This window comes from Thalassobius vesicularis, assembly GCF_004799325.1.
GTDB lineage: Bacteria > Pseudomonadota > Alphaproteobacteria > Rhodobacterales > Rhodobacteraceae > Thalassobius > Thalassobius vesicularis.
Map to the genome: position 1 here is coordinate 395,681 of NZ_SSMD01000003.1, position 107,450 is coordinate 503,130.

General features: G+C 63.0%; 111 protein-coding genes, 1 tRNA gene and 2 pseudogenes. 44 read left to right on the plus strand and 70 right to left on the minus strand.

The features are described from left to right. Nucleotides 1-38 precede the first annotated feature (38 nt). Genes E7681_RS18810 through E7681_RS08370 form a run of 3 tightly spaced genes read left to right on the plus strand, consistent with a single transcriptional unit; the run spans nucleotide 39 to nucleotide 1,159 of the window. Entirely contained in the window at nucleotides 39-206 is a 168-nt protein-coding gene (locus tag E7681_RS18810; RefSeq protein ID WP_168733179.1) for a hypothetical protein, read from the plus strand. Next, the gene (locus tag E7681_RS08365; RefSeq protein ID WP_246032437.1) at nucleotides 203-820 is read left to right on the plus strand and encodes a YitT family protein; all 618 of its coding nucleotides are present in this window, start codon (nucleotides 203-205) and stop codon (nucleotides 818-820) included. The genes E7681_RS18810 and E7681_RS08365 overlap by 4 nt, the downstream gene beginning before the upstream one ends. Nucleotides 821-826: 6 nt before the next feature. Beyond that, nucleotides 827-1,159, plus strand: coding sequence for an SMR family transporter (locus tag E7681_RS08370; RefSeq protein ID WP_136338816.1), 333 nt, complete (start codon nucleotides 827-829; stop codon nucleotides 1,157-1,159). Between the two features lie 71 nt (nucleotides 1,160-1,230). Here E7681_RS08370 and E7681_RS08375 read toward each other — a convergent pair whose 3' ends face one another. Together E7681_RS08375 and E7681_RS08380 are read right to left on the minus strand one after the other, a co-directional pair. After that, nucleotides 1,231-1,515: a DUF2218 domain-containing protein gene (locus E7681_RS08375; protein ID WP_136338817.1), complete on the minus strand. Its 285-nt coding sequence runs from the start codon at nucleotides 1,513-1,515 to the stop codon at nucleotides 1,231-1,233. A gap of 79 nt (nucleotides 1,516-1,594) precedes the next feature. Then, nucleotides 1,595-2,473 carry an NAD(P)-dependent oxidoreductase gene (locus E7681_RS08380; RefSeq protein ID WP_136338818.1) on the minus strand — a complete coding sequence of 293 codons (879 nt, stop codon included), beginning with the start codon at nucleotides 2,471-2,473 and terminating at the stop codon, nucleotides 1,595-1,597. Between the two features lie 84 nt (nucleotides 2,474-2,557). Between E7681_RS08380 and E7681_RS08385 the strand changes: the two genes are divergently transcribed. Continuing rightward, nucleotides 2,558-5,026 carry a penicillin acylase family protein gene (locus E7681_RS08385; protein ID WP_136338819.1) on the plus strand — a complete coding sequence of 823 codons (2,469 nt, stop codon included), beginning with the start codon at nucleotides 2,558-2,560 and terminating at the stop codon, nucleotides 5,024-5,026. A gap of 216 nt (nucleotides 5,027-5,242) precedes the next feature. On the opposite strand, the gene hflX is transcribed toward E7681_RS08385, so the two are convergent. The 4 genes from hflX to trkA form a co-directional block, all read right to left on the minus strand. Continuing rightward, on the minus strand, nucleotides 5,243-6,514 hold the full coding sequence (gene hflX, locus E7681_RS08390; protein WP_136338820.1) for a GTPase HflX: 1,272 nt from the start codon (nucleotides 6,512-6,514) through the stop codon (nucleotides 5,243-5,245). After that, complete coding sequence (gene hfq / locus E7681_RS08395; RefSeq protein ID WP_136338821.1) at nucleotides 6,514-6,753, minus strand: RNA chaperone Hfq; 240 nt, start codon at nucleotides 6,751-6,753, stop codon at nucleotides 6,514-6,516. Before hfq ends, hflX begins: the two co-directional genes overlap by 1 nt. 128 nt (nucleotides 6,754-6,881) lie before the next feature. Beyond that, complete coding sequence (locus E7681_RS08400; RefSeq protein WP_246032438.1) at nucleotides 6,882-8,351, minus strand: TrkH family potassium uptake protein; 1,470 nt, start codon at nucleotides 8,349-8,351, stop codon at nucleotides 6,882-6,884. A gap of 45 nt (nucleotides 8,352-8,396) precedes the next feature. Then, complete coding sequence (trkA, locus tag E7681_RS08405; RefSeq protein WP_136338823.1) at nucleotides 8,397-9,773, minus strand: Trk system potassium transporter TrkA; 1,377 nt, start codon at nucleotides 9,771-9,773, stop codon at nucleotides 8,397-8,399. A 111-nt stretch (nucleotides 9,774-9,884) separates the two neighbouring features. On the opposite strand from trkA, the gene E7681_RS08410 reads away from it, so the two are divergent. Further along, nucleotides 9,885-10,331 (plus strand): hypothetical protein, encoded by a 447-nt coding sequence (locus E7681_RS08410; RefSeq protein ID WP_136338824.1) that lies wholly within the window; start codon nucleotides 9,885-9,887, stop codon nucleotides 10,329-10,331. A gap of 3 nt (nucleotides 10,332-10,334) precedes the next feature. On the opposite strand, the gene ntrX is transcribed toward E7681_RS08410, so the two are convergent. The 5 genes from ntrX to dusB all read right to left on the minus strand — a co-directional run bounded on the left by ntrX (nucleotide 10,335) and on the right by dusB (nucleotide 17,542). Beyond that, nucleotides 10,335-11,744, minus strand: coding sequence for a nitrogen assimilation response regulator NtrX (ntrX, locus tag E7681_RS08415; protein ID WP_136338825.1), 1,410 nt, complete (start codon nucleotides 11,742-11,744; stop codon nucleotides 10,335-10,337). A 13-nt stretch (nucleotides 11,745-11,757) separates the two neighbouring features. Then, nucleotides 11,758-14,016, minus strand: coding sequence for a sensor histidine kinase NtrY-like (locus tag E7681_RS08420; protein ID WP_136338826.1), 2,259 nt, complete (start codon nucleotides 14,014-14,016; stop codon nucleotides 11,758-11,760). A gap of 87 nt (nucleotides 14,017-14,103) precedes the next feature. Next, nucleotides 14,104-15,471 (minus strand): response regulator, encoded by a 1,368-nt coding sequence (locus tag E7681_RS08425; RefSeq protein WP_136338827.1) that lies wholly within the window; start codon nucleotides 15,469-15,471, stop codon nucleotides 14,104-14,106. Continuing rightward, nucleotides 15,471-16,562 (minus strand): two-component system sensor histidine kinase NtrB, encoded by a 1,092-nt coding sequence (locus E7681_RS08430; RefSeq protein ID WP_136338828.1) that lies wholly within the window; start codon nucleotides 16,560-16,562, stop codon nucleotides 15,471-15,473. Before E7681_RS08430 ends, E7681_RS08425 begins: the two co-directional genes overlap by 1 nt. After that, on the minus strand, nucleotides 16,559-17,542 hold the full coding sequence (gene dusB, locus E7681_RS08435; protein WP_136338829.1) for a tRNA dihydrouridine synthase DusB: 984 nt from the start codon (nucleotides 17,540-17,542) through the stop codon (nucleotides 16,559-16,561). The genes E7681_RS08430 and dusB overlap by 4 nt, the downstream gene beginning before the upstream one ends. Before the next feature lie 194 nt (nucleotides 17,543-17,736). Here dusB and E7681_RS08440 point away from each other — a divergent pair, with 194 nt between their 5' ends. From E7681_RS08440 to E7681_RS08455, 4 genes are all read left to right on the plus strand, one after another. Next, complete coding sequence (locus tag E7681_RS08440; RefSeq protein ID WP_136338830.1) at nucleotides 17,737-18,873, plus strand: bifunctional 2-C-methyl-D-erythritol 4-phosphate cytidylyltransferase/2-C-methyl-D-erythritol 2,4-cyclodiphosphate synthase; 1,137 nt, start codon at nucleotides 17,737-17,739, stop codon at nucleotides 18,871-18,873. Then, nucleotides 18,870-19,352, plus strand: coding sequence for a phosphatidylglycerophosphatase A family protein (locus E7681_RS08445; RefSeq protein ID WP_136338831.1), 483 nt, complete (start codon nucleotides 18,870-18,872; stop codon nucleotides 19,350-19,352). The genes E7681_RS08440 and E7681_RS08445 overlap by 4 nt, the downstream gene beginning before the upstream one ends. Then, entirely contained in the window at nucleotides 19,349-19,816 is a 468-nt protein-coding gene (locus E7681_RS08450) for a CinA family protein (protein WP_136338832.1), read from the plus strand. Before E7681_RS08445 ends, E7681_RS08450 begins: the two co-directional genes overlap by 4 nt. Before the next feature lie 162 nt (nucleotides 19,817-19,978). After that, nucleotides 19,979-21,157, plus strand: coding sequence for an ammonium transporter (locus E7681_RS08455; RefSeq protein WP_136338833.1), 1,179 nt, complete (start codon nucleotides 19,979-19,981; stop codon nucleotides 21,155-21,157). A gap of 89 nt (nucleotides 21,158-21,246) precedes the next feature. Here E7681_RS08455 and E7681_RS08460 read toward each other — a convergent pair whose 3' ends face one another. After that, the gene (locus E7681_RS08460) at nucleotides 21,247-21,693 is read right to left on the minus strand and encodes a type II toxin-antitoxin system RatA family toxin (RefSeq protein WP_136338834.1); all 447 of its coding nucleotides are present in this window, start codon (nucleotides 21,691-21,693) and stop codon (nucleotides 21,247-21,249) included. Nucleotides 21,694-21,762: 69 nt separating this feature from the next. Between E7681_RS08460 and hpt the strand changes: the two genes are divergently transcribed. Together hpt and E7681_RS18815 are read left to right on the plus strand one after the other, a co-directional pair. Next, nucleotides 21,763-22,302: a hypoxanthine phosphoribosyltransferase gene (hpt, locus tag E7681_RS08465; protein ID WP_136338835.1), complete on the plus strand. Its 540-nt coding sequence runs from the start codon at nucleotides 21,763-21,765 to the stop codon at nucleotides 22,300-22,302. Next, nucleotides 22,302-22,463: a hypothetical protein gene (locus E7681_RS18815; RefSeq protein WP_168733180.1), complete on the plus strand. Its 162-nt coding sequence runs from the start codon at nucleotides 22,302-22,304 to the stop codon at nucleotides 22,461-22,463. Before hpt ends, E7681_RS18815 begins: the two co-directional genes overlap by 1 nt. Here the strand turns inward: E7681_RS18815 and E7681_RS08470 are convergent. After that, complete coding sequence (locus tag E7681_RS08470; RefSeq protein WP_136338836.1) at nucleotides 22,460-23,314, minus strand: LysR family transcriptional regulator; 855 nt, start codon at nucleotides 23,312-23,314, stop codon at nucleotides 22,460-22,462. The two genes, E7681_RS18815 and E7681_RS08470, sit on opposite strands and share 4 nt — an antisense overlap. Nucleotides 23,315-23,410: 96 nt before the next feature. Here E7681_RS08470 and E7681_RS08475 point away from each other — a divergent pair, with 96 nt between their 5' ends. After that, on the plus strand, nucleotides 23,411-23,890 hold the full coding sequence (locus E7681_RS08475; protein ID WP_136338837.1) for a c-type cytochrome: 480 nt from the start codon (nucleotides 23,411-23,413) through the stop codon (nucleotides 23,888-23,890). A gap of 18 nt (nucleotides 23,891-23,908) precedes the next feature. Next, entirely contained in the window at nucleotides 23,909-24,787 is an 879-nt protein-coding gene (locus E7681_RS08480) for a c-type cytochrome (RefSeq protein ID WP_136338838.1), read from the plus strand. Here the strand turns inward: E7681_RS08480 and E7681_RS08485 are convergent. Further along, complete coding sequence (locus tag E7681_RS08485; RefSeq protein WP_136338839.1) at nucleotides 24,784-25,119, minus strand: cupin domain-containing protein; 336 nt, start codon at nucleotides 25,117-25,119, stop codon at nucleotides 24,784-24,786. The two genes, E7681_RS08480 and E7681_RS08485, sit on opposite strands and share 4 nt — an antisense overlap. A 2-nt stretch (nucleotides 25,120-25,121) precedes the next feature. Next, a complete protein-coding gene (lipA, locus tag E7681_RS08490; RefSeq protein WP_136338938.1) occupies nucleotides 25,122-26,072 on the minus strand; it encodes a lipoyl synthase in 951 nt (316 codons plus the stop codon). A 249-nt stretch (nucleotides 26,073-26,321) separates the two neighbouring features. On the opposite strand from lipA, the gene E7681_RS08495 reads away from it, so the two are divergent. Beyond that, on the plus strand, nucleotides 26,322-26,873 hold the full coding sequence (locus tag E7681_RS08495; RefSeq protein WP_136338840.1) for a peroxiredoxin: 552 nt from the start codon (nucleotides 26,322-26,324) through the stop codon (nucleotides 26,871-26,873). A gap of 50 nt (nucleotides 26,874-26,923) precedes the next feature. On the opposite strand, the gene E7681_RS08500 is transcribed toward E7681_RS08495, so the two are convergent. Continuing rightward, nucleotides 26,924-27,856 (minus strand): LysR substrate-binding domain-containing protein, encoded by a 933-nt coding sequence (locus tag E7681_RS08500; protein ID WP_136338841.1) that lies wholly within the window; start codon nucleotides 27,854-27,856, stop codon nucleotides 26,924-26,926. Nucleotides 27,857-27,960: 104 nt separating this feature from the next. Here E7681_RS08500 and E7681_RS08505 point away from each other — a divergent pair, with 104 nt between their 5' ends. Beyond that, nucleotides 27,961-28,668, plus strand: coding sequence for a VIT1/CCC1 transporter family protein (locus E7681_RS08505; RefSeq protein ID WP_246032440.1), 708 nt, complete (start codon nucleotides 27,961-27,963; stop codon nucleotides 28,666-28,668). Here the strand turns inward: E7681_RS08505 and E7681_RS08510 are convergent. Further along, nucleotides 28,665-29,771, minus strand: coding sequence for a DUF6456 domain-containing protein (locus E7681_RS08510; RefSeq protein ID WP_246032441.1), 1,107 nt, complete (start codon nucleotides 29,769-29,771; stop codon nucleotides 28,665-28,667). The genes E7681_RS08505 and E7681_RS08510 overlap by 4 nt on opposite strands. A gap of 246 nt (nucleotides 29,772-30,017) precedes the next feature. Between E7681_RS08510 and E7681_RS08515 the strand changes: the two genes are divergently transcribed. Continuing rightward, nucleotides 30,018-30,323 carry a DUF6477 family protein gene (locus E7681_RS08515; protein WP_136338842.1) on the plus strand — a complete coding sequence of 102 codons (306 nt, stop codon included), beginning with the start codon at nucleotides 30,018-30,020 and terminating at the stop codon, nucleotides 30,321-30,323. A gap of 7 nt (nucleotides 30,324-30,330) precedes the next feature. On the opposite strand, the gene E7681_RS08520 is transcribed toward E7681_RS08515, so the two are convergent. Beyond that, nucleotides 30,331-31,872: a trimethylamine methyltransferase family protein gene (locus tag E7681_RS08520; RefSeq protein ID WP_136338843.1), complete on the minus strand. Its 1,542-nt coding sequence runs from the start codon at nucleotides 31,870-31,872 to the stop codon at nucleotides 30,331-30,333. Nucleotides 31,873-32,177: 305 nt separating this feature from the next. Here E7681_RS08520 and E7681_RS08525 point away from each other — a divergent pair, with 305 nt between their 5' ends. From E7681_RS08525 to E7681_RS08565, 9 genes are all read left to right on the plus strand, one after another. Then, a complete protein-coding gene (locus E7681_RS08525) occupies nucleotides 32,178-33,446 on the plus strand; it encodes an OmpP1/FadL family transporter (RefSeq protein WP_136338844.1) in 1,269 nt (422 codons plus the stop codon). A 72-nt stretch (nucleotides 33,447-33,518) separates the two neighbouring features. Next, the gene (guaA, locus tag E7681_RS08530) at nucleotides 33,519-35,084 is read left to right on the plus strand and encodes a glutamine-hydrolyzing GMP synthase (RefSeq protein WP_136338845.1); all 1,566 of its coding nucleotides are present in this window, start codon (nucleotides 33,519-33,521) and stop codon (nucleotides 35,082-35,084) included. 74 nt (nucleotides 35,085-35,158) lie between these two features. Continuing rightward, the gene (locus E7681_RS08535; RefSeq protein ID WP_246032442.1) at nucleotides 35,159-36,025 is read left to right on the plus strand and encodes a DMT family transporter; all 867 of its coding nucleotides are present in this window, start codon (nucleotides 35,159-35,161) and stop codon (nucleotides 36,023-36,025) included. A 60-nt stretch (nucleotides 36,026-36,085) separates the two neighbouring features. Then, a complete protein-coding gene (locus E7681_RS08540; protein WP_136338846.1) occupies nucleotides 36,086-36,946 on the plus strand; it encodes an ATPase in 861 nt (286 codons plus the stop codon). A gap of 40 nt (nucleotides 36,947-36,986) precedes the next feature. Further along, nucleotides 36,987-37,940, plus strand: a complete 954-nt coding sequence (locus tag E7681_RS08545) for a homoserine O-succinyltransferase (protein ID WP_136338847.1) — start codon at nucleotides 36,987-36,989, stop codon at nucleotides 37,938-37,940. A 33-nt stretch (nucleotides 37,941-37,973) separates the two neighbouring features. Further along, entirely contained in the window at nucleotides 37,974-38,930 is a 957-nt protein-coding gene (locus E7681_RS08550) for an alpha/beta fold hydrolase (RefSeq protein ID WP_136338848.1), read from the plus strand. An 18-nt stretch (nucleotides 38,931-38,948) separates the two neighbouring features. After that, entirely contained in the window at nucleotides 38,949-39,818 is an 870-nt protein-coding gene (gene ppk2 / locus E7681_RS08555) for a polyphosphate kinase 2 (RefSeq protein ID WP_136338849.1), read from the plus strand. Continuing rightward, nucleotides 39,811-40,431 (plus strand): TetR/AcrR family transcriptional regulator, encoded by a 621-nt coding sequence (locus E7681_RS08560; protein WP_136338850.1) that lies wholly within the window; start codon nucleotides 39,811-39,813, stop codon nucleotides 40,429-40,431. Before ppk2 ends, E7681_RS08560 begins: the two co-directional genes overlap by 8 nt. Nucleotides 40,432-40,670: 239 nt before the next feature. Continuing rightward, nucleotides 40,671-41,294: a TorF family putative porin gene (locus E7681_RS08565; RefSeq protein ID WP_136338851.1), complete on the plus strand. Its 624-nt coding sequence runs from the start codon at nucleotides 40,671-40,673 to the stop codon at nucleotides 41,292-41,294. Nucleotides 41,295-41,438: 144 nt separating this feature from the next. On the opposite strand, the gene rpsI is transcribed toward E7681_RS08565, so the two are convergent. The 3 genes from rpsI to E7681_RS08580 form a co-directional block, all read right to left on the minus strand. Beyond that, nucleotides 41,439-41,921 (minus strand): 30S ribosomal protein S9, encoded by a 483-nt coding sequence (gene rpsI / locus E7681_RS08570; RefSeq protein WP_136338852.1) that lies wholly within the window; start codon nucleotides 41,919-41,921, stop codon nucleotides 41,439-41,441. A gap of 3 nt (nucleotides 41,922-41,924) precedes the next feature. Further along, nucleotides 41,925-42,386 (minus strand): 50S ribosomal protein L13, encoded by a 462-nt coding sequence (gene rplM / locus E7681_RS08575; RefSeq protein ID WP_136338853.1) that lies wholly within the window; start codon nucleotides 42,384-42,386, stop codon nucleotides 41,925-41,927. A 173-nt stretch (nucleotides 42,387-42,559) separates the two neighbouring features. After that, nucleotides 42,560-43,936 carry an aminotransferase-like domain-containing protein gene (locus tag E7681_RS08580; RefSeq protein ID WP_136338854.1) on the minus strand — a complete coding sequence of 459 codons (1,377 nt, stop codon included), beginning with the start codon at nucleotides 43,934-43,936 and terminating at the stop codon, nucleotides 42,560-42,562. Between the two features lie 96 nt (nucleotides 43,937-44,032). Between E7681_RS08580 and E7681_RS08585 the strand changes: the two genes are divergently transcribed. Beyond that, nucleotides 44,033-44,266 carry a DUF1127 domain-containing protein gene (locus E7681_RS08585; protein ID WP_136338855.1) on the plus strand — a complete coding sequence of 78 codons (234 nt, stop codon included), beginning with the start codon at nucleotides 44,033-44,035 and terminating at the stop codon, nucleotides 44,264-44,266. Nucleotides 44,267-44,321: 55 nt separating this feature from the next. Here E7681_RS08585 and E7681_RS08590 read toward each other — a convergent pair whose 3' ends face one another. Beyond that, a complete protein-coding gene (locus tag E7681_RS08590) occupies nucleotides 44,322-44,741 on the minus strand; it encodes a PaaI family thioesterase (protein WP_136338856.1) in 420 nt (139 codons plus the stop codon). A gap of 57 nt (nucleotides 44,742-44,798) precedes the next feature. Here E7681_RS08590 and E7681_RS08595 point away from each other — a divergent pair, with 57 nt between their 5' ends. The 3 genes from E7681_RS08595 to gluQRS all read left to right on the plus strand — a co-directional run bounded on the left by E7681_RS08595 (nucleotide 44,799) and on the right by gluQRS (nucleotide 48,101). After that, entirely contained in the window at nucleotides 44,799-45,584 is a 786-nt protein-coding gene (locus E7681_RS08595) for an enoyl-CoA hydratase (RefSeq protein ID WP_136338857.1), read from the plus strand. A 307-nt stretch (nucleotides 45,585-45,891) separates the two neighbouring features. Next, nucleotides 45,892-47,235, plus strand: coding sequence for a methylenetetrahydrofolate--tRNA-(uracil(54)-C(5))-methyltransferase (FADH(2)-oxidizing) TrmFO (gene trmFO / locus E7681_RS08600; RefSeq protein ID WP_136338858.1), 1,344 nt, complete (start codon nucleotides 45,892-45,894; stop codon nucleotides 47,233-47,235). Then, the gene (gene gluQRS, locus E7681_RS08605) at nucleotides 47,235-48,101 is read left to right on the plus strand and encodes a tRNA glutamyl-Q(34) synthetase GluQRS (protein WP_136338859.1); all 867 of its coding nucleotides are present in this window, start codon (nucleotides 47,235-47,237) and stop codon (nucleotides 48,099-48,101) included. Before trmFO ends, gluQRS begins: the two co-directional genes overlap by 1 nt. Nucleotides 48,102-48,177: 76 nt before the next feature. Here gluQRS and hisI read toward each other — a convergent pair whose 3' ends face one another. Further along, nucleotides 48,178-48,555 carry a phosphoribosyl-AMP cyclohydrolase gene (gene hisI / locus E7681_RS08610; RefSeq protein WP_136338860.1) on the minus strand — a complete coding sequence of 126 codons (378 nt, stop codon included), beginning with the start codon at nucleotides 48,553-48,555 and terminating at the stop codon, nucleotides 48,178-48,180. 48 nt (nucleotides 48,556-48,603) lie between these two features. Here hisI and E7681_RS08615 point away from each other — a divergent pair, with 48 nt between their 5' ends. After that, on the plus strand, nucleotides 48,604-49,050 hold the full coding sequence (locus E7681_RS08615) for an iron-sulfur cluster assembly scaffold protein (protein WP_136338861.1): 447 nt from the start codon (nucleotides 48,604-48,606) through the stop codon (nucleotides 49,048-49,050). Between the two features lie 172 nt (nucleotides 49,051-49,222). Here E7681_RS08615 and E7681_RS19280 read toward each other — a convergent pair whose 3' ends face one another. The 5 genes from E7681_RS19280 to sciP all read right to left on the minus strand — a co-directional run bounded on the left by E7681_RS19280 (nucleotide 49,223) and on the right by sciP (nucleotide 54,874). Then, nucleotides 49,223-49,345, minus strand: coding sequence for a hypothetical protein (locus E7681_RS19280; RefSeq protein ID WP_281277656.1), 123 nt, complete (start codon nucleotides 49,343-49,345; stop codon nucleotides 49,223-49,225). A gap of 149 nt (nucleotides 49,346-49,494) precedes the next feature. Further along, complete coding sequence (gene recG / locus E7681_RS08620) at nucleotides 49,495-51,585, minus strand: ATP-dependent DNA helicase RecG (protein ID WP_136338862.1); 2,091 nt, start codon at nucleotides 51,583-51,585, stop codon at nucleotides 49,495-49,497. Continuing rightward, nucleotides 51,582-53,705 carry an NAD-dependent DNA ligase LigA gene (ligA, locus tag E7681_RS08625; protein ID WP_136338863.1) on the minus strand — a complete coding sequence of 708 codons (2,124 nt, stop codon included), beginning with the start codon at nucleotides 53,703-53,705 and terminating at the stop codon, nucleotides 51,582-51,584. The genes recG and ligA overlap by 4 nt, the downstream gene beginning before the upstream one ends. Nucleotides 53,706-53,784: 79 nt before the next feature. Then, nucleotides 53,785-54,501: a response regulator transcription factor CtrA gene (gene ctrA, locus E7681_RS08630; protein WP_136338864.1), complete on the minus strand. Its 717-nt coding sequence runs from the start codon at nucleotides 54,499-54,501 to the stop codon at nucleotides 53,785-53,787. A 94-nt stretch (nucleotides 54,502-54,595) separates the two neighbouring features. Beyond that, nucleotides 54,596-54,874 (minus strand): CtrA inhibitor SciP, encoded by a 279-nt coding sequence (sciP, locus tag E7681_RS08635; RefSeq protein WP_136338865.1) that lies wholly within the window; start codon nucleotides 54,872-54,874, stop codon nucleotides 54,596-54,598. A gap of 120 nt (nucleotides 54,875-54,994) precedes the next feature. Here sciP and mnmA point away from each other — a divergent pair, with 120 nt between their 5' ends. Further along, a complete protein-coding gene (mnmA, locus tag E7681_RS08640; RefSeq protein WP_136338866.1) occupies nucleotides 54,995-56,134 on the plus strand; it encodes a tRNA 2-thiouridine(34) synthase MnmA in 1,140 nt (379 codons plus the stop codon). A 56-nt stretch (nucleotides 56,135-56,190) separates the two neighbouring features. Here the strand turns inward: mnmA and olsA are convergent, their stop codons facing one another. From olsA to E7681_RS08655, 3 genes are all read right to left on the minus strand, one after another. After that, a complete protein-coding gene (olsA, locus tag E7681_RS08645) occupies nucleotides 56,191-56,991 on the minus strand; it encodes a lyso-ornithine lipid O-acyltransferase (RefSeq protein ID WP_136338942.1) in 801 nt (266 codons plus the stop codon). A 14-nt stretch (nucleotides 56,992-57,005) separates the two neighbouring features. Then, nucleotides 57,006-57,773: an L-ornithine N(alpha)-acyltransferase gene (gene olsB, locus E7681_RS08650; protein ID WP_136338867.1), complete on the minus strand. Its 768-nt coding sequence runs from the start codon at nucleotides 57,771-57,773 to the stop codon at nucleotides 57,006-57,008. 127 nt (nucleotides 57,774-57,900) lie between these two features. Next, nucleotides 57,901-58,083, minus strand: a complete 183-nt coding sequence (locus E7681_RS08655) for a DUF3553 domain-containing protein (RefSeq protein WP_136338868.1) — start codon at nucleotides 58,081-58,083, stop codon at nucleotides 57,901-57,903. Between the two features lie 24 nt (nucleotides 58,084-58,107). Here E7681_RS08655 and E7681_RS08660 point away from each other — a divergent pair, with 24 nt between their 5' ends. Further along, a complete protein-coding gene (locus E7681_RS08660; RefSeq protein ID WP_246032443.1) occupies nucleotides 58,108-58,707 on the plus strand; it encodes a histidine phosphotransferase family protein in 600 nt (199 codons plus the stop codon). Here E7681_RS08660 and E7681_RS08665 read toward each other — a convergent pair. From E7681_RS08665 to E7681_RS08700, 8 genes and pseudogenes are all read right to left on the minus strand, one after another. Beyond that, the gene (locus tag E7681_RS08665) at nucleotides 58,704-59,957 is read right to left on the minus strand and encodes a glutamate-5-semialdehyde dehydrogenase (RefSeq protein ID WP_136338869.1); all 1,254 of its coding nucleotides are present in this window, start codon (nucleotides 59,955-59,957) and stop codon (nucleotides 58,704-58,706) included. The genes E7681_RS08660 and E7681_RS08665 overlap by 4 nt on opposite strands. Nucleotides 59,958-59,995: 38 nt before the next feature. Beyond that, on the minus strand, nucleotides 59,996-61,102 hold the full coding sequence (gene proB, locus E7681_RS08670; RefSeq protein WP_136338870.1) for a glutamate 5-kinase: 1,107 nt from the start codon (nucleotides 61,100-61,102) through the stop codon (nucleotides 59,996-59,998). Continuing rightward, on the minus strand, nucleotides 61,090-62,127 hold the full coding sequence (obgE, locus tag E7681_RS08675) for a GTPase ObgE (RefSeq protein WP_136338871.1): 1,038 nt from the start codon (nucleotides 62,125-62,127) through the stop codon (nucleotides 61,090-61,092). The genes proB and obgE overlap by 13 nt, the downstream gene beginning before the upstream one ends. Before the next feature lie 48 nt (nucleotides 62,128-62,175). Then, nucleotides 62,176-62,715, minus strand: coding sequence for a GNAT family N-acetyltransferase (locus tag E7681_RS08680; protein WP_136338872.1), 540 nt, complete (start codon nucleotides 62,713-62,715; stop codon nucleotides 62,176-62,178). Between the two features lie 314 nt (nucleotides 62,716-63,029). Then, on the minus strand, nucleotides 63,030-63,299 hold the full coding sequence (rpmA, locus tag E7681_RS08685) for a 50S ribosomal protein L27 (RefSeq protein WP_136338873.1): 270 nt from the start codon (nucleotides 63,297-63,299) through the stop codon (nucleotides 63,030-63,032). A gap of 19 nt (nucleotides 63,300-63,318) precedes the next feature. Next, nucleotides 63,319-63,690: pseudogene (gene rplU / locus E7681_RS08690) on the minus strand (50S ribosomal protein L21); the annotation flags it as partial. A gap of 199 nt (nucleotides 63,691-63,889) precedes the next feature. Next, the gene (locus E7681_RS08695; RefSeq protein WP_136338875.1) at nucleotides 63,890-64,702 is read right to left on the minus strand and encodes a DUF2059 domain-containing protein; all 813 of its coding nucleotides are present in this window, start codon (nucleotides 64,700-64,702) and stop codon (nucleotides 63,890-63,892) included. Nucleotides 64,703-64,711: 9 nt separating this feature from the next. Further along, on the minus strand, nucleotides 64,712-65,557 hold the full coding sequence (locus tag E7681_RS08700) for a DUF2059 domain-containing protein (protein WP_136338876.1): 846 nt from the start codon (nucleotides 65,555-65,557) through the stop codon (nucleotides 64,712-64,714). 126 nt (nucleotides 65,558-65,683) lie between these two features. Here E7681_RS08700 and E7681_RS08705 point away from each other — a divergent pair. Beyond that, nucleotides 65,684-65,773: transfer RNA gene (locus E7681_RS08705), tRNA-Ser, on the plus strand. A gap of 54 nt (nucleotides 65,774-65,827) precedes the next feature. Here the strand turns inward: E7681_RS08705 and E7681_RS08710 are convergent. The 3 genes from E7681_RS08710 to E7681_RS08720 are packed head-to-tail and all read right to left on the minus strand — an operon-like array spanning nucleotide 65,828 to nucleotide 68,871. Next, nucleotides 65,828-66,346, minus strand: a complete 519-nt coding sequence (locus E7681_RS08710) for a response regulator (RefSeq protein WP_136338877.1) — start codon at nucleotides 66,344-66,346, stop codon at nucleotides 65,828-65,830. Nucleotides 66,347-66,357: 11 nt separating this feature from the next. Further along, on the minus strand, nucleotides 66,358-68,334 hold the full coding sequence (locus E7681_RS08715; protein ID WP_136338878.1) for an ATP-binding protein: 1,977 nt from the start codon (nucleotides 68,332-68,334) through the stop codon (nucleotides 66,358-66,360). A gap of 33 nt (nucleotides 68,335-68,367) precedes the next feature. Further along, on the minus strand, nucleotides 68,368-68,871 hold the full coding sequence (locus tag E7681_RS08720; protein ID WP_136338879.1) for a putative pterin-binding protein: 504 nt from the start codon (nucleotides 68,869-68,871) through the stop codon (nucleotides 68,368-68,370). Nucleotides 68,872-69,042: 171 nt separating this feature from the next. Here E7681_RS08720 and E7681_RS08725 point away from each other — a divergent pair, with 171 nt between their 5' ends. Then, nucleotides 69,043-69,651: a response regulator gene (locus E7681_RS08725; RefSeq protein WP_136338880.1), complete on the plus strand. Its 609-nt coding sequence runs from the start codon at nucleotides 69,043-69,045 to the stop codon at nucleotides 69,649-69,651. Here the strand turns inward: E7681_RS08725 and E7681_RS08730 are convergent. The 4 genes from E7681_RS08730 to E7681_RS08745 are packed head-to-tail and all read right to left on the minus strand — an operon-like array spanning nucleotide 69,648 to nucleotide 73,003. Then, nucleotides 69,648-70,631 carry a glucokinase gene (locus E7681_RS08730; protein ID WP_136338881.1) on the minus strand — a complete coding sequence of 328 codons (984 nt, stop codon included), beginning with the start codon at nucleotides 70,629-70,631 and terminating at the stop codon, nucleotides 69,648-69,650. The genes E7681_RS08725 and E7681_RS08730 overlap by 4 nt on opposite strands. Before the next feature lie 39 nt (nucleotides 70,632-70,670). Then, nucleotides 70,671-71,747: a methyltetrahydrofolate cobalamin methyltransferase gene (locus E7681_RS08735; protein ID WP_136338882.1), complete on the minus strand. Its 1,077-nt coding sequence runs from the start codon at nucleotides 71,745-71,747 to the stop codon at nucleotides 70,671-70,673. A gap of 3 nt (nucleotides 71,748-71,750) precedes the next feature. Next, the gene (locus E7681_RS08740; protein WP_136338883.1) at nucleotides 71,751-72,680 is read right to left on the minus strand and encodes a methylenetetrahydrofolate reductase; all 930 of its coding nucleotides are present in this window, start codon (nucleotides 72,678-72,680) and stop codon (nucleotides 71,751-71,753) included. 26 nt (nucleotides 72,681-72,706) lie between these two features. After that, nucleotides 72,707-73,003 carry a virulence factor gene (locus tag E7681_RS08745; RefSeq protein WP_136338884.1) on the minus strand — a complete coding sequence of 99 codons (297 nt, stop codon included), beginning with the start codon at nucleotides 73,001-73,003 and terminating at the stop codon, nucleotides 72,707-72,709. A gap of 240 nt (nucleotides 73,004-73,243) precedes the next feature. Between E7681_RS08745 and E7681_RS08750 the strand changes: the two genes are divergently transcribed. Further along, on the plus strand, nucleotides 73,244-74,356 hold the full coding sequence (locus E7681_RS08750; protein ID WP_136338885.1) for a Ppx/GppA phosphatase family protein: 1,113 nt from the start codon (nucleotides 73,244-73,246) through the stop codon (nucleotides 74,354-74,356). Then, a complete protein-coding gene (locus E7681_RS08755; protein WP_136338886.1) occupies nucleotides 74,356-75,066 on the plus strand; it encodes an RlmE family RNA methyltransferase in 711 nt (236 codons plus the stop codon). Before E7681_RS08750 ends, E7681_RS08755 begins: the two co-directional genes overlap by 1 nt. Before the next feature lie 2 nt (nucleotides 75,067-75,068). On the opposite strand, the gene E7681_RS08760 is transcribed toward E7681_RS08755, so the two are convergent. From E7681_RS08760 to E7681_RS08800, 9 genes are all read right to left on the minus strand, one after another. Beyond that, nucleotides 75,069-75,269: a hypothetical protein gene (locus E7681_RS08760; RefSeq protein WP_136338887.1), complete on the minus strand. Its 201-nt coding sequence runs from the start codon at nucleotides 75,267-75,269 to the stop codon at nucleotides 75,069-75,071. A gap of 89 nt (nucleotides 75,270-75,358) precedes the next feature. Beyond that, on the minus strand, nucleotides 75,359-76,768 hold the full coding sequence (locus tag E7681_RS08765; RefSeq protein ID WP_136338888.1) for a 3'-5' exonuclease: 1,410 nt from the start codon (nucleotides 76,766-76,768) through the stop codon (nucleotides 75,359-75,361). Between the two features lie 2 nt (nucleotides 76,769-76,770). After that, nucleotides 76,771-77,292, minus strand: coding sequence for a hypothetical protein (locus tag E7681_RS08770; protein WP_136338889.1), 522 nt, complete (start codon nucleotides 77,290-77,292; stop codon nucleotides 76,771-76,773). A gap of 28 nt (nucleotides 77,293-77,320) precedes the next feature. Continuing rightward, on the minus strand, nucleotides 77,321-79,144 hold the full coding sequence (locus E7681_RS08775) for a DUF294 nucleotidyltransferase-like domain-containing protein (protein ID WP_136338890.1): 1,824 nt from the start codon (nucleotides 79,142-79,144) through the stop codon (nucleotides 77,321-77,323). A gap of 184 nt (nucleotides 79,145-79,328) precedes the next feature. Beyond that, nucleotides 79,329-81,056, minus strand: a complete 1,728-nt coding sequence (locus tag E7681_RS08780) for a sodium:solute symporter family protein (RefSeq protein WP_136338891.1) — start codon at nucleotides 81,054-81,056, stop codon at nucleotides 79,329-79,331. Nucleotides 81,057-81,062: 6 nt separating this feature from the next. Further along, nucleotides 81,063-81,335, minus strand: coding sequence for a DUF4212 domain-containing protein (locus tag E7681_RS08785; protein WP_136338892.1), 273 nt, complete (start codon nucleotides 81,333-81,335; stop codon nucleotides 81,063-81,065). 63 nt (nucleotides 81,336-81,398) lie between these two features. Beyond that, nucleotides 81,399-82,070 carry an adenylate kinase gene (locus E7681_RS08790; protein ID WP_136338893.1) on the minus strand — a complete coding sequence of 224 codons (672 nt, stop codon included), beginning with the start codon at nucleotides 82,068-82,070 and terminating at the stop codon, nucleotides 81,399-81,401. A gap of 6 nt (nucleotides 82,071-82,076) precedes the next feature. Next, nucleotides 82,077-84,041 carry an acetate--CoA ligase gene (gene acs / locus E7681_RS08795; RefSeq protein ID WP_168733181.1) on the minus strand — a complete coding sequence of 655 codons (1,965 nt, stop codon included), beginning with the start codon at nucleotides 84,039-84,041 and terminating at the stop codon, nucleotides 82,077-82,079. Nucleotides 84,042-84,413: 372 nt separating this feature from the next. Next, complete coding sequence (locus E7681_RS08800; protein ID WP_136338894.1) at nucleotides 84,414-85,301, minus strand: hypothetical protein; 888 nt, start codon at nucleotides 85,299-85,301, stop codon at nucleotides 84,414-84,416. A 116-nt stretch (nucleotides 85,302-85,417) separates the two neighbouring features. Between E7681_RS08800 and E7681_RS08805 the strand changes: the two genes are divergently transcribed. Beyond that, complete coding sequence (locus tag E7681_RS08805; RefSeq protein ID WP_136338895.1) at nucleotides 85,418-86,227, plus strand: enoyl-CoA hydratase/isomerase family protein; 810 nt, start codon at nucleotides 85,418-85,420, stop codon at nucleotides 86,225-86,227. 3 nt (nucleotides 86,228-86,230) lie between these two features. On the opposite strand, the gene E7681_RS08810 is transcribed toward E7681_RS08805, so the two are convergent. The 7 genes from E7681_RS08810 to E7681_RS08840 all read right to left on the minus strand — a co-directional run bounded on the left by E7681_RS08810 (nucleotide 86,231) and on the right by E7681_RS08840 (nucleotide 93,417). Further along, entirely contained in the window at nucleotides 86,231-87,022 is a 792-nt protein-coding gene (locus E7681_RS08810; protein ID WP_136338896.1) for a crotonase/enoyl-CoA hydratase family protein, read from the minus strand. Between the two features lie 3 nt (nucleotides 87,023-87,025). Further along, nucleotides 87,026-87,805 (minus strand): SDR family NAD(P)-dependent oxidoreductase, encoded by a 780-nt coding sequence (locus tag E7681_RS08815; RefSeq protein WP_136338897.1) that lies wholly within the window; start codon nucleotides 87,803-87,805, stop codon nucleotides 87,026-87,028. A 66-nt stretch (nucleotides 87,806-87,871) separates the two neighbouring features. After that, nucleotides 87,872-88,645 (minus strand): enoyl-CoA hydratase-related protein, encoded by a 774-nt coding sequence (locus tag E7681_RS08820; RefSeq protein ID WP_136338898.1) that lies wholly within the window; start codon nucleotides 88,643-88,645, stop codon nucleotides 87,872-87,874. Further along, nucleotides 88,638-90,542: an acetyl/propionyl/methylcrotonyl-CoA carboxylase subunit alpha gene (locus E7681_RS08825; RefSeq protein WP_136338899.1), complete on the minus strand. Its 1,905-nt coding sequence runs from the start codon at nucleotides 90,540-90,542 to the stop codon at nucleotides 88,638-88,640. Before E7681_RS08825 ends, E7681_RS08820 begins: the two co-directional genes overlap by 8 nt. A gap of 12 nt (nucleotides 90,543-90,554) precedes the next feature. After that, nucleotides 90,555-92,171 carry an acyl-CoA carboxylase subunit beta gene (locus E7681_RS08830; protein ID WP_136338900.1) on the minus strand — a complete coding sequence of 539 codons (1,617 nt, stop codon included), beginning with the start codon at nucleotides 92,169-92,171 and terminating at the stop codon, nucleotides 90,555-90,557. Nucleotides 92,172-92,274: 103 nt separating this feature from the next. Beyond that, on the minus strand, nucleotides 92,275-92,715 hold the full coding sequence (aroQ, locus tag E7681_RS08835; protein ID WP_136338901.1) for a type II 3-dehydroquinate dehydratase: 441 nt from the start codon (nucleotides 92,713-92,715) through the stop codon (nucleotides 92,275-92,277). Nucleotides 92,716-92,790: 75 nt separating this feature from the next. Next, a complete protein-coding gene (locus E7681_RS08840) occupies nucleotides 92,791-93,417 on the minus strand; it encodes an acyl-homoserine-lactone synthase (protein ID WP_246032444.1) in 627 nt (208 codons plus the stop codon). 466 nt (nucleotides 93,418-93,883) lie between these two features. Between E7681_RS08840 and E7681_RS08845 the strand changes: the two genes are divergently transcribed. The 3 genes from E7681_RS08845 (at nucleotide 93,884) to E7681_RS08855 (ending at nucleotide 96,895) form a co-directional block, all read left to right on the plus strand. After that, nucleotides 93,884-95,251 (plus strand): sensor histidine kinase, encoded by a 1,368-nt coding sequence (locus E7681_RS08845; RefSeq protein ID WP_136338902.1) that lies wholly within the window; start codon nucleotides 93,884-93,886, stop codon nucleotides 95,249-95,251. Between the two features lie 114 nt (nucleotides 95,252-95,365). Beyond that, complete coding sequence (locus tag E7681_RS08850) at nucleotides 95,366-96,442, plus strand: PAS domain-containing sensor histidine kinase (RefSeq protein WP_136338903.1); 1,077 nt, start codon at nucleotides 95,366-95,368, stop codon at nucleotides 96,440-96,442. Nucleotides 96,443-96,505: 63 nt separating this feature from the next. Beyond that, complete coding sequence (locus tag E7681_RS08855; RefSeq protein WP_136338904.1) at nucleotides 96,506-96,895, plus strand: response regulator; 390 nt, start codon at nucleotides 96,506-96,508, stop codon at nucleotides 96,893-96,895. Here E7681_RS08855 and E7681_RS08860 read toward each other — a convergent pair. The 6 genes from E7681_RS08860 to E7681_RS08885 are packed head-to-tail and all read right to left on the minus strand — an operon-like array spanning nucleotide 96,892 to nucleotide 102,302. After that, complete coding sequence (locus tag E7681_RS08860; RefSeq protein WP_136338905.1) at nucleotides 96,892-97,668, minus strand: LamB/YcsF family protein; 777 nt, start codon at nucleotides 97,666-97,668, stop codon at nucleotides 96,892-96,894. The two genes, E7681_RS08855 and E7681_RS08860, sit on opposite strands and share 4 nt — an antisense overlap. 3 nt (nucleotides 97,669-97,671) lie before the next feature. Beyond that, on the minus strand, nucleotides 97,672-98,682 hold the full coding sequence (locus E7681_RS08865) for a 5-oxoprolinase subunit C family protein (RefSeq protein WP_136338906.1): 1,011 nt from the start codon (nucleotides 98,680-98,682) through the stop codon (nucleotides 97,672-97,674). Then, complete coding sequence (locus tag E7681_RS08870) at nucleotides 98,679-99,425, minus strand: 5-oxoprolinase subunit B family protein (protein WP_136338907.1); 747 nt, start codon at nucleotides 99,423-99,425, stop codon at nucleotides 98,679-98,681. Before E7681_RS08870 ends, E7681_RS08865 begins: the two co-directional genes overlap by 4 nt. A 4-nt stretch (nucleotides 99,426-99,429) precedes the next feature. Further along, a complete protein-coding gene (locus tag E7681_RS08875; protein WP_136338908.1) occupies nucleotides 99,430-100,725 on the minus strand; it encodes a TRAP transporter large permease in 1,296 nt (431 codons plus the stop codon). A 4-nt stretch (nucleotides 100,726-100,729) separates the two neighbouring features. Next, nucleotides 100,730-101,278 (minus strand): TRAP transporter small permease, encoded by a 549-nt coding sequence (locus tag E7681_RS08880; RefSeq protein WP_136338909.1) that lies wholly within the window; start codon nucleotides 101,276-101,278, stop codon nucleotides 100,730-100,732. A 52-nt stretch (nucleotides 101,279-101,330) separates the two neighbouring features. After that, the gene (locus E7681_RS08885) at nucleotides 101,331-102,302 is read right to left on the minus strand and encodes a TRAP transporter substrate-binding protein (protein ID WP_136338910.1); all 972 of its coding nucleotides are present in this window, start codon (nucleotides 102,300-102,302) and stop codon (nucleotides 101,331-101,333) included. A gap of 262 nt (nucleotides 102,303-102,564) precedes the next feature. On the opposite strand from E7681_RS08885, the gene E7681_RS08890 reads away from it, so the two are divergent. The 4 genes from E7681_RS08890 (at nucleotide 102,565) to E7681_RS08905 (ending at nucleotide 105,432) form a co-directional block, all read left to right on the plus strand. Beyond that, nucleotides 102,565-103,083 carry a winged helix DNA-binding protein gene (locus E7681_RS08890; protein ID WP_136338911.1) on the plus strand — a complete coding sequence of 173 codons (519 nt, stop codon included), beginning with the start codon at nucleotides 102,565-102,567 and terminating at the stop codon, nucleotides 103,081-103,083. 40 nt (nucleotides 103,084-103,123) lie between these two features. Then, on the plus strand, nucleotides 103,124-103,600 hold the full coding sequence (locus E7681_RS08895; protein ID WP_136338912.1) for an aminoacyl-tRNA deacylase: 477 nt from the start codon (nucleotides 103,124-103,126) through the stop codon (nucleotides 103,598-103,600). A 135-nt stretch (nucleotides 103,601-103,735) separates the two neighbouring features. Beyond that, complete coding sequence (locus E7681_RS08900; protein ID WP_168733182.1) at nucleotides 103,736-105,031, plus strand: MmgE/PrpD family protein; 1,296 nt, start codon at nucleotides 103,736-103,738, stop codon at nucleotides 105,029-105,031. Then, entirely contained in the window at nucleotides 105,028-105,432 is a 405-nt protein-coding gene (locus E7681_RS08905; protein ID WP_136338914.1) for an acyl-CoA thioesterase, read from the plus strand. Before E7681_RS08900 ends, E7681_RS08905 begins: the two co-directional genes overlap by 4 nt. Before the next feature lie 51 nt (nucleotides 105,433-105,483). On the opposite strand, the gene E7681_RS08910 is transcribed toward E7681_RS08905, so the two are convergent. Together E7681_RS08910 and E7681_RS08915 are read right to left on the minus strand one after the other, a co-directional pair. Continuing rightward, entirely contained in the window at nucleotides 105,484-107,265 is a 1,782-nt protein-coding gene (locus E7681_RS08910) for an acyl-CoA dehydrogenase (RefSeq protein WP_136338915.1), read from the minus strand. A 64-nt stretch (nucleotides 107,266-107,329) separates the two neighbouring features. After that, nucleotides 107,330-107,450: pseudogene (locus tag E7681_RS08915) on the minus strand (electron transfer flavoprotein subunit alpha/FixB family protein); the annotation flags it as partial.

Below are 107,450 nucleotides of genomic sequence, written 5' to 3' on the forward strand. Positions count from 1 at the left end.
TGTTTGCTGCAGCGCAGTACTCGTGAACACGTCACGCCATGAGTATTTGGATCAGAAAGAAACCCAAAGACGGGATCGCAAACCAAGGCGGCGGTTTTCAAAACCACCTGCTGCTTCTTTCTGATAAAAATACTCAAATCCGACGACTTGTCGCGCGCACCACATCTGGCCCCTCCCGCCGCGTTGCGGCATTCTGTGCGGCATGAGCACCACCGACTCGCCCAGCCCCCGCAAACACGGCCCAACGGCAGACGCCCAGGGCCTTATCTTCGGCACCACGATGGCCGCCGCGGCCATGGTGATCCTGACCCATCTGGGGCTGGTCACCGGCCAGACGGCGGGCCTGGCCGTACTGTTGTCGTACATCACCGGCTACAGCTTCGGCGCCGTGTTTTTCGTGGTGAACCTGCCCTTTTACTGGCTGGCCTTCCGACGCATGGGCCTGGTGTTCACGCTGAAAACCTTTGCTGCCGTGGGTTTGCTGTCGGTCACTTCGACGCTAATCCCAGATTATTTCCAGATCGGATACGTCAACCCCGCCGTCGGTGCCATCCTGTTCGGCATGATGTCGGGTGCCGGTCTGCTGGCCCTGTTCCGCCACGGTGCCTCTTTGGGCGGCGTCGGCATCCTCGCGCTCTACCTGCAGGACAAAACCGGCTTTCGCGCCGGCTACACCCAGTTGCTGTTCGACGCGGGCGTCTTTACGCTGGCGCTGTTCATCCTGGACATGCCCGCACTTCTCTACTCGCTCTTGGGCGCGCTGGTGGTGAACCTGACCATCGCCATCAACCATCGAAAGGACTGGTACGTCGCGACCTGAGCCGCAATGCAAACCTATCTCATCCTCTTCCTGGCCATCGTCGCCGAGACCATCGGCACGACCGCCCTTCAGGCCAGCCAGCAATTCAGCCGCCTGGGCCCGTCCGCCCTCGTCATCGCGGCTTACGGAGTCAGCTTCTGGCTGCTCTCCCTCACCCTGAAAACCATGCCCGTCGGCATCGTCTACGCGATCTGGAGCGGAACCGGCATCGTCCTCATCGCCCTGATCGGCCTCGCCGTGTTCGGCCAACGCCTGGACCTGCCTGCCATCCTTGGCATGGGCCTGATCCTCAGCGGCATTCTGGTCATCCACCTGTTCTCAGCCACCGCGCCGCATTGAAAAAAGCCCCCGAAGGGGCCTTCTTCTTTTTCCAAATATCCCGGGGGTGAAGGGGGCAGCGCCCCCTTCGGTCAGCCGTCCCAGTGCATCGCCTCGAATCCTTCGCGGAAGGCAAAGCGCGCCAGGTGCTTGTCGATCACCATATGCGCGCGCTCCAGCAGCGCCGGGTCCTCGTACTCGAACCGCACGATCAGCCCCTCTGCATCCGCCGTCATGTAGGCGGTGCCGAAATCGAAGGCACAGGTGCCCTCGGTCTCGGTAAAGCTGACCTCGCGCTTGTGGCCGAAGTGCTTGCACAGCTGTTGCAGAAACTTGGACCCGTTCGGCGTGGCGAATTTGCCTGTGGTGACGTTCATGCGCGCATTCCTTATCTGATTATTTCAGTCAAGTATCACGCAGAACGCCAAAATCAAGGGTATTCCCCCCAATCCCCCCTCAGGATTTGTCCATCACCCGCAGCCGCTTGATCAGGCTCGAGGTATCCCAGCGCGCGCCGCCCAGTTTCTGCACGTCCTTGTAGAACTGGTCGACAAGTGCGGTCACCGGCAGGCTGGCCTCGATCTCGTCCGCCGTACGCAGGCAGATGCCCAGATCCTTGCGCATCCAGTCCACCGCGAAGCCGTGGTTGAATTCGTCGTCCAGCATGGTCTTGTAGCGGTTCACCATCTGCCAGCTGCCAGCTGCGCCGCCGCCGATCACCTCGACCACCGCGCGCCCGTCCAGACCGGCCTTCTCGGCGAAGTGCAGCCCTTCGGACAGGCCCTGCACCAGGCCCGCGATGCAGATCTGGTTCACCATCTTGCACATCTGGCCCATGCCGCTTTCGCCCAGGCGTTTGCACATCTTGGCATAGGCGTCGATGATCGGTTCGGCCGCCGCATAGGCCGCCTCTTCGCCGCCGCACATCACCACCAGCTGGCCGTTCTCAGCCCCCGCCTGACCGCCCGAGACCGGCGCGTCCACGAACGCGACACCCGCCTCGGCCGCCACGCCGTGCAGCTCGCGCGTGACCGCCGCCGACACCGTGGTGTGATCGACAAAGATCGCGCCCTTGGCCATGCCCGCGAACGCCCCGTCCTCGCCCAGACAGACCGAGCGCAAATCGTCGTCGTTCCCGACACACGCCATCACGAAATCGCATCCCGCCGCGGCCTCGCGCGGGGTCAGCCCCATGCCGCCACCATGCTGGGCCACCCATTGTTCGGCCTTGGCCGCGGTGCGGTTATAGACCACCACCTCGTGCCCGGCCTTCGCCAGATGGCCCGCCATCGGATAGCCCATCACCCCCAGGCCCAGAAACGCCACTTTTGCCATGTCACACTCCCCTTGCGTTTGTATTCCCCCTGTTTTGTGGCTAGCTAACGGCGCAAAGGCAAGGGCGAACAGGGACTCAGCGCAATGGTGACTTTCATCCGATGGCTGTTCAGGCTGACAGCGGCAGCAATCATGCTGACCGTTCTGGCTGTGCTGTCGATCTATTACCTGACCTCGCGCTCGTTGCCGGATTACGACAAGACCCTGTCGGTCGCGGGCCTGACCGCCCCGGTCGAGATCGTGCGCGACAACGCCAACGTGCCGCATATCTTTGGCAGCACCGACGCGGATGTGTATTTCGGCCTGGGTTATGCCCATGCGCAGGACCGGCTGTGGCAGATGGTGACGATGCGGCGCACCGCGCAGGGCCGCCTGTCCGAGGTCTTCGGCCCCCGCACGGTCGAAATCGACAAGCTGATGCGCCGCTATGACCTCTATGCGCTGGCCCAGAAATCGGTCGGGGCACAGGACGCCCGCACCCTTGCCGCGCTGACCGCCTATGCCGCCGGCGTCAACGCCCGCATCACCGAGGTGAACACAGACGCCTTGGGCCGTGGCGCGCCCGAGATGTTCCTGTTCGACGTCGCCGTCGCCCCCTGGACCCCCGCCGACAGCATCGCGATGGGCAAGCTGATGGCCGTGCAGATGATGGGCCAGCTGGACAAAGAGGTGCTGCGCGCCCGTACTTCGCTGCTGTTGCCCGACGCCAACCGCCTGGCTGACATCCTGCCCGATGTGCCCGGCACCGGCATCGCCGCCCTGCCCGCCTATGCCAGCCTGATCGACGCCCCCCTGCCGCACTACGCGCAGAACACCGACACGCTGCGCGATCCGCTGTCGCCCTTCCACCGCTCTGAACTGGCGGGCGCGTCGAACGCCTGGGCCGCTGCCCCCAACCGCTCGGCCGCCGGTGGCACACTGCTGGCCAACGATCCGCATCTTGGCTTTTCCGCCCCCGCGATCTGGTATCTGGCCCGCCTGCAACTGTCGCAAGGCGGCGTGATCGGCGCCACCATCCCCGGCATTCCCGCGATCCTGTCAGGCCGGTCCGAGCGTCTGGGCTGGGCCGTCACCTCCTCGTACATGGACGATCTGGACGTCTATATCGAAAAACTGAACCCCGAAAACCCCGAGGAATACCTGACCCCCACGGGCTACAAACCCTTCACCACCCGCAAATCGATCATCGAGATCGCGGACGAGGCCCCCGTCACCATCACCCTGCGCTGGACGGAAAACGGCCCCGTCCTGCCCGCCAGCCACGCCAACCTTGCCACCATCACCCCGCCGGGCCATGTCGCCACCGTCGCCTGGACCGCGCTCAGCCCGCGCGACACCACGATCAGCGCCGCCATCGGCCTGATGGCCGCCGACAGCGTGCAATCCGGCATCGCGGCGCTGGAACCCTATGTCGCCCCCTCTCAGAACGTCACGCTGGCCGACCTCGAAAATATCGGCATGAAAACCGTCGGCGCCATGCCTCGCCGCGCGGCCGAGCATCAAAGCCAGGGCCGCATGCCCACCCCCGGCTGGATCCAGGCCAACCGCTGGCAGGGCCGCTCAGCCTATGCGGCGAACCCCGAATTCGTGCAGCCACAGGGCGGCATCATCGGCAACACCAACAACAAGACCGTCGAACGCCCCTTCCCGCTGCATGTCAGCTTTGACTGGGGCGACTCGCAGCGCGTGCAACGCTGGCAGCGGCTGATGCAGAACCGTCAGGTCCACACCCGCGACAGCTTCATCGAGGCACAGCTGGACACCGTCAGCCCCGCCGCCCGCACCATCCTGCCCCTGATCGCCGCCGACCTGTGGTTCACCGGCGAGGCCGCCCCCGAAGGCACCCGCGAACGCCAGCGCCAGCGCGCCCTGACCCTGCTGGCCGTGTGGAACGGCGAAATGAACGAACACATGCCCGAGCCGCTGATCTACGCCGCCTGGGTCCGCGCCCTGCAAACCCGCCTGATCCAGGACGAGCTGGGCCCGCTCGCCGCCGAATATACCCATGTGGAGCCGCTGTTCCTTGAACGTGTCTACAAGGACGTCGCCGGCGCCTCGGTCTGGTGCGACGTGCTGCAATCCGCCCCCAGCGAAACCTGCGCCGACATGGCCCGCATGGCGCTGGACGACGCCCTGATCTGGATCGAGGAGCACTACGGCACCGCCCTGGAATCCCTGCGCTGGGGCGACGCCCACCAGGCCACGCATGACCACCCGGTGCTGGGCAAGGTGCCGCTGCTGAAGCATTTCGTGAACATCCGCCAATCCACCTCGGGCGGCGATTTCACCCTGAACCGAGGCAAAACCGGCGCCGACCCGGCCGCCCCCTTCCTGAACGTCCACGGCGCAGGCTACCGCGGCGTCTACGACTTCGCCGACCCCGACAGCTCGGTGTTCATCACCTCGACCGGCCAGTCCGGCCACTTCCTGTCCCGGCACTACGACGATCTGGGAGAGCTCTGGAGACGCGGAGAATACATCCCGATGTCGCTGGACGCCGACCTCGCCCGCGCCGCCGCCGTCGGCACCACCCACCTGATCCCCACCCCCTGACCGCGCGCCGGCGGAGAGCTGGCGCCGTGAGTATTTGGTTCAGAAAGAAGCCAGGGTGCCGTCCTTATGAAACCCGCGCGCGGGCGGAAAAGGACGCCAATCTGCTGGCTTCTTTCTGACGAAAATACTCAAATCCGGCGCTACAACAGGCGCGCGGCTGGGTTTGGGGCAATTCCTGTGGTTCAGCGGGCCAATCACACAAACCACCTGAATTATTCACAACTCGCGGTAGCGTTTTTCCTGCCGGTCGGTCCAGCGTACGGTCAGATCAAAACCGTCTTCGACCTGTTTTTCCGCCTCGACGACCTCTTGCTGGAACAGCCAGGCGCGTTTCTTGCCTTCCGAGAAGGTCAAGTGCAAGTGGCTGAGGTGATGCTCGGGGGCTAGGGCGCGGGTGATCCGCTCCATCAGCTCGGGCAGGCCTTCGCCGGTGATGGCCGAGATCGCAAAGACGTTGTCTTCGCGGGCGGCGCGGGCGATGTGGGCTGCTTTAACGTCGTCGCTGAAGTTGTCGATTTTGTTCCACAATTCCAGAACCGGCACGTCTTCGGGAACGCCGAGGGATTCCATGATCTCCTCGACGTTTTTCTTCTGCCCCTCCGTCTCGGGGTGCGAGATGTCGCGGACGTGCAGGATCAGGTTGGCGGCCAGCACTTCCTCCAGCGTGGCGCGGAACGAGGCGACCAGTTCGGTCGGCAGATCGCTGATGAAGCCCACCGTGTCGGACAGGATAACCTCGGGGCCGTCGGGCAGTTCGACGCGGCGCATGGTCGGGTCCAGCGTCGCGAAGAGCATGTTCTTGACGAACACATCGGCACCCGTCAACCGATTGAAAAGCGTGGACTTTCCGGCGTTGGTATAGCCCACCAGCGCGACGATCGGGTACGGGATCTTGGCGCGGGCAGCGCGGTGCAGCTCGCGGGTTTTCACGACCTTGTCGAGCTGGCGTTTCAGCCGCACCAGTTGTTCATCGATGGCGCGGCGGTCCGCTTCGATCTGGGTTTCGCCGGGGCCGCCGACAAAGCCAAGCCCGCCACGCTGGCGTTCCAGGTGGGTCCAGGCACGCACCAGTCGGGTGCGTTGGTAGCTGAGCGCCGCCATTTCCACCTGCAACACGCCTTCGCGGGTGCGGGCGCGGTCCGAGAAGATTTCAAGGATCAGGCCGGTCCGGTCCAAGAGTTTGACATTCCACTCTTTTTCCAGGTTGCGCTGCTGCACCGGGCTAACCGGACCGTCGATCAGCACCAGCTTGACCTCGGCCTCTTTGAACTTGGTTTTCAGCTCTTCGATCTTGCCCGAACCGAACAGCATCCCCGGATGGGGGCGCGCGACGCGGACGTTTTCGCCGCCCAGGACCTCGAGGTCGGGCAAGGCATGGGCCAGGGAAATAGCTTCGTCCAGCGCGAATTGGGCTTCGCGCCGGTCTCGTTCAGCCTTGAAATCGGGATGCAGAACCCAGGCCCGGGTTGCCTCCCGCTCATGCGTCATCAATTGGTGTCGTCGCCATCATACAGGTTGATCGGCTGCGCCGGCATGATCGTAGAGATCGCGTGTTTATAGACCAGCTGTGACTGGCCATCGCGGCGCAGAAGGACGCAGAAGTTATCGAACCAAGTGATAACCCCTTGAAGTTTAACGCCATTAATCAGGAAGATCGTGACCGGAATCTTGGTCTTCCGCGTATGGTTCAGAAATGCGTCCTGCAAGTTTTGCTTATCAGAAGCCATGAAATAGACCTTTTTTCTTGCCCGGGGTCGCGGACCGCCCCCTTATTCCTCGGGTCGAGTATGTCGCGCCTATGGCGGAGTTTCCAGCCCAAAAATCAAATCCTTAGCCGGAAAGGGCGCAAATTGTCTCAGGAGCGCCAAAGGTCGCTGGCCAGAAGGGCGATGATGGCCAGCAACTCCAGCCGTCCCAGCACCATGCCAGCGCAGAAAATCATCTTGGCGCCATCGGTCAGGCTCAGCAGGCTGATCGGGTCTTCGGGGGTCAGGTTGATCAGCGGGCCCGTGGTGGACAGGGCCGAGATCGCCAGGATGATCGAGTTCTCGAAATTCACGCCGAACAGGGTGAACAGCACGGTGAAGCCGGAAATCGTGATGGCGAACAGCATGAAGAAGATCCAGGCGATATAGGCGCCCTGCTTGCGGATCTTGCGGGAATAGCCGGGCGAGCGCCCGACCGAGGACGGGTGAACCATACGCTCCATCTCGCGCAGGCCGTTGAGGTACAGCGCCCAGATCCGCAGCAGTTTGACCCCGCCCGCCGTGGTGGCGACGCCGCCACCGATCACGGCCAGGCCCAGGAACAGCGGCCCCGCGGCCGTCAGGCCCGACCATTGCTGCGCGATCTGCCAGTTGGCGCTTTCGAAGCCGGTGGTCGTCAGGATGGACAGGACGGTGAAAACCCCGCCCCACAGCGCCTTCAACACCTCAAGGAACCCGCCTTCGATCACCGGGGTGGGGCCGATCCAGTGCCGCAGCAGCAGCGCGACGGGCAGGCCGAACGTGATCAGCAGGCCCAGACGAAACTCGGGGTCTTGCAGGATGCTACGGCGGGCGGACGTCACCGTGTCGCTGGAAAAGGTCAGCCGGGACAGCGCGAACAGCATGAACATCGCCATCACCATCTCGCCCGGAAAGCCCGAGGCCGCGTTGTCTGCCCCACCGATTGGTGAAATGCCCGAGGTCGACAGCACCGCCATCGCGTGGCTCAGCCCGACCAGAGGGGAGTCACCGCTGACGACCAGCATGATCCACAGCGCCAGCGTCAGGCCCGCATAGACCGGCGTCAATTGCGCCGCCACCCGCAGGATGCGTTTCTGCGGATCGGCGCGATCCAGACCCCGGTCCAGCCCGTCGCTATGGCCCGGCTCAAGGGTCGAGGTGACCTCGAACCCACCCAGGTTCAGCGGCGCCATGATCGCGGCGGCGGCGACCCAGATCAGCAGCCCGCCCATCCAGCCGACCTGCGCGCGCCACAAATGCTCGGTCTCGCTCAGGCGTTCGGGGCGGAACAGCGTGGCCCCGGTGGTGGACAGGGCCGAGCTCATCTCGACATAGGCGTTGACGAAATTCGTTGTCCGCACCGCCTCGTAGAACGGGACGGCCAGCATCAGCGGCATCAGGCTGAAACAGGCGAACAGCGCCAGCAGGTTGCCCATGTCGCCGCGCGTGCGTTTCCGGCCGGCCTGCGCCAGCGCCACAAGGCTGAAGATCAGCAAAAACAGCGTGCCCGAGTAGAAAAAGCTGCGCGCGTCGTGCAGGTTGTCATGGGCCAGCGCATGGGCAGCAGGCACATACATCGACAGGGCGAAAATCCCCATCAGGATCAATAACAAAGGAAGGTTGAGCAGCGCCTTCCACATGGCTCAGAAGAAGTCGATCGAGACTTGCAGCAACCGCTCCACCTCGGGCACGTCCGACGCCATCGAGAAGATGACGATCACGTCCCCTTCGTCGACGCGGGTGTCGCTTTGCGGTTTGACGACCTTGCCGCCCTTCTGGATCGCGCCCACCAGCACCCCCTCGGGGAAATCGATGTCGCGGATTTTCTGACCCGAGATCGGCGAGGTCGACAGAACCTCGGCTTCGATCATCTCGGCCTCGGCATCGCCGATCGAGTAGACGCCACGCACACGCCCGTGCCGGATGTGCCGCAGGATCGAGGACACCGTGGTCGCGCGCGGGTTGATATAGGCGTCGATCCCCAGCGGCCCCATCATCGGCGTCAGCGTCGGGTCGTTGATCAGCGCAATCGCCATCGGACAGCCTTCGGCCTTGGCGCGCACGGCGGCCAGCATGTTGGTCTTGTCGTCGTCGGTGACACACAGCACCGCGTCGGCGCGGCCGATATTGGCCTCGGTCAGCAGGCCGACATCCAGGCCGTCGCCGTTCAGAACGATGGTCCGTTCCAGCGCATCGGCGGCGCGCTCAGCCTGCTTACGGTTCTTCTCGATCACCTTGGCGCGTACCCGGTCAACGCGGGTTTCCAGCGCCCGCGCAACGGCCAGACCGACGTTGCCGCCGCCCACGATGACGACACGTTCCTGTTTTTGGTTGGTCTTGCCGAACACTTCCATCGTGCGCGGCACGTCCTCGTTCGCGGCAAAGACATAGCATTCGTCGCCCACGAACAGCTGATCGCCCGGATTGGGCGCGAAAAGCGAACCTTCGCGGCGCACGCCCACCACCACGACACGCAGGGTGGAAAACAGCTCGGACAGCTGCCGCAGCGGCGTGTTCACCACCGGGCAGTCTTCCTCGATGGTGATGCCCAGCAGCTGCGCCCGCCCGCCCAGGAACCGCTCGGTATCAAAGGCCGAGGGCGAGGCCAGACGCTGCAAAGCCGCCTCGGCCACTTCGCGTTCGGGGCTGATCACGACGTCGATCGGCAGGTGATCGCGGCGGTACAGGTCAGAATAAATCGCGTTCAGATAGCTTTGGCTGCGCAGGCGCGCGATCTTGCGCGGAATGCCGAAAACCGAGTGCGCAACCTGGCAGGTGACCATGTTCACCTCGTCCGAATAGGTCGCAGCAATGATCATGTCGGCGTCGCGCGCACCCGCACGGTCCAGCACGTCCGGGTACGAGGCAAACCCCGTAACCCCCTGAACATCCAGCGTATCCGTCGCACGCCGCACCAGATCCGGGTTGTTGTCCACGACGGTCACGTCGTTGCGCTCTCCGGACAGGTGGCGCGCGATCTGCCAGCCGACCTGACCTGCCCCGCAGATGATGACTTTCATGGCAACGATCCCCTGTTGTCAGGGGCATTGGATGACACGACCCCGCAGCACGGTCAATTGATTTGTCGCAGCCGCAGCACTACGTTGTGCATATTGGCTACGGAGGCCCGAATGCGTCAGTATCTGTTTGTTTCCGCTTCACTTGCACTGCTGGCCGGCTGCGTCCCGGTCGAGGTCTACCACAAGGCAGGCGCCTCTCTGTCCCGGCTGCAGGCCGATGAAACCGCCTGTCAGGTGGACGCCCTGAAACAGGTGCCCGTCGCCCGGATGACCCGCATCACCCCGATCCGCACCCTGCCCCGCGAGGTTTGCAATGGCGCCGGGAAATGCCGGGTCGTCTACATGGAATTCGGCGGCGAGGTCGAAACCTACGACGCCAATCTGGACCTGCGCAAAAAGGTCGAGGCGCAGTGCATGGCCAACAAAGGCTATTCCCAGATCGAGCTGCCGATGTGTGAAACCGCCCCGGCCACCCTGCCCGGCAAGGTGCCTGCGCTCGCCTCCAACAGTTGCGCCGTGCGGACCAAGACGGGCTATCGCGTGGCGACGCCCGGCTAAGGCTCAGTCCTCGTCGTCCTCGCCTTCGATCTGGGCAATCCGCGCGCCGGATTTGTTCGTCGTGACCACGTTCAGCGACTTCAGCTTGCGGTGCAGCGCGCTACGCTCCATGCCGACGAAGTTCGCGGTGCGGCTGATATTGCCGCCAAAGCGGTTGATCTGGGTCAGCAGGTATTCACGCTCGAACACCTCGCGCGCCTCGCGCAGCGGCAGCGTGGCCAGCGCACCGGTCAGCACGATGCGTTCGTCGTCGCCGCCGCCCTCGCCATCGCGCGGCAATTCGCGCGCCTGGATGGGGTCGCTGCCTTCGCCCAGGATCAGCACGCGTTCGATCAGGTTTTTCAACTGTCGCACGTTGCCCGGCCAAACCATCGTCTGCATCAGCGCCACCGCATCGTCCGAGATTTCCCGCAGCGGCAGGCCCTGCGTGCGGTTGAACATCTCGACGAAATGCCGTGCCAGTTCCGGAATGTCCTCGCGCCGCTCCTCCAGCGAGGGCACGGCAATCGGAACCACGTTCAGCCGGTGGTACAGCTCTTGCCGGAACCGGCCCGCGGTGATCTCGCCCTCAAGGTTGCGGTTGGTCGAGGAAACGACCCGCAGATCGACCCGCACCTTATCCGTGCCGCCCACGCGGGTGAATTGCTGGTCCACCAGCACGCGCAGGATTTTCGACTGCGTGCCGGGGGGCATATCCGCCACCTCGTCGAAAAAGATCACGCCGCCATGCGCCTGTTCCAGCAGGCCCGGCTCGATCCCGCGCTCGGCGCTTTCGCGGCCGAACAGCACCTCTTCCATCCGGTCGGGTTCAATCGTGGCGCAGGGCACGGTGACGAACGGCGCCGAGGCCCGGTTCGATTTGGCATGGATATAGCGCGCAGCCACCTCCTTGCCCGAGCCCGCAGGCCCCGTCAGCATCACCCGCCCGTTGGATTTCGTCACCTTGTCCAGCTGCGACACCAGCACCCGGAACGCCGCCGAATTGCCCACCATCACGGCCGAGCTGACATCCCGACGCCGCAGCTCCTGGTTCTCGCGGCGCAGGCGCGAGGTCTCCATCGCGCGCCGGATCACCACCAGCAGCTGGTCGATGTTGAACGGTTTTTCGATGAAATCGTACGCACCCTGCTTGATCGCCGCGACCGCGATCTCGATATTGCCATGCCCCGAGATGATGACGACCGGAATATCGGGATTGTCGCGTTTCACCGTCTTCAGGATGTCGATGCCGTCCATCCGGCTGTCCTTCAGCCAGATATCCAGGATCATCAGCGCGGGCGGCTCCGAGTTCACCTCTTTCATCGCGTCATCGGAATTTCCGGCCAGACGGGTCGAATAGCCCTCGTCCTCCAGGATGTCCGAGATCAGTTCGCGGATGTCTCGTTCGTCGTCAACGATCAGAATGTCACTCATGTCGTCCTCAAATTCATTTTTCTTGTTCTTGTGAAATCTTGGGTTGGGCGTCCACCAGCGGCAGGCGCATCACCGCCATCGCCCCGACACGCCCCGTGTCGTCAAACGAGGGCGCGTCCTCCAGCGACAGCGTCCCGCCATGTTCCTCGACGATCTTGCGCACGATGGGCAAGCCCAGACCGGTGCCCTCGGCGCGTGTCGTGACGTAAGGCTCGAACAGGCGCGCGCGGTCCTCGGGCAGGCCGATGCCGTTGTCGGCGATCGTCACCTCGGCCCAGCGGCCATCCTTGCGCGCGGCGATGCGGATTTCCGGCTGGAAGCCAGAGGGATCGGATTTTTCCACATATGTTTGAATGGCTTCGCCGGCGTTCTTGATCAGGTTTGTCAACGCCTGGCTGATCATCGTGGCGTCCAGATCGGCGTCCAGCGGGTCGTCCCGCAGGTCCGAAACGATCTTCACCCCCGGCTGTCCCGACTGTTGCAGCACCACCGCGTCCAGCACCAGCTTGCTTAGGCTGGCCATGCGGCGATCCGGTTCCGGCATCCGCGCGAACTTCGAGAACTCATCAACAATGCGCCGCAAGTCGTTGGTTTGACGCACAATTACGTCCGTCAGCTGCTCCAGATCATCCGACAGCGCCTCGTCCAGATGGCGGCTGAACTTGCGCCGGATGCGTTCGGCCGACAGCTGGATCGGGGTCAGCGGGTTCTTGATCTCATGCGCGATGCGCCGCGCGACGTCGCCCCAGGCCGCCATCCGTTGCGCCGCCACAAGGTTGGTCACGTCGTCGAACGCCACCACGTAGCCGTCCAGCCGTCCGTCCTCGGTCCGGCGGGTTGCCATGCGGACCAGCAGGTTTTCCAGCCGCCCGTTACGCGTGACCTTGATTTCCTCTTGCACCGCCGGCCCTTCGGCCTGCCGCAGTTTCTGGAACAGCCCCTCGAATTCCGGCACCGCGACGGCCAGCGCCAGCGATTGCTGTTCGTCGTGCCAGTCCAGCAGCCTCTCGGCCGAGCGGTTGACGAAGGCCACCCGCCCCTCGGCGTCCAGACCCACCACGCCCGACGTAACCGAGCTGAGCACCGAGTCGAACAGGCGCCGCCGCCGCTCGATCTGGCGGGTGCTTTCCAGCAGGGTTTCGCGCTGGCCTTTCAGCTGCCGGGTCATCTGGTTGAAATAGCGCGCCAGCATGGCGATCTCGTCGTCGCCCTCTTCCTCGACCACCTGCACGTCCAGATCGCCCGAGCCGACCCGCTGCGCCGCCCCCGTCAGCCGCCCCACCGGGCGCGACAGGCGTTCGGCGAACCACAGCCCCAGCCAGATCGCCGCCAGGATCAGGATAACCGCGAAACCCAGGTAGATCAGGCCGAACTCGAACAGCACCCGCCCGCGCTCGCTTTCCAATTGCTGGTAAAAGCGCGCGGTTTCCTTGGTATCGTCCAGCAGGCTCAGCAATTCGCCATCCACGTTGCGGCTGACATAAAGGTAGCGATCGACAAAGGATTTAAGCTGGATCAGCGCGCGGAATTCGTTGTTGGCCCAGTCCTCGATGATCACGATGTCGCTGAACGACGCCTGTTGCAGCTGCTCTTTCGTCGGTTGCTCGAAATCGAACAGGTAAGAGCGGTCGCCACGCGCCCGGATCGCGCCGGTGCCGTCGATCACATAGGCCTCGCGCAGGCCGCGCTGGATTTGCGCCTGGCCTTGCGTCAGCACCTGCCGCACATCGGCGTCGGACATAAAGAACGTGGCGCTGCGCGTCGCATCCATGAAGCCCGCCAGCCCCAGCGCGTCCTGACGCAGATCGCGCCGGTGTTCTTCCTCATAGGCTTCGGCGGCGTTCAGCGAACTGCCCACCACCTGCCGCACACGGTCGGAAAACCAGCCCTCAAGGCCGACGTTCACCGTCAGAGCCGCAAAGATCGCGACCGAGATCGTCGGGATCAGCGCCAGCCCCGCAAACGCCCCCGTCAGACGCAGGTGCAGTCGCGAGCCCGCCGATTGCGCGCGCCGCGCCGAGACCAGCGCCACGATGCGTTGCAGCACCAGGGCGGCGACCAACAGAACATAGACGAAATCGGCCAGCAGGATCAGCCGCAGGCTGAGCGAGGACGACCCCTGATCCAGCGGCCCCAGGATCAGGAAGGTGGACAGCGCCAGCACCGGCCCCAGCAGCACCAAGGCAAAGGTCGCCGCATTCTGGACGCGCCGTTGCCGTCTCAGTCGCTGGAATCGCTGCCAGGTCGAACTGTTTCGTGCCCGGGAAGCCACCCGTCACCCCATCCTGATGTTTGGCCGCTTGGGCCGACCGCTCATTATCGTGACCCGATGCAAACGGGTCACTGTTCTGTTGCGGTTTTACATCAACTTCCGGCGGCGTGTCACGCGAATATCCAGATCGGTGATCTTCTTGCGCAAAGTATTGCGGTTGATGCCCAGCAGGTCCGCGCATTTCGCCTGATTGCCGCCGGTGGCCTCCAGCGCGATCTCGATCAGCGGGGCTTCGACCTCTTTCAGGATGCGCCCGTACAGGCCCGGAGGCGGCAGCATGTTGCCGTGCAGATCGAAATACCGACGCAGGTGCCGCATGACCGAGGCCGACAGTTTTTCCGTGTCACCACCGCCCAGCACCGGCTCCATCTCGGGTTGGTTGCCCAGCACGGCCTCAACCTCGGTGCGGGTGATCTCATCCGCGCGCGAGGTCAGCACCAGCCGCTTGATCGCGTTCTCCAGCTGGCGCACGTTGCCCGGCCAGCTATAGGCGCGCATCAGTTCCAGCGCGTCTTTGGACAGCGCCCGTTTAGGCGCGCCGTCACGTTCTGAGCGGGCCAGGAAATGCTCGGCCAGCAGCGGAATATCCTCGACCCGTTCGCGCAAGCTGGGCACCTGTAGCGTCGCGCCGGACAGGCGATAGTACAGATCCTGCCGCATCCGGCCGCTTTCCAGCGCGTCCGACAGATCGCGCTGGCTGGTCGCCATGAAGCGCGGAACGCTGTCGCCGGGGCTGTCCATCATGCGCACGATGCGGGCCTGCACCTCGGGGTCGATATCGCCGATCTCGTCGATCAGCAGCGTCCCGCCTTTGACACGCGCCAGCACACGGGCGGGGCCTTCGATGTCCTGCAGGTCGGATTCCGTTACCGTCACGAACGGCAGGTTGCGCCGGTCTGAAAAATCGTGGATCGCCCGCGCGATCAGCGACTTGCCGGTCCCGGATTCACCGGCGATCAGCACCGGCAGGTCGGTGTTCATCACCTTGGCCACCAACCGGTACAGCGCCTGCATCGCGGGCGTGCGACCCACCAGCGGCAGATCGTCGGGGCGCTCGTTCTCCTCGGCGGCGCGCGCGGGCGAGGCACGGCGGCGCTGCTCAAGCGCCCGCGCGGTCCGCTTCATCAGGTCGGGCAGATCGAACGGCTTGGGCAGGTAGTCATAGGCCTCGGCCTCGGCCGCCTGGATCGCGGTCATGATCGTGTTCTGAGCCGAGATCACGATCACCGGCAAACCGGGCCGATCCTGCGCGATCTTGGGCAGCATTTCCAGCCCGTTGCCGTCGGGCATCATCACGTCGCTGATGACCACGTCGCCCTTCCCTTCGGCGATCCAGCGCATCAGCGTGGTCAGCGAACTGGTGGCGTGCACCTTGCACCCGGCCCGTGTCAGGGCCTGTGTCAGGACCGTTCGGATCGTGCGATCGTCATCGGCGACAAGTACGGTTCCGTCCATCAGCTGCTCTCCTTCTTCTTGCGGCGCCTCTTGTCTTCGGGCGCCAGCGGCAATGAAATTTTAAAGACCGTGCGGCCGGGAACCGAGTTCACCGAAATCCAGCCGTCATGGTCGGAAATGATTTTGCTGACCAGCGCCAGGCCCAGCCCGGTGCCGTTTTCGCGGCCAGATACGAATGGGTCGAAAATATCGCCCTTGATGTCCTCGGGCAGGCCGGGGCCATCATCAATGACTTCGATCTGCAAGGGCAGCGCCTGCCCCGAGCCATCGCTGCGGCGCAAGCGGAAACTGTGCTCATAAAAGGTGTGTAGACGGATCACGCCGCCCTTCTTGTCCGCCGCCTCCGAGGCGTTCTTGACCAGGTTCAGGATCACCTGCAACAGCTGGTCCGGATCGCCCCAGGCCAGCGGCAGCGAGGGGTCGTAATCCTCGATGATCTTCATATGCGCGCCGAACCCCAGCAGGGCCGAGCGCCGTGCCCGGTCCAGCACGTCGTGGATATTCACCGCGCGCCGGTCGGGGGCGATCAGGTTGCCGAATTGCTCGACCTGCTCCAGCAGCTTCACGATGCGGCGGCATTCGGCGACGATCAGGTCGGTCAGTTCCTGATCCTCGGGCGACAGGTTCATCGACAGAAGCTGCGCCGCGCCGGTGATGCCCGCCAGCGGGTTCTTGATCTCGTGCGCCAGCATCTCGGCCATGCCGATGGCGGATTTCGCCGCCGATTTGACGCTGTGGTTCTGGGTCATCCGCCCCGCCAGCTCGCGCGGCGAGATCAGGAACAGCATGAACCCCGGCTGCCCCTGCAGCGGAGAAATCTGCAAATTGCAATGCAGCGGTGCCCGTTCGCCGGTGCCGACATCCACGTCGTTCACGAACAGCGGCGTGCTGCTGCCCCGCGCGCGGCTGAACGCCTCTTCCAGCGGGGCGTCGATCATGATGCGGTCCCAGACGGGCTGCCCCTTGATCGACTTGGCCGAGGCATTCAGGAACCCTTCGGCCGCGGGGTTGATGTCGACGATCATGTCGTCCGGCCCCACCAACACGGCGGGCACGGGCAGAGAGGACCAGACAGAGCTGTCTTCGATCATGCGGCTACCTTCTCGGAATCGAGCAACGCCCGCGGCAACAGCCGCAGCACCTCTTGCGGGTCACGGCAGGTCAAAACGGCGCGGCGCAGGGACGCTGCGGTGCCGGCCAGATCCATGTACCATCCCAGATGTTTGCGCGCGACGCGCAGGCCCAGATCGGGGCCGTAAAAGCCCAGCATCGCCTCGTAATGGGCGCTGACCATGTCGACCAGATCGTCGCCTACGGGGATTTCGGGGGCATCGACCCCAAACAACTCATGCGCGATTTGCGCCAGCACCCAGGGCTGCCCCTGCGCACCCCGCCCCACCATCACGCCATCGGCGCCCGAGCGTTGCATCGCCAGCCGGGCCGAGCCTGCATCCACGATGTCACCATTCGCAATCACCGGGATCGAGACCGCCTGTTTCACCGCCGAAATCGCCGCCCAGTCCGCACTGCCCTTGTAGAACTGGCACCGCGTGCGGCCGTGGATCGTGATCATGCGGATCCCGGCGTTTTCCGCCCGCTTCGCCAGCTCGGGCGCGTTCAGCAGCGCGTCGTCCCAGCCCAGCCGCGTTTTCAGCGTCACCGGCAGGCTGACCGCCTCAACCACCGCCTCGATCAGCGTCAGCGCGTGGTCCAGGTCCTTCAGCAGGGCCGAGCCGGAATAGCCGTTCACCACCTTCTTGGCGGGACAGCCCATGTTGATGTCGATCAGCCGGGCCCCGTTCGCCTCGACCATGCGGGCGGCCTCGGCCATCCAGTGCGCCTCGCGCCCGGCCAGTTGCACGGCGGTGTTGGCCGAATCGAATCCCAGCTCGGCGCGTTCGCGCACCCCCGGCTTGGCCTGCACCATCTCTTGGCTGGCGACCATTTCGCTGACCACAAGCCCTGCGCCAAAGCGCGCCACCAGATCGCGGAACGGCAAATCCGTGATTCCGGCCAGCGGCGCCAGAAAAACCGGCGGGGTCAAAATGTTGTCGCCAAGCGTCAGAGACACATGCTTAATCCTTGTGCATTTGCCTTTGACCTAGCGGATTGCAGGGGCATCCTCAATGAAACACGCCCAGATTTCAGACCCCTCCAGCTGATTTGCCTGTTTTTTGAGCACCCACCCCCAGGATGCCTGCCGCATTGCCCTTGGCGGCGTCTCGTCCTATGCACAAGGCAAGGGCACAACTTGCTGAGGAACAGATGCGCGCAGCCGCCATCATCGTCGCCGCAGGACGCGGCAGTCGCGCCGGGGGCGGACTGCCCAAGCAATGGCGCGCGCTGGCCGGGCGACGCGTTGCCGACTGGACCGTGCAGGCGTTCCACGATCATCCGGCCATCGCCACGGTCGTGCTGGTGCATCACCCCGACGACATGGATCACGTCGCCCCCCTGCTGGGGCCGGGCGTCATCGCCGTGCATGGCGGGGACAGCCGCAACGCCTCGGTCCGCAACGGGCTGGAGGCGCTGAGCGACCACGCCCCCGATCTGGTGCTGATCCACGACGTGGCGCGCCCCTGCATCCCGGCGCAGGTGATCGACGCGGTGCTGACGGCGTTGGCCGACAGTGCAGGCGCGGCCCCTGCCCTTGCCGTCACCGATGCGCTTTGGCGTGGGGACGATGCGCAGGTCAGCGGCGTGCAGGACCGCACCGGCCTTTATCGCGCGCAGACGCCGCAGGGGTTTCACTACGCCCCCCTGCTGGCCGCGCACCGCGCCTTTGACGGTGACGCCGCCGACGATGTCGAGGTCGCCCGCGCCGCCGGTCTGCCCGTCGCCATCGTGGCGGGACACGAGGATAATTTGAAAATCACCCATCCCGGCGATTTCGCGCGGGCCGAGAAAATTTTGCGGGGACACATGGATATACGCTTGGGCAATGGCTACGACGTGCACCGATTTGGACCGGGCGACCATGTCGTCCTGTGCGGCATCAAGGTGCCGCATGGGCGCGGGCTTCAAGGCCACTCGGACGCCGATGTCGGGATGCACGCCGTCACCGACGCGATCTACGGCGCGCTGGCCGAGGGCGACATCGGCCGCCACTTCCCGCCCTCGGACATGCAGTGGAAGGGCGCTGCGTCTGAAATCTTCCTCAAACACGCCGCCGATCTGGCCCGCGAAAAGGGCTATCAGATCAGCAACATCGACTGCACCATCGTCTGCGAATACCCCAAGGTAGGCCCCCACGCCACCGCCATGCAGGCGGAAATGGCCCGCATCATGGGGCTGACGCCTGACCGCGTGTCGATCAAGGCGACCACCTCGGAACGGCTGGGCTTCACCGGCCGCGAGGAAGGCATCGCCGCCATCGCAACCGCCGCATTGGTGAAACCATGATCCGCCTCATCAACACCTTCTTCTACTCGGGCCTTCTGCGCCCTGCCTCGGGCACCTGGGGATCGCTGGCCGCGCTGGCCGTCGGCTGGGGGATCGAGCATTACCTGGGCTTCCTGCCCCTCGTCGCCGCCACCATCCTTGTCACCGCGCTTGGCTTCTGGTCGATCGGGGTCGAGCTGAAGGACCGCCCCGGCGACGACCCGTCAGAGATCGTCATCGACGAGGTGGCGGGCATGTGGCTGACCCTGCTGTTCCCCGCCTTCGGGTTCTGGATGCGCGACATGTCGATGGTCTGGCCCGGCCCCGTCGCAGCCTTCCTGTTCTTCCGCCTGTTCGACGTGACCAAGCCTTGGCTGGTGGGCCGCGCCGACCGCCGCCACGATGCGCCGGGCGTGATGCTGGATGACCTCTGGGCCGGTGTCTTCGCGGGCATCTGCACCGTGATTGCTGCCGCCCTCTACCACATCGTGCTGATATGAGTGCGACCGACCTGCTGACCCTCTACCGTACCCGCGGCCTGCGCATTGCCACCGCCGAAAGCTGCACGGGCGGCATGGTCTCGGCCGCGATCACCGACATCGCCGGATCGTCCACGGTGTTCGAGCGTGGCTTCGTCACCTACACCAACGAGGCCAAGATTCAGATGCTGGGCGTACTGCCCGCCACGCTGGATGCTTACGGAGCCGTCTCTGAACAGGTCGCGCAAGAGATGGCAGAGGGCGCGCTGCGCCACTCCGCCGCCGATGTCGCCGTGTCGATCACCGGTATCGCAGGCCCCGGCGGGTCCGAGTTCAAACCCGAGGGCCGCGTCTGTTTCGGCCTGGCCACGCGCACCGGCACCCACACCGAAACCGTCGAGTTCGGCGCCTTGGGGCGTGCCAATGTCCGCCGGGAATCTGTTCAAAAAGCCATCGCCCTGCTTATTTCAGCCGCAAACCAATAACGCTCATAAATTAGCCCCTTTGCCAATTTATCGCCCATTTTTTCAGCTTTTTAAAAACCGGGCAATTTTTGACCCCTCCTGACCCCAGATGCTTCTTTCTTTTGCGCGGTGAATACGCTTGGTCCGCGCCAACAAGAGAACCGAAAGGGAAAGGAAGGACAAATGAACGGAGCGGATACCGCCTGGATCATCGTTGCAACGGCCCTGGTGCTGTTCATGACGTTGCCGGGTCTGGCACTGTTTTACGGCGGGCTTGTGCGGGCGCGTAACGTGCTCAGCGTCTTCATGCATGTCTACGCCATCGCCTGCGTGATGAGTGTGCTGTGGTTCATCGTCGGCTACTCGGTGGCCTTCGGCGATGGCGGCGCCTATTGGGGCGGCCTGGGCAAGGCGTTCCTGGCTGGCATCGACGCCGACACCGTGTCGGGCACCCTGCCCGAGATCCTGTTCTTCGCCTTCCAGATGACCTTTGCGATCATCACCCCGGCGCTGATCGTCGGCGCCTATGTGGAACGCATCGGCTTTGGCTTCGTGCTGCTGTTCTCGGCGCTGTGGATGGTGCTGGTCTATGCACCCGTCACCCACTGGATCTGGGGCGGCGGTTTCCTGGCCGATGGCGGCATCTTCGGTGAAACCGGCGTCAAGGACTTCGCGGGCGGCATCGTCGTGCACGAAACCGCAGGCATCGCGGCGCTGATCCTGGCCGTCATGCTGGGCGCGCGCCGTCACCGGACCACCCCGCCGCACAACCCCGGTTACGTCATGATCGGTGCGTCGATGCTGTGGGTTGGCTGGTTCGGCTTCAACGGCGGCTCGCAACTGGCCGCTGACGGCGGTGCCGCGATGGCGCTGACCGTAACCCATATCTCGGCCGCCACCGCGTCGCTGACCTGGGCGCTGTGGGAACGCATCAAGTACGGCAAGGCCTCGCTGGTTGGCATCGTCACCGGCACCATCGCCGGTCTGGCCTCGATCACCCCGGCCTCGGGCTTTGTCGGCCCGGTTGAGGCGCTGATCATCGGCGCGATCGCCGGCATCCTGTGCCAAGAGGCGGTGAACTTTGTCCGCAACAAGGCCAAGATCGACGACACCCTGGACGTGTTCGCCGTGCACGGCGTCGGCGGTATCTTCGGCACGATCATGATCGCCGCCTTCGGCGCAGGCACCTGGACGGCTCAGTTGGGTTCGCTGGCCATTGTCGGTGTGTTCACCTTTGTCGTGACCGTCGTCATCGCCAAGGTCGTGGCCATGATCACCCCGCTGCGCGTTGACCCCGAGACCGAGACCAACGGTCTGGACCTGTCGGTCCACGGCGAGCGCGCCTACGATCACGCCTCCTGATCTGCCTGAAAAACGATCAAAGGCCGCCTTTCGGGGCGGCCTTTTTCGTTGTCGTTTTGCCGGTCAGCGGCGGCGTACAAAAATCCGGATTAATCGTACAATTCCGCGGCCCGACGCTCGAACGCGCGGACGATCCGGTGCATGGCCTCGTTGAAAACGACGCCGATAATGCCTTGTAGCACGGCGTTCTTGAACTCGAAATCAACGAAGAATCTGACGTCGCATCCCACGGCCGTATCCGTGAATTCCCATTGCGATTTCAGATACTTGAAGGGGCCATCCAGGTATTCGATATGCAGCTTTGTGTCTGCCGGATTCAGGTTGACCACGGTGCCAAAGCGTTCACGGAACACCTTGAACGAGATCACCATGTCAGCCTTCATCAGCTGCGTGCCGTCCCCGTTCTCCTCCAACGACCGCACCCGCGTCGCCGCACACCAGGGCAAGAACTTGGGGTACTGGGTCACGTCCGCCACAAGATCGTACATTTGCCGGGCGCTATAAGGCAGGGTTCGGGTTTCGGAATGGGTCGGCATGACGGCCCTTTTTTACGTGACAGTGTGGGGCTATTTCGTAGACTGAGCGCGAGAATTCAAGGGGGTGTCATGCCACAGCGTCCTTATGTCATTGACGAAATGATCTCGGCCAAGCAGATCGCAGCCCGGATCGAGGAGCTGGCCAGCGAAATCCGCGCCGAATACTCCGATACCGACAAGCTGGTCGTTGTCGGTCTGTTGCGCGGCAGTTTCGTCTTTATCGCCGATCTGGTGCGCGAACTGGACCTGCCGGTCGAGGTCGATTTCCTCGAGGCGTCATCCTACGGCAATGCCACCGAAAGCTCACGAGAAGTGCGCATTCTCAAGGACTTGCGCGGCGAGATCGAAGGCCGCGACGTGCTGGTGGTCGAGGATATCGTCGACACCGGTTATACGCTGAAACATGTGCGCCACCTGTTGTCAGGCCGCGCCCCGCGCAAGCTGAAGATCATCGCCCTGCTGGACAAACCCGCCCGGCGCGAGGTGGACATCAAGGCCGACTGGATCGGCTTTTCCATCCCGGACGAATTTGTCGTGGGCTACGGCATTGATTTCGCGCAAAGAAACCGCAACCTGCCCTATATCGGCAAGGTCCGGTTCACCGAATAATGCTGCGCTTTGTGCGAATGGCGAAATGGGCGCGCCGGCCGGCCTCGGCCAAACGGGTGCGTCTGGTTCTGATCGTTCTAGCGCTATGTCTGGCGCTGGCCACGATCGAACGCTGGATCGGCTGGCCCGCCTTTCTGACCGTGCAAAAGCTGCCGCGCTAGGCGTCCAAACGCGCCAGTTCGGCCCTCAGATAGCTGACAAGACGCGCCCGTACGGTGCGGATGCGGGGCAGATCGACCAGTTCGGCGTGGCCAGCCACCCAAAGCGGCACCGACATCTCGGGCGCGATACCGGGCAGTCGCACCAGCCCCTCGGCGCGGTCCCCCAGCAGCGTGGGCAGCACCGCGCGGCCCATCCCCTCTTGCACCATGCGGGTCATCGCCACGAAGCTGTCGGCAGCCCCCACGATCTGCTCGGGAGAGACGGCCTCGGCCAGCCACACCGCTGGCAAAGAGCGTTGCAGCACACCGCCAAGCCCCAGCCACAGGTTCGGCGCGCCGGGTCGGGCATAGACGGCAAAGCTGAGCCGCCCGACCGCCTCGCCCACCATGTCATCCGGCAGGTTTTTGGCCGGACGCACCGTGATGTCCGCCTGCATCCGCGAAAAATCCAGATGGGCGTTGCTGCATAACAGGTCGATCCGCAACTGGCGCGCACGCCGGTTGATCCGCGCGGCAAAGCCCGGCAGCACCGTGGTGCAGATCGTATCGGTCGACGACACCCGCACCACGCCGCTCAGCTGCACCTGACCGCCGCGCATCAGGCGCTGGACGGATTGCACGGCGGCACCAACCTCTCGCGCGGCCTCCAGCACGCGGACCCGGTCGGGCAACACGGTATAGCCCTGCGCGCTGCGGGCGAAAACCGGCCCGCCGTTCTGCTGCTCGAACGAGGCGATGCGGCGCTGGACGGTGGCGTGGTTGACCCCCAGCTCTCGGGCGGCGGCGGACAGCGACCCGTGATCCATCACCGCCAGCACAAACCGAAGATCATCCCAGGATTGCCTGTGCATAAATCGTCTATCCCTTTGCAGAAATGCTAGGTATCAATGAGTTTACTCACATGTATACTCGTTCCACCAGTCTGAGTTTTCCCCGGAGTGACCATTATGAAGAAGATCACGACCATTCTGACCGCCACGATCCTTGCCTCGGCCATCGGGGCCGGCGCGCAGGCCGAAAGCCATGTGGACAAGGCCGTTGCCGGTGCCATCGCGGCGCGGCAGGCAACGATGAAGCTCTATGCCTTCAACCTTGGCTTGCTGGGTGGCATGGCGAAGGGCGAGGTTGCCTATGACGCCGCCGCCGCATCCGGTGCGGCGAACAACATCGCGCTGCTGACGCAGCTGAACCAGATGGCGATGTGGCCCGAAGGCTCGGACGAGATGAGCGTTGACGGCACCCGTGCGCTGTCCGACATCTGGTCGAACATGGCGGATGTGATGGCCAAGGGCACCGCCCTGAGCGACGCCGCAGCGACCATGCAGGCCGAAGCGGGCAAAGGCCTGCCCGAGTTGCAAGCCGCGATGGGCGCGGTTGGCGGGGCCTGCGGGGCCTGCCACAAGGCCTATCGCGCGCCCGAGAAGTAATCGGAACGGCATTCATCCATGCGCGGCAAGATCCTGAATATCGCGATCATGCTGGTCCTTCTGACAGGGGCGGCAGCCTATCTGCTGACCGCCCCCAAGCGCGTGGATGTGGCCACCTTTGCGGGCCTGACCGGGGATGCTGCGCATGGCGCGCAGGTGTTCAACGCGGCGGGCTGTGCTTCGTGCCATACGGCACCGGATGCGCAGCGATCTGATCGGCCGATCCTGTCGGGCGGTCGTACGTTTCCCAGCGATTTTGGTACGTTCCGGGCGCCCAACATCTCTCCGGACCTTGCCGAAGGGATCGGGGCGTGGAGCGTGATTGATCTGGCCAATGCGATGATGCACGGCACCTCGCCCGAGGGTCAGCACTATTACCCGGCTTTTCCCTACACGACCTACACCCGCGCCGCTCCGCAGGATATTGCCGACCTGTTCGCCTATCTGAAAACGCTGCCGCCCAGTGCCACGCCCAGTCAGCCGCACGATGTCGGATTTCCGTTCAACATCCGTCGCGCCTTGGGAGGATGGAAGCTGTTGTTCTTCCGCGACACCTGGATCACCCCGGCCACGCCCGAGGCCGAGCGCGGGCGCTATCTGGTCGAGGCGTTGGGCCATTGCGGCGAATGCCACACCCCGCGCAACGCGCTTGGCGGGCTGGACTATGCGAACTGGCTGACCGGCGCACCGAACCCATCGGGCAAGGGCAAGATCCCCAACATCACCCCCGCCGTGCTGGACTGGTCCGAGGCTGATCTGGTCGAGTATTTCACCAGCGGCTTCACCCCCGACTATGACAGCGCGGGCGGTGAGATGGCCGAGGTGGTGCAGAACCTGTCGAAACTGCCCGTAGAGGACAGGCAGGCGATTGCCGCCTACCTGAAATCCCTGCCCTAGCGTTTCAGCTTGTAGCGGTCGCCTTCTTCGAACACGTCGATGGCTTTCAGCCCAGCCGGAATCTTGGCGCTGTGCACGACATGCGGCGGGATATTGTAGGTGTCACCGCGCCGGTAGATGCGGGTTTCGTCGCCGATCGTCAGTTCCAGCTCGCCCTCCAGCACGGTGCCCCATTGGCCCAGATGTGAATGCGGCGGCAGGACCACATCCTTGTGGAAGTGGAAGAACACGACCATCCCGTCCTCGGACGCGATGGCGCGGATCGTCACATCGTCCTCGGAAAAGGGGGTTTCCAGCCCCGGCAGGCGCTTGATGAAATCGGCGTAGTCCATAATCAGCTCAGCCCCAGTTTCTTCATCCGGTTCTCGCGCAGACGCGCAAAATCGTCGCCCGCATGGTAGGACGAGCGCGTCAGCGGCGTGGCCGAGACCATCAGGAAGCCCTTGCCATAGGCGGCTTTCTCGTAGGCCTTGAACTCATCCGGGTGCACGAAACGGTCCACCGCGTGGTGTTTCGGCGTCGGTTGCAGGTACTGGCCGATGGTCAGAAAGTCGATATCGGCGGCGCGCATGTCGTCCATGATCTGGTGCACCGCTTGCTTGTCCTCGCCAAGGCCGACCATGATGCCGGATTTGGTGAACATGGTCGGGTCCAGCTCTTTCACCCGTTGCAGCAGACGCAGCGAGTGGAAGTAGCGCGCACCGGGGCGCACCGAGGGGTACAGGCCCGGCACGGTTTCCAGGTTGTGGTTGAACACGTCAGGCTTGGCGGCGACGACCACCTCCAGCACCTCGGGGGCGCATTTGAGGAAGTCGGGGGTCAGCACCTCGATCGTCGTCTCGGGGCTGCGGTGGCGGACGGCGCGGATGGTCTGGGCGAAATGCTCGGCACCGCCGTCCTCCAGATCGTCGCGGTCAACCGAGGTGATGACGACGTGTTTCAGCCCCAGCTTGGCCACGGCATCGGCGACGCGGCCCGGTTCGAACAGGTCCAGCGCATTCGGCTTGCCGGTGGCGATGTTACAGAAGGTACAGCCGCGGGTACAGATATCGCCCATGATCATCATGGTGGCGTGGCCCTGGCTCCAGCATTCACCGGCGTTGGGGCAGCCCGCCTCTTCGCAGACGGTGACCAGCTTGTTGTCGCGCATGATCTTGTGGGTCTGCTTGTAGCCCTCGGACACGGGTGCCTTCACGCGGATCCAGTCAGGTTTCTTGGGCTGGGCATTGTCCGGGCGATGGGCCTTTTCGGGGTGTCGCTGTTCGGGGATCTTCAGGTCACGCACGTCAGTCATCCTGCTATTGATTGGACGAAAGTATAAGGCTTACGCAAGGCAAGCGCCAGTTCCTGAAAACGCCACCATTGTCGCAACGCTGCAAGGCAGAACATTTTAGTTATAGATCATACGCTTACCACGTTATCCACAAGTAATAGAAGAACTTTATCTGTTTGCTACCGCAGAAAACCCCCTTGGATCGTATTTTGAATCGTTATAAGTTCGCACCAAATCAACCCTTCTACCGGAGATACCGCCATGCAAGCTGGCCTGAAACTGCCCGACGTCACCTTCCGTACCCGCGTCCGCGACGAGTCCGTCGGTGGCCCGAACCCGTTCCGCTGGCAGGACATGACCACCGCCGACTACTTTGCTGGCAAGCGCGTGATCCTGTTCTCGCTGCCCGGCGCGTTCACCCCGACCTGCTCGACCTACCAGCTGCCCGGCTTTGAAAAAATGGCCGCCGAGTTCGCCGAAAAAGGCATCGACGAGATCTACTGCATGTCGGTCAACGACAGCTTCGTGATGAACAAGTGGGCGCAGGATCAGGGCCTGGCCAACGTCAAGGTCATCCCCGATGGGTCGGGCGAATTCACCCGCAAGGTCGGCATGCTGGTCGCCAAGGACAACCTGGGCTTTGGTATGCGCTCGTGGCGCTATGCGGCCATCATCAACAACGGTATCGTCGAAGCCTGGTTCGAAGAGCCCGGCCGCGCCGACAACTTCGGTGCCGACCCCTATGGCGAAAGCTCGCCCGAGAACCTGATGCGTTACCTGGACGCGCAGGCAACCGGCGTTGCTGCCGAGTAATCCTCGGTTCGACTGAATTGGAAAGGTCCGTGCATCCGCGCGGGCCTTTTTCATTGCGGCTGGTCTGCGCGCGCCGTCTGGATCAGCTGGCTGCCGGTGCGGCGCAGCACCTCGGCCAGATCGGAGAACCAGCCGTCATCGACCGAGGACGCCCGTCGCACCAGACCGATGGTTCGAAACGGCTCGGGCGCGGTAAAGCGCATCAGGTGCATCCCCGGCGCGGCCTGACGCTCGGCCAGAGCGGCCATTTCAGGCATCAACGTCAGCCCGAACCCCGCCGCCACCAGCCGCGTCAGCGTCGCGAGCGAGGATGCGCCCATGTTGATCTGCGCGTGCCCCCTGCCCTGACCACAGACCTCCAGAGCCTGATCGGTCAGGCAGTGGCCATCCTCAAGCAACAGCAATTGCGCGGGCCGCAGGGCCGTCGGGCGCAGCGTCTCGGCCGAACCCAGTGCCGCCAGTTGCGCCTGTGTGCCGGCCAGCAGGAACCGGTCCTCGAACAGCGGCTCGGCGACCAGCCCATCCTCGATCACCGGCAGGGCCATGACGGCGGCATCCAGCTGGCCGGATTTCAGCGCCTCCAGCAGCCGAACGGTTTTCGCCTCTTGCACTTGGACATCCAGATGGATGTCGCGCGCCCGAAGCGCCGCCAAGGCACCGGGCAGCAGGTATGGCGCAATCGTCGGGATCACCCCCAGCGCCAGACGCCCGGACAGACCGCCCTTCCACCGGGCGGTCTCCTCTAGGGCGCGCACCTCGTTCAGCACACGCATCGCCTGGTCCAGCACACGGCGGCCAAAGGGGGTCAGCCGCACCTCGCGCGCCTGCCGTTCGACCAGCGCGCCGCCCAAGGTCGCCTCCAACTCGCGGATCTGCACCGACAGCGCGGGCTGAGAGATATGCACTGCCTCAGCCGCGCGCCCGAAATGGCGGTGCTCGGCCAGAGCCTGGAAATACTGAAGTTGTCGAAGGGTCACGCTCATAGCCAAGGGTTATCACTTTGGCCCATTGGCGGAAATCCTGATTATCGCAATTGAACCCCCTTGCAGGGTCAGTATTCTGAACCCGACCACACGGAAGGACCGCCATGGAGCGCCCAAACGCGATGTCCCACCTTCGGGACTACCTCAAGCAGATCATCTTTGGCGGCAATGACGGGATCGTCACGACCTTTGCCATCGTCGCGGGCTTTGCGGGGGCCAACGCGGACGGGGTTTCGCAGGTTGGCGCGCTGGCCGTGCTGATCTTTGGCCTGGCCAACCTGTTCGCCGACGCGGTGTCGATGGGATTGGGGGAGTTTCTGTCCTCACGCTCGGCGCATGATCTGTACCGGGCGCGTCGTCTGCGGCGGGTGAAGGCGATCACGCATTTCCCAGAGGCCGAGATTGTTTCGCTATCAGAAACATTTCAGCACAAGGGGCTGAGCCCGGACAAAGCCCGCGCCGTATCCGAGGCGCTGACATCTTCGCCGCAACTGATGGCCGAAATGCTGCTGTGTCACAAACACGGGGTACAGCCGCCAGAGGATGACAACCCCGGCATAAACGGGATCGTCACCTTCGTTTCCTTTGTCATTTTCGGGTTCCTGCCGCTGGTGCCCTATGTCCTGCGCGAGGCCGACGATCTGAGCCTGTCGCTGTCGGTCGCCGCCACCCTGACGGCCCTGACCGGGCTGGGCATCCTGCGCTGGACGGCGACGGGTGACAAACCGAGTGCTGCCATTTTGGAAACAGTTGGCGTAGGGTCTGCCTGTGCTGCCGTCGCGTATCTGGTGGGCTGGCTGGTCGGCGGTTAACCGATCAGCTGCCCCGCGCGGCCCATCCCCTCGTAGTGCCGTTTCAGCCGTTGCAAGGCGATCCGCAGCACGATCTTGCCCGAGCGCGCCGACCAGCCCATGCGTTTTTCGGCGGTCTCCAGCCCCTCCAGATAGCAGCAGCAGCGCAGGGCGACATCGCCCAGACCCGGCCCCAAATCCCGCAGCGCCGAGGCGAGCCGGTCGCGCGCGGCACCGTAATTGCCACTTCCCGGGGCATATCCCCCGTCGCGACCGGTCAGGAATCGTTCCCAATTCTGGGTGACATTCGGGCCGATCTGGGCGAGCTCGAAATCCTCACGCAGGCGCTCGCCAGCGGCCACAAGGCCCGGGGTCAGGAACGGCTCTCCGTTCTTCTCGCGGCGGCGCGCGAGCAGCGTCAAAGGCGACTCGGGGGCGGAATACCTTGTTCTACCACGGTTTTCTACGGCCTCGAACCGGGTCGAGGACATGTCGAACCCGACCGGAGCCTCTGCAAATCCGTGGCTGGCTGGCGTTTCAGAGTGCGCCGTCATTTGGCTCAGCGCCGCCCGGCCCTCGGCGGTGATGACATAGCGCGCGATCCGGCCCTGGGTCTTGCAGGTGATCCATTCCTTCAACGCAAGCGCCTGCGCAACTTCGCGATCCACCACGGCGGTGCGCAGGGTCGTGCCGCTTTTGCTGTCCTTGACCACGACGGCCTTTTCCATGTCCTGAGCCACGGCCAGAACGGCGCCCGCTTCGGTCAGGCGCCTCAGGATGCGGCAGGATTCGCGGTCAAGATCCTGCACCTCGGGTTGAGACGGGAAAGGCGTGGGTTTGGTCATTCGTGCGGGCTCCGATTGGCTGTTCCGGGACACAGGGATGGCGTCTGGAAACAATTGGCGGCCAAGGCGGCACAGCGCCTCGTCTACCAGCTGGTCCTCGCGCCGGCTTTCCAGTTTTCGGATCTGCCGCAGGACAGTTGACGCATGGCATCCCGCCTGACGGGCCAGGGCGCGGATGGGCTGGCCGGTTTCCGTATGCGCAAGGTAACGCACGGCGGTTTCGGGCACCCAGGACGGCACCGGCATCGTGACACATTCAGTCAAGCACGAGCGGGACATAGTGGCTCCATTTAGGTCAACATAACTGTCTTGGAAGTCCCCTGTTTTTCCCCAGACTTACCCCCAAGCACACCTCGCAACCTAGAGGTGCAAAAGTTACCTGACAGTTAACAGTTTCCGATTTGGCAATAATTGTTTCTAAATCGTGAACAACCAACCAACCCTCCGTTCGCCGCGACACGCAAAAGCGCAACACTACCCAAGCGTGTGCAATACATTCGGGACCCAAACTGAACGGAGGCCACCATGCTGGACCTGATTAGCCTGCTGAATACCATCCATCGGCCGCGCCTGTTGATCCGAGCCGCGCGGTTTGGAATGACCGATTACAAGCGCAACGTCCACTTGCGGCGCCTTCTTGGCACGCCCCACCTGCCCCGCAATGGCGAGGCCGTAATCCGGCTGATCGAGCTGGAGGCAGAATACAACGATCAGCGCAAAGAAAATGCCGCGGAGTATTCACCCTCGCGGCATGTCGAAATCCTGATCGCTCTGATGGCCGAGGCGCAGATTCTGCGCGCAGGGGCCAGCACGGAACCGGCCCCCGCTTGAATGACCGTTACGCGAAGGCGTCGGGCATCGACGCCTTTTTCTGGGCGACATAGGCGGACAGCGCCTCGGAAATCGCCGGGTCCAGCGTGGGCTGCACGTAGTCAGACAGCATCTTCTTCACCCGGACCGAGGCCAGCGCCATCGTGTCACGCGATCCATCGTCAACCCAGGTCTCGAACGGCTTGTAATCCAGCACCTGCGTCCGCCAGAACGCGTTCTTGAAGTTCGCCTGGGTGTGGGCGCAGCCGAGGTAGTGACCGCCCGGGCCCACTTCGCGGATGGCGTCCATCGCCTGGGCGTTTTCGTCCATGCTGATCCCGGCGGCCATGCTGTGCAGGGTGCCCAGCTGGTCAGCATCCATCACGAATTTCTCGTAGGACGACACCAGACCACCTTCGAGCCAGCCACAGGCGTGCAGCATGAAGTTGACGCCCGACAAAAGCCCCATATTCAAGGAGTTGGAGCTTTCGTAACCCGCCTGCGCATCTGGCAGCTTGGAGCCGGTAAACCCGCCCGACGACCGGTAAGGCAGCCCCATACGGCGCGCCAGCTGGCCGACGCCATAGGTGATCTGCGCGGCCTCGGGGGTGCCGAAGGTGGGCGCGCCCGAGTTCATGTCTATCGAGGTTACGAAGGCCCCGAAAATCACCGGCGCGCCTTTGCGGACCAGCTGCGAATAGGCGATCCCGGCCAGAACCTCGGCCAGAACCTGGGTCAGCGTACCGGCCACAGAGACCGGCGCCATGGCCCCGCCCACGATGAACGGGCTGACGATGCAGGCCTGGTTGTTACGGGCGTACACCTCGAGCGAGCCCATCATCACATCGTCGAAAGTCAGCGGCGAGTTGATGTTGATGAGCGAGGTCATCACGGTGTTGTTCTGCACGAACTCCTTACCGAACAGGATCTCGCACATCTCGACCGAATCCTGTGCGCGGCTGGGTTCGGTGACCGAGCCCATGAACGGCTTGTCCGACAGGGTCATGTGGGCGTGGATCATGTCCAGGTGGCGCTTGTTCACCGGAACGTCGGTCGGCTCGCACACGGTGCCGCCCGAGTGGTGCAGCCATTTGGACATGTAGCCCAGCTTCACGAAATTGCGGAAATCTTCCATCGTGGCGTAGCGACGACCGCCATTCATGTCATGCACGAAGGGCGGGCCGTAGACCGGTGCCAGCACCAGATTGCGGCCGCCGATCTCGACGTTGCGCGCGGGGTTGCGGGCGTATTGGGTGAAGCTGCGCGGCGCAGTCTTGCACAACTCCCGCGCGAGGCCACGGGGAATGCGGACCCGCTCGCCCTCGACATCCGCGCCGGCGTCTTTCCACAGTGCCAGCGCGCCGGGGTTGTTGACGAAGTTCACACCGATCTCGGCCAGCACGGTTTCGGCGTTGGTCTCGATGATCTCCAGCGCCTCTTCGTTCAGGATTTCCAGATTTGGGATGTTGCGCTCGATATATTTCGCCGTCTCGAACGAGACCGAGCTGCGCTCGGCCCGCCGCACGGCCCCACCGCCACCTCTGCGCTTGCGCGTTGCTTCGTCGTTCATCCCTGATTCTCCTGGAGTGTTCGTTATCCCTAGTTTTACGCGGCCCGTTTCGGCGGCTTTGGCCGGAAACCGGCTTATGACACGCAAAAACGACCTCGGGGCGGCAAAGCGGGCCGTATGCGCCCCCTCTTTCGCATTGTGACAAAACGGGTGACAGGTCACATTCCACTATGCAAATATCTCTAAACCGGAATGATTCATTTCACCGGAATCAATAATCAGGCCACCAAAAAACCGGCCGAAGCATCACATGTCTGCGCGGCAAGGAGGAGACCGCCGCGCCGGCACCAGGGAGAGGAAAATTAATGACAATCAAATCTTTGTGCCGCCGATCAACGGCCGGCGCAGCGGTAGCGCTTGGCCTTTTGGCAGGCTCGCCCGCCTTGGCCACGAACGGATATTTTGCCAACGGATACGGCGGCGCATCCAAAGGGCTGGCTGGGTCCGGCGTGGCCGTTCCCACGGGTGTTCTGGGTCTGGCGCAAAACCCCGCCATGGGGATGAAGGTCGGCAACCAGGCCGGGTTCTGCCTGACGATCTTTGCGCCGGAACGCGGGTTCGACGTCTCGGGCGCGGGCGGGCTGACACCGGGCAGCTACACCAGCGCCAACGACATCTTCGCGATCCCCTGCGGCGGCGTGAACTTCAAGCTGAACGACCGTTCCAGCCTGGGCCTGTTCATGTTCGGCAATGGCGGCATGAACACCGAATATTCCAGCAACGTCTTCGTGCCGGGGTTCGGTCTGGCCGGTAGCACCCCGCTGGGCGTTAATCTGGAACAATTGTTCATCTCGTTGAACTACAGCTACCAGGTCAGCGATCAGCTGACCCTGGGCATCGCCCCGGTCTTTGCGGTGCAACGGTTCAGCGCGACCGGGTTCGAAAATTTCTCGGCCTTCTCAATGGACCCGACGCGCCTGACGAACAACGGCGACTCGTGGTCCACGGGCGGCGGCGTCAACCTGGGCCTGCTTTATGAGCCGAACCAGGCCTGGAGCATCGGCGTCGCCTATCGCTCGCGCATGCAGATGAGCAATTTCGACGAATACGCAGGGCTTTTCGCTGAACAGGGCGATTTCGACGTGCCCCCCGTGGCGACGATCGGGGCAGCCTACACGCCCCCCTCGAACCCGCGCTGGACGCTGAGCGGCGAAGTGCAGCGCATCTTCTACAGCGATGTCGCGGCGATCTCGAACAGTGGCGCAGTCATCACGACGCCGTTCGGGGCCGATGATGGCCCCGGTTTCGGCTGGAAAGACATGGATGTACTGCGTCTGGCCGCGATCTATCGCCATTCGGACAAGCTGACCCTGCGCGGCGGCGTGTCCTTTGCGTCCCAGTTCATCGAGTCGCAAGAGGCGCTGCTGAACATCGTCGCCCCTGCCACGCCGCGTCTGCATATCTCGGTCGGGGCCAGCTACCAGATCAACGAGCGTTGGGGCATCACCACGTCCTTTACCCATGTCCCGAACGCGACTGTGACCGGCACCAACCCGTCGCTGGCGCCGACGCAGCCGGTGACTCTGCGCATGAACCAGAACGAATTTGCCATTGGCATGACGTATCGCTGGTAAAAACACCGGCTCCGCGTCCCCCGCGATGCGGAGCCTCTTGCACGCCAAACCGTGCGGCCTTATTGGGCATACATGACCCAGACATCCCATGACCGCCTTCTCATCATCGACTTCGGCAGCCAGGTCACGCAGCTGATTGCGCGTCGCCTGCGCGAGCTGAGCGTCTATTGCGAAATCCACCCCTACCAGAACGTCACCGACGCCTTCCTGGCCGAGTTCGCCCCCAAGGCGATCATCTTCTCGGGCGGGCCTGACTCGGTGATGCGCGAGGGTTCGCCCCGTCCGCCGAAATCGGCCTACACGCTGGGCGTTCCGATCCTGGGCATCTGCTATGGCCAGCAGGTCATGATGCACGACCTGGGCGGCCGCGTCGAAGCGGGCGAACACGCCACCGCCGAGTTTGGCCGCGCCTATGTCGCCCCCGCCGACACCCGCGCCGATTTCCTGAACGGCTGGTTCCTTGAAGGCAAGGAGCAGGTCTGGATGTCCCACGGCGACCACGTGGCCGAGATCGCACCGGGTTTCGAGGTTTACGGCACCTCTCCGGGGGCTCCGTTTGCGATCACCGCCGATCTGGCGCGCAACTTCTTTGCCGTGCAGTTCCACCCCGAGGTGCACCACACCCCGAACGGCGCCACGCTCTACGAAAACTTCGTGAAACTGGCCGGTTTCTCGGGCGACTGGACGATGGGCGCCTATCGCGAGGAAATGATCGCCAAGATCCGCGAACAGGTTGGCGACAAGAAAGTGATCTGCGCTCTGTCCGGCGGCGTCGACTCGTCCGTGACCGGCATCCTGCTGCACGAAGCGATCGGCGATCAGCTGACCTGCGTCTTCGTGGACCACGGTCTGCTGCGCCTGAACGAGGCCGAGCAGGTCGTCGCAATGTTCCGCGACAACTATAACCTGAACCTGATCCACGCCGATGAAAGCGATCTGTTCCTGGGCGCGCTCGAAGGCGTTTCCGACCCTGAGGTCAAGCGCAAGACCATCGGCAAGCTGTTCATCGACGTGTTCCAGAAATACGCCGACCAGATCGAAGGCGCCGAATTCCTTGCGCAGGGCACCCTGTACCCGGACGTGATCGAGAGCGTCAGCTTCAGCGGCGGCCCCTCGGTGACGATCAAGTCGCACCACAACGTGGGTGGCCTGCCTGAAAAGATGGGCCTGAAACTGGTCGAGCCGCTGCGCGAGCTGTTCAAGGACGAAGTCCGCGCGCTGGGTCACGAGCTGGGCCTGCCGGCCAGCTTCATCGGCCGCCACCCCTTCCCCGGACCGGGTCTGGCGATCCGCTGCCCCGGCGAGATCACCCGCGACAAGCTCGAGATCCTGCGCAAGGCCGACGCCGTCTATATCGACCAGATCCGCAAGCACGGTCTGTACGACGAGATCTGGCAAGCCTTCGCCGCGATCCTGCCGATGCGCACTGTTGGCGTGATGGGCGACGGGCGCACCTATGATTACGCGGTGGCGCTGCGGGCGGTGACGTCGGTGGACGGGATGACGGCGGACTACTATCCGTTCAACCACGAGTTCCTTGGCGAGACCGCGACGCGGATCATCAACGAGGTCAAGGGCGTGAACCGGGTGTTTTACGATTGCACCTCGAAGCCGCCGGGAACCATCGAGCTGGAATAACGCGGGAGGGGGCTCTGCCCCCGCCGCCCTATGGGCGACTCCCCCGGGATATTTGGAAAAAGAAGAAGGGCGGAATGGAGCAGCGCGCGCAGGTTCTGAAAGCCGCCCTGTGGATGAGCGGGGCGATTGCCTCGTTCACCTCGATGGCGATTGCCGGCCGGGCGGTGAGCCTGGAGCTGGATACTTTCGAGATCATGACCTATCGCAGCCTGGTTGGGCTGGTGATCGTGCTGGTGGTCGCAGGCGCGGCAGGCACGCTGGGCCAAGTGACGCGGCGCAATCTGGGTCTGCATCTGATCCGCAATGTCAGCCATTTCACCGGGCAGAACCTGTGGTTCTATTCGCTGACCGCAATCCCGCTGGCGCAGGTCTTTGCGCTGGAGTTTACCGCTCCGCTCTGGGTGATCGTGTTGTCACCTCTGGTATTGGGCGAGCGGCTGACGCCGATGCGTGTGCTGGCGGCGCTGATCGGGTTTGTCGGTGTGCTGATCGTGGCGCGGCCCACGCCGGACAGCCTGCAATTCGGACAAGTGACGGCGGCGCTGGCGGCTGTTGGCTTTGCCGGCTCGATCCTGACCACGCGGCGGCTGACGCGGACCGAGACGATCACCTGCATCATGTTCTACCTGACGCTGATGCAGGCGGTTCTGGGCCTGATCTGCGCGGGGTTTGACGGGGATATCGCCCTGCCCTCGGCCGAATCTGCGCCTTGGCTGGTGCTGATCGGTTGCGCCGGGTTGCTGGCGCATTTCTGCCTGACCACCGCGCTGCGGCTGGCCCCGGCGACGGTGGTCATTCCCATCGACTTCATCCGCCTGCCGCTGATCGCCGTCGTCGGCATGATGGTCTATGGCGAGGCGCTGGACCTGTGGGTCGTGCTGGGGGCTGCGGTGATCTTTGGCGGCAACTACCTGAACATCTGGAGCGAGACCCGCCGCTGAATGGGTTTGACCGGGCAAGCCCGCGCCGCTAGGACTGCGGGCGCGTCAAGGGATTGGGACATGTTGTACGACACCGCATCTGACTGGCTGAACGCCCCGAAAAAGAAGATCCTGTTCTTCGGCATGTCCGGGTTGGGCAAGACCTTTGTGTCGAACCTGCTGCGCGATCAGGGTGAGTGGTTCCATTATTCGATCGATTACCGCATCGGTACGCGCTACATGGGCGAATACATCGCCGACAACGCCAAGCGCGAGGCGATGAAAGTGCCGTTCCTGCGCGAGCTGTTGATGTCTGACTCGATCTATATCGGGTCCAACATCACGTTCGAGAACCTGACGCCGGTGTCGTCCTATCTGGGCAAGCCGGGCGATGTGGCCAAGGGTGGCCTGCCTTACGCCGGATACACCCGCCGCCAGTCGCAATTCCGCACCGCTGAAATCGCCGCCCTGCTGGACACGCCCTATTTCATCGAACGGGCCGAGGCGCTGTATGGCTACCCGCATTTCATCTGCGATACGGGTGGGTCGATCTGCGAGTGGGTCAACCCGAACGACCCCGACGATCTGGTGCTGAAGACGCTGGCCAAGCACACGCTGCTGATCTGGATCGAAGGCTCGGACGCGCATACCGCCGAGCTGATCCGCCGTTTCGACCGCGCGCCCAAGCCGATGTCCTATCAGGCCGAGTTTCTGGAGCGCGTCTGGGGCGAATACCTGGCCTTGAACGGCATTGATGAAAGCAAGGTGGACCCCGACGCCTTCATCCGCTGGACCTATGCCCAGGCGCTGGCCCATCGCCAGCCGCTTTATGCCGCGATGGCGCGCAACTGGGGGGTCACCGTCAAGGCCGAGGAGATAGCCCAGGTCCGCACCGCCGATGATTTCGACCAATTGATCGCCACCGCCCTTGAGCGCCGCTGACCGGCGCCCTACCTAAGACCCCCAAACCGGAGCTTGAAAGATGCCCATCAAACTGCCTCGTGACCTGCCTGCCTATGACGTGCTGACGCGCGAGGGTGTGATGGTCATGGCCGAGGAGATGGCCGCGCATCAGGACATCCGGCCCCTGCGCATCGGTCTGCTGAACCTGATGCCCAAGAAAATCCAGACCGAGAACCAGTTCGCCCGGCTGATCGGTGCCACGCCCCTGCAGATCGAGTTTTCCCTGATCCGCATGAGCGAGCACGAGTCGAAGAACACCGGCGCGGACCACCTGGAAAGCTTCTACCGCCCGTTCTCCGAGGTGAAGGCCTCGGGCCAGAAATTCGACGGGCTGATCATCACCGGCGCGCCCATTGAACACTTGCCGTTCGAAGAGGTGACCTATTGGGACGAGTTGAAAGAGGTGTTCGACTGGACCCAGACCCATGTGCATTCGACCTTCGGCGTCTGCTGGGGCGGCATGGCGATGATCCACTATTTCCACAACGTGCAGAAATACGTGTTGGATCAAAAGCTGTTCGGCTGCTACCGCCACATGAACTTTGCCCCGCAAAGCCCCTATCTGCGTGGATTTTCTGACGACATGCTGATGCCCGTCAGCCGCTGGACCGAGATGCGCCGCGACGAGATCGAGGCCGCCGGCCTGCCGATCCTGCTGCACTCGGACGTGGTGGGCCCCGCGCTGGTCGAGGATGCCGCGCATCGGGCGATCTACATCTTCAACCACCTGGAATATGACAGCGGCACCCTGAACGAGGAATATCAGCGCGACCTTGCCAACAACCAGATCGAGGGCGCTCAGATCCAGATGCCGTTCAACTATTTCCCGAACGACGACGCCAACCAGAAGCCGCAGAACCGCTGGCGCAGCCATGCCCACCTGCTGTACGGCAACTGGATTTCCGAGATCTACCTGACCACGCCGTATGACATGAACCAGATCGGCTCGGCCTCGACGGACTGGCGCAAATAAGGATCAACTTTGGCCCTCAACCTACTGGTATTTATGGGAATATCCGTTGCAAGCTTCGTCGCCCTGACGCTGTGGAAAGCGTCACGGCACGAGGCCCGCGCCGCCCGCGACTACCCGCCCGAGGGCCAATTCCTGAGCGTTGACGGCCACCGCATTCATGCTGTGGTGCTGGGGCATGGCCCCGATCTGGTGCTGATCCACGGCGCCTCGGGCAATACGCGCGACTACACCCATGATCTGGCGCATCAGCTGGCGCGGCGCTACCGTGTGATCGTGTTCGACCGCCCCGGTCTGGGCTGGTCCGACCGCATCAACCGTACCGGGGCCACGATCCGCCAGCAGGCCGAAACCCTCGCCCGTGCCGCCGCCCAATTGGGGGCCGAAAAACCCATCGTCGTGGGCCAGTCCTATGGCGGTGCGGTGGCGCTGGCCTGGGCCGTGCATTGCCCCAGAAACCTGTCGGCGCTGGTGCTGCTGGCCGCTGCCTCGCAGACTTGGGACGGGCCGCTGCCGACCTACTACCAGGTCCTCTCGCACCGCTGGATCGGACCCGTGGCGATCCCGTTCCTGACCGCATGGGTGCATGACGAGCGGGTCGAGCGCGAGCTGGACTCGGTCTTTACCCCGCAGCTCCCCCCCGCCGGTTACAACGACCATATCGGGGCCGCGCTGACCCTGCGCCGCCCGGCACTGCGCGCGAACGCCCTGCAGCGCGCCAACCTGAACGAGGAAATCCGCGCCCTGCGCCCGCTTTATCCGGGCATCGCGGTTCCCGTCGAAATGCTGCACGGAAGCGCGGACATGATCGTCGGCCTGCCCGTCCATTCCGAACCGCTGGCCCGGCAAATCCCCGGCGCGCATCTGACCGTCCTGCCCGGAATCGGCCACATGCCGCAACACGTCTGCAAACCCCAGGTGATCGCCGCAATCGACCGCGCCGCGTCCCGAGCCGGATTGAACTTGGCCTCGCGCAACGCCATATTGCATTGAAAACAAATGGAGAGGCCCATGGACCTGCCCTTTGACGGTGCAATCAGCGCGTTCTACGACACAGGCGCCCCGGACGATGTGCGCAACGCCATCAAGCGCGCCGAGAAAAGCGATATCCTGAACCCGACCTATCCGCACAGCGAACGTCTGGCCTCGAAACCCTATTCCAAGGACATGGCCAAGCTGCAGGTGGAACTGGTAAAGCTGCAAAGCTGGGCCAAGTCCACCGGCGCCCGCATCGCCATCGTCTTCGAAGGGCGCGACGCCTCGGGCAAGGGCGGCACGATCAAGCGGTTCCGCGAAAACCTGAACCCGCGCGGTGCCCGCGTGGTGGCCCTGTCGAAACCTACCGAGACCGAGGCCACCCAGTGGTATTTCCAGCGCTATGTCGACCACCTGCCCTCGGGCGGTGAGATCGTGTTTTTCGACCGCTCGTGGTACAACCGAGGTGTTGTTGAGAAGGTGTTCGGCTTCTGCACCGACACGCAGCGGGAACACTTCTTTGCGCAGGTCCCCGATTTCGAAAAGATGCTGGTCGAAGAAGGCATCCACCTGATCAAGTTCTGGCTGAACGTCGGCCAAGCCGAACAGCTGAGCCGCTTTCTGGACCGCGAACAGGATCCGTTGAAACAGTGGAAGCTCAGCTGGATCGACGTAGAGGGGCTGAAAAAGTGGGATGACTACACCGCCGCCATCGCCGAGACGCTGAAACGCAGCCACACGCCCCAGGCGCCCTGGACGATCATCCGCTCGGACGACAAGAAACGCGCCCGGCTGGCCGCCATCCGGCACCTGCTGCACTCGATCGACTACGCCCACAAGAACGAGAAAGCAATCGGCCCGGTCGATCCCTCGATCTGTGGCGGACCGGACATCTGGGATGCCTAAGAAGCGCGGATATCATCACGGAAACCTGCGTCAGGCCCTTGTCGAGGCGGCGCTGGAGCTGATCGAGGCCAAGGGCCCGACCGGGTTCACCCTGTCCGAGGCGGCCAAGCAGGCCGGCGTCACCCCCGCCGCCGTCTACCGGCATTTCGAGGGCCGCGAGGACCTCATCGCCGAGGCCGCGCGCCAGGGCTACGAGATTTTCGCAGACGTGATGCAATACGCCTATGACAAGGGCCAGCCCTCGGCGCTGGCGGCGTTCGAGGCGACCGGCCGCGCCTATCTGGCCTTTGCGCGCAAATATCCGGGCCACTACATCGCGATGTTCGAATCCGGCATTTCGGTCAACCGCACGCCCGAGTTGGCCCAGATCGCCACCCGCGCGCGCGGTGTTCTGGAAAAGGCTGCGGCCGACCTGTCACAGCACATTCCCCCCGAAAAACGCCCGCCCGCGGCGATGTTCTCGGCCCATATCTGGGCGCTGAGCCACGGCGTGGTCGAGCTATTCGCCCGCAACTCGCCCGGCACGCAATCCCCCTTCGCCCCCGAAGAGCTGCTGGAAACCGGCATCGGCGTTTACCTGCGAGGTCTGGGACTGATCGCGCCGGATAAATGAGTGCTTAAATTTTAGGCAGGTCAACAGTTCTGCCCCTTTCCGTTACGCCAGTTTTACAAATCCCCATTGCGGAAATTCTGCAACGCAGCAAATGCTGAATGCATGACCGGGCGGGACATCGGAAACGAATCGCAGTAAAATACTCAGGCTTCGATCCCTTACCCAACCGGACCAAGTACTGGTCCCGACCAGGCACCAATCGGGCACTGTCAAAACAATACGGAATGAAGGGATAACATATGTTCACCCGTACCACTCTCTGTGCAGCCGCTGCGCTGTGCCTCCTGCCGCTGGGCGCCTATGCAGGCACCGTCGAAATCTCGGGCGGCGTCGCAGCCAACCTGTACTTCGACAACGATCTGGACCACGTCGCAGATGACGTCGAAGGCTACGTTCAGGCAGCGTACGGCGGTCTGTACGGCGGCATCTGGATCGGTTCGCTGGACGACCCGATCGATGAGTTCGAGTACGACCTGTATGTCGGTTATGCCAACGAAGTGAACGACAAGTTCAGCTACGATGTCTACGTGACCGGCTACTACGGCAACAACTCGGGCTACTGGGCCTACGACATCACCACCGACCTGACCTATGCGTTCTCGGACACCGTGTCGGCCACCTACGAGCTGGTCTACGATCCGGATGCAGAAACCACCGACAACAGCATCGCGCTGGCCTTCGCGCTGGACAAGTGGACCATCACCCCGCTGGTCGGCCGTGACGCAGCTGACGTGAACTACGGCGAGCTGTCGTTCGTCTACGGCCTGACCGACGAAGTGTCGTTCGAAGTGCTGTTCGAAGACTCGGAAGTCTCGGCACCGATGATCACTCTGACGGCCAGCTACGACTTCACCGTGAAGTAATACAGGCGACGCCATTCCAATCTGGCGCAAGAAGGCGGGCTCCCTCGGGTCCGCCTTTTTCTTTGCCCGCTGTCTTGGTGCGACAACCCAAAAACGAAAAGGCCGCCCCGAAGGACGGCCTTTCCAAAACTTTGATCGCGAAGATTAACGCTTCGAGAACTGGAACGAGCGGCGGGCCTTGGCCTTACCGTATTTCTTACGTTCCACAACGCGGCTGTCGCGGGTCAGGAAGCCAGCGGCCTTCAGCGCGCCACGCAGCGACGGTTCGTACAGCTGCAGGGCTTTCGAGATGCCGTGCTTGACCGCACCGGCCTGGCCCGACAGACCGCCGCCCTTGACGGTGGCGATCACGTCGAACTGACCTTCGACGCCAGCAACCTGGAAGGGCTGACGCAGGATCATCTGCAGAACGGGACGTGCGAAATACGCATCCATGTCCTTGCCGTTCACGCTGACCTTGCCCGAACCGGGCTTGATCCAGACGCGTGCGACAGCGTCTTTACGCTTGCCGGTGGCGTAGGAGCGACCCAGCTCGTCACGGACGGGCTCGCGGGGGGCTTCAACTTCGGCGACGACGGCACCGGTGGCTGCGCCCAGCTGTTCCAGCGAATTGATTTGTTCGGCCATTTATCAGCTCCGGGTGTTCTTGGAGTTCATGGACTTCACGTCCAGAACTTCGGGGTTCTGGGCGACGTGCGGATGCTCGGCCCCGGCGTAGACGCGCAGGTTGGTCATCACTTGACGCGACAGACGGTTGCCCGGCAGCATGCGCTTGACCGCTGCGGTCACGACGCGCTCGGGATAGGCGCCTTCCAGGATCTGCTGGGCAGTGCGGTGCTTGATGCCGCCCGGGTGACCGGTGTGCCAGTAGTATTTCTTGTCGGTGCGCTTCTTGCCGGTCATCTGCACCTTGTCGGCGTTGATGACGATGACGTTGTCGCCCATGTCCATGTGGGGGGTGAAGGACGGCTTGTGCTTGCCGCGCAGACGCATGGCAACGATCGAGGCCAGACGACCCAGAACGACGCCTTCAGCGTCGATCACGATCCACTTTTTCTCGATGTCTGCCGGAGTCGCAGAGAAGGTTTTCATCGCGGGATTACCCTTGTTCAAGTGAAGGCAAAGGCACAAAGGCCCCCGCCCGAATTCGATTGCGGCGTTATATAGGGTGTGCGGATACAGTCAAGCGCGCTAAACGCCAATTTATGACGTAAAATCAATTAGTTAAAAAATAGGTATTAAAATACCCCACATTTTTCACCCCCTCAGACCGTGAATTCCTCGCGCGGGTTGTCCAGCAACTGGCGGACCTGGATGATTCCGGCCTCGTATCGCGCCGTATCGACCTGCGCATTCACCGCAATCCGGATCATATGCGGGGCGCGTGCGTCGCGCAGGACGAACTCCTCGGCGCCTTTCAGCATCACCCCCTGCCCCTCGGCCGCGCGTGCGAATTGCGCCGCCCGCCAGCCAAACGGCAGCGCCACCCACAGGAACGGCACATCCTCGTGCCAGGCCACCTGATGCCCGCCCAGATGGTTCACCGTCAGGCGCACCAACTCGTTCATCCGGGCGCGCACCTTGGCGGCGACGCTCAGCATTCTGTGGTCGGTCAAAAACTCCAGCGCGATTTCCGTCAGAGGGCGCGACAGACCGAAATAGGAAAACGTCGCCGTCCGCACCAGATCAGCCACCCGCGGGCGCGGGGCCACAACATAGCCCACCCGCAACGCCGGCGTCAGCGATTTGGAGGTCGAGGACACATACCACCCCAGCTCGGGCAGCAGCGAGTAATAGCTCTCGTCCTTGTGCGGCCCGATGGCATAGCAGTCGTCGTCCAGCACATGCAGCCCCAGCCGTTGCGCCAGCGCCGCGATCTCTCGGCGGCGCGCAGAGCTGGTGTGGCGGACGGTCGGGTTGTTGACCTCGGACGAGGTACAGAAAATCTGCACCCCCTGCTCGCGCACCGCTTGTTCCAGCGCCGCGACGATCGGCCCCTCGTCATCGCAGGGGATACCGACGACACGTGCCCGGCACAGCTCGGCCGCACGGCGAAAGCCCGGATAGGTCAGGCTTTCGACCGCCACCGCCGGATCCGGCCCCTGCAGCACCGTCTGCAGCACCAGCATCAGCGCGTTTTGCGCACCGTGGGTCAGCACGATATCCTCGGCGGTGAAGTTGCCAATCGGCAGGTCTGCCATCCAGCGCCGCAATGCTCGGCGCAGCGGCAAGTCCTGACGGCGGTCGGGATAGTTCATAAACTCCGGCCCCGGCATCGTATCGGCCACCTTGCGCATCGCATCGCGCAACAGCAGGCTTTGCCCGACATCCGGCAACAGCGGGCTACGCAGGTTCAGAACACGCGGCCAGCTGACCGCCTCATCCACCGGCGCGCCGCCCTCGGCCACAAAGGTGCCCCGCCCGACACCGGCCTGCAAAACGCCCTCTTCGGTCAGCACGGAATAGGCCCGCGCCACCGTCCCCGGTGTCACCGACAATTGATAGGCCAACTCCCGCACCGGAGGCAGCTGCGTGCCGCTGGTCAGCTTGCCCTCGGCTACAGCCGCGCGAATCCCGTCAGCCAGGGCTTTGTACTTCGATCGCCCCGCTTCGCTCAGGTCCGGAACCCAATTTGTACCCATAACAATGTTTTCCTAGACGCTTTGTACGCTTAATTGTATCAATATAGGCGTAGCAACACCGCTACATTGTGTCAATACAATTGAAGGATTGGTCCCATGTCTCAGGGCAGCGCTCTGACCGCCGCACACGTCATTTCTTACGATCTGGGGCAAACCGCCCCGGTCGCAGCCCGCTGGGCAATGGCTTTCGCGGTGACCCTGACCAAATGGGACAGCCGATACCGCACGCGAAAGGCGCTGGCGCGCCTCAACGACGCGCAGCTGGCGGATATCGGTCTGGAACGTGACGTGGCTTATACGGAGGCCCGTCGCCCATTCTGGCGCGCGTAACGACCCCGTCCGCGTTGGAATGTACTTGAGGCCGGGGCTAGTCCCCGGCTCTTTTTCATCTCGGTGGGATCGAATAGGTCATCGAGGCCCGCGCCACCGGCGTCGCCAGCCCGTCCGAGTAGATCAGCACGTCCCCGACCGCCAGAACACGCCCCAGCTTCAGCAGGCGGCATTCGGCGATCAAATCCTTGCCCGCTTCGGGCTTGCGCATGAAATCCATGCTGCAATTTGTGGTCACGGCCAGACCCTTGGGGCCGATCATCGCCAGTACGGCCATGTAGATGGCACAATCGGCCAGCGCGAACATGCTGGGCCCCGACACCGTTCCGCCCGGCCGCAGGTGGCGATAGGCGATGGGCATCCGCACCCGGACGGCCATGTCGCGGACCTCCTCGATGACGAAATCCTCGTTCACTTGCGGAAATTCCACCGCCATGAACGCTGTCAAATCCTGCGCCGACATTTTTACGGCCATCGCTTCCCTCCCTGTTCGCTTCGGCCTAGACTTGCCGTGATTTGCGAGGAGGACAAGATGGCAATCCTGGAACGTCACGACACGGGCGCGGTCGCCCACCTGAAACTGAACAGCCCGGGCTCGCTGAATGCGTTGTCCGACGCGATGCTGGCCGCGCTACAGTCGGAATTCGACGCGCTGTCGAATGACCGCTCGATCCGCGCCGTGATCCTGTCCGGCGAGGGCAAGGCGTTCTGCGCGGGCCATGACCTGAAAGAGATGACCGCGGGCCGTCAGGCCGAGGACGGCGGCAAGGCCTATTTCAAGGACCTGTTCGAACGCTGCGCCCGCATGATGATGTCGGTGCAAAAGCTGCCCCAGCCGGTGATCGCGCAGGTGCACGGCATCGCCACCGCTGCGGGGTGCCAGCTTGTTGCCTCGTGCGACATGGCGATCGCCGCCGAGGGCACGCGCTTTGGCGTAAACGGCGTCAATATCGGCCTGTTCTGCTCGACTCCGATGGTGGCGCTGTCGCGCAACATCCCCCGCAAGAAAGCGTTCGAGATGCTGTCCACCGGCACCTTCATCCCCGCCGAAAAGGCCGAGGATCTGGGCCTCATCAACCGCGTCGTCCCGCACGATCAGCTCTCCGCCGCGACCGAGGAGATGGCGAACATGGTCGCCTCGAAACTTGGCGCCGCCGTCAAAATCGGGAAAGAGGCGTTCTACAACCAGATCCAGATGCCACTGGACCAGGCCTATGCCTATACCGGCGATGTCATGGTCGAGAACATGCTCTACCGCGACACGGCCGAGGGAATCGCCGCCTTCCTGGAAAAACGCACGCCGGATTGGCAGCAATAACCGCAACCGCCGCAGCGCAGCACCGGTTTTCACTGTGATAACAACGGGTTCCGAGGTCGTTTCCACTCTGCGCCCAATTGTTTTCACATTTGCCACTTTTCCGCCTCAAATTCGGGTGGTAGAGATGGATCAAAGAGGAAGTGATGAGCCTCTTGATCATGCGAGTGTGGGTCACCACGGCGGTCGTCTCTCTGGGCCAATCTCTCTGGCTCCTGACCAGCCCTGGTGACCCACTCGTCCTCTTCCTCAGCTTAGTTTCCACGAACAGGGCTTCCCAAACGCCCTCGCCTGCCCTAAATCGCGGCGCATGGACAACACTCTTCATATCATCGGCGGCGGCATGGCCGGATCCGAGGCCGCCTGGCAGGCGGCCAACGCGGGCGTTCAGGTCGTTATCCACGAAATGCGCCCCAAGGTCGAAACCTTCGCTCACCGCACCGGCAACCTGGCCGAGATGGTCTGCTCGAACTCGTTCCGCTCGGACGATGACGAACAGAACGCCGTGGGCCTGCTGCATTGGGAAATGCGCGCCGCGAACGGGCTGATCATGGGCATGGCCGACCGCCACCGCCTGCCCGCCGGCGGCGCCCTGGCCGTGGACCGCGACCCGTTCTCGGAATCGGTGACGCAGGCACTGATGGATCACCCCAATGTCCGCGTCGAATATGGCGAGATCACCGAACTGCCCACGACAGGCCACTGGATCATCGCCACCGGCCCGCTGACCTCGGACAAGCTGGGCGCCGCGATCCAGCGCGAGACTGGCTCGGAACGGCTGGCGTTTTTCGACGCTATCGCCCCCATCGTCTATGCCGACAGCATCGACATGTCCGTCGCCTGGGAACAGTCCCGCTACGACAAGGGCGAGACCGAGGCCGAGCGCAAGGCCTACATCAACTGCCCGATGACCAAGCCGCAATACGAGGCCTTCATCGACGCCGTCCTCGCCTCGGACAAGACCGAGTTCCACGAGGGCGAGACCGCCGGCTATTTCGACGGCTGCCTGCCGATCGAGGTCATGGCCGAGCGCGGCCGCGAAACCCTGCGCCACGGCCCGATGAAACCCGTCGGCCTGACCAACGCCAACGATCCCGCGAACAAGCCCTATGCCGTGGTCCAGCTGCGCCGCGACAACGCATTAGGAACGCTGTATAACATCGTGGGATTCCAGACAAAAATGAAATACGGCCCGCAATCCAGCGTGTTCCGTATGATCCCCGGTCTGGAGAACGCCAACTTTGCCCGTCTGGGCGGCATCCACCGCAACACCTTCCTGAACTCGCCCACCTTGCTGGACGACCAGATGCGCCTGCGCTCGCGTCCGAACATCCGTTTCGCCGGTCAGGTCACCGGGGTCGAGGGCTACGTGGAATCCGCCGCGATGGGCCTGCTGGCTGGCCGTCTGGCCGCCGCCGAGATCCTCGGCAAGCCGCTGCAAACCGCCCCGCAGGACACCGCGATGGGCGCGCTGATCCACCACATCACCGGCGGGGCCGAGGCGAAAACCTTCCAGCCGATGAACGTGAACTTTGGCCTGTTCCGTCCGCTCGACGGGCTGCGCGGTGGCCGCAAAGGCCGTAAGGACCGCTACAAAGGCTACACGGATCGCGCGAAAGAGGCGTTCTCTCAATGGCTTGAAAGCCAAAGCTGATGCAGATGCGTACCCGGTTCGCCCCCAGCCCGACCGGGCCGCTGCATCTGGGCCACGCTTACTCTGCGCTCCTCGCCCATGACATGGCGCGCTCCGCCGGCGGCACCTTCCTCCTGCGGATCGAGGATATCGACCAATCCCGCGCCCGTCCCGAGTGGGAAGCGCAGATTTACGACGACCTGACCTGGCTGGGCCTCACCTGGCCCACCCCCGTCCTGCGCCAATCCGACCGCCTGCCGCTTTACCGCGCCGCGCTGAAACACCTCTGGGCGCGCGGCCTGCTGTACCCTTGCACCTGCAACCGCCGCGACATCGCCGCCGCCGCTTCGGCCCCGCAAGAGGGCGCCCCCCTGCACGGCCCCGACGGCATCGTCTACCCCGGCACCTGCCGCCACATCCCCGACAGCACCCAGCCCCTGCCCGACACCGCCCTGCGCCTGAACGTCGTGCGCGCGCTCAACGTGCTGCAACACCGCCCGATGGCCCGCCCGCTCCGCTTCACCGAGACCGGCACCCGCGCAGGCACCCACACCATCGACCCCACCGATTTCCTGAGCCAAGTCGGCGACATCGTCCTTGCCCGCCGCGACATGGGCACGTCCTACCACCTTTCGGTCGTGCTCGACGACGCCGCCCAACACATCACCCACGTCACCCGCGGCGAAGACCTGTTCGAGGCGACGCAAATCCACGTCCTGCTGCAACAACTCCTGCACCTTCCGACGCCGATCTACCACCACCACGGACTGATCCGCGACGCTCAGGGCAAACGCCTCGCCAAACGCGACGACGCCCGCGCCATCGCGAAATACCGGGCCGAAGGCGCCACCCCGCACGACATCCGCCGCATGGTGAATCTCGCCTAGCCCTTCTTCTTTTCCCAAATATCCCGGGGGGAGCGTTGAAAATCCCCGATTTTCAACGTGGGGGGCAGCGCCCCCCTTACGCCTCGGGCTTCATCAGCTCCACCTCGGCCCCGTCGCGCACCGCCGTATAAAAACAGCTGCGCCGATTGGTATGACACGCCGGCCCGGTCTGCCGCACCAGCACCAGCAGGCAATCACGGTCGCAATCCACGCGGAAATCCACCAGCTCCTGCACATGCCCGCTGCTCTCGCCCTTGACCCAGAACGCCTGACGCGAGCGGCTCCAATAGGTCACCTTGCCCGTCGCCAGCGTCCGCGCCACGGCCTCGGCGTTCATCCACGCCATCATCAGCACCTCGCCGCTTTCGTGATCCTGCGCGATGGCCGGGATCAGACCTTGGTCGGAGTATTTCAGCGTGGCAGGGTCGAACGACATGGGATAAACCTTTTGCATCTGCGGGTTGGCCCCCTATCTATGCCACAGACAGACGAAGGAAAACCCATGAGCGCCGATAGCGACCTGATCAAGCTCTACTCTGCCCGCATTCTGGCGCTGGCGGCCGACATCCCGCATGACGAACGCTTGGACGCCCCCGATGCCAGCGTGAAAAAACGCTCGCCGCTCTGTGGCTCGACCGTCACCGTGGATATCAAGGTCAGCGACGGCAAGATCAGCGATTTCGGGCAGGACGTGAAGGCCTGCGCGCTGGGTCAGGCCTCGGCGGCGGTGGTCGGTGCCAACGCAATCGGTTGCACCCGAGACCAGATCGCCACGGCCCGCGACCAGCTCAAGGCCCTGCTGAAAGAGGACGGCCCCACCCCCGACGCCCCGTTTGCGGATCTCGAGGTGCTGCGTCCCGCCCGCGAATACAAGAACCGCCACGCCTCGATCATGCTGACGCTCGAGGCGACGCTCGAAGCGATGGATCAGGCCAGCAAGGCCGCATAAAAAAACCGCCGCACTTCCTGGGGGAAGGCGGCGGCAAAGTGGCGTCTCCGATTGGGGTGGTCCGGCGTGGTCGGATCAGGCAGAAAACCGACAAGACGGGGACAGGCAGTCTGACGCAATGTTGGACATGTTTGCGTCGCAGCCGGACCGGGATCGGATCGCAGGCAGAAACTCAGATAAAACTCGGCAGGTGCAGCGCCGCGACGGTCATCACGATCAGCGCGGCCACACCGATCATGTCGGCGAACAGCGTCTCTTCGGTACGGCTGACGATTTCAGCAATCTGGCGGAACATGGCGGCGGCTCCTCGTTGTCGCGTGTTGCTTATTTGTTCTCATTTCCTTAACAGGAAGTAAAGAACTTTTTGAGAACAAATGTGAACAAACCGGTTTACTGCGCTGTCTGGCGACCGCAAGAGGCGCAGCCGCACAGGATTGGCGACCGCTAACCCACGGAAATCAGACGGATTGCCTGATCCTGTTCCATCAGCCACAGCAGAACACGTGCAGCGCGGCCTCGCGGCCCCTCCAGCGTCGGATCCTGCGCCATCAAGGCCCGTGCATCGCTTTGCGCCACCTCCATCAGGGCGGTCTGGCGCTCCAGATCGGCGACTCGGAACCGCGGCAAACCCGATTGCGCCGTTCCGATCAGATCGCCCGCCCCGCGCATTTCCAGATCGACCTCGGCGATGCGGAACCCGTCCTCGGTGTCGCGCAGCGTCGACAACCGACGCGAGGCCCCCTCGCTCAGCGGTGCCTGATACAGCAGCAGGCAGGTCGATTCAGCGGTGCCACGCCCCACGCGCCCCCGCAGCTGGTGCAGCTGCGCCAGGCCAAAGGTCTCGGCCCGTTCGATCACCATGATCGTGGCATTGGGCACGTTCACCCCCACCTCGATCACCGTCGTCGCGACCAGCACATTGGTGCGCCCGGCCACGAAATCGGCCATCGCCGCGTCCTTGTCCGCCGGTGGCATCTGCCCGTGCACCAGCCCGACGCGCCCCTCGCCCAGAACGGCGCGCAACTGCGCAAAACGGTCCTCGGCGGCAGTCAGGTCCAGCACTTCGCTTTCCTCGACCAGCGGACAGACCCAATAGGCCTGCCGCCCCTCGGCGATCGCGCGGCGCAGATGCGCCACCACCTCGTCGATGCGCGAGGTCGAGACCATGGCCGACTTGATCGGTTTCCGTCCGGGCGGCTTTTCGTCCAGCACCGACACGTCCATATCCCCGTATTGCGCCAACGCCAGCGATCGCGGGATCGGCGTCGCGGTCATCACCAGCATGTCCGCCAGCGTGCCCTTTTGGCCCAATTCCAGCCGCTGGCGCACACCAAAGCGGTGCTGTTCGTCCACAACGGCCAGACGAAGATCCTGAAATTCCACGTCTTTCTGGAACACCGCATGGGTGCCCACCAGCATCTGGATGTCCCCCCGCGCCAGCGCCTCCAGCTTGGAGCGCCGCTCCGCGCCCTTGTCACGGCCAGTCAGAAGTTCCAGCGTGACGCCGGCGTCAGCGGCCAGCGGGCGCAACCCCTCAAGGTGTTGGCGCGCCAGAATCTCGGTGGGTGCCATCATCACGCCCTGCCCGCCCGCCTCGACCGCGATCAGCAGCGCCATGAACGCGACCAGCGTTTTCCCCGCGCCCACATCGCCCTGCAGCAGCCGGTTCATGCGGATCGGCGCGGCCATATCCGCAGCGATCTCCTCGATCGCGCGTAGCTGCGCGCCGGTGGGCCGGTACGGCAGACGCGTCAAAACCCGCGCCTGCAACGCGCCGTTGCCCTTCGTTTGCCGCCCCTTGGCCTTGCGCAGCCGAGACCGCGCCAAGGCCAGCGTCAACTGGTGCGCCATCAGCTCGTCATAGGCCAGACGTTCCCGCGCGGGGGCATGGGCGGCCAGATCCTCGGGCGCTTGAGGGTGGTGCGCAGCCAGCACGGCGGCATGCCAATCCGGCCAACCGGCCCGAGATTTCTGTTCCGGATCAATCCATTCCGGCAACTCGGGCGCGCGTGCCAACGCCGCCTCCTGCGCCTTGGTCATCTGTTTTTGCGTCACCCCGGCGGTCAGCGGATAGACTGGTTCGAATGCCGGAATCTCCGCCGCCTCTTCCAGCGGCAGGATGTGATCGGGGTGAACCATCTGCGCGATTCCATCGAACATCTCGACCTTGCCCGAGACGATCCGGCGCGACCCGACCGGCAGTTGCCGCAGCAAATAATCCCCGCGCGCATGGAAAAACACCAACTGAAACGCGGTTTCCGCATCCTCGACCGTGATCCGGTACGCGCCCCCCTTCGAGCGCGGCGCCTTATGCGCGCCGACCGTCACCTCGACCGTCACCACATCCGGCAGCACCGCCCCCCGTACCGAAGCGCGGCGCGACCGGTCGATGCCGGAATAGGGCAGCGTGAACAGCAGGTCGCGCGGTTTCTCGACCCCCAACTGCGCCAGGTTCTTTGCCGTTTTCGGCCCGACGCCGGCCAGCGTCTCCAGATCCGCGAATAGCGGAAACAGGGGTTCGGGCCGGCCGCTCATGCGTCTCCGATCAGCTGAAGCCAGCCGTCCTCGTCCAGGGTTTCGATGCCCAGTTCCGCCGCTTTCTTGGCCTTCGAGCCCGCGCCCGGCCCCGCCACCAGGATGTCCGTCTTGGCGCTGACCGAGCCCGCGACCTTCGCCCCCAACGCCTCGGCCCGCGCTTTCGCCTCGGCCCGGGTCATTTTCTCCAGCGTTCCGGTAAACACGACGGTCTTGCCCGCGACGGGGCTGCCATCGGTCTTGGGGCGCTTGGCCTCTTCGATCTGCAACTGCGAGACCAGCGCGTCGATGCTAGCCCGCTCATGTTCCTGCGCAAACGCCATGACCAACGAGCGCGCCATCACCTCGCCCACGCCGTCGATCGACAGCAGGTCCTGCCAATCCGCGCCGCTCATGTCCGCCGCCCCCTGCATCGCGGTCTCGAACGCGTCCCAGGTGCCGTAATGCAGGGCGATCAGGTTGCTGGCCGCCTCGCCCACATGGCGTATCCCCAACGCAAACAGTACCCGGCCGAACGGGATTTTCCGTTTTTCATCAATCGCTTCGAACAGGTTCTTGGCGCTCCGCTCGCCCCAGCCGTCACGGTTGGCCAGCTTCGAGAGGTTCCGCGCGTCGCGCTCCCTCAGCGTGAAAATATCGGCGGGGGTTTTCACCGGCAGCGTCGCGTCGTTATAGAACATCTCGACCTGTTTGGCACCCAGTCCTTCGATATCAAAGGCCGACCGTCCTACGAAATGCTTCAGCTTTTCAACGGCTTGCGCGGGGCAAATGATCCCGCCCGCGCAACGGCGCACGGCGTCGCCCTCCTCGCGGATCGCCGCGCTGCCGCATTCCGGGCAGGTCGAGGGAAACACGAACGGAACCGCATCGTCGGGGCGCTTGGACAGATCAACATCCGCGACCTTCGGGATCACATCACCCGCGCGATAGACCTGCACCCAGTCGCCGACGCGAATGTCTTTACCCCCGCGGATTTCATTGCCCTTTGCGTCGCGCCCGGCAATGTAATCCTCATTATGCAGCGTCGCGTTGCTGACAACGACCCCTCCCACGGTGACCGGATGCAGCCGCGCCACCGGGCTCAGCGCGCCGGTTCGGCCGACCTGAATGTCGATCGCCTCCAGCCGGGTCCAGGCCAGTTCGGCCGGGAATTTATGCGCAATCGCCCATCGCGGCGTGGTCGAGCGGAAACCCAACCGCGCCTGCAGCGACAGGTCGTTCACCTTGTAGACCACCCCGTCGATATCGTAGCCCAACGTGGCGCGCAGTTGTTCGATCTTGCGGTAGTGATCCAGCATATCCTGAATGTTTTCCGACACTTGCGTCAGATCGTTAGTCTGGAAACCCAACGCTTCCAAGGCAGCGATGGCCCCGATCTGAGTGTCGGCGAGCGGCGCGGACAGCTCTCCCCAGCTATACGCGAAAAAGCGCAAAGGCCGCGAGCGGGTGATCTCGGCGTCGAGTTGGCGCAGCGATCCGGCGGCTGCGTTGCGCGGGTTGGCAAATGTCTTTTCGCCCCGTTCGGCCTGCCGCGCGTTCAGCGCGTCGAAATCCGCGTGGCTCATGTAGACTTCGCCGCGCACCTCCAACACCTCCGGTGCGCCGGTCAGCCTCTGCGGGATATCCGAGATCGTCCGGGCGTTCTGCGTCACATTTTCGCCGACCTCACCGTCGCCACGGGTGGCCGCTTGCACCAGAACCCCGTTTTCGTACCGCAAGGACAGGCTGAGGCCGTCGATCTTCGGCTCGGCCGTATAGGCCACGCTTCCGGCGGGCAACCCAAGGTATTTGCAGATAAATTCATCGAATTCCTGAACATCCGCATCCTCGAAAGCATTGCCCAAGGACATCATTCGCACCGCATGCGTGACCTTGCCGAACCCCTCTGCCGGGGCCGCACCGACCTGATCCGAGGGGCTGTCGCCGCGCTTCAACTGCGGAAAACGCGCCTCGATCTGGGCGTTCCGATGCTTCAGCGCGTCATAGTCCGCATCCGAAATCTCGGGTGCGTCCATCGTGTGGTACGCCGCATTGGCCTGTGCGATGATGGCGGACAGACGCGCAAGCTCTGCCTTCGCCTGCGCCTCGGTCAATTGGTCAACGGCAATCTCTGCAGTCACGGTCTGGCCCCCTGTTCGCTTGCGCAAAGTGATAGGGGCGCGCTGGCGCAAGGTCCAGACTGAACCGCAAAGCGCGGGGTCAGGCGCCGACGGCCAGCCTGTCGTTCAGCATGCCCTGCGCAGAGGGATCACGCAGCACATAGCCGCGGCCCCAGACCGTTTCGATGTAGTTTTCGCCGCCTGTCGCCTCGGTCAGTTTCTTGCGCAGCTTGCAGATGAACACGTCAATGATCTTCAGCTCCGGCTCGTCCATGCCGCCATAGAGGTGGTTCAGGAACATCTCCTTGGTCAGCGTCGTGCCCTTGCGCAGGCTCAGCAGCTCCAGCATCTGGTACTCTTTACCGGTCAGGTGCACGGTCGATCCGCCGACATCGACGGTTTTTGCGTCCAGGTTGATCTTAACCTTGCCGGTGCGGATGACCGATTGCGAGTGGCCCTTCGAGCGGCGGATAATCGCGTGGATTCGCGCGACCAGTTCTTCGCGGTGAAAGGGTTTGGTCATGTAATCGTCGGCACCGAACCCGAAGCCCTTGATCTTGTTTTCGGTATCGTCCAGCCCCGACAGGATCAGGATCGGCGTATCGACGCGAGCCAAACGCAGCTGGCGCAGCACTTCGTGGCCGTGCATGTCCGGCAGCCCCAGATCCAGCAGGATCAGATCGTAGTCATACAGTTTGGCCAGATCGATGCCTTCTTCGCCCAGATCGGTGGTATAGACATTGAGATTTGCATGGGTCAGCATCATTTCGATGCTTTTCGACGTTGTCGGATCATCTTCGACCAGCAGCACGCGCATATCGTTCCTCGCAACTTTGAACTTTATTCAATTCAACCTTGGCGAATAAAGGTTAATCACTCCTTACCTGAGAAGAACAAATAGCATACTATCGTTAAAGTTGTCGATACTTTTGCACCGAGGTTGCCTTCAACGCATCCACCCCGTGATTGGCAATTGCCTGACACCATTCGTGAAATTCCTCATCGCTCAGTCCATAGCGTTGCAGCGCCTCGGACCGAGTGATCAGGCCGTATAAAACGCCCCTTACAACCGCTGCTTTGCGTTTGGCCACCCACCTATACGTGTTTTTCGGAGGCAAATCCGCCTGTGTCATCACGCTCCCGTCGGGCAGCGTCACCGTTCGCGGGCCTTCCACTTTCTTCAGATACATGCCGGTTTTCCCTTTGTTTGGGGCACCTTTGCGCGGCGGGCTTAACAGGGGGTGAAACCGGGGCTTGAGAGTAGTTAGGATTTTCCTATATTCTCGCAGACTTTCATGGGGATGCGGCCGATGCTGGATGACACGACGAAACTGAATTCGCTGGGCTTTGCCAAACCGCCGTCGGAAACGCGCGTGGTCGTGGCGATGTCGGGGGGCGTGGACAGCTCGGTCGTGGCCGCGCAGCTGGCCGAGGAAGGCTATGATGTTGTCGGCGTCACCCTGCAGCTTTACGATCACGGGGCTGCGCTGGCGAAAAAGGGTGCCTGCTGTGCCGGGATCGACATCCACGACGCCCGCCGCGTCGCCGAAGAGATGGGCTTCCCCCACTATGTCCTTGATTATGAAAACATCTTTCAAGAGGCCGTGATCGACGAATTTGCCGACAGCTATCTGGCCGGCGCCACGCCCGTGCCCTGTATCCGCTGCAACGAGCGCGTGAAATTCAAAGATCTGCTGCAAACCGCGAAAGATCTGGAGGCCGATTGCATGGCCACCGGCCACTATATCCAGCGCAAGATGGGCCCAAACGGCCCCGAGCTGCACTGCGCCGCCGATGCCAGCCGCGATCAGTCCTATTTCCTGTTCTCGACCACGCCCGAGCAGCTGGAATACCTGCGATTCCCGCTGGGCCACCTGCCGTCGAAGGCCGAGACCCGCAAGCTGGCGCAGAAATACGGGCTGGCCGTGGCCGACAAGCCCGACAGCCAGGACATCTGCTTCGTGCCGAATGGCAACTACGCCTCGGTCATCGAGAAACTGCGCCCCGGTGCGGCCGAGCCGGGCCAGATCGTCCATGCCGACGGCCGCGTGCTGGGCGAGCATAACGGTGTCATCCACTACACCATCGGCCAGCGCCGCGGGCTGGGCATCGGTGGCCTCAGCGAGCCGCTCTACGTCGTTCGCCTGGACGTGGATGCCAAGCAGGTCATCGTCGGCCCCAAGGAACTGCTCTCGACCCGCACCATCCCCGTGCGCGAGATCAACTGGCTGGGCGACACCCCCTTCACCTCGCAGCCCGAGTGGCACGTCTCGGTCAAGGTCCGCTCCACCCGCCCCCCGCGCGAGGCGATCATCCGGCCGCTGACCGACACCACCGCCGAGGTCGAGTTGCTGACCGCCGAGGAGGGCGTCTCTCCCGGTCAGGCCTGCGTGTTCTACGAAACCGGCGGCTCGCGCATTCTGGGCGGCGGCTGGATCTGGAAGGGCTAAGTTTCGAGCGTACGTTTTTTCCCGGGAATCATACGATTTCCCGGGTTAACGCTCCGTTACACCGGCATCCCGGACCGCACGATTTTCTCGCAATAGGCCGCTAAAGACTTGCGGTTGGGGAAGTCGTCGACCCGGACGGGCTCGTGATAAATCACCGTCACACAGCCCTGACGCGGCGCGGCCAGCACCTTCAGCAAGTGGCCACCAAAGTCCATATTGCCCCACCAGCCGTAGAACCGCGGCTCTGCGTCATCAGGCGCGCGATAGACCAGCGTGACGGGCTGGATGTGCAGTTCATGCCTCAGGTGATGACTGAAGAACGCCTGAAAAAGCGTTGATTTAAAAGGCAAAACAACAATGCCGTCAGTCGATGTCCCCTCGGGGAAAAACAGCAGCTTATGGCCAGCTAGCAGGCGGGACTCAAAGATTTCCTGCTGCTTTTTCGCCTCTTTCGGATCGCGCCGAATGAACACCGTTCCGGTCGCCCGCGCCAGCCAGCCGATGCCGGGCCAGCCTGCGACCTCGGCCTTGGCGACGAAGTAAATCCGCTTGCGCGCGTTCAGCGCAAAGATGTCCAGCCAGGACACATGGTTGCCGACGACGGCACCGCGATGGCGCATCACCTCGCCCTGCGTCTCAAACCGTATCCCCATGATTCTGAACGAATTTCTGCACACAAACTGGGTGATGTGCGGGGTTATCGGGCGATGAAGGCCGAACAGCGGCGCCTCGATCAGGCGCACCAAAAGCAGCACGGCCAAACCGCCGAACACCAGGATCGCAAACGGGATACCGCGCATCAGGGCACGCGCCCAACCCGCGAAACCGAAGGGACCGACTTCAGGCTCCGGCGGCATATCCCAGTCGAAGGTCACCGGCCAACCTCTTTAGTATAAATGTTTTTTTGCTTTTCGTTCATCCGTTCGGTGTCCATGATAAGGCACACGTCGATGGTGTTGAACTCATGGTCGATGAACGCGCCCTCGCCGACGAACCCACCCAGCCGCAGGTATGCCTTGATCAGCGACGGCACCGAAAGCATCGCCGTCTTACGGTCCAATTGCTCCTCGGGCAGCAGATCCATCCGCGTAAAGGACGTGTCACGCACGCGCACGCGCAGGTCCAGCGGCGCCAAGTGATGATAGTGCAGCAGCGACAAGGGCTGGGCTAGCGCCGCCGGATCGGTGCCGTGGAAACTGGCGACACCGAACAGGATTTCTATTTTATGTTCAGCAACATAGAGGCCAAGCGCATTCCACAGATGGAACATCGCAGCACCCCCGCGATAGTCCTTGTGCAAGCACGAACGTCCAAGCTCCAGCAGCTTGCGGCCGCTGTTTTTCAGGGCTGTCAGATCGTATTCGTCCTCGGAATAGAACTGCCCAACCTCGCGCGCCTGGTCGTCGCGCAACACCCGGTAAACGCCGACGATCTGGTCCCCGACCGCGCCGGGACGCGCCTCGTCCAACAGGATCAGGTGGTCGAAAAACGGGTCGAAGCGGTCGATCTCAAGGCGCTGTTCATGATCGACCATCGCGCCCCTGCCGCCCAGTTCCGCAACGAAAACCTCGTAACGCAGTCGCTGGGCGGCCCGCAGGTCCTCCTCAGATTGTGCAAGTTTTACAACGTATTGAGGCATTTCAAGCGTCTCTCAGCCGGGTTCGGTTCGGGGCTTGTCTGCTTGTAGGAAAGCCCGAGATGAAAAGCAACTCCGGAGCCAAGGCTTTACTAAACCCTTAGTTGTGTTAGCTTTTCATTAACTACAATCAGTCATCAAAGACCGGGATTAGAAAAATACGGGATCCGTCGATCACAACCTTGCCCGCCTCGGGAAAATTCACGGTGATCTTGCCGTGAATGTTCGATTGCACCTGACCAATGCCCCAATCGGGGCAGTCGGGGTGTTGAACGCGCATACCGGGTTCGAGGAAGGAATTCAGGTCATCCATCGGGTCACTCTTGGAGGTTTGTAATTGTCGAACGATACCCTCGAACTTGCGGCTTTGATAGGTTCGCGGATCTGTCATGACCTTATCAGCCCGATCGGCGCGATTGGCAACGGTCTGGAGTTGCTGCAAATGGGCACGCCGCCGTCGCCGGAAATGGCCCTGATGGCGGACAGCGTGAATAACGCCAATGCCCGTATCCGGTTCTTCCGGGTGGCCTTTGGCAAGGCCTCGGGCGGTCAGGGCGTGCCGCTTGGCGAGGTGCAATCGATCTTGCGCGACATGTCACTCTCCAGCCGTATTCGCTATGAATTTCAATCGGATAGCGCGCCGGACCGCGCCGAATTGCGGACCGCGTTCCTGGCGCTACTCTGCGTAGAACAAACCCTGCCGATGGGCGGAGAAATCGGTATTCGGCTTGAATCTACGGGCTGGGCCGTTACCGGCAAAGGCCCGCGCATTCGTCAGGATGAAGCGCTTTGGGCGCATCTTTCCGATGCCAACGCGACTTCCACCGAATTAAGCCCGGGCCAAGTGCAATTCGGCCTGTTGTCAGGGCATCTGCGTCAGATGGGACGAAGCGCCGACATCTCGTTCACCGAGACATCGGCGCAGATCGCGTTTTAGGGCCGGGTCGCGCCGTCGCCTTCGACCAGGTACTTGAAGCTGGTCAGCTGTGCTGCGCCCACCGGGCCACGCGCGTGCATCTTGCCGGTCGCAATACCGATTTCGGCGCCCATGCCGAACTCGCCCCCGTCTGCAAACTGGGTCGAGGCGTTGCGCATCAGAATGGCGCTGTCCAGCCGCTCGAAAAAGCGGTTCGCGACGGCGTCATTCTCGGTGATCACGCAATCGGTGTGGCTAGAGCTATAGCGGCGGATATGCGCGATCGCGCCATCCACATCGTCCACAACCTTGGCCGCAATGATCGAGTCGAGGTATTCCTTGCCCCAATCTTCCTCGCCAGCAGGCACCGATCCGGGCAGTCCTTCGGCGCGGACTTCGACGCCCGCCTCCATCAGCGCGCGGATCAGATCGGCCCCAAGGGTTTCCGCGATGTCCTTGTGAATCAACAGACATTCCGCAGCACCACAGATCCCGGTGCGCCGGGTTTTCGCGTTCATGACCACGCGCAGCGCCTTGGCCGGGTCGGCATCCTTATCGACGAAGATATGCACGATGCCTTCGAGGTGGGCAAACACGGGCACGCGTGCCTCGCGCTGCACCAGGCCGACCAGGCCCTTGCCGCCACGGGGCACGATCACGTCCACATAGTCGACCATCGTCAGCAGTTCCTGCACCGCGGCGCGGTCGCGCGTCGGCACCAGCTGGATCGCGTCCAGCGGCAGGTTGGCGGCCTTCAACCCCTCGACCAGGCACTTATGGATTGCGCCGGACGAGTGGAAACTTTCCGAGCCGCCGCGCAGGATCACCGCGTTGCCCGATTTCAGGCACAGCGCACCGGCGTCGGCGGTCACATTGGGGCGGCTTTCATAAATCACGCCGATCACGCCCAAAGGCGTGCGCACGCGGCGGATATGCAGGCCCGAAGGCATGTCCCATTCCGCCAGAACCTCGCCCACCGGATCGGCCTGTTCGGCCACGGCGCGCAGGCCGTCCATCATGCCACGAATACGGCCTTCGTCCAGCATCAGACGGTCCATCATGGCCGGGCTCAGGCCCTTTTGGCGGCCATATTCCAGATCCTTCTGGTTTGCCTCGATGATGGCGGCGCGATTGGCCCAGACCGCATCGGCAGCGGCAATAAGAGCGGCGTGTTTACGCTCGGCGCTAGCAAAGGCCAACTCGGCCGAGGCCGCCTTGGCGCGCTTGCCGATTTCGGTCATCACCGCGTGAATATCGTTTGCGTCTTTCATTTCTGACCTCCGGTTTCCCTGTCAGTTCAATTACTTGCTCAAAGAGCCATGTCATCCCGATGGATCAGCGCCGCGCGGCCCGGATAGCCAAGAATCTCCTCGATCTCGTCCGAGCGGTGGCCCTTGATCCGGATCGCCTCGGCCGCGGTGTAGCGGCTCAGGCCCTGCCCCAGCTTGCGCCCGTCTGGGCCCAGGATGGCCACGGGATCGCCGCGACCGAAGACTCCTGTCACGCCTTTGACGCCTGCGGGCAGCAGGCTCTTGCCCTTGTCCAGGGCGGTGGCGGCCCCGGCATCGACCATGATCTCGCCCTTGGCCTTCATCGAGTGAATCCAGCGTTTGCGCGCCAGATGCGGGTCGTCCTGCGCCAGAAACCAGGTGGCATTCGCGCCCTGCTCCAGCGCCATTAGCGGGCGCATGACGGACCCTTCGGTGATCGCCATTGCGCAACCCCCCGCAATCGACATCTTGGCCGCCATCAGCTTGGTGATCATGCCGCCCTTGGACAGGCCGGACACGCCCTCGCCGGCCATCGCCTCGATCTCGGGGGTGATTTGTTCGACCACTTCGAACCGGCGCGCGGTCGGGTCGGTCTGCGGGTTGGCCGAGTAGAACCCGTCCACATCCGACAACAGGATCAGCTGATCCGCGCCCACGGTCACCGCGACTTGCGCCGCCAGCCGGTCGTTGTCGCCATAACGTATTTCATCCGTCGCGACGGTGTCGTTTTCATTCACGATGGGCACGACGCCAAAGCCGATCAGAGTCTCCAACGTAGCGCGACTGTTCAGGTAGCGGCGGCGGTTTTCGCTGTCCTCAAGCGTCACCAGAACCTGTCCGGTCTTGATGCCATGCGGGGCCAGAACCTCTTCGTAGGCACGGGCCAGACGGATCTGACCAACGGCAGCGGCGGCCTGAGACTGCTCCAGCGCCAGTTCGCTGCGCGGCAAGCCCAGCACGCCGCGACCAAGCGCGATCGAGCCGGACGAGACCAGGATCACGTCCTTGCCCTGCCCCTTCAGCCAAGCCACATCCTCGGCCAGCGCCTTCAGCCAATCGGCCCGAAGGCTGCCCGTCGCCCGGTCCACCAAAAGGGCCGAGCCGATCTTGATCACCAGTCGTTTCGCGGCGCTCAGGGTTGCCAAGGTGCTTCCTCTTCCTCTGCCCCTTTGCGGTGCAGGCGGTCCTCGTCGATGCACGAGCGCAGCACGCGCAGGACCTGATCCACGCCTTCGCGCGACACGCCGGACATCAGGTAAACCCGCTCGCCGCAGGCATCCTCCAGCTCTTCGCGCAGGAATTCGCGTTCTTCGGCGTCCAGTGTGTCGATCTTGTTCAGAACGGTGATGCGCGGCTTGTCGGCCAGCTCTCCGCCATAGGCTTCAAGCTCGTTGATGATGGTGTGGTAATCCTCGATCAGCGTGCCCGAGTTGCCGTCGATCAGGTGCAGCAGCACGGCGCAGCGTTCGACGTGACCTAGGAACAGATCGCCTAGCCCGCGCCCTTCGGAGGCACCTTCGATCAGGCCGGGAATGTCGGCCACGACGAACTCCACGCCATCAATGCCCACGACACCCAAGTTGGGGTGCAGCGTGGTGAACGGGTAGTCGGCAATCTTGGGACGCGCGTTCGAGGTCGCCGCCAGGAAGGTCGATTTGCCCGCGTTGGGCAGGCCCAACAGGCCGACATCGGCGATCAGCTTCAGACGCAGCCAAATGGTACGCTCGACGCCCTCTTGCCCCGGATTGGCGCGGCGCGGGGCTTGGTTGGTCGCGGTCTTAAAGTGCAGGTTGCCCCAGCCGCCATTGCCGCCCTTGGCTAGCAACACGCGTTGGCCAACCTCGGTCAGGTCGGCAATCAGGGTTTCCTGGTCTTCGTCCAGAATCTCGGTGCCGACGGGGACGCGTAGGACGATGTCCTCGCCGCTGGCGCCGGTGCGTTGGCGACCCATTCCGGGACGGCCGTTATCGGCAAAGAAATGCTGCTGATAGCGGAAGTCGATCAGGGTGTTCAGCCCCTCGACCGCCTCGGCCCAGACCGAGCCACCGTGACCGCCATCGCCGCCATCGGGACCACCGAATTCGACATACTTTTCGCGGAGGAAGCTGACGCACCCCCCACCACCCGAACCCGAGCGGACATAGACCTTTGCGAGATCAAGAAATTTCATGGTCGTCTCCTATCGCAAAGGCCGAGCTATCCGCAATCCGGTCTTTGCTCAATCCAATTTTCGGCTGTAGGTCCAGGTGGGAACCTTGGCGTTGCGCGCAACCGAGAAAGTCTCGGCGTCGCCCAGATATTCAAAGCCGCAATTCGTCAGCACACGCGCCGATGCGGCGTTATCCTGAAACACCTGACCGAACACGGTTTTGCACTTCTGCGGGTTCGCCTCGATCAGCGCACCGACTGCCTGCGAGGCCAGACCGGTGTTCCAGAACGCCGGCGCCACCCAGTACCCGATCTCGGACTGGCTGCGGTCCATCCGCTTCAGCGAGATCAGGCCCATCACCTCGGGGCCACCGGATTTGGTGCCGTCAATGGCCCAGATATCCTCGACCCGGTCATCCTTTTGCGCGCGCGTCACAAAGGCCTCGGCCGCGCCCGGCGGATAGGGGTGCGGAACCGCACTGGTGTTCTTGGCCACGCGCACATCGCCCGCGTGCATGGCGATCAACCCCTGGTCAGACTTGCGCAACGGGCGCAGATCGAACCGTTCGGTTTCGATAACAGGTTGATTGGCGATCTTGTCCAACATCATGCTCTTTCTCCTCCAAAAAGCACCGAGGATAGGCCCCCTTTTCCGGCGAGACCCCGTGCTCCTCCTGCACGCGACTTGCCAAGGGTAAAACCGAAGGATGTCAAATAGAAGGCGATGGACGCGAGGGATACAACCCCAGGCCATGCCGACACTTCGGAAACCAATGCACCAGCCATCCGGGCAACGCGAGGTCCGCGCAGCAGAGAGGTTGGCGATTTAAACAGTCCGGCAACGTACATCGGTTGCCTCCTCATACGAAAAAGGGGATCGGCGTCTTGCCGATCCCCTTATGCTTTCAAGCCCTTAAGGTCGGCTTACTCAGCGGCCTCCGCCACTGGCAGGACCGAAATAAAGGTGCGGCCTTTCAGGCCCTTGCGGAAGGTCACTTTGCCCTCGGCAGTTGCAAAGATGGTGTGGTCTTTGCCCAGACCGACGCCTTCGCCCGGCCACCACTTGGTGCCGCGCTGACGCACGATGATGTTGCCGGGGATGGCGGTTTGGCCGCCAAACAGTTTCACGCCCAGGCGGCGACCATCAGAGTCGCGGCCGTTACGGGACGAACCACCAGCTTTTTTATGTGCCATTGGTCGTTACTCCTTATTCTGCAGCGACGGGCGCCGAGCCCGCGCCGACGGCAGCCTTGACGCCCGACGCAGCTGCGCCCGAGGTCAGGATGTCGGTGATCTTGATCAGCGTCAGCTTCTGACGGTGACCGCGGGTGCGCTGCGAGCTGTGCTTACGACGGCGCTTAACGAAGGTGATGACCTTGTCGGCTTTGACCTGATCGACGACTTCGGCCTGAACGGCAGCATCGGCAACCAGAGGAGCACCAACAACCAGGTTGTCGCCACCCAGCATCAGAACTTCGTTGAATTGGATTTTTTCGCCAGCATCGGCAGCCAGTTTCTCGACGCGCAGGATATCGCCCGCCTGAACCTTGTACTGCTTGCCGCCAGTCTTGAGGACCGCAAACATGCGTTTCTTCCTTTGTTTCCCGCGTTCTGTGGTCCCCGTTTCCAGGAGTTCTGGCTGACGCCACCTCGAACTGCGCGCCCCTTTAGGGCGTCGTTACAACAAAATCGGGCAAGGAATCCCCTGCCCGAGATGTGCGCTTATCCACGGGAATGATCTGCAAGTCAAGGGCCGGGTCCAGCTAAACCCCAAGTTTTCTTGCCTAAAGCTCTTCATACTGGCCCAGGCTGGCAATCGCCAGACCCAGCCCCAGGGAAAGCTGCGCATACATTCGGTCAAAGCCCTGAAACAACGCCCGGTTCAGCGCCTGTCCTTCGGGCGTCGCGGCAAAATCGGTCAGGGTTTTCAACTCTTCGACGCTCAGCTCTGCATAGGCCTCGTCCAGATAGGCATAGAGCCAGCTGATCGAGTCCTCGCGCGTCGCGTCCTCCTCGGCCCAGGCTTCGGCCAAGATCTCGGCGTCGCTCATCTGGATCATGCCGCCCTGAGTGAGACCGCGATAGAACATGTAGTTAGCGTTCAGCGCCCCGGCGACGTTGTATTCAACCAGATCGTTGATCTCGATGAACTGTCCGATCTGGGTCAGTCGCGCATTGGCCGTTCGATGACTGACACGCGCCCGCGCCGCGTCTTCGGTGGGTTTGTCCAGGAACGCCTCGCGCGCCGTGATCTCTCCGCTGACGATCCTGCGTCCAAGGTCCGTGTCATAGAAGGCGATGATCTTTGCCTGATCCACGTTTTGCAGGACCTCAGAAAACCCCGCCTCGACCACTTGTTCCATCTTGCCGGTGTCATAAAGGTCCGAGACCCGCGCCGCCCATTGCGCGCTGTCTGCCTCGGGCAGCATCCCCTGCCCCAACTCGGCGCCGAAAATCAGCCCCTCTTGCCGCATCACGTGAATCACATCGCTTAGACGCAGCAAGCCAATCAGGCGGCGCGTATCCTCTCGCCCCTCGGCAATGGCGATACCGGCCCCGAACACCGCAATCACCACATAAACCAGAACTCTGCGCATTTACGGACCTTACAATTCCTGCGACGGCAACAAGCCCGCCATGCGTGCTGCCAGCATCTCGAACCGGCGCGCCGTGATTTCGAACTGGATGGCGTTCATCAACTCATAGACGCGCCGCATGGCCGGGCTTTCCAGCGCCTCGACATAAACGAGCAACTCGGAATCGCCGAAAGCCTGATAGGTATAGGCCGAACCCGCCAGCGACGTCCGCTCGATCGCGGCGCGCAGTTCGGGTTCCTGCTTGCGGAACATCTCTCGCATGTCCGCCTCATCCATCTTGAGGCGCACCACACCAGCGGCGGCAGCAGCCAGTAGAAACCTGATCTGGACCTCTTGCATGGCCCGCAACGACAGGCCCTGAGGGTCGATCGCCACATTCATGCGCCGAAACAAATCCAACCGCGCCTGCCCTTCAGCACCCGCCCCTTCGAGTGCGGACAACAGCGAGTCGCCCGCTTCATCCCGTTGGTCATCGCTTTTTTCCCGATGAGACGCGTTTTCGGCCACGACGAGTCGCTGCCCGAGGTCCGATCCGTAAAAATCCAACGCGACCTGCAAGTCGGCGTCGTCAAGCGCGGCCTCCAGCATGGTGCGGGCGTCGGCGCGAATCTCTGCCGGGTCCATCACATCGAGGACCATCTTCTTCCAGATCACCCCGAACGCCCCCGGATCCTGCCCAAGAATCGCCGGAGCGTCCTCGGCACCGATCACAATCGAGTCCAAGGCGACGTCAAATCCGGTGATTTCAAGAAAACGCTCAATCTTTTTCTCATCACTCGCCAAAGCGGTCTGCGCAGCCAACAAGCCCAAGATCAGGACAAAACCGGCTAAAACCCTTTGAAATGCAGACTTCATGACCCGTTTTCCTTTGTGATTTTCTGGCCGTCTTTCAAAGTTAGAAAAAATCTTCGTAGAAACAACGCAAATCGCCCTTGCCACTGCTGAAAAGAGCCATTAAACGCACCTTCCACAGACCCCCGCGGAGAGGTGCCGGAGTGGTCGAACGGGGCGGTCTCGAAAACCGTTGTGGGCGCAAGTCCACCCAGGGTTCGAATCCCTGTCTCTCCGCCATACTTCCCAGTAGGCTGCCCGATTTGTCAGTTCCGATACCACCCGGAACGACAATCAGCGTTTCAAAAACTCTTCGAGTTTGGTTCTGGTTTCTGACCAGAGCACTTCGAGGGGTTCACGCCAGACCAGCAGATTCTCGTCCGGGCTGCGCTTGAGCGTCTCTTCGAGGCGGGCCAGCGTGTTGCGCATCCGTTGTGCGCCAATGATCGCGCATGTGCCGGCAAACTGATGGACCTTGTTGCGGAACGAATCCCCCTGTTGAGCGTCCGCCAGAGTCGCGACAAAGGCGTCGCCCTCGGCCAGAACGTCCCGAATGAGGGCGCCGGATTTCGCGGCCCCCAGGCTGCCGATCAGTTGCTCCATCAGGCCCAAGTCCAACACGCGGTTGACCCGGACGGGTTCGCCGTCGTCCAGCGTCCCCGAGATCTGCTCGTATAGCTTCTTGCGACTCAGGGGTTTCGACAGAACGCGGTCAAAGCCGATTTCGCGATACAGCTGGACATCCTGATCCATCGCATGAGCCGTCAGGGCGACGATCCGCGCTCCCTGGCTTGCCCCGCCAGACCGGATCAAGGTCGTCGCCTCTACGCCCCCATGACCGGCATGTTGATATCCATCAGGATCAGATCGAAGGCGGTATTGCGGGCCAACTCTGCCCCGATGGCCCCGTTTTCCGCTTCGGTGACAAAGTGCCCGCCGCGACTGAGCATTTCGTGCAGCACCAGCCGGTTGGTCGGGTTGTCCTCAACCAGCAGCACATCCAACGCCCGTTCGGCAACGATCGGCTCCGCCTCTATGACGGCAATGGGTAGCGGCGGCAGTTCCATGACCTCGGACAGGGGAAGTTCAATCCAGAACAGCGTCCCCTCACCTTTCACGCTTTCGACGCCACATTTGCCGTTCATCGCCCTCACGATCCGGCGCACAATGCCCAGCCCAAGTCCGGTGCCTTCGATCTGCATGGTTTTCTCGCGGTCCAGACGGACGAAATCGTCGAAAACGATACCCAGCTTATCCTCGTCGATGCCAATCCCCGTATCCGCCACCTGCAAATCCAGTTGCACCCCCGCGCCCGACCGGTGGACCGTGGCCGAGACTTCGATGCTGCCGTTGTTGGTGAACTTGATGGCGTTGCTGAGGATGTTGGCGACCACCTGCCGCAAGCGCATCGCGTCCCCGACGAAATGCCCCAGTACCGGCGGAGTCGCCGTAAAGGTCAGGCTGTTGCCACGCGCCTCGGCTGCGGGCCGCAGAGAGGCGATCAACTCGTTCAGCACCGCGTCCAGGCTATAGGACGTCTTGACCAGCCGGATGCCGCGCGCTTCGATTTCGGTGATGTCCAGAACCTCGTTGATATGGTTCAGCAGCACCTGGCCCGAGTTTTCCAGCAGCGACAGATAATAGCGGTTCTTGTCGCCCGTCACCGTATCCTTCAGCAGCTCGATTATGCCCAGAATGCCGTTCAGGGGGGTCCGCATCTCGTGGCTCATGACCGCCAGAAAGTGCGCCTTGGCACGCTCGCCCGCCACGGCCTTGTCCCGCGAGGCCAGCAAGGCTTCGTCTGCGGCCAGTCGTTCCGTGATGTCGCGCAGGAAGAACACGTAGACGCTGCGACGGCCCAACGACGTTGCACCTTGCGACAGCTCGATCGGGACCACCCGCCCGTCCCGACGCAATCCCGAAAGGCGTTCGTTCATCGCGCCCCAACGCACAAACGGGAAGGTAACCGTGCCGCCGCTGGTCGTTTCGACAAGCGCGGACAGGTTCATGCCAAGGGCATCTTCGCGCAGATAGCCCAGCAAAACCTCGGCCGCCGGGTTGAAATCCTGAATTTCGCCCGAGGCATCCGTCACGATAATGGCATCAGGCGAGGTCGCAACGACAGTGGCAAGACGCCGGCTGGTCGACATGTTTTCGACCGCGCGCTGCTTGTAGACCACGAACAGCCGCAGGAATAGCAACGCCAGCCCCATCAACCCGCCAAACAGCAGGACCGAGACAAGCCCCAGACGCATCACCAGCCGCGCGGCCTCTTGCCGGGCATCTTCGGTTTTCGAGGTCAGCACATAGTTGGCGTTTGCCACCACACGCCGAATGGGGACGCGCAGTTCATGCAGAGACTCCATCAACACCGGCTGATTTTCGATAAGCGTGCTGTCGGCCCCGTCGATCAGGTAGATCAGGCTGTCCACTCCGGACTTAACGAAGGCAAGGTTCTCCAGCTCACCGGCATCACCGATCGCTTCGCGATACAGCGGGCTTTGCTGCATCGTTTGAACGCGGCTGTAGAACACGTTGAACCGCCGCCGCACCTCGGGCAGTCCGCTGGCACCGGCGTATTTCAGAGCGGTGGCGGACTTCTCCAGCTCCAGAAACTCGACTTCGAGCTGAACCACCGTCCAGATCACGTTGTCACGGCGCGAGGTGCGCATCTGCTCCAGCCGCTGGGTCACTTCCAGCCAAAGCGGCAGCAAAAGCGCCAATGCGATCAAGCTGACCAATAACAGGACACCGCCCTGCAGCCATCTGGGTTTCAGCTTTAATGACTCGGCCTCAGCCATGATTTACCGTCTACTGCGCTGTGTGCGGGCAGATTAGTGGTAAACCTCGATGCGGTCCATTTGCCAAATACTTTGGGCATAAATGGACTCGGTCTGGTATTTCGGGTCGCTGTCATAGGGGAACACCACCCACAGCGGGCCCTTGTCGCGCGGGCTCATCGGCTCTCCGTCGCGTTCATAGGCCACCAGCGGTCCGCCACGCTCCATCTCGTCGACCGGAAACTCCACGAGGTACTCGTTCAGCGCGCTCAGGTAGACCTCGCCCTCGGTGATCGACAGGAACGCCGCCAGATCGGCCAGCCAGACGCCTTTGAAGATGTGAGTGCCCTCGGTCCAGATGGTGGATGTCTCGAACTCTGCAGAAGGCATGGCTTGTAGCTCGTCCATGGTCATCGTGCGTTTGGACAAAACCGCTTTCGAGGCATCGAAATGCGTCACCTCAAGAACAACAAGGCTGTCTTCCTCTGCCTGCCCGCCGGAAACCGCCAGACCCAGAACCGCGCCCAGACATACCCCAAGGAGATTTCGCCGATTCATTGCTACCTTGGCCCTATTTTCAACCGTTTCACCTTTTTGGCGAGACGCTGGCATCTGGTCTATAGCCCTATGCCAATGGATAGGCTAAGCTTCCCTAATGACAACTTTGGCACACACCTCTTTTTCAGTCGCCAGCCCGAATGATTTTTCGGGTGGCCAGCACATAGACGAATGACCAGTATTTTAATTGCCGATGACCACGAGCTTGTCCGCGAAACCATAGCAACGTTTCTTCGCAATGCTGCGGGATTCGAGATCACGCAATGCGCCGATTTTTCCGGCGCGTTGGCCAAGATTACAGCCAATGGCCCGTATGACCTGGTTCTGGTAGATTACACCATGCCGGGCATGAGCCTGCCCGAGGGTATGAACGCCCTGATTGATGCCAACATGCCCAATCCGGTGGCCATGTTGTCCGGCACCGCGTCCGCCGATGTGGCCCGGCGTGTGCTGGAAAGCGGCGCACGCGGGTTCTTGCCAAAAACCATGGCACCCGAAACGCTTGTCAGCGCGGTACGGCACATTCTGGCAGGCGACACCTATACGCCCCGGCAGTTCCTAGAGGCCGATCCCGCGAACCCTGACGCCCCGCAACTGACCCCGCGCGAGCGGGACGTTCTGCGCGGCCTCTGCGACGGTAAATCGAACAAGGAAATCGCCCGCGATCTGGACCTGCAAGAGGTCACGATCAAGCTGCACGTCAAAACGCTCAGCCGTAAGCTGAACGCCCGCAACCGCACCCATGCCGCCATGCTGGGCCGCGACATGGACCTGATCTAGGACAGGTCCTGCCTGAGCCGCGTCGCGCAACCTCGCAGCGTCAGTTGCACTTGGGGGACGGCGTGGATCGGGATGGCACGGTGGATGGCCTCGTAGGGGCCCGGTCGATGGAACATGCTGGCAAAGCCTGTCTCGGTGAAATGGCGCGACAGTGCCAGACCGACGGACCCGGCGACGAAAACCCCGCCCATCGGCAAATGCACCAAGGCCAGATCCGCCACATATCGCGCCAGATAAGCTGCCTGTCGCCGAACCGCCGTTTCGGCTGTTTGATCCCCTTCGGCGCAAGCGGCAAAGACGTCCTCGGCCAATGCGCCGTCCGCGCCACCGAAAAACCGCCAGAGCCGGGCCAGGCCAGCCCCCGACAGCGCCGCCTCGACCGGGCAATGGCCCAATTCCTCTCGGATCATGGCGGCAATGGCGAAATCCGTGTCGTCGATCAGCGGCAAAGCCATGTGGCCGCTTTCCGAGGGCGGCACGAAGACCCGCCCACCATCGGCAAAAGCAACCGCCGCGTTAACCCCGGTCCCTACTGCGATGATCAACCGAGACGCTTCGGGGTCCGCATCCGCGCCCTCAACCAGAGTCTGCACATCCGCCCCCCCCAGTGAATGCAAGGCATAGCCCTGCGCCTGCAGGTCGTTCATCAGCGTGACAAGCCCCGCGCCCGTTGCCTGCGCGATCTGCGCAGCCTCCACGCGCCACGGGTAGTTGGTCAGACGCACCGCATCGCCTTGCACCGGCCCGGCAACGCCTAGGCACACCGCATGAACCTGCGCGTCCATTTCCTGCAAAAAGGCCAGAACGGCGGCCACAGGGCTATCGAACCCGTCGTTGCGATAGCTGCGCTGGCTGGCGTCCAGAACATGGCCATCGCGTGCGAGTGCGAAGCGGCTGTTCGTGCCGCCGATATCTCCGACAAGTGACAACATCGCCTGATCCTTCTGACCCTTGGCAATCAGGCTAATACGATGGCGCACAAAGAAAAAGGCCCCGCATTTGCGGGGCCGTTTCTGGGATCAACCGCGACGACGACGGCCACCGCCGCGACGTCCGCCTGCAGCCTCACCGGCCGCATCGGGGGCTTTGTTGAACTTGATCCACTCACCACCATGCGGGTCATTGTTGGTCAGCAGGTTGGCGGCGCGAATGGCCTCCATCTCTTTGCCCGGACGCGCCTTGGTCGAGCCCAGACCGAACAGGGTGACAAAGGTTTCGTCGTCCATATCCTCGGGCAGGAAGATGCCCGCGGCTTCGACGGCGGCTTTCTTCTCGGCGATCGCTTTCTGAGTCACCGGCAGCGCCACCGGGTTCATAATCGCGCTGGTCATGCCTGCGCCCATCGCCATCGGCAGGAAGGCGTTGTTGATGCCGTGACGGTTCGGCAGGCCAAAGCTGATGTTCGACGCGCCACAGGTCGTGTTCACACCCAGCTCTTCGCGCAGGCGACGGACCAGGGTGAACACCTGATGACCAGCGGTGGCCATCGCACCGATCGGCATCACCAGCGGGTCCACCACGATGTCATGCGCAGGGATGCCGAAATCGGCGGCGCGTTCCACGATCTTCTTGGCGACGGCGAAACGCACATCGGGGTCTTCGGAAATCCCGGTGTCGTCGTTCGAAATCGCCACGACCGGCACGTTGTATTTCTTGACCAGCGGCAGGACCAGCTCCAGACGCTCTTCTTCACCCGTCACCGAGTTCAGCAGCGGACGGCCTTCGGCGGCCATCAGGCCGGCCTCCAAAGCGCCGGGGACCGAGCTGTCGATGCACAGCGGCACGTCGACAATAGCCTGCACCCGCTCGATCAGTGCCTTCATCAGGCCCGGCTCGACAAAGTTGTTGTCAGCGTAGCGCGGATCCTCGGCCATCTTGTTCGAGAACACCGCGCCCGAGTTGATGTCCAGCACCGTAGCCCCGGCCAGAACCTGCGCCACCGCATCGGCCTCGACGGTCGAGAAATCGTCCATCTCAAGTTCGGCGGCCAGTTTCTTGCGGCCAGTCGGGTTGATCCGCTCGCCGATCACGCAGAAGGGCTGATCGAAACCGATGATCGAAGTCTTGGTCTTGGATTCAACGATGGTGCGGGTCATTTCTTATCCTTGCTGGTTGGCGGGCACAGCCGAGGCGCCGCCATTGTCGATGGCCCATTGGGCGTTGGTCTTGATCCCGCCCAGCGGGAAGAAGTGGACATTGGTGATGTTGAAATCGGGGTTGGCGGCCTTGTGGGCGGCCAGATCGGCGATCACATCGGTGGGTTCGTAGGGCAGCAGCAGCTTGCTGACATCCATCGCGCGTTTCTGCAAAACCTTCAGCGAGGGGCCGACGCCACAGGCGATCGCGAACTTGATCAGGGTCTGCAGCTTGGCCGGACCGGCGATACCGATATGGATCGGCAGCTCGATGCCCTCGGCAGTCAGACGGTTGGCCCAGTCGATGATCGGCTTGGCGTCAAAGCAGAATTGCGTGGCCAGCGCCATCTTGGCGTCGGTGCGGTTGGCGAACGCTTGTTTCCAGCGCAGCGCCTCCATCACCATGCGGTCAGAGCCGTCGGCGTCGATGTCCTTGTTGCCCTCGGGGTGGCCTGCAACGTGCAGACGGGTGAAGCCCGCCTTGTCGAACAGACCGGTTTCCAGCAGCTGCATCGAGGAGTGGAACTCGCCTGCGGGCTGAGCCACACCACCGGCCAGCAGCAGGCCCTGCTTGACGCCTGCTTCGCACTGGTAGCGGGTGATCCACTCTTCCAGCGTGGCTGCGTCCTTGATGATGCGCGCCGGGAAGTGCGGCATCACGTTGAAGCCTTCGTCGGTCAGACGCGCGGCGGTGGAAACCATGTCGTCGATATGGGTGCCGTCGATATGCGCGATGTAGACGCGGGTGCCCTCGGGCAGCAGGTCGCGGAAGTTTTCGACCTTCTCGGCGGTGCGCGGCATCACCTCGATCGAGTAATCCTTCAGGAACGCCTCGACCTGCGGGGCGGCGGGTTTCGCGACATCATCGCGACGTTTGAAGTTCAGCAAGCCCATGAAGGCCTCCCATATCGCAGCGGGGGTCATGCCCATCCGTCATTGGCTATCAGGGCCTTCAGCCGGTCCTGATCAAACTCGGCTTCCAGCCTTTCGGCTTCGGCCACGGCAATGTCCGAGGGCTCGCCCTCGACCGGATAAGGGTCTGCTTTGCGCCATTCGGCCAGGTAGGCGTCGGTATCGGACGCTCCTGTTTTCATGGCCGCGCGATCAATCGCCTGTTCGAACCGCTCGGAAAGTTGCTTCTTCGCGCCCCGACGGCCCTTGCCCACGATCACCTGTGCCGGAATATCCCGCCAGTAAACGATTGTGACCTCAGGCATTCGATTGATTCCCCTGTTTCCTGTGACCCATCTGTAATTCAGCCCGTTTGCGACACGAGGGCCGTTTTCGACAGAAAGATCACGCTCTGCGACGTCCCCCTTCTATCCTTTGGGGGCCGCGATAGGCCAGCGCCCGACATTGGAAAAATCCTAAACATCTTCATGAGCCGAACGCCGGTCCTTGCGCGGCGGGGCGGAGTTCACTACCTTGGGGGTAACTTGAAATGGAGGGCGTAAGTCATGGCGCCCAAGCGTCCCAAAGGTGCGGGCGCGTTCCCGAAACCGGTTGAGAGCCCCGCGCCCAATCCGCCTGATCCGGCCGAGCTGTATGCCGCGCTGGATCTGGGCACGAACAGTTGCCGCATGTTGATTGCCCAACCCAAGGGCAGTCAGTTTCATGTGGTCGACAGCTTCTCGAAATCCGTGCAACTTGGCGCGGGTCTGGAAAGCACGGGCAAGCTTAGCCGTGCCTCGATGGGTCGCACCATTCAGGCGCTGCGGATTTGCCAGCAAAAGCTCAAGCGTCACAAAGTGCAGCGTATGCGCCTGGTGGCGACCGAAGCCTGCCGTCGTGCCACCAATGCCGCCGACTTTATCAAAAAGGTCCGCCGCGAAACCGGTCTGCAGCTAGAGATCATCCAGCCCGAGGAAGAGGCCCGGCTGGCCGTTATCTCTTGCGCGCCGCTGGTCAGTACGCGGACAGAGCAGCTGCTGGTGGTCGATATCGGCGGCGGCTCGACCGAGCTGGTGTGGATCGACCTCAGCTCGGTTCCCCGTCGTGACCGCCCCCGCGCGATCATGAGACTGCACGCTGGTTTCCACCCGCAAAACAGCCCCTTCCCCGCCGCCAAGGTGGTGGACTGGATCAGCGTCCCGCTGGGCGTGGCAACGCTGCGCGATCAGTTCAACGATGTCGAAGACGATGCCGCCCGTTTTGCCCTGATGAGCTGGTTCTTTGAGGAGAACCTTGCCGAATTCACCCCCTACGCCAATGAACAGGCGCGCGCGGGCTTCCAGATCGTCGGCACCAGTGGAACGGTGACGACCGTCGCCGCCTCGCATCTGGGGCTAAAGCGGTATGACCGAACCAAGGTCGACGGGTTGCGCATGACCTCGGACCAGATAGACAAGGTGATCCGCTCGTATCTGGACCTCGGCCCGACCGGCCGGCGCAGCGATCCGCGCATCGGACAGGACCGCCATGCGTTGATCATGTCTGGCGCTGCGATCCTTCAGGCGCTATTGCGCTGCTGGCCCACCGATAGGCTATCGGTCGCAGACCGCGGCCTGCGCGAAGGGCTGCTTTACGCCCAGATGACGGCGGACGGCGTACTGGAAGACGGACCATTCTGATGACCGAGAAAAAGAAAAACACATCCGGGCGCGGTCAGCGCGATCTGAAAGTCAAGGTAAAGACCGCCCGTGGGCGCTCGCTCAGCTCGACCCGCTGGTTGCAGCGGCAGTTGAACGACCCCTATGTGAAACAAGCCAAGATCGACGGCTATCGTGGTCGCGCGGCCTACAAGATTCTTGAACTGGACGATAAGTTCCGCTTCCTCGTTCCCGGCGCGCGCGTCGTGGATTTGGGCTGTGCGCCGGGCGGATGGTGTCAGGTCGCGGTCAAACGTGTGAATGCCCTGGGCGAGAAGTCCGGAAAGCGCATCGGCACCGTGCTGGGCGTGGACCTGCAAGAGGTCGAGCCGATCGCCGGTGCGGAAACTCACCAGCTGGATTTCATGTCCGATGACGCCGACGAACAGGTCAAGGCCTGGCTGGGCGGCAAAGCTGACGTGGTGATGTCCGACATGGCAGCGGCATCCTCGGGGCACAAACAGACCGACCACCTGCGCATCATCGCCCTGTGCGAGGCCGCAGCGTATCTGGCCTTCGATGTGCTGGAGGACGGTGGCACTTTCGTCGCCAAGGTTCTGGCCGGCGGCGCCGAGGGCGACCTGCAAAAGCTGCTGAAGCAGAAATTCGCGAAGGTCGTGAACGTGAAACCGCCCGCGTCACGCTCGGACAGTTCCGAGAAATTCGTGATCGCCACCGGATTCCGCGGCTGATCTTACAAGTAGCCGCCCCCGCCCTGATGGAGCGACGCGTCCGCTGCCGCCAGAAACGCCGCCTCGGCCACACCGTCCACCGGACGCGCCTTGCGCCCGACGCGGCTGGTCGCGATCAGGTTCTGCTGTCGCAACAGCTCGAACAGGCGAGCATGTTTTTCTAGGCTGTCGCGCACATGTTTGGGCGGGTCATTGCGGGCCATCGCGGTCTCCGGACGTGAAAAGGGCACCCACGCAGGGTGCCCCTTGATTGCGGCGCAAATGGCCCCTGTCCGGGGTAATCTGATGGCGCTCAGTTCAGATCTTCCAGCAAACGCCCGTGTTTACGGGTTTCCTTCAGCATGTCGCCAAAGGTGATGATCCCGCGCGCTTCGAGCATGGGCAGCATCTTACACAACACCTCGGCCGTTGCGTAGGCGTCGCCCATGGCGGTGTGGCGCAGGTGATCAGGGATCACGATCCCCAGCCGTTCGCACAGCGCATCCAGCGTATGGGTCTGGCTGGCCCCGAACAGCACCGCCGAAACCAGAACCGTATCCAGAACCGGGTGCTTCCACTCCAACCCCAGCCGTTTGCCGTGGCGATGCATGAACGCCATGTCGAACGGCGCGTTATGCGCCACGATGACCGAGCCCTTGGCGAATTTGTGGAAGCTCGGTACTGCCTTGTCCGGTGAGGGCGCGCCACGCACCATCGCATCGCTGATCCCGTGCACCTTGGTCGAGGCCGGCGGGATCGGCATGCCCGGATTCACCAGCATGTCGATATTCTCGCCCGAGACGATCTTGCCCCGCACGACACGCACGGCACCGATCTGGACGATCTCGTCCTTGTGCGGCAACAGCCCGGTGGTTTCGGTGTCAAACACCGCATAGGTTAGCTCGCGCAGCGGTGTTTCATCCGCCGCAGTGCCTGCCTTTTGCACCAGCAGATCGAAATCATAGATCAGTGGGCGCGCGGCATCGGGGTCGATATGCGCCTCGGCCCCGTCGATGATCAGCACATAGCCCGAGCCTTGCTCCAACGGTTTCATCCGCAGGCTATAGGTCTGTTCGTTTTCCGCACCGTCCGCAATGAATGACACCTCGCGCCCGGTTTTGCCGACCTGTTTCCAGGCGGCCTCGACCGCGCCTTGATCGAAATAATCAAAGATCGGTGCATTCAGACGCGGCGTGTGGATCTGCGCCAGAACGCCCGCCGCCTGCCCGTCATACAACACGATCTGGTGGTGCGGATTCACCAGAACGGTCGCCACAGGGATCTCGGTCAGCAGGGCAGTCAGACGATCCCGTTCAGCGGTCAGGCGTTCGGTCTCAGCCGCGATGGCGCTGGCCGTGTGCATGGTCGAGGCGGACAGCTGTTGCGACATCGCCTGTGCGGCAGGCGCCAGATCGCCAAGGTATTTCGCCGTCTCGGCATCGACGCCACCATGCGCCCCCGCATGGGCCCGCGCACGCAACCCGGCGGCCAGCCGCTCGATCGGTTTGGCGACGTTTTCGTCGAACAGGAACCAGATCCCGGCGGTCATCCCCACCAGACCGAACCCACCAATCGTCGCCGCCTGAACGAATCCCGAGGTCACATCCCCTGTCGAGGCCTTAAGATACCCGACATAAAGCGCCACGAAAAACAGCGCGGCGCCGCCCAATCCAATCAACACGAAGAACAGGAAAATCCGGATTCGCAGACTTAAATGGGTCATCTTTACGCTCCTCCACAAACAAGCCCCATCAATTTGTCACCCGAGGCCACGGGGTGCCACACGGCGTTCTCCAGCTCTCCCTGCGCCGAGATTTTGGGTTCTGCGGGCAGCTGCGACTGGCGGCTTTGCGCGCAATCGAACACTACCGACAGAACCTGAACCTGCTGCCAGCGGCTAAAGAACAGAAGATCGGCCACGGTCAGCGACGGCACCTCCTCCATCGCGTGGACCGAGTCGCGATCCAGCGCCATGAAGCGATGAACGAATGGCCTCACATAGGTCCAGGGGCGAAAGAATGCCTTGTTTTCAACGGTCTGAATAACGACCACGCGTTCGGGCATGACCGAGGTCGTGCGCCCGTACCAGCCGTATTCGCTGGAAATCGTTGCCGCGATCATCGCGCATCCAGCGGCGGCCGGGATCAGCCATTTCGGCAGGCGCCGCCCCAACAGGCGGTTCACCAACAGCATCAGACCACCGCCCGCAGCGCCCGCGATCACGGTCGCAACCAGTTCAAACAGCATTCAATTCCTCCCTTTGTGTCGTGGGGGTTTATCCCACGACACCCTTTCCGTGTCCGACCGCAGATTGCAACGATTTCACCACCACGAAGGCGTTGCGCAGGTGGCTGCGCTCGAAATCGGACAGTTCGGCCAATTCAAGATAGTTGTCGGGGGCCTCGCCCCGTTTCACCTGCCGCGACTGGTGCAGCAGGCGGGTTTCCGCAATCAGATCATAGGCATCCAGCAAATCCCGCGCGCCAGATGCGCTGAGCACCCCAGCCGTTGCCGCCTCTTCCAGACGGGCGCGTGTGTTGACGGCGGTCAGTTTGCCTTGCAGTGCATAAACGCGGCCCAGATCAACCACAGGCACCACGCCGTTGTGTTTCAGATCCAGCGTGTTTTTATGCTCTCCCGAGCGAATGGTCGCAAAACCGCGCAGCAAACCCAACGGCGGCGTATGCTTCAGCGAATTGCCAATCATATGCGCCACGAAGATCGAGTTCGCATTGGCCGCTTTCAGCGTATCCTCCTGCAGATCCTCGAACAGCGACCTGGTGCCGCCGATGGGCCGCAGGTCGAACATGACCGAGGCCAACATCTGCGCCATCGGGTCGGGCTTGCGGATCCAGCCGCTGAAATACTCTTTCCAGACGCGCACGGGTTGGCACCATTTCGGGTTGGTCGCCATCATGTCGCCGGGGCAATAGACATAGCCGCAATCGTTCAGCCCATCACAGACGAAATTCGCCAGATCGGTGAAATAGGCCATGTCGGCCTCGGTCACCGCATCGTCAAGGAACAGGCAGTTGTCCTGATCGCTGACGCCGGTCTGTTCCTGCCGCCCTTGGCTGCCGCAGGCCAGCCACAGATACGGCACCGGCGGTTTGCCCAGCTTTTCCTCGGCCAGAGCCAGCAGGCGACGGGTCGCGGTATCCGCGATGTCGGTGATCAGCCGGGTGACAACCTCGTGCCGGTTGCCGCCGGCGACCAGTTGCACCAGCAGTTGCGGAATGCGCGCCGTCACCGCTGCCATTTGCGCGGCGGACTGAGCATGGGCAATCTCGGACACAAGCTCGGCCGAGGACACGGCCTGATACCGCGTCAAGTCGGTCTGCGTGACGATGCCAACCAGTTGCCCACCTTCGCAAATCGGGATGTGGCCGATGCGTCGCTCCATCATCGCGTGCAGCACGTCCGAGCCGATGGCCGACGGGGACAGCGTCAGGGGATCGCGGGTCATGATCGCACTGATGGGCGTGCTGAGCGGCATCGCTTCGGCCAAGGCTTTGCCGGACAGATCACGCACGGTGACGATCCCCGCCAGGCTGTCGGCCTCGATCACACAAAGCGAGGAAATCCGGTGGTCACGCATCAGCCGCGCCGCATCCTGCACCGTGGCTTCGGGGGCGCAGGTCATCGGATTGCGCGCCATCAACGTGTCCACCCGGCTGGTCGCCAGGTCGTTCTGCTTGGGTTTCGTTGCCCGCGAACGATCAAAGAACCGCCGGGCGGGTTCATGGCTGGCCAGCAACGCCGCGAAATCGGCGGCGGGCAACAGCAGCAAGGTAGTGTCTTCAGTCGCCGTCGCGGATGTCACAGCGATCCCGTCGCGGGTCAGACCGCGTTCGCCAAAGCTGTTCCGCACACCCAGCAACGATACCGGAACATCGTTGCCATCGCGGACTTCGATCTGGCCGTGGTGGATCAGGTACAGCCCTTCCAACTGATCACCAAAGCGGTAAACGGTGTCTCCGGCAACGATCTCGCGGATCTGGAACTTCTCGGCCAAGGCCGACAACTGATCGGCGGACAGAGAGTCGTACGGATGGACCGAGGTCAGAAAACGCAGAAAATCGGGAAGGCGCGAGGGCATGAATGGCTCCTGTAGGCACTGAAATCGTGCGAAGGTTATCCCGATCATAGCCTGCCGCGATTTGATCCACCTCAGACGGGACCAAGGATCCGGCAGGAAAAAGAAATCCCGCCCGAATTACCCCGGGCGGGATCGTGTTCACGGCAGGGGCACAGCCGCGATGGCCTGCCCCTGCCCCAAGACCTTAGTGATCGACTGCACCACCGGCGCCACGGGGCACGCGGACGCTTTCGACCAGGGCTTTGATCTCTTCCGGGGTGTCCTCGGTCGCGTTCGACACGACATAGGCAACCACGAAGTTGACCAGAGCACCAACCGCACCGAACGAGGTCGACTTGATCGGGCCCAGCAGCGGGTCAGCATCGTCGAAGCTGTTGGTGCCGGGAACGAAGAACCAGCCCTTGTGCAGGAAGATGTAGACCAGGGTCACGATCAGGCCCGACAGCATGCCAGCAACGGCGCCCTTGTTGTTGATGCGCTTCGAGAAGATGCCCATCATCAGTGCCGGGAAGATCGAGGCTGCGGCCAGACCGAAGGCCAGAGCCACGGTTTGTGCTGCGAAGCCCGGGGGGTTCAGACCCAGCCAGGTTGCGATCAGGATCGACACCAGCATCGAGATACGGGCTGCCAGCAGCTCGTTCTTTTCGGAAATGCCGGGGTTGATGATACCCTTGATCAAGTCGTGCGACACAGCAGACGAGATTGCCATCAGCAGGCCCGCTGCGGTCGACAGTGCTGCTGCCAGACCACCGGCAACCACCAGAGCGATAACCCACGACGGCAGGTTTGCGATCTCGGGGTTGGCCAGAACCATGATGTCACGGTCCAGCTTGACCACTTCGTTGGCTTCGCCGTTTGCCGAGTAGGTGATGTGGCCATCGTTGTTCTTGTCTTCGATTGCCAGCAGACCGGTGCGTTCCCAGTTCAGCATCCAGCCCGGCTGTTCGTCGATCTTCAGGGACTCGCCCTGCAGGCCGTTCGGGTAGATGGTGTTGATGAAGTTCAGACGCGCCATTGCACCAACAGCCGGAGCGGTCAGGTACAGCAGGGCGATGAAGACCAGCGCCCAACCGGCCGACCAACGTGCGTCAGACACGCGGGGAACGGTGAAGAAACGCACGATAACGTGGGGCAGACCCGCGGTACCGATCATCAGCGACAGGGTGAACAGGAACATGTTGAAGGTCGAACCCGACTGCGCGGTGTACGACTTGAAGCCCAGATCCTGGACGACCTGGTTCAGCTGTTCCAGCAGCGGTGCACCGCTGTTGGTGTCCGAGAACAGGCCCAGTGCGGGGATCGGGTTGCCGGTCAGCTGCAGCGAGATGAAGATCGCAGGAATGGTGTACGCGGTGATCAGAACGACATACTGAGCCACCTGGGTGTAGGTGATGCCCTTCATGCCGCCCAGAACGGCGTACATTGCCACGATTGCAGCGCCCAGCCACAGACCGCCCGAATACGACATGTTCAGGAAGCCCGAGAAGGCAACGCCCACGCCCTTCATCTGGCCGATCACGTAGGTCACCGAAGCGACGATCAGGCAGATAACGGCAACGGTACGTGCAGTCTGCGAGTAGAAACGGTCGCCGATGAACTCGGGGACGGTGAACTTGCCGAACTTACGCAGGTAAGGTGCCAGCAGCATGGCCAGCAGCACGTAACCACCGGTCCAACCCATCAGGTAGGCCGAGGTTTCGTAGCCGCCGAATGCGATGATCCCTGCCATCGACAGGAACGACGCAGCCGACATCCAGTCAGCGCCGGTGGCCATACCGTTCAGAATGGGGTGAACGCCGCGACCTGCAGCGTAGAACTCGCTGGTCGAGCCGGCACGGGCCCACAGCGCGATCCCGATGTAGAGCGCGAAAGTCACGCCCACAAAAATCAGGTTAAGGGTAAACTGATCCATCTGCGCTTACTCCTCTTCCACGCCGTACTGACGGTCCAGATTGTTCATCCGCCAAGCATAGACGAAGATCAGGATCAGGAACGTGATGATGCTGCCCTGCTGGGCAAACCAGAAGCCCAGGTCAGTGCCGCCAATTTTGATGCCTTCCAGCATCGGCCGCAGCAGAATGCCGAAACCGAAAGAACAGACAGCCCAGATCACCAGGATGACTGCAATGGTGCGCACGTTCGCAGCCCAATAGGCCTTGTCCGACTCACTTGTAGTGTTTTGATCCGCCATGACGCGGGTCCTCCTCTTCCTCCTGAGCCCCGCCGAGATGAGAGGCGGCGGGGCGGTAAAAACTTACGACATCGCCTTGGTGACGATTGCCGCAAGCCCGTCTGCAATCGCATCGATCTCGCCCATGGCATCGATGTGCTGCAATACTCCCTTGTCGCCGTAATAGGCGATCAGCGGGGCGGTCTGCGCGTGATAGGCCTCCAGGCGGCTGGCCACCGTTTCAGCGTTATCATCGGCGCGGCGCTTGAACTCGGTTCCGCCGCACTTGTCGCACACCCCATCCTGCGCCGGCGTCTTGAAGGTATCGTGATAGCCTTCGCCGCACTTGCCGCAGGTGTAGCGACCCGAGATCCGGGTCACCATCGCCGCATCATCCACATCCAGGCTGATGGCGGCGTTGATCTTCTGGCCACTTTCGGCCAGCAGTTTGTCCAGGGCCTGAGCCTGCACCGTGGTGCGCGGGAAACCGTCCAGGATGACGCCCTTGGCGACATCCGGTTCGGCCAGACGATCACGCAGGATGGCGATGACGATGTCATCGCTCACCAGATCGCCCGCTTCCATCACGGCCTTGGCAGCCTTGCCGGCCTCGGTGCCCGCGGCGACTGCTGCGCGCAGCAGATCGCCGGTGGACAGTTGCACCAGCCCGAATTTCTCTTCGAGAACACGGGCTTGCGTGCCCTTCCCGGCGCCCGGAGGCCCGAGAAGGATCAGAACTGCGGGGGTATCAGCCATATCGCCTCAGCCCCGGTTCATGCGGTTTTCGATCAGCTCGTCCACGACCGAGGGATCGGCCAGGGTCGAGATATCGCCCAGCGAGCCGAAATCGTTCTCGGCGATCTTGCGCAGGATGCGGCGCATGATCTTGCCCGAACGGGTCTTCGGCAGGCCCGGTGCCCACTGGATCAGATCCGGCTTGGCGATCGGCCCGATCTCGGTACGAACCCAAACTTCCAGCTCCTTGCGCAGCGCGTCGGTGGGTTCGACATCGTTCATCAGGGTGACGTAGCAGTAGATGCCCTGCCCCTTCAGATCGTGCGGATAGCCCACAACGGCGGCCTCGGCGACCTTGGCATGTGCGACCAGGGCGCTTTCGACTTCGGCGGTGCCCATGCGGTGGCCCGACACGTTGATAACGTCGTCCACGCGGCCGGTGATCCAGTAGTAGCCATCCTTGTCACGGCGGCAGCCGTCACCGGTGAAGTAGTAGCCTTTGAAGTCCGAGAAGTAGGTCTGCATGAACCGCTCGTGGTCACCGTAAACGGTGCGCATCTGGCCCGGCCAGCTGTCCTTGATGGCCAGCACGCCTTCGGCTGCGGTTTCGTCGATTTCCTTGCCGGTGGTGCTGTCCAGCAGGACCGGCTGCACGCCAAAGAACGGCGTGGTGGCCGAGCCGGGCTTGAGCGCGGTGGCGCCGGGCAGCGGGGTCAGCATGTGGCCACCGGTTTCGGTCTGCCACCAGGTGTCGACGATCGGGCATTTGCCCTTGCCGACAACCTCGTTGTACCAGTTCCAGGCTTCGGGGTTGATCGGTTCACCCACCGAACCCAGCACCTTGATCGAGGACAGGTCGTACTTGGTGACGAAATCCTTGCCCTGGCCCATCAGCGAACGGATCGCGGTCGGCGCGGTGTAGAACTGGTTGACCTTGTGCTTTTCGCAGACAGCCCAGAAACGGCCAGCATCCGGGTAGGTCGGCACGCCTTCGAACATCAGCGTGGTGCCGCCATTGGCCAGCGGCCCATAGACGATGTAGCTGTGGCCGGTGACCCAACCCACGTCAGCGGTACACCAGTAAACGTCACCTTCATGGTAGTCGAAGGTGTACTGGTGGGTCATCGAGGCATAGACCAGATAGCCACCCGAGCTGTGCACGACGCCCTTCGGCTTGCCGGTCGAACCCGAGGTGTACAGGACGAACAGCGGATCTTCGGCGTTCATCGGACGGCAGGGGCAATCGGGGCTTGCATGCTCCATCAGGTATTTGACGTCAACGTCGCGGCCCTGAACCCAAGTGGTCTGGTCGCCGGTGTGTTTCACGACCAGGCAGCGCACCTTGTCCGAGCAGTGCAGCAGTGCGGCGTCGCAGTTCGACTTCAGCGCAGTGCGGCGGCCGCCACGGGGGGCGGTGTCGGCGGTGATCACGACCTTGGCGCCCGAGTCGTTGATACGGTTCGCCAGCGCGTCCGGCGAGAAGCCCGCGAACACGATCGAGTGGACAGCGCCGATACGCGCGCATGCCAGCATCGCATAGGCGGCTTCGGGGATCATCGGCAGATAGATGACGACGCGGTCACCGCGCATCACGCCCTGGCTCAGCAGGACGTTGGCCATGCGGTTCACCTTGTCCGACAGTTCGTTATAGGTGATGTACTGCGCGGGGGTGTCGGGGCTATCGGGCTCGAAAATGATGGCGGTCTGATCGCCGCGGGTCGCCAGGTGACGGTCGATGCAGTTATACGCAACGTTCAGGACACCATCTTCGTACCACTTGATGTCCACCTTGCCGTATTCGAACGTGGTGTTCTTCACCTTCGAATAGGGCTGCATCCAGTCCAGACGCTTGCCGTGCTCACCCCAGAACGCTTCGGGGTCATTGACCGACGCGGCGTACATCTCTTGGTATTTCGCGGCATCGACATGTGCCTTGGCGGCAAAGTCAGCCGGAACGGGGTAGATCGGTTCGGACGTAGTTTCAGCAGTCACAGCAAGGTTCCTCCCTTGGGTCTTTGAAAACGGGACCGGCAAAATCTTGCCGGCGAAAATGAAATTATCCGCGCTCTGTCACAATCATAATGAAAAATGAAAACAAAGAAATAAGTATGCGAAAAAACAGCATTTCTTTGTAAAATGCTGTCATCTTTTGTACGCCCCTTGTAAAATTCCCGTCGTGACGTCACGTAACCAATTTGAAAACAACACTAAATTGTGAAAACGAGTGAAAAGCCATGGGGGGCTCAAACGCACAAATCTTTCGCGTCCGATCTGCAGACTCAGACAAAGGTCCAGCGCGACAGATTGGCACGGTATGCAAATGCATACCGCCGCACTCGCTCCCCGCGCCCAAGGGCGAGTCGGTTAGAGTCGGGACCGTAAAGATTGGGGAATGACGACGCGGCGCGGCTCCTTGGCCATCTGCGAATGGTCCACCACGACCTTCTTGCCATCCGTCCGCACGGCGGCCTGAAGAAGCCGGGCACATTCGGCAAAACCTTGCTCGACCGGCACCTCGGTGGCGCGAGCGAAATGGCCAAATTCCTTCTCGCGGATCATGGCGGGGTCGGACCAGTTGATCCAGAACCGCTTGCCCACATCCGCGGGCTGCCCTGACTGCGCGTTGTGGGCCTTGGACTGCGCGACGATCTCTTGCCGTTCGGCCATGCGTTGCGCGTAGTCGGGCGTGACGTAGTGCAGGTGGAACAGCAGCAACTCTGGGTCGATGGTAAAGCGGCCGCGCACCAGGCCATGCCCGCCGATCGTGTACACGACCCGAGACCGCACGATGCACGGCTTGGTGTATTTCGCGCTCAGGATCGCCTGCGGATGCGCGTTTAGCACCCCCTGCGACAGGTCAACCTCCCCCTCGGATGGGATCAGGTTCAGCCCGACCGGCGACAACGCGATGGTGTCGGCCTGACTGGCCTCCAGATGCTCTTGCAGGCTGCCCTGCCCCGTGTAGACGATCAACTCGTCCACATCGGTGCAGACCACCCGGTCATAGAACGCCAACAAGCCGTTGGTCACACCGCCCAGCAGATCCCAGCGCCGTCTGTCCAGATCAATCGTCAGTTCCTCGCGCGGGATGTGGATGACGTTGCAGCCAGCGGCGATCTCATCAATCCGCGGGTCGCCACCGTGGTTCAGAACGTACAGCGCGCGCTTGTCCACGTATTGCGCGTTGTGGGTCACCCACTTTTCCAGAAGCCAGTAGTCGCGCCAGACCATCGTGACGAATGCCAGCTTCATGTGGTGCCTCCTTCTGCCAAACCCGTCCTAGCACAGCCAAACCGTTGCGGCGAGTGCTTGCAACCTGCCATGTATTGGTAAACAAAATGAACATGTGAACTTTATCGGAGACGCCCATGACCTCGCCCCTTTCGCCGACCGAACCCGGACCTCAGGATGGGCTGTGCGTGGCCCAAACCTTGGGCACCACCCGTTTGCTGTGGCTCAACCTGCCATCCAAGCGCAACGCCCTGGCGCCCGAGCTCCGCGAAAGCCTGCTTGGCCTGATCCGCGAAGCCTCGGCCGATGAAACGGTGCGGTGCATTGTCATTGCGGGGACGCAGGGATGTTTCAGCGCGGGCGGCGATCTGTCCACGATGAAGGGTATCACCTCGGTCGCCGGCAGGGCCAGGATGGAGCGCGCCTGCGATCTGATGCGTACGGTCATCGAATGCCCAAAGCCCATCATCGCCGCGGTCGAGGGCTGGTCCGTCGGCGCGGGCCTGTCGCTGATGGCGGCCTGTGACATCGTGATTGCGGGTCAGGACGCCAAATTCTCGCTGCCCTTTGGCAATCTGGGTCTGATCCCCGATCTGGCCTCGCTCTACACGCTGCCGGCGCGGATCGGCATGGGGCGCACCAAGTGGATGGCCTTCACCCGCCGCCGTATTGACGCAGCCCAGGCCGTCGACTGGGGGTTGATCGAAGAAGTGGCGCCCACCGGTACCGCCCTTCAGGCCGCGCTGGAAATGGCGGCAGAGGTCGCCAAGGGCGCACCGCTGACGAACACCTATACCAAGCAGATGCTGGCCCGGCACCCCCTGCCCCTGCCCGAGTTTCTGGCGGCCGAGCGGGACGCGCAGGCGATCCTCTACACCTCCGAGGATTTTGCCGAAGGCTTCAACGCGTTCTTCGAAAAGCGCGCGCCGAAGTTCGAGGGCAAGTAAGCCTCAGCCGAAGTCGGGTTTGCGCTTTTCGATAAAGGCATTGACGGCTTCGGCATGTTCGGCGGTCTTGTGGGCCAGCGCCTGATAGGCCGCCGACAGCTCCAGCAGGCTATCCAGCCGCGTGACCTGCCCTTCGCGCAGCAACCGCTTGGTCAGGCGCAGGGTCGGCCCCGGGTTGGCCGCGATCCGATCGGCCAGTTCACGCGCGGTCTGCATCAGCTGGTCATCGGGAACGACACGGCTGACCAGCCCGCAGGACAAGGCCGCCTGCGCATCCAGCATCTCGCCGGTAAAGGCCATTTCGGCGGCCTTGGACATGCCCACGACGCGCGGCAGCAGCCATGCGCCACCGTCGCCGGGGATGATGCCGACCTTGATGAAGCTCTCGGCGAATTTGGCGCTTTCTGCCGCGATCCGGATGTCGCACATGCAGGCCAGATCGCAGCCCGCCCCGATGGCAAAGCCGTTCACGGCGGCGATCAGCGGCACATCCAGATTGTACATCGCCAGCGTCAGCCGCTGAATGCCACGCCGGTATTCATCCCGGATCGGCATCGGCTGGATCGCGTCGCCCTGGTATTTCTTCATGTCCTTGACGTTGCCCCCCGCCGAGAACGCCGCCCCCGCCCCGGTCAGGATGACCACGCGGACCGAGGGGTCAGCCTCGATCCGGGCGGCCATGGCCACGAATTCCGCGGCGGCCGAGTTGCCCGTCAGCGGGTTGCGGTTGTCGGGGTCGTTCATCGTCAGGGTGGCGACCTTGCCGTCCTGTTCGTATTTCAGGAAATCGCCCATCGCTCAGCCCCCTGCCACGGTCACGCCACCGTCCACGACGATGGTCTGGCCCGTCACATAGCCCCCCGCCTTTGAGGCCAGATAGACCGCAGCCCCCGCGATTTCATCCGGGTCGCCAATCCGGCGCAGCGGGGTCATCGTGTTGTAATAGCTCAGTGTTTTGTCGTTATCCCACAGCGCCTTGGAGAAATCCGTCTTGATCAGACCTGGCGCGATGCAGTTGACACGGATGTTGTCCGGCCCCAGCTCGACCGCCAGGTTGCGGGCCATCTGCATGTCCGCCGCCTTCGAGATATTGTACGCCCCGATCACCGGCGACCCCTTGAGCCCCCCGATCGACGACACGATCACGATCGCCCCGTCCTTGCGCGCGCGCATCTGCGGGCCGACCATCTGCACCAGCCAGTGATTGGCCAGCACGTTGTTGTCCAGAACCTTGCGGAACGCGTCGTCGCTGATCCCCTCCATCGGGCCGTAATACGGGTTCGACGCTGCATTGCAGACCAGCACGTCGATCTGGCCCCACTTGGCCATCGTCGCGTGGATCATCGCCTGTAGGCTGCCCTTGTCCGAGATATTGGCCGGCAGCGCCACCGCCGCCTCGCGGCCCAGCCGCGCGTTGATCTCGCTCGCCACCTCCTCGCAGGGTGGCCCCTTGCGGGACGAGATGACGACGTTTGCCCCGGCCTCGGCCATGCGTTCAGCGATAGCGCGGCCAATGCCACGCGACGAGCCGGTGATGACGGCCACTTTGCCCGTCAGATCGAACAACGAATTGCTCACGGTTTCCTCCCCTTCATTTCTGGTTGCAGCCTGCGACAGCCCGAACGGACAGGCAAACGTCTTTTGTCACTTGCCGGAAAAACGCGGCGTCCGCTTTTCGTTGAACGCAGCCAGCCCTTCCCGAGCATCCTGCGTCAGCGTCATCAGTCCCAGCTGGGATTCCGCAAATGACACCGCCTGATCAAAGCTCATGTGCCCCATTGCCCGCAGCGCATATTTTCCCCGTCGCAACGCGGACGGAGAGTTCGCCGCCATATCCGAAACCAGCGCGTCGATCCGGGCAACCAACGCCTCCTGCGTGTCGCTGATGCCGTTCAGCAGCCCCTGCGCCAGCGCCTCTTCCGCGCCAAACAGGCGGCCCGTCAGCATCCAGTCGCGCAGCACGCGCGGGGCGACCAGATCCTTCATCAGAGCCGCCACCTGCATCGGGAACAGGCCGACCTTGACCTCGGGCAGGCCGAACATCGCCCCCTTGACCGAGAACGCCATATCCGCTGCCGACAGGAACCCCATGCCGCCCGCCACGCAGGCCCCGTTCACCGCCACGATCAGTGGTTTCGGGCAATCCTGCATCTGGCGCAGCATGTCGCCATAGGCGGTTCTAGGCTGCGAGAAATCGAAGGCGAAACCGCCCCCCGGCGCCAGATCACCGCCAGCGCAGAACGCCTTGTCGCCCGCACCGGTCAGCACGATCGCCTTGACTTCGGCGTCAGCGACCGCGGTTTCGATCCCATGCGAGACGCCGGTCAGCAGCGCCTCGTTAATCGCGTTGCGGCGTTCGGGTCGGTTGAGGGTAATCCACAGCGCAGCCCCGCGCCGATCCAGCAGAACCTCACTCATTGGGTGTCACCTCGACCAGAATGCGGTGCGCCTCGACCTGATCGCCCTCGACGGCATGTACCGCCTGAACCACGCCTGCGACGGCCGATTTATGGGTGTGCTCCATCTTCATCGCCTCCAGCACCAGCACCTTTTGCCCTTCCGCGACATGATCCCCCGGCGCGACCAGCAGCGCGACGACCCGGCCGTTCATCGAGGCGCGCACCTTGCCGTCGCCGCCCTCTTTCCCGGCCATGCGAGGGGCAAGGCTGCGGTCCTCGAAATCCCAGGCCCGACCGTTCCAATGCAGCCAGACAGCATCCCCACAGCGCAGCAGGTCAGCCTCCTCCTGAATACCGTCGCGCAGGATGCCGCGCGGCGCCACGGTCAGCTCGGTCCTGTCGTCGCCGTGTTCGATCTGGCACAGGCCCTGCGGACGCGACAGCAGGCGCATATCGTGAGTGGCCTCTCCGCGTTTCAGCAGCACCGGCGTGGGGAAGCCATGGGTCAGCGCGCAATGCGTGGCCCGGCCCAGAACGGCGGCAATCTCGGCGGCTTTGGCCTCGTCCGCGCCGCTGAACAGCTCGTCCTCATGCGCGCCGATGAAGCTGGTTGTCGCCTCGCCCGCCGCAAAGACCGGATGACCCAGACAATCCGCCAGAAACCCCTGATTGGTCCGCACTCCCAAGGCGCGGGTCTGGCCCAGCCCCCGGATCAGCGCCTGACGGGCCTCGTCCCGCGTCGGTGCGTGCGCGATCAGTTTTGCCACCATCGAGTCGTAATACGGCGGGATCATCGCCCCATCCGTCAGCGCATGGTCACAGCGCAGCGCCGTTGGCGGGGTCCAGCGCAGCATCCGCCCCGATTGCGGCATGAAGCCCGCATCCGGGTCTTCGGCGCACAGGCGCACCTCGATCGCGTGGCCGTCAAAGGTGATGTCGTCCTGCGTCAGCCCCAGTGCCTGCCCACCGGCGACGCGCAATTGCAGCTCGACCAGATCCAGCCCGGTGATCGCCTCGGTCACCGGATGCTCAACCTGAAGGCGGGTGTTCATCTCCATGAAATAATAGTGCCCTGCCCCGTCCAGCAGGAATTCCAGCGTGCCCGCCCCTTCGTAGCCGATGGCGCTGACCGCGCGCAGGGCGGCGGCGCCCATCTCGGCCCGCAACTCGGCCGAGACCGCGGGCGACGGCGCTTCCTCGATCACCTTCTGGTGACGCCGCTGGACCGAGCAATCCCGTTCCCCCAGATGCACCGCGGTGCCAAAGCTGTCGGCCATGACCTGAATTTCGATATGCCGGGGCGAGACGATGGCCTTTTCCAGCAGCACGGTGTCATCCCCGAACGCCGCCTTCGCCTCGGACTTGGCCGAGCGCAGGGCGTCCGCGAAATCGCCCGCTTCGGCAACCAGACGCATCCCGCGCCCGCCGCCGCCAGCCGTGGCCTTGATCATGACCGGATAGCCGATCTTGGTGGCCTCGTCGGCCAGCGTCTCGGGCGTCTGATCCCCCTGGAACCCCGGCACGCAGGGCACGCCCGCCTGTTGCATCAGCGCCTTCGCCGCAGCCTTGTCGCCCATCGCGCGGATCGCCTCGGCCGAAGGGCCGACAAAGGTCAGCCCCGCAGCCTGACAGGCCGCAGGCAGGTTTTCGTTCTCGGCCAGAAAGCCATAGCCGGGGTGGATTGCATCCGCGCCGGTCTGTTGCGCCGCCTCGATGATACGGTCGATCCGCAGATAGCTGGACGCCGGGGCCGCACCGCCAATGCAGACGGACTGATCGGCCATGCGAACATGCAGCGCCTCGGCATCAGCCTCGGAATGCACCGCCACGGTGGCGATGCCCATACGGCGGGCGGTCTTGATGATCCGCACCGCGATTTCGCCCCGATTGGCGATAAGAAGTTTGTTGATTGCCATGCCCTGCTCTCCTTACGGCCGTGCCACGCCGAACTGCATCTTGTTCGGAGTGCGGCGTGCCTCTTCCCGGGCGATTTTCATGACTTCGGCCAGCACGTCGCGGGTGTCACGCGGATCAATGATCCCGTCGTCCAGCACCCGCGCCGAGGTATGGAACGCGTCCATCTGGCTGTTGAAGTTGTGGATGATCATCTGTTTCAGCTGGGCCATTTGCTCTTCGTTCACAGGCTCGCCCGAGCGTTCGGCACGCGCCTCTTGCACGATGCGCATAGTCTCGGCGGCCTGTTCGCCGCCCATCACGGCGGTCTTGGCGTTGGGCCAAGAGAAGCAGAAGCGCGGCTTGAACCCCCATCCGCACATACCGTAATTCCCCGCGCCAAAGGACGCCCCGCAATAGACGGTGAACTGCGGCACCGTCGCGTTCGTCACCGCCTGGATCATCTTCGATCCGTGCTTGATGATCCCCGCCTCTTCGTAGCTGCGGCCCACCATGAAACCGGTGGTGTTATTCAGGTACAAAAGCGGCGTGCCGGCCTGACAGCAGGACTGAATGAAATGCGTGGCCTTGGCAGCCCCCGCCGGATCGATGGGGCCGTTGTTGGTGATGATCCCGATGGGCCAGCCCTTGATCCGGGCCGTGCCGCAGACCGTCGCCCCGCCGTAGCGCGTGCCAAACTCGACGAAATCCGAGCCATCGACGATCCGCGCGATCACCTCGCGCATGTCGATCGGGGTGCGGTAGTCGCGCGGCACCAGCCCCAGCAGATCTTGCGGATCATGGGCGGGTTCGTCAAACGAGCGGCTGTCCTCTTGCTGGCCCGACCAATCGACATTGCCCAGCACCTCGCGCGCCATGCCCAGGGCGTGGCGGTCGTCCTCGGCCAGGAAATTGCCCAGACCAGAGATGCCGGTGTGCATCTCGGCACCGCCCAGTTCCTCCTCGGTCGCGACCTCACCGGTGGCGGCCTTCAGCAGCGGCGGGCCGGCCAGAAACGCCCGGGTCCGGCCGCGCACCATGATGATGACGTCCGACAGGCCAGTCTGATACGCACCCCCGGCGGTCGAGGAGCCATGCGTCACCGTCACCACCGGCAGCCCCGCCGCCGACAACCGTGCCAGATTGGCAAAGATCGAACCGCCGCGGATGAAATCCTCGACCCGGTAGGCCATCAGGTTCGCCCCGGCGCTTTCGACCAGCTGCACGAAGGGCAGCTTGTTCTCCAGCGCCAGTTCCTGCACGCGCAGCTGTTTCTCCAGCCCCATCGGCTGCAACGCGCCCGCCGCGATCCCGCTGTCCGAGGCCGAGATCATGCACCGCACGCCCGAGACATAGCCGATCCCGGCGATGATCCCGCAGCCAGGGATGGATTTTTCCAGCTTCTTGGTGTCCAGCCCGTAGCCCGCTAGCGCGCCCAGTTCCAGGAACGGCGTGCCGGGGTCCAGCAACAACGCCACGCGTTCGCGCGGCAGCAACTGGCCGCGCGCCTCGAAACGGGCCTTGGCCGCTTCGGACGCGGCACGGGCGCGTTCCTTCAACGCCTGAACCTGCGCCAGCAGCGCAAGCATGTTGTCACGATTTTCGGCAAAGGCAGGCGCACCGCGCGCCACCTGACTGTCCAGTCTGGCCATGAAACCTCCGGGTCTTGCGGGCAATTTCACCCGTTTCCCAGAGGTTAGAGGACAGAGCTCAGATGTTCTTGCGTGATTGCATTGTGCCGAGGCGCTGGCCCGTTCAGCCCGCCAGCAGGCTGCCCATCCGGCGCGTCGCCAGCGCATAGCCCTCGATGCCGAAGCCAGCCATCACTGCGTCCGCCCGCAGGCTGACATAGGAATGATGCCGGAACGCCTCGCGCTTGTGGACCTGGCTGATATGCACCTCAATCACCGGGCCTTCGAAGGTGTTCAGCGCATCCAGCACCGCGACCGAAGTATGCGTAAACGCCGCCGGGTTGATGACGATGCCCGCCGCCTTTTCGCGCGCCTCGTGGATCCAGTCGATCAACTGGCCTTCCCAGTTGGTTTGCAACAGGCGGATATCCAGGCCGAAGTCCTTGGCCACGGCGGCGCAGTTCCGCTCCACATCCTCCAGCGTGTCGTACCCGTAGATTTCTGGCTGGCGCTTGCCCAGCAGGTTCAGGTTCGGTCCGTTCAGGATGTAGATAGTCTTGGTCATGCGTGCCTCTGGTCAGAAAAAGGCCAACGGCCCCGCCCTGTTATGGGCGTTTCCGGGCGCGTTGTGAATACCAGATCAGTTCGAGAACTTGGCCGCGTTGAACAGTGCCGCCTGGCTGGTCGTGCCGTCGATGGCGAATTTGCGCCCCACCGGCACCGCGTCCAGGTCCATCCGGCGCAGCCAGCGCGACCACACTTCGGGAACGATACCGATCACATGGGTCGCGCCCATCTGGCGCGTGCAGCTGACCATCTGCCCCATGATGACGCTTTGCACCTGCATCCGGCGCGAGGCCGGAACGTCCTCGGCAATGAACAGGCGCGAGGCTTCGACGATGCGCGCCTCGACCGGAGCATCAATAAACAGGCAGTCCTGCGGGATGCTGTCCAGAAGCCCGCGCTGCGCGTCGCGCAACATGTAAGTGTAGATGCCGCATTTCGCCGTGGTCGGCAGCAGCCGGAACCCGCCCAGGATCTCGCCGTATTCATGCACGGCCACCCAGCGGCACTGGGGCGTGTCGTACTGGTCGAACTCCATCCCCTCGGTATGAGGCAGGTCCCAATGCAGCCGGTCGATAAAGGTCCGCTTGCGCGCCCGCAGGAAATTCACCAGCAGATCACCGAACTGCCCGACATTGGTGTAACCCATCATCGTGGACTTCACATGCCCGACCGGAGCCAGCGAAGGCCGCCGCGCCAGCATGCGAACTGGATCGATTCGTTTTTTTGAAACACCCGGAACAACGGGTTCTAACTCGGGAAACACCTGCTGCGACCGTGACGGCCGCTCTGCGAAAGCTGTATGTTTCATGTCCTGCCCGACCATGTTTTTTCAACAGTTTAGGTGAGACTTCTCATCCGTCACCTAAAAATTTGTCCGTTTTCACCAAAAAAACGCCACATTGATGTATAGGCAACACATGCCGTCACGTTAAGATTGTAAAGAACGTGACCAGTTCATCGCCTCCGGCCCAGTTTGCTGCAAAAATAGACGAAATCGGTACACTTTTTCCATCTATGATAGTATCACCGTGCACCCCTACCGCCAAGTGATGCATTCGCAGGTTTTTTCTTCCGACTGGTAAAAAGTTCGATTACGCCGAAATTTCGCCAATATCCTTAATTAGAAATGAATGGCGACGAGTAGGAAACGATACGGCAGTTGATGGATGGCACTACGGGTGATCCTCAGAAAATTCCGGAAAGACTGGCTTAGGCTTGACCGCCTAGAGCGCCAGCTGAAGGACTACGTCGAGGCGACGACGACCCTGCTCTGGCAGCGTCAGGCGATCTTTGTCTCCGCCACCCTGCTGACCGCATTCTACTTTGACTCGACCATCGCGTTCCTCACCTACACCGGGGTTCTGTTCTCCGAGGTGCTGGACGTGATCGCGGCACGGCGCATCCGGGCCTGGGACGGCAAGGATCAGACTAAGGCGATGCACTTCCTCACCGCCATTCTGGTCAATACGCTGGTCAGTTCGGGCGCGATCTGTCTGTTCATCATCATGGTTGCCGAACAGCAATTGGACGGCGGTCACTTCACCCCGCTGTTCTTCCTGTTCGCGGCGGCCCTGTTCGCGGCCATGAACAACCACCAGTTCCTGCCCGCCCTGTTCCTGCGCCTGACGATCTATGGCGCGACCTTCGGCTATATCGCGTTGATGGACATCCTGCGGTACTACCCGCCGATCGACTCTCGGGCGTGGCTGGAGTTCTTCACGATCCTGTTCGTGATGTACTTCATCATCGACATCTCGATTCAATTCCTGCGTCTGTACCGCGCCGGCGTCCGCCAGCTGGAAGAGCTGCGCCGCGAACACGAACGCACCCTGGCCGCCCTGACCGTCAAATCGCAATTCCTGTCGACCGTCAGCCACGAGCTGCGCACGCCGCTGACCTCGATCAAGGGGTCGCTGGATCTGGTCAACCGCGGGATGCTGGGCCCCGTCCCGCAAACCCTGTCGCCGGTTCTGGAAATCGCTGGCAAGAACTCGGTCCGCTTGGCCAACCTGATCGACGACCTGCTGGACCTGCAGAAATTCGAAGCCGGCGAGATGGTGTTCAACTTCGAGCCGCTCAGCGTCAACGCCATCATCTCCGACGCCATCGAAAGCGCCTCGGGCTTTGCCCGCAGCCTGGGCATCATCGTCACCTACATCCCCGAAGGCGAGGACCTGACCGTTCTGGGCGACAAATCGCGCCTGCAACAGGTCATGGCGAACCTTCTGTCCAACGCAGTGAAATTCTCGCGCGAGGGGGGGCAGGTCAACGTCCGCGCCCATGCCACCGGCGACAAGGTCACGATTTCGGTCATCGACTACGGCGTGGGCATTCCCGCCGGCAAAGAAGACGCCGTGTTCGGCCAATTCAGCCAGATCGACTCCTCGGACCAACGCAAGGTTGGCGGCACCGGGCTGGGCATGAACATCTCGAAACAGATCGTCGCCCGCCACAAGGGCGAGCTGACCTACAGCAGCACGCTGGGCGAAGGCACGACCTTCTTCCTGACCCTCGACCGCGCCGAAGCTCAGTAATTCTACCGCTTTTCCACGTGAAATGCTCTCTTTTATACCATCAAAACGCACATAGTGAGACAACAAAACGCCGTAAACTTGTGTAAACTGGAAATTGTTAACCAGGCAGAACCCATGATCTCGATTGCACCTTTATCCGAGCCAAGTTCCTACCTTCCGGAAATTCTGGAAGAGCTGCACGACGAGGTCTACGTCTACCGGGCCGACAGTTTGCGTCTGGTCTACGCCAACAAGACTGCCCGCCTGCGTTGCGACTGGCGCGATGGCGAGGTCACCCAGAAATACATCTACGACAGCTCCAAGATGTTCGACACATCCGGCTTTCACCGCCATGTTGAACCGCTACGTCAGGGCCTGTCCGACACCGTCACCATCGAAACCCTGCATGAAAAAGGCCTGGTCGAGATCTCCACGCGGATCCTGTCCACCCTGGGCGAAGGGCCGCTGTTCGTCTCGGTCCTGCGCGACCGCGAACACCGCCGCCAGCTGGAACGCGCGCGCACGCAGGCGTTTTCGGAAATCGTGCACGATTTGCGCACGCCCCTGACCTCGATCAACGGGGCGCTGAAACTGCTGACCTCCGGCTCGATGGGGGATCTGCCGCCGCAAGCCAAGAACCTGTTAGAGCTGATGCAGCGCAACGCCGACACCTTGCTGTCGATCATTGGCGACATTCTGGACCTGCAGAAATTCTCGACCTCGAACCCCAAGCCCGAGGAAGAGATGGAGGAGCTGGACCTGGTCGCCCTGGTCAAAGAGGCCGTCGCCGCCCATCTGGGCTATTGCGCGGTCCACAACGTTGCGATTGATCTGGTCGCAACCCCCGAAAATGCATGGTCGCGCGGCGTCCCCCTACGTCTGCACCAGATGCTGGCGAACCTGCTGTCCAACGCGATCAAGAACTCGCCCCAGAACGAAACCGTCGGGGTGAAACTGCGCGAGCATGGTGACTACTGGCGCATAAGTATCGACAACACCGGGCCAGGCATTCCCGACCATTTGCGCGACCGGATTTTCGACAATTACGTGAACCATTCCGCCGCCAAGGGTGCCAAGGTCAAAGGCACCGGCCTGGGACTGGCAATCTGCAAGAAAATCGTGAAATCTCATGGTGGTGATATCGGTTTTTCATGCGATACTGCCGAAAGGACAGTGTTCTTCGTGGACCTGCCGAAACTGCCAAATCCCTAGGTCAGTCCCCTACGCACACCCCGGCCTTTGGCCCAAGAAACAGACGGAAAGCGGCGTCAAACGATGGAAGACTTGAAGCGGATCCTGCATGTTGACGATGACGAGGACATCCGTGTCATCGTGAAGATGGCGCTGGAGCTCATCGGCCAGTTCGAGGTCGCACAGTTTTCCTCTGGCCCCGAGGCGCTGGCCGGCATCGGAGACTTTCAGCCGCAGATGTTTCTGCTGGACGTGATGATGCCCGAAATGACGGGCGAGGAAACCTGGCACAACCTTGCGGACATGCCCGGACTGGCCAAAGTTCCGGCGATCTTCCTGACTGCAAAGGCCGAGGAAAGCTTTGCCCAAAGGCTGCTGTCCAAGGGCTGTCTGGCCGTCATCACCAAGCCCTTCGACCCCGTCGATCTGTGCAGCCGCCTGCAACAGCACTGGGCCGAGTTCAACGCCCGTTAGGCGACCGGGCTGCCGCCGAACCGCGCGATCGAGACCCCTGCTCCCTCCAGCATCAAACGGACACGCGCCGCGATCTGAACCGCCGTCGGCGTGTCGCCATGCAGACAGATCGTGTCGATCCGTGTCGGGATATGCTTGCCGCTTTCGGTGATGATCGCCCCGGCCTGCACCATGTCCAGCATCCGCTGGCCAGCCACCTCGGGGTCATGGATCACCGCGCCCGGCAGCTTGCGGTCCACCAGCGTGGCGTCGTCATTATAGGCCCGGTCGGCGAAAATCTCGCAGGCGGTGTTGCAGCCCAGCTCGGCCACGGCCGCCTGCTGCTGCGTGCCTGCCAGCACCATCACGATCAGGTCGGGGTCAACGTCCAGCGCCGCCCGGTAGCAGGCCAGCGCCATCGCCTTGTCCTCGGCCGCCATGTTCGCCAGCGCGCCGTGCAGCTTCAGGTGCCGCACCTGCCCGCCTGCCGCGCGCGCCATCGCCTGTGCCGCGCCCAGCTGATAGCGCACCAGATTGCCCAGCGTTCCATGCGGCAGATGCATCTTGCGCCGGCCAAAGCCCTGCAGATCCGGAAACCCCGGATGCGCGCCGATGCCGACGCCGTTCTTCACCGCCAGCGCCATCGTCTGGGCCATGATGTCCCAATCCCCCGCATGCACCCCGCACGCGATATTGGCCGAGCTGACAACCTGCAGCAGCGCCGCGTCGTCGCCCATGTTCCAGGGGCCAAAGCTTTCGCCCATATCGGCGTTCAGATCGACAGTCAGGGTCATGGCTTACTCCTCGTCACCGGCAATCATGCCGCTGATCAGTTGATAGGACAAAAGGTCGGGCATGTCGCGCGGATCGCGGATCATCGGCTGCACCCGGCGGCGCAACCCGGCCAGCGTGTTGCGCGCGCGCGTCTCGGCCTCCAACGCGGTGTCCGTATCGACAAAGCGGAAACGCAGAGACGCACCTGGCAGCGCCTGCGCCACTTTCGGCAGATCGCAGGGCAGCACCGTGCCAATGCGCGGATAGCCCCCGGTGGTCTGGCATTCGGACATCAGCACAAAGGGCGCGCCATCGCCGGTGATCTGGATGTCGCCGGGCACGATCACCTCGGACAGGACGGTCAGCCCGCCCTCGACCAGGAACCCCTCGCCGTCCGAGTTCATCCGCACCCCCATCCGGTTGCCCCGGTGGTCGCGGTGGAACTCGGTCGCCTGAAACCGCGCCAGAACCGCGTCGGAAAACAGCGCCGTCTGAAGGCTGGCCAGCACGCGGATCACCCCGCCGCCAAAGCGCGGCTCGGGCGGCAGGATGCGCCCCACCTGCCCCACGGGATCGGGTCCGGCGGTCAGCACGTCCCCCGTCTGGCTCAGCGCGCCAAGACCCGCAGACAGGTGCACGGCGCGTGATCCCAGACGCTCGGACGCGTCAATGCCGCCGCCGATATGCAGGTAGCCATAGGTCCCGTTCTGGGCCGAGCCGATCGACAGAACCGCGCCCTTCGGCACCATGTGGCTGGCGTTCCAGACCAGCGGGCTGCCGTCCAGCGTGACCCGCATCTCGGCCCCGGTCAGGGCGATCCGCAGGTCGGTCAGCGCCTGAAACTCGCCGCCCATCCCGGTCATTTCCAACGCCGCCAGCGTGGGCGATTGCGACAGCAGAGCCGCACCTTCGGCCAGCGCCACCGGATCGGCAGCCCCGCCGCGCGACAGGCCCTGCGACAGGTAGCCCGGGCGGCCTTGGTCCTGAACGCTCATGCCCGGACCGGCCCGGCGGATCAGCAGCGCGGCGCTCATCGGATCACCTCAAAGGTGGCACCACCATCCGGACCGGATTTCACCATGTTTTCATAGGCTTCTCTGGTGATCTGCGGAAACAGAACCTCATCCCCCGGACGCAGCACAAAGGGCATATCGCTGTCCGGGCGGAACAGCTTGATCGCCGTCTGCCCGACATGCCGCCAGCCCGTCGGCGTCGCCACCGAGAACAGCACCATCTGCCGGATCGCCACCGCCAGCGCCCCTTCGGGAATGCGCGAGGTCAGCGCCTGTTGGCGCGGAATATTCCAGCACTCGGGCAATTGCCCCAGATAGGGCTGACCGGGCGCGAAGCCGATGGTTTGCACGCGAACGCGGGTGGTGGACAGCATCGCTACCGCCGCATCCACGCTCAGCCCGGCAGCCTGTGCCGCCTCCTCCAGCTGCGGGGCCAGATCGGTGCCCCATACTGTGGGCACATGCCAAAGCCGCCGTCCTTCGGGCATCGGGGCGGCATACCAGTCCTGCCCCGCCAGCAGCGCCGACAGATCGGCACGTAGGTCCGTGGCATCCGTCCCCAGCGGATCAAACCGCACGAAGCACGACACCAGCGAGGTGCTCGTCTCCTCGATCCCGCTGAGCCCGGCGCGCTCGACCGCGGCGCGATAGGCCAGGGCCGCGCGGTTGGCGGGCTCGCTCAGCCGGTCGCCAAAACTGACCAGCAGCCCGTCAAACCCCACCGAGCGGATGCACGGCCAGATGATGTCCGTCGTCTCGGTCATGCGCTTACATCGCCTCGGGCAGGAAGGTCACGACCTGCGGCACCGCGACGATGATCGCCAGCGCCAGCAGCATCAGCAGGAAAAACGGCAGCGCCGCGCGGGCCACGGTCAGGATGTTGCGCCCGGTCAGCGATTGCAGCACGAACAGGTTGAACCCGACCGGCGGCGTGATTTGCGACATCTCGACCACGATCACCACGAAAATCCCGAACCACAGCGGATCAATCCCCACCTTCTGCACCATCGGCATGATGACCGAGGTCGTCAGCACCACGACCGAGATCCCGTCCAGGAAACAGCCCATGATGACAAAGAACACGGTCAACGCCGCCAGCAGCGTATAGGTCGAAAGCTGCAAGGAGCCAATCCATTCCGCCAGCAGGCGCGGAATGCCGGTGAACCCCATCGCCACCGTCAGGAACGACGCCCCCGCCAGGATGAAGGCGATCATGCACGAGGTCACCATCGCACCCATCAGCCCCTCGGAAAAGCTCTGCCAGTTGAGCGAGCCCGAGGCCCAGCTGAGCACCAGCGCCAGCACGACCCCCACCGCAGCGGCGTCCGTGGGCGAGGCGATGCCCGCATAGATCGACCCGATCACCCCGGCGATCAGCCCCATCACCGGCAGCAGACGGCGCGCGCGGCGCAGCTTTTCGCGCAGCGGGAAACGCTCGCCCTCGTCCGGCAGCAGGTCGCGGTTCAGCATGCCCCAGATCGCCACGTAGCCCACGAACAGCGTCACCAGCAGGATGCCCGGCACGATGCCCGCCACGAACAGGCGCGCGATGGATTGCTCGGTCGCCACGCCATAGACAATCAGGATGATCGACGGCGGGATCAGCAGCCCCAGCGTGGCCGAGCCCGCCAGCGTGCCGATCACCATCTTCTCGGGGTAGCCGCGCTTGGACAGCTCGGGAATGGACAGCTTGCCGATCGTGGCCGCCGTGGCCGCCGACGACCCCGACACCGCCGCGAAAATCCCGCAGCCAAAGATGTTGACGTGCAGCAGGCGCCCCGGCAGCCGGTTCATCCAGGGCGACAGGCCGGTGAACATGTCCTCGGACAGGCGCGAGCGGAACAGGATCTCGCCCATCCAGACGAAGAGCGGCAGCGCCGCCAGCGCCCAGGAATTGCCGTTGCCCCAGATCGTGGTGGCCATGACCAGCCCCAGCGGCGCGTCGGTGAACAGCGCCATCGCGGCCATGCCCACGCCCAGCAGCGAAAGCGCCACCCACAGGCCCGAGCCAAGGAACGCGAACAGCAGAACGAACAGAATGATGGAAAGGGTTGCGACGGTCATGATCTCACTCGCTCAACAGGTTTTCGCCCTTACCCTCGTACGAGGGGGCGGCGCCGCGAAGAACGGCGATCAGATCGTCCAGCAGGGCGATGCTCAGCACGCCCAGCCCGATGGCGACAGGCAGCTGCACCAGCCACAAAGGCAGCGCCACCATGCCCGAGGTCATGTCGCCATACTCATGGCTCTCGGCCACCAAAAGCCCCATGTAAACAGTGGCATAGCCCGCCATACCCAGGGCCACGGCCAGTACCAGCGCCTCGACCCAGCGGCGTGGCGTTGGGCCCAACAGGCCGGTGACCAGCGTCACCCGGATATGCCCGCCGGCCCGCAGCGCATAGGCCAGGCCCAGAAAGGTCGCCGCCGCCAGCAGGAAGCCGGTGAAATCAGCATACGAAGGAATGGTCAGTCCGATGGCCTGCCCAGTTGTCAGCTTGGCCAGTTTGTCCACCAGGTTCAGGCAGACCTGCGCGAACACCACGGCGGCGATCGACAGGATGCACAGCGCGGCCACCGCGCCGCTGAGTTTATAGAGTGCCGTCAGGATCTGTCTCATCATTCCCTCCTCGGAATGGTCGGGCGGCCGCAACGGGCCGCCCTGCCCTGATTTACTGCTGATACGCGTTCAGCAGGGCTTCGCCTTCGGCACCGGCCGCGGCTTTCCAGCCGTCCAGCATCTGTGCGCCAATCGCCTTCAGGCCTGCCATCAGCTCGGCCGAGGGTTCGACGACGGTGATGCCGTTTTCCTTCAGCACAGCGACCTTCTCGGCGGTCTCGGCGCGGCTCATCTCCCAGCCGCGGGTCTCGGCGGCGGCGGCGGCTTCCAGCACGGCAGCTTGGGTCGCTTCATCCAGACGACGGAACGAGCGCTTGTTCACCACCACGATGTTCTTGGGCAGCCAGGCTTGGATATCGGTGTAATGCGACAGGAAATCCCACGCTTTCGAGTTGGCGCCGGTGGACGGCGAGGTGATCATCGCTTCGACCTGACCAGTGGTGAAGGCCTGCGGAATGTCCGGCACCTCGACCTGCGTCGGCGCGGCACCGGCCAGCGCTGCGAACTGCTCCAGCGTCGAGTTATAGGTGCGGAATTTCAGACCTTTCAGATCGTCTACCGTCTTGATTTCCTTGGTGGTATACAGGCCCTGCGGCGGCCACGGCACCGCGTACAGTGCCATCATCCCCTGCGCATCCAGCAGCGCGTCGATCACCGGCTTTTGCGCCGCCCACAGCTTGGCCGCGTCGTCATAGCTGGTCGCCAGGAACGGCAGGCTGTCCACGCCGAAGGCCGGGTTATCGTTGTTCAGCAGCGACAGGAAAAACTCGCCCGCCGGCACCTGACCGCTGCGGACGGCCTTGCTGATCTCGGGGTGCTTGAACAGCGAGCCCGCCGAGTGCACCTTGATCTCCAGCTTGCCGCCGGTCTTTTCGGCGACGTCCTTGGCAAAGTCGTGCACGTTCACCGTATGAAAGGTCGCGTCCGGATATGGCGTCGGCATATCCCAGGTTTCGGCCTGCGCGTTCAGGGTCAGCGCTGCCACGGCAAAGGCCGCCCCGCTGATGGTTTTGAAAAAGCCCATGTTCTCACTCCGTTGGACAGTTTTTTGATTCAGTAATGGAATGCTCCGTCATACAATGACGATTCGTCAACGTTTTATTATCATATCAAGGAAACACGATTTTCCCGTTCGGCGTTGCTTTACAGGAGCTTTGCGCCGCTACGCATTGTAATTATTGGAAATCTGTTCCCTGCTTTCCCGGACGGACATCGCGAAATCACTTGTTGGAGAAAAATTTCGCGCATAAAATATCGTCAAATCACCAACGTTTTTCGGAGTTCCCATGACCTCTTCCCCCGACGGACGCAGAATCGTTTCCTCCCGTCATCTGGCCGAGGGCGAAGGCTGGGAGGTGTCGGAATTCGAGTTCGGCCTGATCATCGCCTACAACGCCTTTTCGCGCTGGATGACGCGCTGCATGACCGCCGCCGGGCAGCCGGATCTGAACCCGCTCGACATCCTGATCCTGCACAACGTCAACCACCGCGACCGCGAAAAACGCCTGACCGACATCTGTTTCCTGCTGAACATCGAGGACAGCCACACCGTCAACTACGCCCTACGTAAGCTGTTGAAATCCGGTCTTGTTTCCTCGGAAAAACGCGGAAAAGAGGCGTTCTACACCACCACGCCCGAGGGTGCCGCGCTGTGCAGTTCCTATCGTGACATCCGGCGTCAGTGTTTGCTGGACGCGATTGGGCGGACGGATCTGAGCGGGTCTGAATTGCGCTCGATCGCGCGGTCGCTGCGGGCGCTGTCGGGGCAGTATGACCAGGCCAGCCGGGCCGCGGCCTCGCTCTGATCCGGTAAATTCGCACGATTTCAATAGCTTGAGCCACACCATGAGCAAAGCCACCCCTGCCACCCGCGCCTTGCAACAGGCCAAGACTCCGTTTGAAACGGTCGAGTATGACTACGACCCCGGCGGCGAACGCGTGGGCCTGCAGGCGGCGGACGCCATCGGCGCGGACCCGGCCAAGGTATTGAAAACATTGATGGTTGAGGTGGATGACAAGCCCGCCTGCGTGGTCATTCCGTCGGATCAGACGCTATCCATGAAAAAAGTTGCCGCGGCCTTTGGCGGCAAATCGGCGGCCATGATGCCCCCCGCCAAGGCCGAGCGGCTGACCGGGTTCCACACCGGCGGGATCAGCCCGTTCGGACAAAAGAAACGCGTGCAAACAGCGTTTGAAATCAGTGCGATAGGCGATCATCTGGTGCATATCAACGGTGGCCGGCGCGGGCTGATGCTGTATCTGAACGCCGACGCGGCGGTGACGGCGGCGGGGGCGAAAACCTACCCTCTGACAGCGGATTAACGTCCTGTTCACGCGCGAAATCGTACGATTCCGTCCTGAAATGGTACGTCCCTGGAAATCGGACTTTTCCCCGGGTCAGGAATGGCTAAGCTGACGCGACGGCGGGCCATCCCCCGCACCACGAGGGAGAGCGCAATGACCGCCGACACACTTTTGGATACCGTGCTGGAACTGGCCGGGATGTCCGACGACAATCTACCCGAACGCAGTCTGGGAATGGCGCGCCTGTCGCTGTTCGACTGGCTGGCCTGCGGGCGCGCGGGCATCAACGAACCCGTCGCGCAAACGCTGCGCGATCTGGCCGAGGCCGAGGGCGGGCTGGGTGCGGCCTCGATCTTTGGCGGGGTGCGGGCCCCGGCGCGGATGGCGGCGCTGGCGAATGGCGCGGCCTCGCACGCGCTGGATTATGACGACACGCATTTCGCCCATGTCGGGCACCTGTCGGTGGGCATCTACCCCGCCGTGATCGCCGCCGCCGAAGAGGTTGGCGCGGACCTGGACGAGGTGCTGGCCGCGTTTCTGCTGGGGGCCGAGGCGGCGATCCGTATCGGCGTGGTGCTGGGGGCATCGCACTACAATCGCGGGTTCCACCAGACCGCCACGGCGGGCGCGTTCGGCGCGACGGTGGCCGCCGGTCGGCTGTATGGCCTGCGCGAGGGGCAGATGCGCGCGGCATTGGGGCTGTGCGCGACCCGCGCTTCGGGGTTGAAGTCGCAATTCGGCACGATGGGCAAGCCCTACAACGCGGGCGTGGCCGCCGCCAACGGCGTGGAATGCGCGAAACTGGCGGGGATGGGGATGACCTCGGCCGCGGACGGGCTGATGGGGCTGCAGGGCTTTGTGCCGACCCATACGGATGTGCGTGGGCCGACCATTCCGGCGGGGACATTCCTGTTCGACGACGTGAAGTACAAGTTCCACGCCTGCTGCCACGGCACCCACGCCATGCTGGAGGCGCTGGCCGAGAGCGGCGCGACCGATGAAACCGTCGCGGTGCTGAAGCTGCGAACCAATCCGCGCTGGCTGCGGGTGTGCAACATCGAAACGCCCCAGACCGGGCTGGAGGTCAAGTTCTCGTACCGCTGGCTGGCGGGCATGGCGCTGACCGGGCGCCCCACCGGCAGCGACCGCGAATATACCGACGATCTGGCGCAGGACGGCGCGCTGGCTGCGCTGGCCGAGCGGGTACAGGTCACCGGCGACGACAGCGTGGGCGATATGCAGGCGGTGGTCACGCTGGTGGCGCCCGATGGCTCCAGCCGCGACTGGAGTCACGATCTGGACAGCCCGCAAACGCTGGACACGCTGGAATCCAAGCTGCGCGCCAAGGTCGAGGCGCTGCTGGGCGACGAGGCGCAGCCCCTGTCCCGCGTCCTGACCGAGCCGCTGCGTGCCAGCGATCTGGGCCACATGCTGAGAACCGGAGAATGAGTGTGCAGCACATCCACGAGGTGAAGATCAGCTTTGGCGACTGCGACCCGGCGGGAATTGTGTTTTATCCCAACACGTTCCGCTGGATGGATGCGACATTCCACGACTTCCTGCGCCAGCATGGCGGCCACGCGGCGCTGTGTCGGCAGATGGGCGCGACGGGTGTCGGGCTGGTGGATGCGGGGGCGCAGTTCCGCTCGCCGATGCTGGATGGCAACCTGCTGGCCGTGCATATGGAGGTGGCGGAATGGGGCAAGCGCACGATCGCCCTGTCCTATCGCGGCATGGTCGGGGATCGTCTGGCCTTTGACGGGCGCGAGGTGCGCTGTGTCTTCAAGCCGACCGACACCGGCATGACCGCCGGCGACATGTCCGAGCTGAAGGCGCTGGTCGGCGGGTAAAGGGGCGGTTCCGGCCCAGTCTGGGCACGGGCCGGAACCGATCGCTTTGGCTCAGACGCCGAAATCGGCCGATTGCAGGGTCAGCACGTTTCCGGCTCCGGCCATTGCGATTTGCTGCAACCCGCGGGCCTGCGGGAAGACGTTCGTCATGTAGAAGCCGGCGAAATTCAGCTTGGCCGACAGGGCCTTGCTGCCACGGCCGTCCGCGATCCGCTTGGCGGCGTGCAGGGCGGCGTCGCCCATCGCCCATGCGCCCAGGGTGATGCCGAACATTTCCAGCACCGACACGGCGGCGGCCTGCGGTTCGTGCCCGTTCTGCGAGACCAACCAGTCGGTGGTTTCCGACATCAGATGCGCCGCCTCGGCCACGCCGCGCGACAGGGCTGCCCAATCGGCGCCGGGGGCAGTCATCTGCGCCAGCGCGTCCGCCGATTTGCGCATCTCGGCGATGATTTCACGCGCGGCCTCGCCCTTGTCGCGGGCGATCTTGCGGCCGACCAGGTCCAGAGCCTGAATGCCGGTGGTGCCTTCGTAGATCGTGGTGATCCGGGCATCGCGCAGGTGCTGCGCGGCGCCGGTTTCCTCGACAAAACCCATGCCGCCATGCACCTGCACGCCGTAGGACGCCGACGAGACGCCCAGCTCGGTCGACCAGCCCTTGGCGACGGGGATCAGGAAATCCACGCGGCGCTGGTGATAGGCGCGGGTCTCGGCGTCCTCGGCGCGGTGGGCAAAGTCCAAAGAGGCCGCGGCGCGGTAGGCCAGAATGCGGGCCGCCTGCGTGCGCGAGGCCATCAGCCCCAGCATCCGGCGCACATCGGGGTGGCCCATGATGGTGGGCGCGCTGCCTTCGGGGGTGCCGCCCTGCTTGCGTTCCATTGCGTAGGCGACGGCGTGCTGGGTGGCGTGCTCGGCCACGCCGATGCCCTGGATGCCGACGTTCAGACGGGCGTTGTTCATCATGGCGAACATGTATTGCAGGCCCTTGTTGGCCTCGCCCACCAGATAGCCGATCGCACCGCCCTTATCGCCAAAGGCCAGCGTGCAGGTCGGGCTGGCGTGAATGCCCAGCTTGTGCTCGATCGACACGCAGCGCACGTCGTTCAGATCGCCGAGGGAGCCATCCGCGTTCACAATGAACTTCGGCACGATGAACAGCGAGATCCCCTTCACCCCGGCGGGCGCGTCGGGCAGACGGGCCAGCACCAGGTGAATGATGTTCTCGGCCATGTCATGTTCGCCGTAGGTGATAAAGATCTTCTGACCGCTGATGCGGTAGTGATCGCCCTCGGGTTCGGCCTTGGACCGGATCGCCGCCAGGTCCGAGCCCGCCTGCGGTTCGGTCAGGTTCATGGTGCCGGTCCAGACACCGCTGACCAGGTTCGGCAGGTAGGTTTCCTTCAGCGCGTCGCTGGCATAACCCTCGATCGCCTCGATCGCGCCCTGCGTCAGCATCGGGCACAGCTGGAACGACATGTTGGCGCCCTGAAACATCTCCTGGATACAGGCGTTCACCACCTGCGGCAGGCCCATGCCACCGTGATCGGGCGCGGCGGTGGGGGAGTTCCAGCCCATCTCGACCAGTTGGTCATAGGCGTCTTTCCAGCCGGTGGGCGTGGTCACCGCACCGTCATCGAACCCCAGCCCCTGCTGGTCGCCGGTCACGTTCAGCGGCGACAGGACGTTGCCCGCGAACTTGCCGGCTTCCTCCAGGATCGCGGCCACCATGTCCGGGGACGCCTCTTCGAGGCCGGGCAGTTGGGCGATAGCGTCGAGGCCGCAGAGGTCCTCGAGCACGAAAAGCATGTCGTCAAGCGGAGCGGTGTAGGCCATGGCGTTTCCTTACGTGCGGGGGCCGTACGATTCCGCGCGGAAATCGTACGGTATTTCAGGTTAATCAGAGTTTACCGGTCAGGTCCGGGACGGCGTCGAACAGGTCTGCGACCAGGCCGTAGTCGGCGACCTGGAAGATCGGGGCCTCTTCGTCCTTGTTGATGGCGACGATGACTTTCGAGTCC

Coding starts and splice junctions, on each gene's coding strand:
- E7681_RS08445 (WP_136338831.1), top strand. CDS start 18,870: ATGATCCGCCTCATCAACACCTTCTTCTACTCGGGCCTTCTGCGCCCT.
- E7681_RS08370 (WP_136338816.1), top strand. CDS start 827: ATGCAAACCTATCTCATCCTCTTCCTGGCCATCGTCGCCGAGACCATC.
- hflX (WP_136338820.1), bottom strand. CDS start 6,514: ATGACGCATGAGCGGGAGGCAACCCGGGCCTGGGTTCTGCATCCCGAT.
- E7681_RS08900 (WP_168733182.1), top strand. CDS start 103,736: ATGACCGCCGACACACTTTTGGATACCGTGCTGGAACTGGCCGGGATG.
- E7681_RS08755 (WP_136338886.1), top strand. CDS start 74,356: ATGACCGAGAAAAAGAAAAACACATCCGGGCGCGGTCAGCGCGATCTG.
- trmFO (WP_136338858.1), top strand. CDS start 45,892: ATGGACAACACTCTTCATATCATCGGCGGCGGCATGGCCGGATCCGAG.
- E7681_RS08890 (WP_136338911.1), top strand. CDS start 102,565: ATGACCTCTTCCCCCGACGGACGCAGAATCGTTTCCTCCCGTCATCTG.
- trkA (WP_136338823.1), bottom strand. CDS start 9,773: ATGAAAGTCATCATCTGCGGGGCAGGTCAGGTCGGCTGGCAGATCGCG.
- rplM (WP_136338853.1), bottom strand. CDS start 42,386: ATGAAAACCTTCTCTGCGACTCCGGCAGACATCGAGAAAAAGTGGATC.
- E7681_RS08410 (WP_136338824.1), top strand. CDS start 9,885: ATGCGTCAGTATCTGTTTGTTTCCGCTTCACTTGCACTGCTGGCCGGC.
- E7681_RS08830 (WP_136338900.1), bottom strand. CDS start 92,171: ATGGCCAGACTGGACAGTCAGGTGGCGCGCGGTGCGCCTGCCTTTGCC.
- mnmA (WP_136338866.1), top strand. CDS start 54,995: ATGCTGGATGACACGACGAAACTGAATTCGCTGGGCTTTGCCAAACCG.
- E7681_RS08845 (WP_136338902.1), top strand. CDS start 93,884: ATGGCACTACGGGTGATCCTCAGAAAATTCCGGAAAGACTGGCTTAGG.
- E7681_RS08800 (WP_136338894.1), bottom strand. CDS start 85,301: ATGAAGCTGGCATTCGTCACGATGGTCTGGCGCGACTACTGGCTTCTG.
- E7681_RS08745 (WP_136338884.1), bottom strand. CDS start 73,003: ATGCCTGAGGTCACAATCGTTTACTGGCGGGATATTCCGGCACAGGTG.
- E7681_RS08485 (WP_136338839.1), bottom strand. CDS start 25,119: ATGGACTACGCCGATTTCATCAAGCGCCTGCCGGGGCTGGAAACCCCC.
- E7681_RS08715 (WP_136338878.1), bottom strand. CDS start 68,334: ATGGCTGAGGCCGAGTCATTAAAGCTGAAACCCAGATGGCTGCAGGGC.
- E7681_RS08525 (WP_136338844.1), top strand. CDS start 32,178: ATGACAATCAAATCTTTGTGCCGCCGATCAACGGCCGGCGCAGCGGTA.
- aroQ (WP_136338901.1), bottom strand. CDS start 92,715: ATGACCAAGACTATCTACATCCTGAACGGACCGAACCTGAACCTGCTG.
- obgE (WP_136338871.1), bottom strand. CDS start 62,127: ATGAAATTTCTTGATCTCGCAAAGGTCTATGTCCGCTCGGGTTCGGGT.
- E7681_RS08560 (WP_136338850.1), top strand. CDS start 39,811: ATGCCTAAGAAGCGCGGATATCATCACGGAAACCTGCGTCAGGCCCTT.
- E7681_RS08735 (WP_136338882.1), bottom strand. CDS start 71,747: ATGACCCGCACCATCGTTGAATCCAAGACCAAGACTTCGATCATCGGT.
- E7681_RS08520 (WP_136338843.1), bottom strand. CDS start 31,872: ATGAACGACGAAGCAACGCGCAAGCGCAGAGGTGGCGGTGGGGCCGTG.
- E7681_RS08535 (WP_246032442.1), top strand. CDS start 35,159: ATGGAGCAGCGCGCGCAGGTTCTGAAAGCCGCCCTGTGGATGAGCGGG.
- E7681_RS08580 (WP_136338854.1), bottom strand. CDS start 43,936: ATGGGTACAAATTGGGTTCCGGACCTGAGCGAAGCGGGGCGATCGAAG.
- E7681_RS08450 (WP_136338832.1), top strand. CDS start 19,349: ATGAGTGCGACCGACCTGCTGACCCTCTACCGTACCCGCGGCCTGCGC.
- E7681_RS08765 (WP_136338888.1), bottom strand. CDS start 76,768: ATGACCCATTTAAGTCTGCGAATCCGGATTTTCCTGTTCTTCGTGTTG.
- E7681_RS08505 (WP_246032440.1), top strand. CDS start 27,961: ATGGAGCGCCCAAACGCGATGTCCCACCTTCGGGACTACCTCAAGCAG.
- E7681_RS08400 (WP_246032438.1), bottom strand. CDS start 8,351: ATGGGGATTTTCGCCCTGTCGATGTATGTGCCTGCTGCCCATGCGCTG.
- E7681_RS19280 (WP_281277656.1), bottom strand. CDS start 49,345: ATGTTCCGCCAGATTGCTGAAATCGTCAGCCGTACCGAAGAGACGCTG.
- E7681_RS08615 (WP_136338861.1), top strand. CDS start 48,604: ATGAGCGCCGATAGCGACCTGATCAAGCTCTACTCTGCCCGCATTCTG.
- E7681_RS08785 (WP_136338892.1), bottom strand. CDS start 81,335: ATGGCGGATCAAAACACTACAAGTGAGTCGGACAAGGCCTATTGGGCT.
- E7681_RS08720 (WP_136338879.1), bottom strand. CDS start 68,871: ATGAATCGGCGAAATCTCCTTGGGGTATGTCTGGGCGCGGTTCTGGGT.
- hisI (WP_136338860.1), bottom strand. CDS start 48,555: ATGCAAAAGGTTTATCCCATGTCGTTCGACCCTGCCACGCTGAAATAC.
- E7681_RS08585 (WP_136338855.1), top strand. CDS start 44,033: ATGTCTCAGGGCAGCGCTCTGACCGCCGCACACGTCATTTCTTACGAT.
- E7681_RS08655 (WP_136338868.1), bottom strand. CDS start 58,083: ATGGATGACCTGAATTCCTTCCTCGAACCCGGTATGCGCGTTCAACAC.
- E7681_RS08700 (WP_136338876.1), bottom strand. CDS start 65,557: ATGAAGTCTGCATTTCAAAGGGTTTTAGCCGGTTTTGTCCTGATCTTG.
- E7681_RS08480 (WP_136338838.1), top strand. CDS start 23,909: ATGCGCGGCAAGATCCTGAATATCGCGATCATGCTGGTCCTTCTGACA.
- ctrA (WP_136338864.1), bottom strand. CDS start 54,501: ATGCGCGTGCTGCTGGTCGAAGATGATCCGACAACGTCGAAAAGCATC.
- sciP (WP_136338865.1), bottom strand. CDS start 54,874: ATGTATCTGAAGAAAGTGGAAGGCCCGCGAACGGTGACGCTGCCCGAC.
- olsB (WP_136338867.1), bottom strand. CDS start 57,773: ATGCCTCAATACGTTGTAAAACTTGCACAATCTGAGGAGGACCTGCGG.
- E7681_RS08455 (WP_136338833.1), top strand. CDS start 19,979: ATGAACGGAGCGGATACCGCCTGGATCATCGTTGCAACGGCCCTGGTG.
- E7681_RS08425 (WP_136338827.1), bottom strand. CDS start 15,471: ATGGACGGAACCGTACTTGTCGCCGATGACGATCGCACGATCCGAACG.
- E7681_RS08665 (WP_136338869.1), bottom strand. CDS start 59,957: ATGAAAGACGCAAACGATATTCACGCGGTGATGACCGAAATCGGCAAG.
- E7681_RS08375 (WP_136338817.1), bottom strand. CDS start 1,515: ATGAACGTCACCACAGGCAAATTCGCCACGCCGAACGGGTCCAAGTTT.
- E7681_RS08780 (WP_136338891.1), bottom strand. CDS start 81,056: ATGGATCAGTTTACCCTTAACCTGATTTTTGTGGGCGTGACTTTCGCG.
- E7681_RS08545 (WP_136338847.1), top strand. CDS start 36,987: ATGCCCATCAAACTGCCTCGTGACCTGCCTGCCTATGACGTGCTGACG.
- E7681_RS08820 (WP_136338898.1), bottom strand. CDS start 88,645: ATGAGTGAGGTTCTGCTGGATCGGCGCGGGGCTGCGCTGTGGATTACC.
- E7681_RS08855 (WP_136338904.1), top strand. CDS start 96,506: ATGGAAGACTTGAAGCGGATCCTGCATGTTGACGATGACGAGGACATC.
- E7681_RS08885 (WP_136338910.1), bottom strand. CDS start 102,302: ATGGGCTTTTTCAAAACCATCAGCGGGGCGGCCTTTGCCGTGGCAGCG.
- E7681_RS08910 (WP_136338915.1), bottom strand. CDS start 107,265: ATGGCCTACACCGCTCCGCTTGACGACATGCTTTTCGTGCTCGAGGAC.
- E7681_RS08365 (WP_246032437.1), top strand. CDS start 203: ATGAGCACCACCGACTCGCCCAGCCCCCGCAAACACGGCCCAACGGCA.
- E7681_RS08495 (WP_136338840.1), top strand. CDS start 26,322: ATGCAAGCTGGCCTGAAACTGCCCGACGTCACCTTCCGTACCCGCGTC.
- E7681_RS08860 (WP_136338905.1), bottom strand. CDS start 97,668: ATGACCCTGACTGTCGATCTGAACGCCGATATGGGCGAAAGCTTTGGC.
- E7681_RS08515 (WP_136338842.1), top strand. CDS start 30,018: ATGCTGGACCTGATTAGCCTGCTGAATACCATCCATCGGCCGCGCCTG.
- rpmA (WP_136338873.1), bottom strand. CDS start 63,299: ATGGCACATAAAAAAGCTGGTGGTTCGTCCCGTAACGGCCGCGACTCT.
- olsA (WP_136338942.1), bottom strand. CDS start 56,991: ATGCCGCCGGAGCCTGAAGTCGGTCCCTTCGGTTTCGCGGGTTGGGCG.
- E7681_RS08475 (WP_136338837.1), top strand. CDS start 23,411: ATGAAGAAGATCACGACCATTCTGACCGCCACGATCCTTGCCTCGGCC.
- E7681_RS08850 (WP_136338903.1), top strand. CDS start 95,366: ATGATCTCGATTGCACCTTTATCCGAGCCAAGTTCCTACCTTCCGGAA.
- ppk2 (WP_136338849.1), top strand. CDS start 38,949: ATGGACCTGCCCTTTGACGGTGCAATCAGCGCGTTCTACGACACAGGC.
- E7681_RS08470 (WP_136338836.1), bottom strand. CDS start 23,314: ATGCACAGGCAATCCTGGGATGATCTTCGGTTTGTGCTGGCGGTGATG.
- E7681_RS08510 (WP_246032441.1), bottom strand. CDS start 29,771: ATGTCCCGCTCGTGCTTGACTGAATGTGTCACGATGCCGGTGCCGTCC.
- E7681_RS08595 (WP_136338857.1), top strand. CDS start 44,799: ATGGCAATCCTGGAACGTCACGACACGGGCGCGGTCGCCCACCTGAAA.
- E7681_RS08790 (WP_136338893.1), bottom strand. CDS start 82,070: ATGGCTGATACCCCCGCAGTTCTGATCCTTCTCGGGCCTCCGGGCGCC.
- E7681_RS08775 (WP_136338890.1), bottom strand. CDS start 79,144: ATGCCCTCGCGCCTTCCCGATTTTCTGCGTTTTCTGACCTCGGTCCAT.
- rpsI (WP_136338852.1), bottom strand. CDS start 41,921: ATGGCCGAACAAATCAATTCGCTGGAACAGCTGGGCGCAGCCACCGGT.
- E7681_RS08895 (WP_136338912.1), top strand. CDS start 103,124: ATGAGCAAAGCCACCCCTGCCACCCGCGCCTTGCAACAGGCCAAGACT.
- E7681_RS08590 (WP_136338856.1), bottom strand. CDS start 44,741: ATGGCCGTAAAAATGTCGGCGCAGGATTTGACAGCGTTCATGGCGGTG.
- E7681_RS08540 (WP_136338846.1), top strand. CDS start 36,086: ATGTTGTACGACACCGCATCTGACTGGCTGAACGCCCCGAAAAAGAAG.
- E7681_RS08430 (WP_136338828.1), bottom strand. CDS start 16,562: ATGATCGAAGACAGCTCTGTCTGGTCCTCTCTGCCCGTGCCCGCCGTG.
- E7681_RS08805 (WP_136338895.1), top strand. CDS start 85,418: ATGACCTCGCCCCTTTCGCCGACCGAACCCGGACCTCAGGATGGGCTG.
- E7681_RS08500 (WP_136338841.1), bottom strand. CDS start 27,856: ATGAGCGTGACCCTTCGACAACTTCAGTATTTCCAGGCTCTGGCCGAG.
- E7681_RS08380 (WP_136338818.1), bottom strand. CDS start 2,473: ATGGCAAAAGTGGCGTTTCTGGGCCTGGGGGTGATGGGCTATCCGATG.
- E7681_RS08865 (WP_136338906.1), bottom strand. CDS start 98,682: ATGAGCGCCGCGCTGCTGATCCGCCGGGCCGGTCCGGGCATGAGCGTT.
- hpt (WP_136338835.1), top strand. CDS start 21,763: ATGCCACAGCGTCCTTATGTCATTGACGAAATGATCTCGGCCAAGCAG.
- E7681_RS08870 (WP_136338907.1), bottom strand. CDS start 99,425: ATGACCGAGACGACGGACATCATCTGGCCGTGCATCCGCTCGGTGGGG.
- E7681_RS08770 (WP_136338889.1), bottom strand. CDS start 77,292: ATGCTGTTTGAACTGGTTGCGACCGTGATCGCGGGCGCTGCGGGCGGT.
- E7681_RS08760 (WP_136338887.1), bottom strand. CDS start 75,269: ATGGCCCGCAATGACCCGCCCAAACATGTGCGCGACAGCCTAGAAAAA.
- E7681_RS08725 (WP_136338880.1), top strand. CDS start 69,043: ATGACCAGTATTTTAATTGCCGATGACCACGAGCTTGTCCGCGAAACC.
- recG (WP_136338862.1), bottom strand. CDS start 51,585: ATGAGCGGCCGGCCCGAACCCCTGTTTCCGCTATTCGCGGATCTGGAG.
- E7681_RS08905 (WP_136338914.1), top strand. CDS start 105,028: ATGAGTGTGCAGCACATCCACGAGGTGAAGATCAGCTTTGGCGACTGC.
- guaA (WP_136338845.1), top strand. CDS start 33,519: ATGACCCAGACATCCCATGACCGCCTTCTCATCATCGACTTCGGCAGC.
- E7681_RS08825 (WP_136338899.1), bottom strand. CDS start 90,542: ATGGCAATCAACAAACTTCTTATCGCCAATCGGGGCGAAATCGCGGTG.
- E7681_RS08565 (WP_136338851.1), top strand. CDS start 40,671: ATGTTCACCCGTACCACTCTCTGTGCAGCCGCTGCGCTGTGCCTCCTG.
- E7681_RS08460 (WP_136338834.1), bottom strand. CDS start 21,693: ATGCCGACCCATTCCGAAACCCGAACCCTGCCTTATAGCGCCCGGCAA.
- gluQRS (WP_136338859.1), top strand. CDS start 47,235: ATGCAGATGCGTACCCGGTTCGCCCCCAGCCCGACCGGGCCGCTGCAT.
- ntrX (WP_136338825.1), bottom strand. CDS start 11,744: ATGAGTGACATTCTGATCGTTGACGACGAACGAGACATCCGCGAACTG.
- E7681_RS08750 (WP_136338885.1), top strand. CDS start 73,244: ATGGCGCCCAAGCGTCCCAAAGGTGCGGGCGCGTTCCCGAAACCGGTT.
- E7681_RS08440 (WP_136338830.1), top strand. CDS start 17,737: ATGCGCGCAGCCGCCATCATCGTCGCCGCAGGACGCGGCAGTCGCGCC.
- E7681_RS08695 (WP_136338875.1), bottom strand. CDS start 64,702: ATGCGCAGAGTTCTGGTTTATGTGGTGATTGCGGTGTTCGGGGCCGGT.
- hfq (WP_136338821.1), bottom strand. CDS start 6,753: ATGGCTTCTGATAAGCAAAACTTGCAGGACGCATTTCTGAACCATACG.
- E7681_RS18815 (WP_168733180.1), top strand. CDS start 22,302: ATGCTGCGCTTTGTGCGAATGGCGAAATGGGCGCGCCGGCCGGCCTCG.
- E7681_RS08680 (WP_136338872.1), bottom strand. CDS start 62,715: ATGATGTTGGACAAGATCGCCAATCAACCTGTTATCGAAACCGAACGG.
- E7681_RS08550 (WP_136338848.1), top strand. CDS start 37,974: ATGGGAATATCCGTTGCAAGCTTCGTCGCCCTGACGCTGTGGAAAGCG.
- E7681_RS08875 (WP_136338908.1), bottom strand. CDS start 100,725: ATGACCGTCGCAACCCTTTCCATCATTCTGTTCGTTCTGCTGTTCGCG.
- E7681_RS08880 (WP_136338909.1), bottom strand. CDS start 101,278: ATGAGACAGATCCTGACGGCACTCTATAAACTCAGCGGCGCGGTGGCC.
- E7681_RS08840 (WP_246032444.1), bottom strand. CDS start 93,417: ATGCTGGCGCGGCGGCCTTCGCTGGCTCCGGTCGGGCATGTGAAGTCC.
- E7681_RS08810 (WP_136338896.1), bottom strand. CDS start 87,022: ATGGGCGATTTCCTGAAATACGAACAGGACGGCAAGGTCGCCACCCTG.
- E7681_RS18810 (WP_168733179.1), top strand. CDS start 39: ATGAGTATTTGGATCAGAAAGAAACCCAAAGACGGGATCGCAAACCAA.
- E7681_RS08385 (WP_136338819.1), top strand. CDS start 2,558: ATGGTGACTTTCATCCGATGGCTGTTCAGGCTGACAGCGGCAGCAATC.
- E7681_RS08740 (WP_136338883.1), bottom strand. CDS start 72,680: ATGGGCTTGCTGAACTTCAAACGTCGCGATGATGTCGCGAAACCCGCC.